The 115,343-nt window shown below is 53.3% G+C and carries 86 protein-coding genes and 1 pseudogene (2 of these 87 only partly in view); 11 read left to right on the top strand and 76 right to left on the bottom strand.

The window, feature by feature from the left end; translation table 11 throughout:
• The 5 genes from M3650_RS00990 to M3650_RS00970 form a co-directional block, all read right to left on the bottom strand.
• Window positions 1–784: the 5' portion of a beta-ketoacyl-ACP synthase III gene (locus M3650_RS00990; protein WP_019424935.1), read on the bottom strand. Its footprint begins 203 nt before the window's first position; the window shows 784 of its 987 coding nt (coding positions 1–784); it begins with the start codon at window positions 782–784; the stop codon falls past the left edge of the window.
• A 10-nt stretch (window positions 785–794) separates the two neighbouring features.
• On the bottom strand, window positions 795–1,793 hold the full coding sequence (plsX, locus tag M3650_RS00985; RefSeq protein WP_019424934.1) for a phosphate acyltransferase PlsX: 999 nt from the start codon (window positions 1,791–1,793) through the stop codon (window positions 795–797).
• Window positions 1,777–2,397 carry a transcription factor FapR gene (gene fapR / locus M3650_RS00980; protein WP_019424933.1) on the bottom strand — a complete coding sequence of 207 codons (621 nt, stop codon included), beginning with the start codon at window positions 2,395–2,397 and terminating at the stop codon, window positions 1,777–1,779. The genes plsX and fapR overlap by 17 nt, the downstream gene beginning before the upstream one ends.
• Before the next feature lie 239 nt (window positions 2,398–2,636).
• The gene (rpmF, locus tag M3650_RS00975) at window positions 2,637–2,810 is read right to left on the bottom strand and encodes a 50S ribosomal protein L32 (protein WP_019424932.1); all 174 of its coding nucleotides are present in this window, start codon (window positions 2,808–2,810) and stop codon (window positions 2,637–2,639) included.
• A 46-nt stretch (window positions 2,811–2,856) separates the two neighbouring features.
• Window positions 2,857–3,372 carry a YceD family protein gene (locus M3650_RS00970; RefSeq protein WP_251571653.1) on the bottom strand — a complete coding sequence of 172 codons (516 nt, stop codon included), beginning with the start codon at window positions 3,370–3,372 and terminating at the stop codon, window positions 2,857–2,859.
• 221 nt (window positions 3,373–3,593) lie between these two features.
• Between M3650_RS00970 and M3650_RS00965 the strand changes: the two genes are divergently transcribed.
• Window positions 3,594–4,889 (top strand): nucleotidyltransferase, encoded by a 1,296-nt coding sequence (locus tag M3650_RS00965; RefSeq protein WP_251571651.1) that lies wholly within the window; start codon window positions 3,594–3,596, stop codon window positions 4,887–4,889.
• Between the two features lie 118 nt (window positions 4,890–5,007).
• Here the strand turns inward: M3650_RS00965 and M3650_RS00960 are convergent, their stop codons facing one another.
• On the bottom strand, window positions 5,008–6,069 hold the full coding sequence (locus tag M3650_RS00960) for a YlbL family protein (RefSeq protein ID WP_251571649.1): 1,062 nt from the start codon (window positions 6,067–6,069) through the stop codon (window positions 5,008–5,010).
• A gap of 184 nt (window positions 6,070–6,253) precedes the next feature.
• Between M3650_RS00960 and M3650_RS00955 the strand changes: the two genes are divergently transcribed.
• Complete coding sequence (locus M3650_RS00955; RefSeq protein ID WP_251571647.1) at window positions 6,254–7,522, top strand: nucleoside recognition domain-containing protein; 1,269 nt, start codon at window positions 6,254–6,256, stop codon at window positions 7,520–7,522.
• Window positions 7,523–7,556: 34 nt separating this feature from the next.
• On the opposite strand, the gene coaD is transcribed toward M3650_RS00955, so the two are convergent.
• From coaD to M3650_RS00940, 3 genes are all read right to left on the bottom strand, one after another.
• Window positions 7,557–8,072, bottom strand: coding sequence for a pantetheine-phosphate adenylyltransferase (gene coaD, locus M3650_RS00950; protein ID WP_233695416.1), 516 nt, complete (start codon window positions 8,070–8,072; stop codon window positions 7,557–7,559).
• A 42-nt stretch (window positions 8,073–8,114) separates the two neighbouring features.
• Entirely contained in the window at window positions 8,115–8,735 is a 621-nt protein-coding gene (gene rsmD, locus M3650_RS00945; RefSeq protein ID WP_483311716.1) for a 16S rRNA (guanine(966)-N(2))-methyltransferase RsmD, read from the bottom strand.
• 157 nt (window positions 8,736–8,892) lie between these two features.
• Entirely contained in the window at window positions 8,893–9,480 is a 588-nt protein-coding gene (locus M3650_RS00940; RefSeq protein WP_233695414.1) for an NAD(P)H-dependent oxidoreductase, read from the bottom strand.
• A 427-nt stretch (window positions 9,481–9,907) separates the two neighbouring features.
• Here M3650_RS00940 and M3650_RS00935 point away from each other — a divergent pair, with 427 nt between their 5' ends.
• A complete protein-coding gene (locus tag M3650_RS00935; protein ID WP_251571642.1) occupies window positions 9,908–10,300 on the top strand; it encodes a MaoC/PaaZ C-terminal domain-containing protein in 393 nt (130 codons plus the stop codon).
• Between the two features lie 144 nt (window positions 10,301–10,444).
• On the opposite strand, the gene M3650_RS00930 is transcribed toward M3650_RS00935, so the two are convergent.
• The 3 genes from M3650_RS00930 to M3650_RS00920 all read right to left on the bottom strand — a co-directional run bounded on the left by M3650_RS00930 (window position 10,445) and on the right by M3650_RS00920 (window position 12,620).
• The gene (locus tag M3650_RS00930; protein WP_251571640.1) at window positions 10,445–10,609 is read right to left on the bottom strand and encodes a hypothetical protein; all 165 of its coding nucleotides are present in this window, start codon (window positions 10,607–10,609) and stop codon (window positions 10,445–10,447) included.
• A 125-nt stretch (window positions 10,610–10,734) separates the two neighbouring features.
• Entirely contained in the window at window positions 10,735–11,994 is a 1,260-nt protein-coding gene (locus M3650_RS00925; protein WP_251571638.1) for a cation:proton antiporter, read from the bottom strand.
• A 131-nt stretch (window positions 11,995–12,125) separates the two neighbouring features.
• The gene (locus tag M3650_RS00920) at window positions 12,126–12,620 is read right to left on the bottom strand and encodes a cation:proton antiporter regulatory subunit (protein ID WP_019424920.1); all 495 of its coding nucleotides are present in this window, start codon (window positions 12,618–12,620) and stop codon (window positions 12,126–12,128) included.
• A 362-nt stretch (window positions 12,621–12,982) separates the two neighbouring features.
• On the opposite strand from M3650_RS00920, the gene M3650_RS00915 reads away from it, so the two are divergent.
• Window positions 12,983–13,210 carry a hypothetical protein gene (locus tag M3650_RS00915; RefSeq protein WP_251571637.1) on the top strand — a complete coding sequence of 76 codons (228 nt, stop codon included), beginning with the start codon at window positions 12,983–12,985 and terminating at the stop codon, window positions 13,208–13,210.
• Window positions 13,211–13,402: 192 nt separating this feature from the next.
• Here the strand turns inward: M3650_RS00915 and M3650_RS00910 are convergent, their stop codons facing one another.
• Entirely contained in the window at window positions 13,403–13,645 is a 243-nt protein-coding gene (locus tag M3650_RS00910) for a hypothetical protein (RefSeq protein WP_019424918.1), read from the bottom strand.
• Window positions 13,646–13,730: 85 nt separating this feature from the next.
• On the bottom strand, window positions 13,731–14,576 hold the full coding sequence (locus tag M3650_RS00905; protein ID WP_251571635.1) for a GNAT family N-acetyltransferase: 846 nt from the start codon (window positions 14,574–14,576) through the stop codon (window positions 13,731–13,733).
• 123 nt (window positions 14,577–14,699) lie between these two features.
• On the opposite strand from M3650_RS00905, the gene M3650_RS00900 reads away from it, so the two are divergent.
• A complete protein-coding gene (locus tag M3650_RS00900; RefSeq protein ID WP_251571633.1) occupies window positions 14,700–14,912 on the top strand; it encodes a DUF2905 domain-containing protein in 213 nt (70 codons plus the stop codon).
• Between the two features lie 98 nt (window positions 14,913–15,010).
• Here M3650_RS00900 and M3650_RS00895 read toward each other — a convergent pair whose 3' ends face one another.
• Window positions 15,011–15,811, bottom strand: coding sequence for a GAF domain-containing protein (locus M3650_RS00895; protein WP_251571631.1), 801 nt, complete (start codon window positions 15,809–15,811; stop codon window positions 15,011–15,013).
• A gap of 640 nt (window positions 15,812–16,451) precedes the next feature.
• The gene (locus tag M3650_RS00890; protein WP_233695408.1) at window positions 16,452–17,102 is read right to left on the bottom strand and encodes a YitT family protein; all 651 of its coding nucleotides are present in this window, start codon (window positions 17,100–17,102) and stop codon (window positions 16,452–16,454) included.
• 714 nt (window positions 17,103–17,816) lie between these two features.
• On the opposite strand from M3650_RS00890, the gene hmpA reads away from it, so the two are divergent.
• Window positions 17,817–19,037 carry an NO-inducible flavohemoprotein gene (gene hmpA / locus M3650_RS00885; protein WP_251571630.1) on the top strand — a complete coding sequence of 407 codons (1,221 nt, stop codon included), beginning with the start codon at window positions 17,817–17,819 and terminating at the stop codon, window positions 19,035–19,037.
• 101 nt (window positions 19,038–19,138) lie between these two features.
• Here hmpA and M3650_RS00880 read toward each other — a convergent pair whose 3' ends face one another.
• From M3650_RS00880 to M3650_RS00765, 24 genes and pseudogenes are all read right to left on the bottom strand, one after another.
• Window positions 19,139–20,191 carry an alkaline phosphatase gene (locus tag M3650_RS00880; protein ID WP_251571628.1) on the bottom strand — a complete coding sequence of 351 codons (1,053 nt, stop codon included), beginning with the start codon at window positions 20,189–20,191 and terminating at the stop codon, window positions 19,139–19,141.
• Window positions 20,175–20,474, bottom strand: a complete 300-nt coding sequence (locus tag M3650_RS00875; protein WP_251571626.1) for a hypothetical protein — start codon at window positions 20,472–20,474, stop codon at window positions 20,175–20,177. The genes M3650_RS00880 and M3650_RS00875 overlap by 17 nt, the downstream gene beginning before the upstream one ends.
• A gap of 73 nt (window positions 20,475–20,547) precedes the next feature.
• Window positions 20,548–22,851 carry a LamG domain-containing protein gene (locus M3650_RS00870; protein ID WP_251571623.1) on the bottom strand — a complete coding sequence of 768 codons (2,304 nt, stop codon included), beginning with the start codon at window positions 22,849–22,851 and terminating at the stop codon, window positions 20,548–20,550.
• An 846-nt stretch (window positions 22,852–23,697) separates the two neighbouring features.
• Window positions 23,698–23,952 carry an acyl carrier protein gene (locus M3650_RS00865; RefSeq protein ID WP_251571621.1) on the bottom strand — a complete coding sequence of 85 codons (255 nt, stop codon included), beginning with the start codon at window positions 23,950–23,952 and terminating at the stop codon, window positions 23,698–23,700.
• Window positions 23,953–23,955: 3 nt separating this feature from the next.
• Window positions 23,956–24,981 (bottom strand): HAD-IIIC family phosphatase, encoded by a 1,026-nt coding sequence (locus M3650_RS00860; RefSeq protein ID WP_251571619.1) that lies wholly within the window; start codon window positions 24,979–24,981, stop codon window positions 23,956–23,958.
• A complete protein-coding gene (locus tag M3650_RS00855) occupies window positions 24,974–25,432 on the bottom strand; it encodes a GNAT family N-acetyltransferase (protein WP_019424905.1) in 459 nt (152 codons plus the stop codon). The genes M3650_RS00860 and M3650_RS00855 overlap by 8 nt, the downstream gene beginning before the upstream one ends.
• A gap of 25 nt (window positions 25,433–25,457) precedes the next feature.
• Window positions 25,458–26,627 (bottom strand): bis-aminopropyl spermidine synthase family protein, encoded by a 1,170-nt coding sequence (locus M3650_RS00850; RefSeq protein WP_251571617.1) that lies wholly within the window; start codon window positions 26,625–26,627, stop codon window positions 25,458–25,460.
• A gap of 171 nt (window positions 26,628–26,798) precedes the next feature.
• On the bottom strand, window positions 26,799–33,272 hold the full coding sequence (locus M3650_RS00845; RefSeq protein ID WP_251571615.1) for a type I polyketide synthase: 6,474 nt from the start codon (window positions 33,270–33,272) through the stop codon (window positions 26,799–26,801).
• A pseudogene (locus M3650_RS00840) lies at window positions 33,269–41,035 on the bottom strand (type I polyketide synthase); the annotation flags it as partial. The pseudogene M3650_RS00840 and the gene M3650_RS00845, both read right to left, overlap by 4 nt.
• Before the next feature lie 31 nt (window positions 41,036–41,066).
• Window positions 41,067–45,794 carry a type I polyketide synthase gene (locus tag M3650_RS00835; protein WP_251571610.1) on the bottom strand — a complete coding sequence of 1,576 codons (4,728 nt, stop codon included), beginning with the start codon at window positions 45,792–45,794 and terminating at the stop codon, window positions 41,067–41,069.
• Window positions 45,787–48,420 carry a non-ribosomal peptide synthetase gene (locus M3650_RS00830; protein WP_251571987.1) on the bottom strand — a complete coding sequence of 878 codons (2,634 nt, stop codon included), beginning with the start codon at window positions 48,418–48,420 and terminating at the stop codon, window positions 45,787–45,789. Before M3650_RS00830 ends, M3650_RS00835 begins: the two co-directional genes overlap by 8 nt.
• A 26-nt stretch (window positions 48,421–48,446) precedes the next feature.
• A complete protein-coding gene (locus tag M3650_RS00825; protein ID WP_251571608.1) occupies window positions 48,447–57,746 on the bottom strand; it encodes a non-ribosomal peptide synthetase/type I polyketide synthase in 9,300 nt (3,099 codons plus the stop codon).
• Window positions 57,739–58,920: an acyl-CoA dehydrogenase family protein gene (locus tag M3650_RS00820; RefSeq protein ID WP_251571606.1), complete on the bottom strand. Its 1,182-nt coding sequence runs from the start codon at window positions 58,918–58,920 to the stop codon at window positions 57,739–57,741. The genes M3650_RS00825 and M3650_RS00820 overlap by 8 nt, the downstream gene beginning before the upstream one ends.
• Before the next feature lie 3 nt (window positions 58,921–58,923).
• Window positions 58,924–59,175, bottom strand: coding sequence for an acyl carrier protein (locus M3650_RS00815; RefSeq protein ID WP_019424897.1), 252 nt, complete (start codon window positions 59,173–59,175; stop codon window positions 58,924–58,926).
• 5 nt (window positions 59,176–59,180) lie between these two features.
• Entirely contained in the window at window positions 59,181–60,245 is a 1,065-nt protein-coding gene (locus M3650_RS00810) for an HAD-IIIC family phosphatase (protein WP_251571604.1), read from the bottom strand.
• A 12-nt stretch (window positions 60,246–60,257) separates the two neighbouring features.
• A complete protein-coding gene (locus M3650_RS00805) occupies window positions 60,258–61,112 on the bottom strand; it encodes a 3-hydroxyacyl-CoA dehydrogenase family protein (RefSeq protein ID WP_251571602.1) in 855 nt (284 codons plus the stop codon).
• Between the two features lie 3 nt (window positions 61,113–61,115).
• A complete protein-coding gene (locus tag M3650_RS00800) occupies window positions 61,116–61,847 on the bottom strand; it encodes a thioesterase II family protein (RefSeq protein WP_251571600.1) in 732 nt (243 codons plus the stop codon).
• Window positions 61,848–63,389 (bottom strand): serine hydrolase domain-containing protein, encoded by a 1,542-nt coding sequence (locus M3650_RS00795; RefSeq protein WP_251571597.1) that lies wholly within the window; start codon window positions 63,387–63,389, stop codon window positions 61,848–61,850. It lies immediately after the preceding gene.
• 18 nt (window positions 63,390–63,407) lie between these two features.
• Window positions 63,408–67,940: a non-ribosomal peptide synthetase gene (locus tag M3650_RS00790; protein ID WP_251571595.1), complete on the bottom strand. Its 4,533-nt coding sequence runs from the start codon at window positions 67,938–67,940 to the stop codon at window positions 63,408–63,410.
• Entirely contained in the window at window positions 67,921–68,952 is a 1,032-nt protein-coding gene (locus M3650_RS00785) for a BtrH N-terminal domain-containing protein (RefSeq protein WP_251571593.1), read from the bottom strand. Before M3650_RS00785 ends, M3650_RS00790 begins: the two co-directional genes overlap by 20 nt.
• Before the next feature lie 298 nt (window positions 68,953–69,250).
• Window positions 69,251–69,820, bottom strand: coding sequence for a manganese catalase family protein (locus M3650_RS00780; protein WP_251571591.1), 570 nt, complete (start codon window positions 69,818–69,820; stop codon window positions 69,251–69,253).
• A gap of 121 nt (window positions 69,821–69,941) precedes the next feature.
• Window positions 69,942–70,211, bottom strand: a complete 270-nt coding sequence (locus M3650_RS00775; protein WP_251571589.1) for a spore coat protein CotJB — start codon at window positions 70,209–70,211, stop codon at window positions 69,942–69,944.
• On the bottom strand, window positions 70,208–70,510 hold the full coding sequence (locus M3650_RS00770; protein WP_483311715.1) for a spore coat associated protein CotJA: 303 nt from the start codon (window positions 70,508–70,510) through the stop codon (window positions 70,208–70,210). Before M3650_RS00770 ends, M3650_RS00775 begins: the two co-directional genes overlap by 4 nt.
• 229 nt (window positions 70,511–70,739) lie before the next feature.
• Window positions 70,740–71,249, bottom strand: coding sequence for a Crp/Fnr family transcriptional regulator (locus tag M3650_RS00765; protein WP_019424887.1), 510 nt, complete (start codon window positions 71,247–71,249; stop codon window positions 70,740–70,742).
• 220 nt (window positions 71,250–71,469) lie between these two features.
• Here M3650_RS00765 and M3650_RS00760 point away from each other — a divergent pair, with 220 nt between their 5' ends.
• Window positions 71,470–71,856, top strand: a complete 387-nt coding sequence (locus tag M3650_RS00760) for a YhjD family protein (protein ID WP_251571587.1) — start codon at window positions 71,470–71,472, stop codon at window positions 71,854–71,856.
• A 226-nt stretch (window positions 71,857–72,082) separates the two neighbouring features.
• Here the strand turns inward: M3650_RS00760 and M3650_RS00755 are convergent, their stop codons facing one another.
• Together M3650_RS00755 and M3650_RS00750 are read right to left on the bottom strand one after the other, a co-directional pair.
• Window positions 72,083–72,421, bottom strand: coding sequence for a YolD-like family protein (locus M3650_RS00755; RefSeq protein ID WP_019424885.1), 339 nt, complete (start codon window positions 72,419–72,421; stop codon window positions 72,083–72,085).
• Complete coding sequence (locus M3650_RS00750) at window positions 72,418–73,659, bottom strand: DNA polymerase IV (RefSeq protein ID WP_251571585.1); 1,242 nt, start codon at window positions 73,657–73,659, stop codon at window positions 72,418–72,420. Before M3650_RS00750 ends, M3650_RS00755 begins: the two co-directional genes overlap by 4 nt.
• Window positions 73,660–73,953: 294 nt before the next feature.
• On the opposite strand from M3650_RS00750, the gene M3650_RS00745 reads away from it, so the two are divergent.
• A complete protein-coding gene (locus M3650_RS00745) occupies window positions 73,954–74,628 on the top strand; it encodes an SOS response-associated peptidase (RefSeq protein ID WP_019424883.1) in 675 nt (224 codons plus the stop codon).
• 857 nt (window positions 74,629–75,485) lie between these two features.
• Here M3650_RS00745 and M3650_RS00740 read toward each other — a convergent pair.
• The 5 genes from M3650_RS00740 to M3650_RS00720 form a co-directional block, all read right to left on the bottom strand.
• Window positions 75,486–75,773, bottom strand: coding sequence for a stage VI sporulation protein F (locus tag M3650_RS00740; RefSeq protein WP_019424882.1), 288 nt, complete (start codon window positions 75,771–75,773; stop codon window positions 75,486–75,488).
• 122 nt (window positions 75,774–75,895) lie between these two features.
• Complete coding sequence (gene recG, locus M3650_RS00735; RefSeq protein ID WP_285848241.1) at window positions 75,896–77,944, bottom strand: ATP-dependent DNA helicase RecG; 2,049 nt, start codon at window positions 77,942–77,944, stop codon at window positions 75,896–75,898.
• Between the two features lie 22 nt (window positions 77,945–77,966).
• Window positions 77,967–78,836 carry a DegV family protein gene (locus M3650_RS00730; RefSeq protein ID WP_019424880.1) on the bottom strand — a complete coding sequence of 290 codons (870 nt, stop codon included), beginning with the start codon at window positions 78,834–78,836 and terminating at the stop codon, window positions 77,967–77,969.
• Between the two features lie 27 nt (window positions 78,837–78,863).
• Window positions 78,864–80,627, bottom strand: a complete 1,764-nt coding sequence (locus M3650_RS00725) for a DAK2 domain-containing protein (RefSeq protein WP_251571583.1) — start codon at window positions 80,625–80,627, stop codon at window positions 78,864–78,866.
• A gap of 15 nt (window positions 80,628–80,642) precedes the next feature.
• Window positions 80,643–81,002, bottom strand: coding sequence for an Asp23/Gls24 family envelope stress response protein (locus M3650_RS00720; protein WP_019424878.1), 360 nt, complete (start codon window positions 81,000–81,002; stop codon window positions 80,643–80,645).
• A 176-nt stretch (window positions 81,003–81,178) separates the two neighbouring features.
• On the opposite strand from M3650_RS00720, the gene rpmB reads away from it, so the two are divergent.
• The gene (rpmB, locus tag M3650_RS00715) at window positions 81,179–81,367 is read left to right on the top strand and encodes a 50S ribosomal protein L28 (RefSeq protein ID WP_019424877.1); all 189 of its coding nucleotides are present in this window, start codon (window positions 81,179–81,181) and stop codon (window positions 81,365–81,367) included.
• A gap of 89 nt (window positions 81,368–81,456) precedes the next feature.
• A complete protein-coding gene (locus M3650_RS00710) occupies window positions 81,457–81,600 on the top strand; it encodes a hypothetical protein (protein ID WP_019424876.1) in 144 nt (47 codons plus the stop codon).
• Window positions 81,601–81,694: 94 nt separating this feature from the next.
• Here M3650_RS00710 and spoVM read toward each other — a convergent pair whose 3' ends face one another.
• The 19 genes from spoVM to M3650_RS00615 form a co-directional block, all read right to left on the bottom strand.
• Window positions 81,695–81,775, bottom strand: a complete 81-nt coding sequence (gene spoVM, locus M3650_RS00705; RefSeq protein ID WP_019424875.1) for a stage V sporulation protein SpoVM — start codon at window positions 81,773–81,775, stop codon at window positions 81,695–81,697.
• 164 nt (window positions 81,776–81,939) lie between these two features.
• Window positions 81,940–82,200, bottom strand: a complete 261-nt coding sequence (locus M3650_RS00700) for a hypothetical protein (RefSeq protein ID WP_019424874.1) — start codon at window positions 82,198–82,200, stop codon at window positions 81,940–81,942.
• A 51-nt stretch (window positions 82,201–82,251) separates the two neighbouring features.
• Window positions 82,252–82,929, bottom strand: a complete 678-nt coding sequence (gene rpe, locus M3650_RS00695) for a ribulose-phosphate 3-epimerase (protein WP_019424873.1) — start codon at window positions 82,927–82,929, stop codon at window positions 82,252–82,254.
• A 1-nt stretch (window position 82,930) separates the two neighbouring features.
• Window positions 82,931–83,848 (bottom strand): ribosome small subunit-dependent GTPase A, encoded by a 918-nt coding sequence (gene rsgA, locus M3650_RS00690; RefSeq protein WP_019424872.1) that lies wholly within the window; start codon window positions 83,846–83,848, stop codon window positions 82,931–82,933.
• A gap of 55 nt (window positions 83,849–83,903) precedes the next feature.
• Window positions 83,904–86,030 (bottom strand): Stk1 family PASTA domain-containing Ser/Thr kinase, encoded by a 2,127-nt coding sequence (gene pknB / locus M3650_RS00685; RefSeq protein WP_251571581.1) that lies wholly within the window; start codon window positions 86,028–86,030, stop codon window positions 83,904–83,906.
• Entirely contained in the window at window positions 86,027–86,800 is a 774-nt protein-coding gene (locus tag M3650_RS00680) for a Stp1/IreP family PP2C-type Ser/Thr phosphatase (RefSeq protein WP_251571579.1), read from the bottom strand. The genes pknB and M3650_RS00680 overlap by 4 nt, the downstream gene beginning before the upstream one ends.
• Window positions 86,801–86,806: 6 nt before the next feature.
• Window positions 86,807–87,859, bottom strand: coding sequence for a dual-specificity RNA methyltransferase RlmN (rlmN, locus tag M3650_RS00675; protein WP_019424869.1), 1,053 nt, complete (start codon window positions 87,857–87,859; stop codon window positions 86,807–86,809).
• Window positions 87,860–88,164: 305 nt separating this feature from the next.
• The gene (gene rsmB, locus M3650_RS00670; protein ID WP_251571577.1) at window positions 88,165–89,559 is read right to left on the bottom strand and encodes a 16S rRNA (cytosine(967)-C(5))-methyltransferase RsmB; all 1,395 of its coding nucleotides are present in this window, start codon (window positions 89,557–89,559) and stop codon (window positions 88,165–88,167) included.
• On the bottom strand, window positions 89,556–90,500 hold the full coding sequence (fmt, locus tag M3650_RS00665; protein WP_251571575.1) for a methionyl-tRNA formyltransferase: 945 nt from the start codon (window positions 90,498–90,500) through the stop codon (window positions 89,556–89,558). Before fmt ends, rsmB begins: the two co-directional genes overlap by 4 nt.
• Window positions 90,501–90,503: 3 nt before the next feature.
• Window positions 90,504–90,980, bottom strand: a complete 477-nt coding sequence (gene def / locus M3650_RS00660) for a peptide deformylase (protein WP_019424865.1) — start codon at window positions 90,978–90,980, stop codon at window positions 90,504–90,506.
• Window positions 90,981–91,037: 57 nt separating this feature from the next.
• Window positions 91,038–93,644 carry a primosomal protein N' gene (priA, locus tag M3650_RS00655; protein WP_251571982.1) on the bottom strand — a complete coding sequence of 869 codons (2,607 nt, stop codon included), beginning with the start codon at window positions 93,642–93,644 and terminating at the stop codon, window positions 91,038–91,040.
• A 19-nt stretch (window positions 93,645–93,663) separates the two neighbouring features.
• Window positions 93,664–94,992, bottom strand: a complete 1,329-nt coding sequence (coaBC, locus tag M3650_RS00650; protein ID WP_251571573.1) for a bifunctional phosphopantothenoylcysteine decarboxylase/phosphopantothenate--cysteine ligase CoaBC — start codon at window positions 94,990–94,992, stop codon at window positions 93,664–93,666.
• A gap of 234 nt (window positions 94,993–95,226) precedes the next feature.
• Window positions 95,227–95,454, bottom strand: coding sequence for a DNA-directed RNA polymerase subunit omega (gene rpoZ / locus M3650_RS00645; protein WP_019424862.1), 228 nt, complete (start codon window positions 95,452–95,454; stop codon window positions 95,227–95,229).
• Window positions 95,455–95,565: 111 nt separating this feature from the next.
• Window positions 95,566–96,144 (bottom strand): guanylate kinase, encoded by a 579-nt coding sequence (gene gmk / locus M3650_RS00640; protein WP_026011406.1) that lies wholly within the window; start codon window positions 96,142–96,144, stop codon window positions 95,566–95,568.
• Between the two features lie 14 nt (window positions 96,145–96,158).
• The gene (remA, locus tag M3650_RS00635; protein ID WP_005548256.1) at window positions 96,159–96,419 is read right to left on the bottom strand and encodes an extracellular matrix/biofilm regulator RemA; all 261 of its coding nucleotides are present in this window, start codon (window positions 96,417–96,419) and stop codon (window positions 96,159–96,161) included.
• A 35-nt stretch (window positions 96,420–96,454) separates the two neighbouring features.
• Entirely contained in the window at window positions 96,455–97,339 is an 885-nt protein-coding gene (locus M3650_RS00630; protein ID WP_251571571.1) for a YicC/YloC family endoribonuclease, read from the bottom strand.
• Window positions 97,340–97,371: 32 nt separating this feature from the next.
• Window positions 97,372–99,273, bottom strand: coding sequence for a bifunctional homocysteine S-methyltransferase/methylenetetrahydrofolate reductase (locus tag M3650_RS00625; RefSeq protein ID WP_251571569.1), 1,902 nt, complete (start codon window positions 99,271–99,273; stop codon window positions 97,372–97,374).
• Window positions 99,274–99,494: 221 nt separating this feature from the next.
• The gene (dapF, locus tag M3650_RS00620; protein ID WP_251571567.1) at window positions 99,495–100,328 is read right to left on the bottom strand and encodes a diaminopimelate epimerase; all 834 of its coding nucleotides are present in this window, start codon (window positions 100,326–100,328) and stop codon (window positions 99,495–99,497) included.
• Window positions 100,329–100,568: 240 nt separating this feature from the next.
• Entirely contained in the window at window positions 100,569–103,400 is a 2,832-nt protein-coding gene (locus tag M3650_RS00615; RefSeq protein WP_251571565.1) for a calcium-translocating P-type ATPase, SERCA-type, read from the bottom strand.
• Between the two features lie 325 nt (window positions 103,401–103,725).
• Between M3650_RS00615 and M3650_RS00610 the strand changes: the two genes are divergently transcribed.
• Complete coding sequence (locus M3650_RS00610) at window positions 103,726–105,531, top strand: Rqc2 family fibronectin-binding protein (protein WP_251571563.1); 1,806 nt, start codon at window positions 103,726–103,728, stop codon at window positions 105,529–105,531.
• 223 nt (window positions 105,532–105,754) lie between these two features.
• Here the strand turns inward: M3650_RS00610 and M3650_RS00605 are convergent, their stop codons facing one another.
• From M3650_RS00605 to M3650_RS00560, 10 genes are all read right to left on the bottom strand, one after another.
• Window positions 105,755–106,513 carry a hypothetical protein gene (locus M3650_RS00605; RefSeq protein WP_251571561.1) on the bottom strand — a complete coding sequence of 253 codons (759 nt, stop codon included), beginning with the start codon at window positions 106,511–106,513 and terminating at the stop codon, window positions 105,755–105,757.
• Window positions 106,514–106,598: 85 nt separating this feature from the next.
• Complete coding sequence (locus tag M3650_RS00600; RefSeq protein ID WP_251571559.1) at window positions 106,599–107,552, bottom strand: PHP domain-containing protein; 954 nt, start codon at window positions 107,550–107,552, stop codon at window positions 106,599–106,601.
• Window positions 107,549–108,463 carry a selenium metabolism-associated LysR family transcriptional regulator gene (locus tag M3650_RS00595; protein ID WP_251571557.1) on the bottom strand — a complete coding sequence of 305 codons (915 nt, stop codon included), beginning with the start codon at window positions 108,461–108,463 and terminating at the stop codon, window positions 107,549–107,551. The genes M3650_RS00600 and M3650_RS00595 overlap by 4 nt, the downstream gene beginning before the upstream one ends.
• Before the next feature lie 170 nt (window positions 108,464–108,633).
• Window positions 108,634–109,071: a hypothetical protein gene (locus M3650_RS00590; RefSeq protein ID WP_251571555.1), complete on the bottom strand. Its 438-nt coding sequence runs from the start codon at window positions 109,069–109,071 to the stop codon at window positions 108,634–108,636.
• A gap of 192 nt (window positions 109,072–109,263) precedes the next feature.
• A complete protein-coding gene (locus M3650_RS00585; RefSeq protein ID WP_019424851.1) occupies window positions 109,264–109,527 on the bottom strand; it encodes a YlbG family protein in 264 nt (87 codons plus the stop codon).
• 78 nt (window positions 109,528–109,605) lie between these two features.
• Window positions 109,606–110,022 carry a YlbF/YmcA family competence regulator gene (locus M3650_RS00580; RefSeq protein ID WP_036705773.1) on the bottom strand — a complete coding sequence of 139 codons (417 nt, stop codon included), beginning with the start codon at window positions 110,020–110,022 and terminating at the stop codon, window positions 109,606–109,608.
• A 75-nt stretch (window positions 110,023–110,097) separates the two neighbouring features.
• On the bottom strand, window positions 110,098–112,005 hold the full coding sequence (locus M3650_RS00575; protein WP_251571553.1) for a helicase-associated domain-containing protein: 1,908 nt from the start codon (window positions 112,003–112,005) through the stop codon (window positions 110,098–110,100).
• A gap of 25 nt (window positions 112,006–112,030) precedes the next feature.
• Entirely contained in the window at window positions 112,031–113,737 is a 1,707-nt protein-coding gene (locus M3650_RS00570) for a DNA repair helicase XPB (protein ID WP_251571551.1), read from the bottom strand.
• Window positions 113,738–113,933: 196 nt separating this feature from the next.
• On the bottom strand, window positions 113,934–114,359 hold the full coding sequence (locus M3650_RS00565; RefSeq protein ID WP_251571549.1) for a CBS domain-containing protein: 426 nt from the start codon (window positions 114,357–114,359) through the stop codon (window positions 113,934–113,936).
• A 116-nt stretch (window positions 114,360–114,475) separates the two neighbouring features.
• On the bottom strand, window positions 114,476–115,343 hold the 3' portion of the coding sequence (locus M3650_RS00560) for an amidohydrolase (RefSeq protein WP_251571547.1). 320 nt of this gene lie beyond the right edge of the window; 868 of the gene's 1,188 nt are visible here — the last part of the coding sequence; its start codon lies off the right edge, out of view; the stop codon is at window positions 114,476–114,478.

The following is a 115,343-nucleotide window of genomic DNA, read 5'->3' as shown; positions in this document are numbered from 1 at the left end:
TAATGCGCGTATTCGCCTGATGCGGGACGAGAAGATCGATATCTTCTTTGGTCTTGCCAGCCTTGGCAAGCGCCTCTTCCGCCGCGCTTCCCATAATGCGCACGGCAAACTTGAATACTTCACGACCGTTCATGTAAATATAATGGCGCTTGTTCTGAACCGTTTCACTTGAAGCCGGCATGCGCGATCCGCCTGCTTCCAGCTTCAGCAGCTCGCCACCGCCACCATCCGCGCCAAGCACGAACGACTTGAACCCGCGTCCTTCCGGGACAGGCCCTAATACAGCGGCACCCGCACCGTCGCCGAACAGGATGCACGTATTGCGATCCGTGTAATCCGTAATCCGGGACAAGCATTCCGCACCGATGACTAGCGCATACTTGTATATGCCCATCGCGATAAAGTTGCTCGCATTAGCCAGTCCATATACGAAGCCCGAGCAAGCCGCGGACAAATCAAAGGCAGCGGCACGCTTGGCACCAAGGCGCTCCTGAACAAGGCAGGCCGTCGAGGGGAACGTCGTATCCGGTGTTACGGTAGTCACCACAATCAAATCTAACTGTTCAGCTGTAATACCGGCTGCTTTAAGCGCTTGTTCGGCAGCATGAAATGCCAAATCCGACGTCGCTTCATGCTCCGCGGCAATGCGCCGCTCTTTAATTCCCGTACGGGACACGATCCATTCATCACTCGTCTCGACCATCTTCTCCATATCACTGTTGGTCAACACGCGTTCGGGTACATATTTCCCAGTACCGATAATGCCAACCGAACGCAAACTCATTACGCATCACTCACTTTCCAGTATTGCTTCCTCCGACTCCCATGGAAATCGTTTGGATTAATTCATTCTGCAGCGCCATCCGCGCTTGGCGAATAGCATTTTCAATCGCGCGCGAATCCGAAGAACCGTGCGCCTTAATGACCAAGCCATTCAATCCGAGCAGCGGAGCTCCTCCGTGCTCTTTGTAATCCATAATCTTGCGCAGACGCTTCAAGCCCGGCATCAGGATAGCCGCTGCAAGCTTCGTGTACCAAGAACGGGTAAATTCCTGCTTCAGCACACTGAACAACGAACCTGCCGTGCCTTCCAGCGATTTCAGCATGACGTTGCCGACAAATCCGTCACAAACGAGCACGTCACAGTTGCTCTCCAGCACATCCCTGGCCTCGACGTTGCCGACAAAGTGAATCGGCAATTCAGCAAGCTGCGGGTAGACGAGCTTCGTTAGTTCATTTCCCTTCATCGCTTCCGTTCCGACGTTAAGCAGCCCGACACGCGGGTTCACAATGCCGTGCGCCTTCTCCCGGTAAATGCTGCCCATAAGCGCGTATTGCGCGAGATGCTCCGGCTTCGCATCCATGTTGGCCCCTAAATCCAGCGCAAGCACCCCGCGGCCGTCCATCGTCGGAATCATCGGCGCCAAGGCAGGCCGTTCCACACCGTTCATACGCCCGACGACTAAGAGGCCAGTCGTCATTAAGGCACCCGTATTGCCGGCAGAAATCATGCAGTCGGCCTCGCCTTCGCGCACCATTCGACCAGCAACGACCATGGAGGCTTCCTTCTTGCGCCTTACCGCCTTCACAGGCTCGTCATCTGCATTAATCGTATCCGCAGCGTGCACGATGCGGACATTGGACAGCTGGGTTGCCATCAACGGCGACAGCTTCCCTTCGTCCCCGACCAGCAGCAATTCAATGTCGGGCCACTCTTTCGCCGCCGCGAGGGCGCCTTCCACATTGCACTTCGGTGCATGGTCTCCGCCCATGGCATCAATGGCGATTCTCATGCTCGTCTCCTCCTTCGCTACCGTTTATCGCACTGGCTGAGCGGTAAATGATAAAATGACCTTGGAATATCATTTCTTCTCCGACATAGCTGAATACTTCGACCTTCGCTTTGCTTCGACTTCCTGAGATGGAACGCACGTAAGCTTTGGCAATGCACTTTTCCCCCAGCTTAACCGAACGGACAAATCGAATGTCTGCCGAAGCCGTAAGCGCAATCTCGTCATTAATGACAGCGACCGCAAGCGAATTGGCTTGCGCAAACAGATGATGTCCGCGGGCGATATGCGTTCTTGAGAACACGTGCTCTTCCCGAATTTCGAAGATGGAAATTCCGCTCCGATCCAACTGCAGGTCCACAATGTCGCCGATGACTTCGTGCAGCGGCAAGGATCGAACTTGATCGTAAGAACGTTCAGCCATCAACTTCAATCGTTCTCTCAGTTCAGGAATCCCCAATTCCATTCGATCCAGACGAATGGTTTGGATGCTCACCTTCAGCATGCGGGTTAATTCTTGATCTGTTACGAACGGGTTCTCTTCAATGATTTTGACCAACTGCTGTTGGCGTTTTCGTTTAGGTAAACGTTCGATGTCCCGCACCACCTTTGTTTCTTGCACCCTAATCTCGGTTCCGGTTAGCTTTCGCCACATGAAATCCGTTATGTATATCGTAAATCATTTTTCATGATTTGAACAATCTCTTTGAAACAAAGTTTAGAACCTGGTACTAAATGTAGTATATATAAAAACGCCGTTAAAAGAAAGGACCAGTTTTTGAAATAAAAAAAAAAGTAGCACCTCACTTGTGATGAAGCACTACCTTTTCCCGTATGGATATACGATTACTGTTTGATAATCTCTCTTGCTTTGTATGTTCCGCACACTTTGCATACATGGTGCGCCAATTTCAATTCACCGCACTGTTCGCACTTTACCATGCCAGGTACGGACAACTTGAAGTGCGTACGGCGCTTGTCACGACGTGTTTTGGACGTTCTTCTTTGAGGTACTGCCATGTTTACACCTCCTTACCCAAGTTACATGCACTTCTACTGTCAGCTGCTATTTCTTAAAGAAATCTTGTAACCCCGCGAGTCTCGGGTCGATACGCTCATTGCGACAATCGCACGATTGCTCGTTGCGGTTCGTGCCGCATGTCGGGCACAGCCCCTTGCACGTCTCGACACACAACGGTGCGTACGGCAAATTGATCACGAGCGCCTCTTCCACATAAGGCTGTAAGTCGATAAGGTCTGCTGTCACCGAAATGACATCGTCCTCCTCGCCTTCCGCAGGAAGATCAGTAGAGTCCGTCAGCTTAAATTGCTCATCAAACGGAATGACATAGGTTTCGGTAAATGTCGATAAGCAACGAGAACATACGAGTTCCAGTGTAGCGGTCAGTTGACCATGTACACCAACTCTTCCGTCGCCTTCCGCTTTCACCATCAAGTCGACATCAACCGGCTTAGAAATGGAAACGTCATTGCGATTCCGCGCAATGTCATCAGCGACAAACGTCGATTGAACATGCGTTTCCTGTCCTTTTACGGCAACATCTCGGAACTGAAATTCCATATATCATCACTCCAAACAAACAAAATTAATTATAGCGATTAACGTCATGCTTTGTCAACCAAATTCGTTTGACAGTTTCTTAGGGACAGGTAAGCTCCGTTTCTATTGAAATTCGCTAATCCGTGGTATGATTTGATTGATATTGCGAACGGATTGCCGTGAAACACATCCCATTGAGATACCATATTACCGCATTCTGCGCCTGAAAGGAAGTGACGTGAATGAGAACGGTCGGAATTGTTGTGGAATACAACCCAATGCACAATGGTCATCTATATCATCTCCAACAATCCAAAAAATGTGCGGGCGCTGATGCAGTGGTCGCCGTCATGAGCGGTCATTTTCTGCAGCGCGGCGAACCGGCGCTGGCTGACAAATGGGCGCGCACGGAGATGGCGCTTGCCAACGGCGTCGATCTCGTACTGGAGCTGCCTGTCTCCTATTCCGTTCAACCCGCGGAGTGGTTCGCCTATGGCTCGGTGGCGACGCTGCAGGCGACCGGGGTCATAGACGCGCTCTGCTTCGGCAGCGAGCAAGGCGACTTGCGCCCAATCGAACAAGCGGTCGCCGCGCTTGTGAAGGAGCCAATAGGCTTTGCCCGCCGCTTGCGGGAGGAACTGAAGTCGGGACGCAGCTACCCCGCTGCATACGCCTGCGCCGCAGGACGCGCGCTGATAGACGGCGCCACGGAAGACTCGAAGAAGGGCGCACCTCTGCATTCCGCGGAAACCGAAACCGGCACCGATATGGACTGGATCGCGCAGCCCAACAATTCGCTCGGTCTGCACTACATGCTCGCTTTACGCCGGCTTCAGAGCGACATCGAACCCTTCACGATCGGGAGACAGCAAGCCGGATACCACGATGCGAACGTATCCGATCACCCGATTGCGAGCGCTACAGCACTTCGACGCCTGTGGGCAGAGACGGGAAGTGTGCAAGCATGCGCCCCTTATATTCCGCAGCCAACGCTGCAAATATTGGAGCGGGACACGGCAGACGGCAGAGCTCCCATGGGGTGGGATCGTTTTGTGCGCGAGCTTCTATATCGGCTCCATATGCTGTCACCCGAAGCGCTGGCTCAGCATCTCGAGGTGACGGAAGGGTTGGAGCACCGTATCAAGCATGCGCTGCAGCACTTGAGGGAGCCGAGCGTCGAGTCGCTGCTGAATGAATTGAAGACGAAGCGGTATACACATACAAAATTACAACGTACGCTAACCCATATTTTGCTTCATCACGACAAGTTTCACTTTGGACCGGATGCCATTGCTCAAGGCCCTTCTTACATCCGGGTACTTGGCTTTAGCGCTCAAGGCCAGATGCTGCTGAAGCGTATGAAAAAGAGAGCCGAGCTCCCCGTCGTCTTGAGCGTCAACCGGGAGAATGCCGGCCTCGGTGGGGTCTCCGGCTTACCAGCCGACACGCGCGCAACCGCCGTATACGCGAACGCCTTCGCCCCCTGGAATACGCGTGCCGCCTTTCGGGACTACTATGAGGCACCGCGCAGGATCTAACTGTGCGTAAGACAGGCGGTAGGCTTCTATGCCAACCGCCTGTCTTCTTAACCTACCTATTACTCCGAACTGTTCGGTCATTTACTATTTGATTTCGACTTTGTTTTTGACTACTCCGTCACTTCACTGGTCCGAGTTGTTCGATGGCTTGAAGCGCATCTTGCAGCGTCCGGACAGGAACGAGCTTCATCTTCGTGTTCATCTTCTTCAGCTTCGCCTGCGCTTCCTCGTAGTTGCCTTCCGGCACCAAGAACAGCTCGGCTCGTTCCCGATCGGCCGCTACAACCTTATGGCGCACCCCACCGATAGGGCCGACATTGCCTTCCAGATCGATTGTTCCGGTTCCTGCAATGCGGTGGCCTTGGGTCAGATCGCCCGGCGACAGCCGGTTGATCAGTTCCAGCGTGAACATAAGTCCTGCAGAAGGACCTCCTATATCGCTTTCTTTAAATGTTACGGTTTTATTGCGGTCAGTTGGAACCGCATCCTTTTTTTTCCCGTAATAAAGACCAAGTCCGACTCGCTTCTTGCTTGGGTCATTGCCATCCTGGATTTCAACCAGCGTAGCATTTACGAGTTTGGTTTCTTTGCCGCGCTGTACCTTGACCTGCAATGTTTCCCCTGCCTTACGTCCCTGCAGCGCCTGCAGCAAATCAGCAAATTCATCGACCTTCAGCCCGCCCACTTCCAAAATGCGGTCGTTCGTCTGCAATTCATTGTGGGCAAGCTTCGGATCATTGGAGACGACATAGACGCCTTGCGACTCCAATTTGTACGGTATGCTTAAGTGATTATAGGCTGCCAGCACCGCGCCAAGCTGGGAATTGCTCATATTGAACATCTGCTCGGTCACATACTCCTGCTCGGTGCGCCCGCGAAGAGACTCCTCTTTTTTACCGAACTCGGCATTCGGATCGAACGCCTTCCACACTAACATAGCAATATTGGCATACGTCCGGCGCACGGTCGTCAACATGAACGTCCCTGCCTCGGCCTCGTCTCCTGCCTTTACGCTAACCATCGGCTTCACTTCTTCGGCGCTGCCCGGCGTAAATACGACATAAGGCGTTGGCATATATACCATGACATACACGAATAGGAGTCCGGCAAAGAACCACTTCCAGCCATGCAAACGGGGCCGTTGCGGCTTGTTGCCATGCTGCATCGTCTCTTCTCGCATCACTTCAACCTCCCTTGCTGCTTTCACCGTTACTCCATTCAAGCGACACGGCTTTGTACAAATCTGGTCTAATGCCCGTCCTTATGGCGTAAACATGATGAAGAAATCTAATTTCCTATCTTTTTGTGCATCCGTTCTTCTTAAGTCTTGACGTAACCCGATTTCCTGAAGAGAGGTGAACATCATGTTCTCATTCCGCTCGTCCGTTACCCAACACCCGCTGTTTACGCTTGTCATGGGAGGCACAGCTGTTCTGCTCGTGCTCTGTATCGTTTCTTATCCCGATCAAGCATTTCAAGCCTCTCTGCAAGGCCTAAAAGTATGGTGGAATATTATATTTCCTGCACTGCTTCCATTTCTGGTATTATCCGAAATTCTCATCGCCTATGGATTCGTCCACGGGCTGGGTGTTCTCCTAGACCCGTTAATGCGTGTATTGTTCCGGCTTCCAGGTGTCGGCGGCTGGGCGTGGTCTGTCGGCTGGACCGCAGGTTATCCTGCCGGTGCGGAAGCCGTCATCCGGCTGCGCAAGCAACAAGCCCTCACTCGTCGTGAAGCAGAAAGACTGCTAGGATTATCTCATGCGAGCAGCCCGATCTTTATGATTGCTGTCGTCGGTGTTGGCTTCGTGCAGCAGGCGGAAGTGGGTCTCATTATTGCGATCGTGCATTGGGCGTCCGCTATCCTTGCCATGTTTATATTGCGGTCAACCGACGCTTTTCATCCCGAACCGAAGTCGGTTAGCGTTAGCGAACTCCGTCGCTCCACACGGCTGCCCTTCTATCGTCGCATGCTCGATGCAATGGAGCTTGCGCACCGCCAGGATGGACGGCCCTTCGGCAAGCTGCTCGGTGACGCCGTCACCTCCGCCGTGCAGACGCTCATGATGATTGGCGGATATATGATGATTTTTTCCGTCATTATCCGTGTGCTGCGCATCGCAATTCCGCAGGAGCTCGGCAGCTTCATGCTGAATGGTCTGTTGGAGGTGAATTTGGGCGCCTATACGTTCGGCTCGGCTGCATTTCAATCGACGTTATTCCAGACAGCACTACTGGGTGCCGTCATCGCATGGAGCGGCGTAAGCGCTCATATGCAAGTCCACAGCCTAATGAAGGGTAGTGACTTGCGTTACATGCGCTTCCTCGCTTCTCGTATTGTTCATGCAGTTGCCGCCTATCTGCTGACTTATGTATTATGGTGGCCTTTGCAAGCCTTGTTCCATGATTCGGATTCAGCGTTATCGGCGTTTGAGACCTTGCCAGACTTGTCCAATGCCGCGTCGAGTTCAAGCGCTGTGCCCGCATCATCTCTTATACATGAGAAGTTAACGTCTTTAGCCGCTTATACAGGCTGGTCACAATCACTCGTGCTCATTCCTGGGCTTGGCTTGCTGCTGCTCTGCTTCATCGCGGTCTCACGCATGCTGCGGTGGATTAGTAACCGTCGATAAGATCCGCGCCATCCTCATAGTCGTATTCAACCTCTTATACAAAATCTTTATACTTTAATCGCATCGCTGCTTCTACTTCTGAAGTTACCATTTCACTTACATTTCCGCTAAAGCGCGCGATCTCCTTGACCATGCTGGAGCTTAAATACGAAAATTTCGGGTTCGTCATCATAAATATCGTTTCCACCCGAGGATTCAACTTCTGGTTCGTGGACGCCATCTGCAGTTCATATTCGAAATCGGTCACAGAACGGATGCCGCGCACGATAACATGCCCCTGCTTGTCTTCCATATAGTTAACGAGCAAATCGCGAAAGCTGTCGATCTCTACATTCGGCATGTCGCGTGTTACCTGACGCAGCAGCTCTTTCCGCTCCTCTACGCTAAATAGCGGATTTTTGCTTAAGTTGTTCAATACAGCGACGATAAGCTTGTCGAACTGCTTCGACGCACGCTGAATAATATCTATATGCCCGAGCGTTACCGGATCGAAGCTTCCCGGATATACCGCAATTCGCGGTTGATGTGCGTACTCTATCATGTCTGTCATATGCTCACCTGCTCCTCCCTATAGCTACTTGTTGGTTGTTCCCTAATTTGGCAGAACCGCTTGCGATGCATCGACCGGAGCATCGTCCGATACTTTGTACATCGTCAGTGCGATTTCTCCATAATCCGCCAGCTTCCACACATATAGAGGACCGACTGACGAAGGATACTGATGTCTGGCATCATGTTCCACCACAATCGTTGCATCGCGCGCGATAAGGCCGCCATTCCACATGCTCATAAGCAATTCGTCAGCATCCTTTAATCGATAGGGCGGATCTAGAAAAATCAATTGAAACTGGATGCCACGCTTCGTTAATGCTTTGATTGCGCGCCGCGCATCGTTGCGATACACTTCACACTGTTCCTTCATGCCCGCAACCTCCACATTATGCTGCACGACTTCAACCGCTCGCGGATCTTTATCGACAAAGATCGCCATTTCCGCTCCACGGCTAACGGCTTCAATACCCAATCCGCCTGTACCAGCAAATAAATCCAACGCATGTCCCCCGTCAAAATACGGGCCGATCATACTGAACAACGCCTCTTTTACTTTATCAGTAGTCGGACGCGTTCCCATGCCCGGCACCGGCTTCAACGAACGGCCTCTTGCCGTTCCTGATATTACTCTCAATGACTTCACCCGTTCTTTGCTGTGCATTTCACTTTATTTACATGATGTGTGGTCATGTTTTCGACGTTTATCGTATCACATTTCCCCTCTTTTTGAAAAAGGAAAAGCATTTGCATATGGCTGCTTCCCAAATAAAAAACTCTTTCTGCACCGTTCCAGAAAGAGTTCCAAGCAAGGTATTTCCCTATGCGTGCAATTGCTTCAGCAATTGCTGCACTTCACTCAGCATGCTTTTGCGCGCAGCATCGTCTACCGTCGTGACGGATGCGGGAAATGAATGCGCCAATACCTTCATGCCGACAAATTCAAAAATACCGTAATCTGACGTCTTTTTCATCGCCTCATACATGCCGTTCTGGCGGTAATTTTCCTCTGAATTTCCATGCGTCGAAATGAGCAGCGCCGCTTTCCCGTTCAGCAGCTGTTCGATATTTCCTTGTTCCCCGTATTTATACGCAAACCCATAGCTGAACACCCGATCGATATATCCCTTCAATATTGCCGGCAGTCCGGCCCACCATACTGGATAGATGACGACGATATGCTCCGCCCACGTAATATGCTGCTGTTCCTCTGCAATATCGGCCGGCAGCCGGTTTTGTTGAAATGCAACAAAGTCATCCCCAGACAGAACCGGGTTGAATTTCAATTGATATAAATCCCGGACTCGCACTTCATGGCCTTGATGGGCAAGCTCGGATTGCACAGTCTCGAGAATAGCATGGTTGAAGCTGTTCGGGTTCGGATGGGCGTATAAGATAAGATGGTTCATGATCAGTCTCCTTCTTCATTCAATTGGAATACGGCAAGCATGCCGCAAACAAAGTTAGGATGTCAATCCCGGGGAGGTTTTATTGAAGCAAACATAAAAATAAACCAACTTAACGAAAAAGCATGTATATTTTTCGCCAGACGGGCAATCATTAAAGTATCGACATCATTGTATGTCGTAGACAACCGCGGAGAAGACTTACGTTTCCCCATAAGCTCTTCGTCCGGTTTCTCCTCTCCCATGAGGGCGTCCCGAAAGGGGCGCCCAATTTATTTTTGTAAAACCCCTTGTAAATCAAAATGCATCACTTCTTGCTAAACACAAAAATCATAATGTTGGGACCAATAGAAGATATCAATCAGCATTCATTTCCCTAAATTTTTATGGTAAGGTAAAAAATGAATATTAGATTGATAAGGGAGATAAAATGAACATTAGAGCTGGTGATGTCTTTACTTGGGAAAGAACCTTTACGGAGGAAGAAACATTACAATTCGCGCATCTTTCAGGTGACCAAGGAAAGCATCATGTAGAGCGTGATGAAAAGGGGCGTTTAATGGTTCACGGTTTATTTACTGCAAGTATTGGAACTAAAATTGGTGGGGATTTAAATTACATCGCAAGAGAAATGGTTAGTGAATTTGTAAGACCTGTCTTTACCGGAGATACGATTACCTGTGAGATAACTCTCACAAGCGTTGAACAAATGGAAGGAATTAAAAAGGTAGCTCTGAGGTCAGTTTATCGTAATCAACATGGCAAAGAAGTGCTGATAGGAACGAGTCACGGAATAATACGAGACGAATTGAAAATTAAGTAGTTATCAACAGGTATCGACTCCCGATAACCCTCAACTTGGCTGCAAATCACTATCCACACTTGTTGTTAATGAGACCTTCAACGTTTCCTCACGTTAATATGCAGCAGTTGCGTAACTGATACATGGCCACTTGACCTGCGTACCTTAACGTTTCCGTCCAATCCGCCCAACTGTCTTCCCGTTCTCATCGACAATAAGGACGTATAAACGCTTGAATGTTCCTTTGAGCTCGAACAATTGCTGGATCGCTTCTTCTTTCGTCATCGGGCCCAGAATCCGTCTATTTTTGTAACAGACATAGTACTTCATTTCTCTTTCCTTGCCTGTTCATATCGTTATCATTTCACTCCATTATTTCACATGGCGGCCCGCATAGAAATGAAATACAAAAAAAGCCCCGGATTGCTCCGGAGCTTTTGAATTTCATATGTGCTTTAATTGTCTATTTCCGTTTCGTTCCCTTTCTCTTGCTGCTTGCCTTGCTTCTTCTTCCGCGAGACGACTGAATTTCCCCATTGTACACTTTTATGGCAAAAATTGTAGATCGTCTTTGACTCTTTAGTCATTAGCGGACCTAAAATTGCGAGAATGAGGACGTACATCACCGCAAAGGATTGCACGACCGGCAACAATCCTCCCGCCTTGCCGATGTTCGCCATAATAATCGAGAATTCACCGCGTGAAGCAAGTGTAAACCCAATATTGGCAGATGCCCGCGTGGACATTCCTGCCGCACGACCAGCCAACATACCGGAAATAATATTGCCGATAATCGTCAGAATAGCGGCAACGACAGCCATTCCGATCGCCCCGCCTAAGGACAAAGGATCGATGGTCAAACCGAAGCTGAAGAAAAACATGGCGCCGAAGAAATCACGGAAGTTCATCACATGATGCTCAATCCGTTTCACATGTGTGGACTCTGCCAGAACGAGCCCGACCAATAGCGCCCCGATCGCTTCCGCCACGTGCAGCGTTTCCGAAAAGCCTGCAATAAGAAATAAAGAGGCCAGCACAAGAAGCAAGAACAATTCGGAAGACTTGCCATTCAATACTTTGTCGATAGCAGGCACGATTTTCCGGCCCAAAATAATAAATAATAAAATAAAAGTGAGCGCGGACAAAGAAGTCAACAGCACACCCGTGAACGAGGCAGCACCACTCAATACGAGTCCGGACAAGATGGACATATGAATCGCGATGAACAAATCATCAAACATAATCATGCCCATAATGATTTCGGTTTCCGGATTGGCAGTCCGCTTTAAATCAACCAGTACTTTGGCGACAATGGCCGTGGAAGAGCTGGTCATGATACCGCAAATGACGAGCGTTTCGGGAAGGGGCAAGCCCATGAGCCAGCCAAGCAGAAGCCCTGACACGAAGTTGATGGCAACATAAGAGATGCCGCCCACGACGATGGACTTGCCTGACTTGATGAGACGCCCGACCGAGAATTCCAGACCTAAGTAAAAGAGCAGAAAGAGTACGCCCATCCGGCCCATAAAATCAATAAAGACGGAGCTCTCAATGAAGCGGAAGTCAAAAATCCAAAAGTGAGGGGCATGCGGCCCCACAGCCATTCCGACGAGAATATAAAATGGGATAACCGAAAAACGGAGCTTGGTTGCGATGACACCAACAAGTCCGATTAACGCGATCGCAAGACCTACTTCAAATATTATCGTATCCATGTTTCCCCCTATTTCGAAGATTTAGACGCGAGTACTCTCGAGACGTTCGCCCCGAACCTTGTTACACGATAGGGAAAACTAAACCATGCAGCATGGCAGCTGCCTTACTAGCTCCCGAATGCTGTCCGTATTTATTCGTTTCCGCTCAGCAGCAATTGCTTGAGCAGCTTAAGATTCTGCCTTTCCCCGGCTACGACAAGCGTGGAATAGGCAGAAAACGTATAATCCGGCCCAGGATTAATCTGTTTTGCCTGCTCTTTTTCAATGACGGCGATAATGGTAGCCCCGGTTGTTTCGCGGACTTTCATCTCCCCGATCGTTTTACCGACACATTTGGCATGGGATTCGATCTTGTACCATTCAATAATTAAATCGTCCAATGCCACTTCAACGGTTTCCAACGCCTTCGGCTTATAGGTCATTCCGCCGATGATTCCAGCAATCTGTCTGGCCTCGTCATCCTCGAGCGACACCATCGACACGCTTTCTTCCGAATCATGACGATCAAAATGATATATTTCCCTGCGTCCGTCATCATGGATAATAACGACAAACATATCACCGTTACGGGATTCAATCTGGTATTTACGGCCGATTCCAGGCAGATCAGACTCACGTATATTCAATGCAATTACCTCCAACATGTCGTGATTTGCACAATGAGCTATTGTGAAATAAATAACTTTAATAATATAAAGCTTAAATGCTAAAACGCACGAAAATACTCGCATAGTAGAAATGAACAGGATCAATGACCCCAACGAAGCCCTCGCTTGTGTCGAATCGGAACATAAGTCCCGCAAGTGCGGCTATGAAGAGACGATCGAATAAATTAACGGAAACAAATCACGTACGTCGAGGTGAATTTGATGGGCATAAGAAATAAGCGCTTCATTAAGACTGAAAAACGGGTGTGAAAATGCAATAGTGGGAAGGATACCTTTTTTATAAAAAACATGGAGAAGATAACGAACATCAACGCCATTTTATGGATCAAAAGATGTTTCAAGGCGGTAGTGCACCGGACAGTAGCCGTGTATCGGTGTTCGCTGAAATTTTTGACCAACTTCGAGGATCCGTTCATGAATGCGCGGTCTTCTTCCGCGACAAAAGGGGTGAAAGCGGAAAACAACAGCAGGAGTATAATAAACAAAAAGCTAATATGGCTTCGCCTACTCTGAATCAAATGGGTTGTTGCCATACGCGCACCTCCTGAAGTCATGTAGATTCCGATAAATCGTAAGTTTTCCTATATGATATAGGTTATCATGTCCGACCGCACAGATCAAGGCAGATAAGCACACAGGATAGGCTGGTCCCCTACCGCTTTGCATTGAACATGGCATGACTGCGACAAAAAAGCCGCTGAATCACCAGCGGCCGAATCGCTTTATTACATTCGTTACCATCAATAAGGTTCCGCAAGGCAGTATTCTTCTTCCATATGCCGAATCCACTCTTCCAGTTCTTCTGACTGCTCAAACTTCCTTACCATGATGGAAGGGCCATTCGGCACGTCTCTTTGTAAAAGAATGGAACCACCTTGGGAGATGCGTTGTCTGGCGCTTGAATAAATGGAGTCGACAAGCTTCCAATCGCCTTGTTGATAAGCGCCACCAATTTGTGTGAGATTGATAGTGAAATGACTCATTTTCTACCCCTCCCTTAGATTGGTATGCCTTTCTTCCCATAGTATAACCCAAAACCCTACATTTCGTAACCGCATTTGTAGCGGATCAGAAGCGGAACCATAACAATTTATACCGAAATGCAAGGGACAGGCCAGCCCGTTCCGCGGTCCGCTGCGAGGCTGTATTTTCCTCCATGCAATCCCACCAAGGTTGAATGCCGTGCCTGCGGTACCTTTGCAGCAGCAGCTGAACCAGGCCACTGGATAAACCTTGACGACGATGCGGCTCCAACGTCTCCACTCCGATATTGTGATAGTCGCCATACTGGACCGTGCTGACTGCAATGCTTGCAATTTCTTGACGTTCTGTCAATGCTGCGTACCCGTATCCCTTGACCAAATATTGTTCCATCGTGCCCCAAAACGGCAACATATATTGGATCAAAAAGTCTGAATTCCCTATCTTTCCCACTGTCACGGAAGTAATGAATTCATGATTCATTTCTACGACATGGTAATGTGGCGGAATCGCAACCTTCTTTGTTCCCAGCGTCTCGCCCGCTATCAGCGGCTGATCCTTGTACACGAATTGCCAGTCCTGTTGAAGCTCTATGTTCCTCAGCGCTTGTTGAATCGACACATAGAACTCTTCTCTATCTGCGGACAGCTCAATCCAATGTATATCCTGCTTTTTAAGAAAAGGCATAATTTCATTTTCGATAAATGAGTCGAATGATCGGGCAATAAAGCCGGCTTCATCCCTTCCCGTCATATAAAAGCTGCCTAGTCCATAAGACCATACGAAAGCCAACTTCGGCTCCTCCGTGTCATCCACCCATACTTCGCCTGGATGATCGCCTGCCAGAATGCCGGCAAACATAACGTCGCTATCCGGATGCACCATCCGCTCTGCCAAGGACCGATCCCGTACTTGCAGGTGCTGCAGCTGCATATATTCACTTCCTTTTCCACGCTAAAATTTCGACGCTCGTCTGCGCCGCAAAAGTCCCGAAAGGGTATAATAGAGTTACAACTACGCATAAACCAATACGTTTCGGAGAGAGGTGCGTTGCATATGCCATCCATTCCTAAAATATTGATCGGATTAGGCATCGTGCTCATCGTTATCGGTGTGCTCTGGGCAGTTGTAAGCCGCTGGATTCCTCTCGGGAAGCTGCCTGGCGATATTATTGTCAAAAAGGAAAACTCGACCTTCTATTTTCCAATCGTCACGTGCATCATTGTTAGCCTCGTCGCATCTTTGTTGCTGTCTTTGTTCCGGAAATAACAGCAAATAAGGTCATTCCTCCGGCATAACCCTGGAATGATCTTATTTTATGGGCCGGCTGGCTCCGCGCTCTGCAAACAGCCTCTTCACAGCGCCCGCTAGGCCAAGTCTGCCGATGCTGGCCCCCCTCTGTCTTCTCCGAACCTTCCCAGAGCAGCCTGCCGCTCCGTCATAATCCCTGTAAAAACAGCGGCATACAGCTCGCCGATGACGGCGCTCGACTCATTGAACGCCTCCAATCCGTCTATCGTCAGTGCCCCGAAAGCGCCAAGCGGAATGCAAATTAAGGCGCGGTATGGACTTTTGGACTCGGGATTGCGCTCCCAATCTTCATCCTTCAGCACATCCGCGCTTTGCACAGTCATCTGCTTGCGGAAGGAACGTCCGACAACCGAACGATCGATATGCAGCTGCCGCGTATCGACGTAGTGCTTCGGAAATCCGGCGGAAGCCAAATGAAGCGTCACAAAAGGCTCCTCATACACCCAAATGCCGCAGCGGTGATGACCGCCGGGCGAACATTTCATGTCCACTGCCAGCATATCGAGCATGCGCTGCAATAAGAAAGCCGATTCATGAAGCACGGTATACGGATCGTCCAACGCACGCAGCCCATTTAGCGTCTCTACGAACGGCTTGATGTTCCTAAGCGCCGATAAGGTCTGCTGCGAAGCGTGCTCGGTCTTAAGGCCGACCGTTTGCAATTCATCCACCCTCACCTGTAAGCTCTGCAGCCGATCCTCGCGGTGAAGCACTTCGTGAACGACCTCAGTGAACTTTTTATTGATATATAACGTTTTTATAAAATATAACACCAAGCCTGCCGCAATGACGACTGCGAACAGCTGATACGACCACGACGGCAGCTTATCAAGCATCGCTTTCATCAGAGATTCCATATTGCGCCCCCTCCTTCACTTGTCCTTGGAACAAGCTTATGACAGATATATGGCGAACATTCATTCTGCTTCTTTTTTATTTTAACTTCTGTCATTGTCCGATTCCGTTCGTGCAGGGAGTCATCGGTACTCACGCAGACGGACTCAATTTCCTAATCCGAGACAACGAATACAACATTATGTCGGCCCACGACTTTCCCGTTGCTTACAACCAGTTAGATCATTGGGCGTGCTATCCTTCATTTAAGGAAAAGGTAAACCGACGCATACTTCGTTTTTTCAAGAAAATGGAATGAAGTCAACGGATTTTATTGCTGCGCTTGGGCGGAACTTATGAGGAAGCGCTTGAACTCCAGGCCGAATTGCCGCTATTGTGAAAAATCAATTTCATCTTCTCCTCGTCAATCATACTTCTAACTACGGCGTCTTAGAATGCCACTGGCCGCTTGAACACATCTGTGCCATTGAAGCACCTCTTGATGGAGAAGCGAACACTGATCTGTGGAATTATATATTCGCGGGAGTCCAGCATATCAGCTTCCCGTAATGCGAGGTATAGACTGACAAATTACAAAGAACCGTCCGATTCCCTTCCTGCAGGAAGTAATCGGACGGTTCTTCTAATGAACTTGAATTCAAGTTATCCATGTTGGTGTCGGACCGCAGGCCGCACAGGCACAGAGCGACGACGAGTCGTTCCAGCATGTACTGTCCATGTAATGATCTGTCCCGCAATGCTGACCGCCAAAATCGTATACAACATATCAGCAAGCGGCAAGTAGAACAAGGACACCAGCAATACCGCTATATCAAATAGAATAAACACCGTGCCAACGCTTAAGCTCGTCACGCGGCTCAAGAACAGCGCCAAAATATCGTCGCCGCCAGTTGCGCCTCCGTGGCGCAAGACGATCCCTGCGCCCAGACCGGTTAACACACCGGACACAACCGCTGCCAGCACCATGTTATCGCCAAAATTCATAACCCAAGGCGAATAGCGTTCGCACAGCTCGTACGTCAACGAGAATACGCCAGTAGCAATCGCCGTATTCATAATGAAGGTCCGCCCTTTAAAAAACCAGGCGGCGATACAAACCGGAATATCAAGCAGCAGCACGGTCAGCGCCGGAGACCAATCAAATGCGTACTTTCCAAGCAGCGCCAAACCGACAAATCCGCCCTCAGCCAAATGATTTTGAAAATTAATGTGATAATAACTGAAAGCCAACAGTATCGAGCCAAACAGCATCCAACTAATTTGACGTAATTGTTCGTTTCTCCTCATCTTCATTCCCTCTCGTCGTCCGTAAAGTAGTCCTTCGACCGACGGCGAGAAAACGAGATGAGGAATTCATCCTTCGCAGCATCATTTTTCACGCTTCCTTCGCGGTCAGTCTTACCGTCAGGTGACTAGTTAACTATCGGCGAGAGGAAGCTAGATGTAAGAAAGATCATAACGTTTCCAGACTGTCCTTTGGGGAAGCATCCTTCGGGGACACATTGGTATCCTGATCCTTTCTTTTGTAATTTTTTGAATTCCTGTGTGCAGTTTGCACTTCTTGTTTGTATTATACCATAATGTATATTCCGGCTGAACCGGGCATATTCTTCATATTTCGCCCCCGTTCATGTTCTGCCGCCGTAAATGTGAATCCTATCGATTCTGCACCACGTTTCTGCATGACCCTCTTTGCTTTTCGTTGAAATACTCCCTCATTGATGTCATATGTGCCGATCGCAGATTCGGAATGCCTACATGGTGTATGTACCCAATCTGCCTATATTTGAATCATTGTGCAAGCAGAAATAGAAGCCTTTCCTCCGTCGTACACAGTCGTCCCTCCGTTCGTTCACATATGTCTCATATTCACTGTGACTGCGATCACATTGTGATGTATATCACACTCGTACAATGAAGGTGTACTTCACGTTTATGAATATGAATAAGCAAAAGTATAGAAGAAAAAGAGATGTCGGCTGTGACACAAAAGAGAGGATGAGTATTATGTTGCGTCCACGTACGATTGATTTGGTCAAAGCGACGGTGCCCGTCTTGGCAGAGCGAGGGCCCGAAATTACGAAGCGCTTCTATGAATTAATGTTCGAGCGGCATCCCGAGCTCTTGAACATATTCAACCATGCCAACCAGCGTCAAGGTCGCCAATCGCAAGCGCTGGCGAATGCCGTCTATGCTGCGGCGGCGAACATTGACCGGCTGGAGACCATTATTCCCGTCGTGAAGCAAATCGGGCACAAGCATCGCGCCCTCAACATTCGGCCGGAGCATTACCCCATCGTCGGCGAGCATCTGTTGATGGCTATTAAAGACGTGCTGGGCGATGCCGCTACCGACGACATCATTCAAGCATGGGCGGAAGCATACGGCGTCATTGCGGACGCGTTCATTGCGGTCGAGCAGGAGATGTATCAAGCGGCAGCGGAGCAAGAAGGCGGTTGGGAAGGCTTCCGCAGCTTCATCGTCGACCGCAAAGTGAAGGAATCAGATGTCATCACTTCCTTCTACTTGAAGCCTGCTGATGGCGGAGTTCTGTCTGCTTATTTGCCGGGCCAATACTTGACAGTTCGCGTGAAGCCGGCAGGGCAGGACAACCTTCACCTGCGTCATTACAGCTTGTCCCATGCATCGGGCCAAGACACATACCGCATTAGCGTCAAGCGCGAAGACGGATTGGACAGCGGCACGGCCGGCGTCGTATCCTGCTATCTGCACGATGCCATGCAGGAAGGCGATACGCTGGAAGCTACCGCGCCAGCCGGCGAATTCACGCTGCGGACAGGAACATCGTCGCCGGTCGTGCTGCTCAGCGGCGGCGTGGGGCTCACGCCAATGATGAGCATGCTGCACACGCTGGCGAAGCACGAGCCAGAGCGGGACGTCTATTTCGTGCATGCAGCGCACAATCGCCGCATGCACGCGCTGCGCGAAGAAGTCCGCGCCGTGACGGAGGCGAACAGCCACATCCGCAGCTTCGTCTGCTACGAGCGCTCTGAGGCGGGCGATACATGCGACCGCCAAGGGCTTATCGACGCGGAGTGGCTCGCTGCGACGGTGCCGGCCGATGTCTGGCAGCAGGCAGATGTATACTTCTGCGGGCCTGTCCCGTTCATGAAGGCCATCTACCGGGCCTTGAAAGGACTAGATGTATCAGCGGACCGCATTCACTACGAGTTTTTTGGGCCGGCGGGCGCCTTGGAAGAAGCTTAGCATCACCTTGGCAACTTCACTTTTCCATTAATATAGAGGCTCGACTCAAATAAAAAAGCGAGGGAGCAGCAAAGCTCTCTCGCTTTTTTTACATGTCATCTTCACTTCTTATGACCGTCATTGCCGAAATCGATGTTCAACACTTGAGCAACCAGATGCGGCAATTCCGTATTGTTATGCAATCCCCGGAACAAATCCGAGCCCGGACCAAATGCATACATCTGAACATCCACGCCGGTGTGCAAATAGGTAATCCAACCTACCAGGGCACGTTCGCTGATGACGCTATTAATGGCCTGCATCGCTTCTTTGTCGCTCTTGATTTTGGCTTCTTCCGCAGCAGTCACATCAATGTTTGCATACGTTTTGAGCACTTCTTTGACATTGCTTCTATCAGCATTCAGCTTGCCTGCCATAAAGAGCCCGGATGCTTTTACCTGATGCAACACCTCAAGCTTAGCGCCGATTGAACCATACCCGCCGACCGACATTCCGCCCGTGTCGTGGTCGCCGACGATGACGATTAGAGTATTGCCATCCTTTTTGGCGAAGTCGAGCGCCAGCGCGACCGATTCTTCAAACGCTTGCGTGTCCTTCATAGCCCACGCGGCATCATTATAGTGACCAGCCGAATCGATCTGGCTCCCCTCCACCAGCAGGAAAAAGCCGTCCTTGTCTTTGCGGAGCGTGTTGATGGCTTTGGCAGTCATTTCCTTCAAGCTTGGTTCATTCGTATGTCTCCGGTCGAGCTCAGGCGCCATGTCTCTGCCGGAGAACAAGCCGAGAATTTTGCCACCGTTTGCGGATTGCAGTTGATCGCGGTCCTCCACGATGGTATAACCGCTTCGCTTGGCTTCTTCCAGAAGATTGCGTTCCTTTTGCTTGCCTCCCATCGACTCGGGAAGAAAGAAGTCCTTGCCTCCCCCTAAAAGAACATCTGCTTTTCCCAATTGCTGCAGTGCAATATCGCTTTCTTCGTCGCGGGAGAAAATATGCGAAGAGAAAGCGGCTGGAGTTGCATCGGTAATGCTCGCTGTCGCTACCAGCCCGGTTGCCTTTCCTTGTTCATGCGCCGCTTCGAGAATCGTCTTGTGTCGTATCCCGTCCGGAGTAGTCCCAATCATTCCATTGTTAGTCTTATGCCCCGTAGACATAGCGGTTGCCGCAGCGGCGGAATCGGTTAACGCGGAATCGGCGGAGTATGTCTTTAACCATACCTACAAGCAAGGAGTCCATCACGGACGGTTGACCTTTGAACAAGCGATAGTTGGTGGCAAAAGCAGTGGAAAAGCCATCGGGAATCATAAAGATAACGTTTTTCGCCTTTCCAGAGGAGGCGGCAACTGCCGCCTCTACTGGTTGATTGGCCTGAAAGCTCAGTAAACTAAAGCATGCAAGCATTGTTCCCAATACGACAGCGGTAAGCTTCCTGCTCATGATTCATTTCCTCCGTAAGCGCGTTTATTCCGATATCGGTGCAGTGAAGGCTCCGGATAACTGCCGGTGCATCTCACACACCCTCGGCCGAAGGGACAACGGGACTGTCTTGCTCGGCAAGCAGCCGCTTCAGTACGTTGTCACTGACGTGGGCGACATTGTTGTCATAGTCGTTCCAAGCAAGGCTCCCAGCCCAGTTAATCGATCCGACGGAGAACACCGCGCCTCCGCCATGGATATCAAAATAGGTCATGTCCGCCCGCACCAGCGGGTTGTCACAGCCGCCCTGACCAGGCGCAGTATGCAACTGATCATCATGCAAAAATTGGTAATTGTTGTCAAATCCGGTCGACGTGGCAAGCCACAGCGTATGTCGAGGCGTACCGAATTTGAGATCATAGCGATCGATCTCATCACCAGCCGCACCGCCCGCAGCATATCCAAAGTCGCCAATAATCTCGTCATCGCCGATCCCGTCAAAAATAAATTGGGCAGACGGATGAAAGCTATCTTCCAGACGGCGATAGCCGCAAGCCGTTCCGCCGCCCAAGGCCGTGACGCCTACGCCGACCAGACGCTGAGGCACGTATCCATAATGTCTCCAAATGCCTCCTGGCTCGCCCGTCGTGCTGTGGAACAGCTCGCCTGGCGGGGAGTCCGAGGAGCGGGAACCGGAGTTGCCGCGCCGCACTTCCAACAGATGCGGCCGATCCGGATCCAAGCTGGTCACCCAGTAGAATCCGTTGCCTCCCAGATACATTAAGCGGCCGCCGTCTGCCAAATACTGCTCCAGCGCCTTCATCATCGGGCGCGTCCAATATTCGGGATGACTGCCGGTAATCAATACCTTATAAGGTCGGAGCAAGTCAATGCCCTCATTGTGCAAATCATCGTCAGTGGCTACGTCGTGGCTCTGTCCCCGCTGCTCCAGCCAGCCGGTAATATACAAATCGGCCGAGAAGTGGCGCACAGCCCGCCAATTGCGATAGTGAGGCCGGAGATTTAAGATCGGACGCAATCGGGAAGAGTACTGAACGCCGCTGCCGTCATTGTGAAGGTCGTAAATGGAATTGCCAAGTTCGGGATGTTCATCTAAATAAACGTCTTGCGCTGGGAGAACATAATCATCGTCCAAATAATCGTGGGCCAATTTGAATAGCCGCTCGTTGCCGTAAGCCAGATAGGTGTTGGTCGGTGCAAGAAACAGGACAGGGGCTGTTACAGTGCCTTGTACAGGCCGCACAAAGAATGGGATGTAGTCGATATTGCCTTCAGCCTCCAATTTGAGCGCATATACGCCGCTGGCTAAATCCTCTGGAAGCCGCCAAGTAATATCGGTATCCCAACCGGCATCCTCAATGTCGTCGTCATGGAAATGTACCGCCGCGTATTGTTCCGGAGCGAGCCGGTAATCCACCTGTTCTCCGTTCCAATTGTGACTGGTAACGGCGCGTGTGCCGCCTTGACGCAAGGTGCCGTGGTGGCCTCCTGCCGACAGATCCACAAGTCGGGATGATGATATGTCGACGCCGAAATCGTAATCGGCGACGAGGAGCAAGCCGTCAGTCCCTTTGTCCGCGCCGACTGACAAGTCATGCAGCTGCTCCTCGTTAAAATACTCTCGGAAAAACCGCGGGTTGCCAATTTTTCCGTTGTAATGGCGAGAGGTGCGTGCGAGAGCGTCTGGGTCCAAATCTGCGGCAAGCAGGACGCGGGATATGACGCTGTTCGTGTAGTCCAGCTTCGCAGCCGCAGTGCATACTTGCGTGTCGTCATTAGGCTTCCATCCATCACGGTAGCTAACGTAGAGAGTCGCTGCCCCGCTTCGCACGGAATACTGCACGGCAACGAAGTACCACGCATTGCCTTCCAGCGGCGCGTCACTGCGCACATTAACGGATTGCCCGCAGCTGCCGGTCAAGGAAAACGTTACATGTCCGTCCTCTTCCAGCGTCAGATCTGCTCCAGATGCGCCGTCGGCGGAGCGTGCCGACCATACGGTCTGCGCCCGGCAGTATTCAGGTATCGTCGGACAGATCCACATCTGCACCGAGAATTCGCCGCCTTGCAGCCACTCTTCCGGCAACGGCAGCTCGGCATAGGAGCCGACAGCAGTCGTCTGACGTCGCCCGGGGTATTCGCCAGCGCAATCTGCCGGTACGGTCTCCGTCGGCAAGTATGACGAGTTGTCCGGATCGGGCATTCCACCGCATAACCGCACAACGCTAGCTGTGTAAACAGAACTCGCCGTGTCGATCATAAAATTCAGTTCTTGACCAGGCTGTATGCTAAATTGATCCGTATATCCGACAATGGTTACGGCGTCTTGCGCCATCGTATCTGTCTCACTCGCTGTCCCATGTTCATTCGGCTTCATTGAAATTCCTCCATTGGTTTAAGAATTTTCTTATGCGTCATGAATCTGTTTCAGTCGTAGCTGCAGCGTTTTACGATTAGAACAACCCCTAAAGCAAACTCACCTCTCTTCTCTCAAAAACCAACATTTTTATGTATAAATATTCACATGATGTCATATATTTCAACCCGATTATAACATGCCAACTTTTACAATAGTAGCTATTTTTTTGTGTTCACTATTTCTTTAAGCGCCTCTTCAAAAAGGGGCTTTTTGAACCACCTCTTTAACAATTTTTTGGAAATACCCTGCATGCGAGAAAACCTCTCTCGAGGCCTTTCAAAGATGAGCGATCACCTCTTAGGCAGGTTTTTATGCTTTATCGCTAACGTACCATTGTCAAATAGTAAGGCAGGGACGCTGCATCATGAACGATAGGTGCCGTTCGTACAATGGCGCGCTCAGACTGAGGGTGATTTGCTTGAGCCGCCCCTTCGCTTCATTCTCCCCTTCCTTCAGAAGACGGCAGGCCCATTAGATAGCTCGATTTCACTGCGATAGTATGCGGCCGCTTTATGCCATCGTTCGAAATAGCATTTGCCGTATCCCCATCGCCCTCCTTCCTGACTGTTTGGGTGAATGGGGCTAGGGACCATTATACGGAAATCCGAACTACATCCTCTCGTTCGATAGGTAGGGTGGAGCTGCCATTCTGAATGTAGGGGAGAGTAAGGCAAGGGATGGAATAGACATAACTGCTCTGGGAAAGAAATCTGTCAAAAAAACACCGCGCCCCTTCAGGAAAAATTCCTGCGGGGGCGCGGTGTCTGGGAACGGCTGCATTCCCAAATGAGGCTGTACAACAACTCAATGACTCGCCTGTCTGCTCTTGATGACCCACTCCGTCAGACGCTTGACATTGCTTATGGAATCCAACGTCAAATCATCCTCGTCCAACGTAAATTCAAACCGATGCTCTATCTCTGCAAGAAGTCTCACTATCGTCATCGAGTCCAGAACCCCGGTATTACCGACTAAGACGGTATCTGCATCGACGAACGGCAAATTCAACATTTCCTTGATCAAGTCCGCAATCTCTTGTTCAATGGCATCACGGTTCATAGCTTATTCTCCTATCTCGAGCCAATCGAATGCCATGCGCGGGAGCGGCAGCGGCAGCATGTAAGTGGATTGCTCATCTTCTGTATTGGTTTTCTTGAAGCCCAGCATCTCCAACAACAGCCTTGCAGGCAAATTTCGTTGCTTGCGCACTAACAGACAACGTACGGCGTCCGCCTGCGGCACCTGTTGCCCCAATCGTTCCAGGACCGTATACAAAAAGGCGGAAGCTATACCGCGGCCTTCAATCCGGCAAGAAATGCAGAACAGCTTGATATCGATCCTGTCCTCTGTGACCGTTGCAAAACAAGTGCCGATCAGCCCATGCGCGCCAAAGCGGTCCTCCAGCTTGGCCACATATAAATAGTGGCTGTCCTGGTTGCAATACGATTCGACGAACGGCAAATCAATCCGTTCCAACAGGCTGTTCATCTGATTGGTGCGATGGGATAATTCAACAACCCGCAGGTAATCTTCTTGCCGCGCCGTTCTGATCTGCAGCTTCATATGGCATTCTTTCAAAAATTGCTCGCGACTGCCCTTGTGCGCTTTTCTGGCTTCCTCCCGCATTTGCCGCGCCTGCATATATTGCCGTCGGCTCGCCGTTTCCTCGGTTGCCTGGACAACCTGAAATTCGGGATACTCAGGCAGCTCCCGATATTGGTGTGCAGCATAGGTATGTACTTGAGGCACATAATAATTCACTTCAAATCGTTCGAACGGATCGTTGTCGACAAACGCAAGCGTATCCAATCCGATGTTCAGTTCCTTTGCAATCCGCTCCATGCTCGCTGCTTTTGAATCGAAATGACACTGCGGGTACAGGAAAAAATGGGCGATTCCCAGCTGCTCCAGTTTGTTTTTCACTTGTTCCCAACTGTTACGGCTGGCAATGCTATGGAGAATCCCACGCTGATCCAATGTGTCGATGACGGCAGTGATCTCTGGCAGCAGCTTGACGCCCGCTTCGTCTTCCCTTAGCGTCCCTTCCCACAACGTATCGTCCAAGTCCCACACTACGCATTTAATCATCTGAATCATTAGCGAATAATTCCATCGTTAGGTGTGTTGGTTTGAAACCGTACTTTTTATAGAGCAGCCGCATCGGCAAATTGCTCACATGCACCTTTCCGATGATATGCATGGCGCCCTCTCCCTTGCAGTACGTCATTCCCGCTTCAAATAGTTCATCCACATAGGCGGTGCCGCGGAAGGATGCTTCGATGTAGAAGCTTCTGAAATTGGCATAGGTTTCTTTCGTCACGAAGTTTTCCTTCGGCGTAATCCACATCCAGCCTGCAATGTTCCCGTCGACTTCCAGGACAAGCATCCCTTTTTTCTCATAACGAAGTGCCTTTTCAAGCTTCTTGGCATGAAATTGAGGATCGGTAACGGCATCCTCTCCGAATGATATGACAGAAATATCTGTTTCAAATTTTGCGATAATCGCAATGTCATTCGGCTCGATTTCTCTGATCGACATCTTGGTGTGACTCCATTCTGCGTTCTTATGCGTTCTTTTTTTGAATGAGCTCAAAGGTGTCATGCCGGCAGCTCGGACAGCCCTCTTTCTTCAACTGCTCTATCGTTTGCCATTGCATTTGAAAGCCGACCTCAGTCACGTGATTGCAACGTTTGCATTCGTAAGAGCGAATCGTGCGTCTTACTTCTCCCGTATAGAGGGCATCCCGATAGTCACGGGCAATGCTTTCCTTCGTCTCTTCCGTAGATTGTAACACAATCATCTGGCTCGTGTTACCTATTATTTCCGCTCCGATATATTCATTAAAACGAGGCAAGACACTCGTCACAAGCAAGCCCATTCTCGAAAATTCCCGCTGCATCGCCAAGGCAAAGTCCGGTGATTTGTGAGCGAACGAGAGGAAGATGGGCAGCCCGATCTCTTGCTTCAGCAATTGGACTCCTCGCGATACGAATAACGACATCCCCTGCTGCGTGTAAGGAGGATCGGTAAACACACAATCAAAACGACGCAAAAAGTCTGCTGGGAGCTGTTCGCGAAAATCCATTTCGTAGCACACGATCGGCAGATCTTCAACTTCCGCAAGGTAGTTCACGTAACTGATAATGCGTTTATCAATCTCGAACAGATGTATGCGGGTGTTGGACTTGTGGGCATCTTGCTGAAATAGTTGCTTCAACAGAAACCCTAAAGAGACGCTAACCAGATCATCGTCCCCTAGGCAAACGATATCTCTCCCGATAAGAGCCTCGTGCCGGAGCGCGAGAATGGCCCGCTTCATGCTTGTCTCCAGAGTGCACCGGGATTGATCGATGGTAACATCCACCTGAGGCCGCCCCTCAAAAACGCCTTCCAACTTCGTCAGCATGCTATGCAGCTCGTCCGGCTGCCATTGTTCATATTTCAAACGCTGATACAAGGAGCGATCCAATTGTCCATAGCCCATTGTATGCTCGACTAACCGTATCCCTCTCGGGGTGCAATTGACCCCCCGATTTTGTTCGATAACCCCTGCCTTAATAAATTCCTTCTTAATGGCAGCCACAATCGGCAACGGCAGCAGCGTCTTTCTTGCGATGTCCTTCGTAGAGATGCCCGGTTTAAAGTAAATATCAAGAAGAATGCTCTCGATTACTTTTTTTCCATCCTTAATTGACACTTGGGAATAAATCGAATTCATTACTTCGTTATTCATATTTTTCTTCTATCTCCTTTATCATTTATGGAACCCATCAATATCTTCATATGTATGATTCTGGAATACTAACAAATGCAATCATTATCCTATATTTCCCAAGCAAAAGCAAGGCACCTGCCATAAAGGATTCCTTTATCAGCAGATGCCTTGAATATGGTGCGCTCCGAATTAATCCATAACGGAGACACGAATGAACGGACACAATTGATGTATCGTTCGATATTTGAATAATAGCTGCCCATCCGTGAAGAGACCTTGCTTCTCCATTTCAATCTCGACACGGACGGAATGAAGGGAACTGCCGCCCAAACGGAAGAAGTCATCGTCAATTCCGATGTTGCCGATTCCTAGCACCCGCTCCCAAATTTGCACCATTGCCGCTTCCACCTCATTGGTCGGCGCACGGTATGCGGCTCTTTGCGCCTCCCCCTCCTCCGCTTCCTGCACCGGAAGTTGAAGCAGCCGGGCGGCGCTATAATATTGCAGCGGGATCAGTTGATGCCTGTGCAGCTGACTTTCCCGGCCGTTAACAGCTACCTCCCAGGTTGGCCGTTCTAAGCTTCGCTCTGCTGCAGAGACGAGGTCTTCCGTACGATTTCCTTCATTCCCAGCGCGCTGCGGCTCTTCGTTGCCGGGAAGGGGAGCGTTGTGGAAACATTGGATATGGCCGATGGTGTCGGGTAAATCTTCCACTGCATGCCGGAAACGCACGACCCGCTCCGTCTCCTCCGTCACGACCCACTTTCCTGTTTTCAAAAAGGCCAGCATCGGTTCGTTCTTCCCGGTAAGCGTGCAGGCAGCTTCGATATAATCGGCCTGCCGTTCACGGCAGTATGGCTTCAAGGAACTCAGCACGGCAGCTTCTATTCCTCTTCCGAGAATCCGGCAGCTCAGGAGGAAGGCGTCCAGATGCACGTTGCTGTCCTCGCATCTCGTAATGACCGCCCCGACCAGACCGTAGCGGCCGAATCTATCCGCGGCTTCAATCACCCAGCACGTCGTATCAGGATTATCAAGAACGACTGCTAAGTCGCTCTCCGTGCTGCGGTTGGCGTTCAGCACAAATTGGTTGGTTCGCTGCATAAGCTGGGCAATGCGCGGCAGTTGCTCGGCACTCGCCTCGCTCATGCTCATCATCAAGTTCAATTCATCGAGGAACGCCTGCAGCGATGCGGCCGATGCGCGAACTTCGCCGCGCTTGCGTTCCGTCGCGTACATCTCGGTTCTCTGCTTATCGTCTTCCGTCACCCGGATGCGGTCCAACGCCCAGACATGCTGCAGGAATGCCGGCATTTGCCGTTCGTCGGGGAGCTGCAGCGTGAGCACGTCCGGACATTTCGACTGAACCTCGGAACATTCTAACGAACTGTCGTCGATTAGAATAAAGCTGTCCAATCCTAACCGGAGTTCCTCCGCCAGTTCCTTCAAATTTTCGGATTTTGCATTCCAATTAATGCGCCAGCCGGCGAGATGTTCCTTTTTCAGCAGCATGTCAGGATGTTTATCGAATACGTCCCACACATCCGTTTCATTGTTCTTGCTGACGAGCACAAGCAGCATGCCTTCCTGCTTCTTAGTCAGCAGATACCGCTGCAGCTCACGAAAAGGCTCCCCGACCGTTAACCCTTCCGCTCCATCTTCAGCGCACACTCCATGCCACAGCGTATTGTCGCAATCCACCGCAATGACCTTGAACGGATGTCCTTGCCAAGCCAACAGGTTGCGTGCCGTGAATGTCCCGATTGCCGCGTAATATTCTGGCGTGAACGGCATATGCGCAGCTCGATCGGCGGCGGCATCATACGTTTGCTCGATATCAAACATCGCGCCAACCTCTCTGAAATCGATGACATGGACATGCTCCAGCCGTTCCAACTCGCGCTTCCATCGGTTCGTCAGCTCCTCCAAATAACTCGCCATTACCGGAGAGGCCGTAAGTGATACCGACACGGGAAATACTCCCGCGAACAGCGGCCTTGTGCTCCACCCTGCGGAGATCGCCTCCACTAGGTCGGCGAGCGCGCGTTCCAGCTTCTTAATCTGTTCGGGCTCCGGCGAACGGTCATCCCGCAGCCAATCCTCGAAGCGGACGAGCAACAGTCCGGCGTCGCCATTGGACGAGAGGGAGCTGCCCGGGTTCAAGAGCTCCTGAAACACTTGGTGATACGGCGCAAAACGGATGTCAATGCGCGTTCCGAATTGCTCCCCCCACCAGTTGACATAGGGGCGAATCGGCTCCGCCGTAAAGGTAGAGGCGGCCGTCACGGTAATGGTACGTTCCGGTGCGAGATTGCGTCTCTTCGCGGCCAGTTCGCGCTGTTCTGCTTCGGTGAACAAGTTCAATTCCCCCAGCTCCTGCTCTGGGTTGGCCAGCACCAAGTCAATCAGCTCGGTAAAATGCCGCATCAGCCCCGCTATCGTCTCTTCGACGAACAAGGCAGTGTTATATTGCATTACGCAGAGCAACCCGCCGTTATCCGCGTAGCCGATATCGAGCTTGAAGTCGAGCTTGGAGATCCCTTTCGTAATGTCATAGTTCTCAAACGTGAGCCCTTCAGCGTTCAGCACCGTATCTCCGTCAAACTCGTTGTGGAAAATCATCATTGTGTCGAACAGCGGATTGCGGCCGCGCGGCAATTTCGCGGACAGCTTCTCCACCATCCGGTCAAACGGGAAATCTTGATTTTCATAGGCGTTCATCATCGTGTCGTTCAGAGTGCGCAGCTGATCGAGAATGGTGCGACGCTCCTCGAAGCTGACCCGGATCGGCAGGAAGTTGGTGAACATGCCGATCAGATGTTCCACGTCGGCATGACGCCTGCCTGCGACCAGCGACCCGACCGTCACATCGTGTTGGCCGGTATATTTGTGCAGCACAATCGTGTACAGATGAAACAGCAGCACGTTAATCGTGACATTTTGCGATTTGGCCAAGGCGTTCATCCGATCTGCCGTTTCCTTGGACAGGTTGAGCTTGTGCGCTCTGCCGACGAACGATTGGAATTCGGGCCGTTCGAAGTCGGTTGGCATATTCAGCACCGGAATGTTTTGCCCGAACTGACTCATCCAATATTCCTCTTGCTTCCGAATAACATCCCCGCCCAGCAGACGGTGCTGCCATTCCGCATAATCTTTATACTGAATCCGCAATGACGGCAGATCTTTGCCTGCATACAGGTCGCTGAACTCCTTGATGAACACGTTCATCGACGCGCCGTCCGACACGATATTATGCATATCCATGAGCAGCACATGCTTTTCCGGCGCGAGCTTGACGAAGGCGGCGCGGATAAGCGGGGCTTGGCCCAAATCGAAAGGCTTAATGAACCGTCTCACTATCTTCTTCATGTCCTCCTCGTCTGCTTCGAGGCGCTCGACGGCAAACTTGAAGCTTTCGTGGATCTGCTGCACCGGCTCTCCATCCACCATGTGGAACGAGGTGCGCATATTTTCATGACGGTGAATCAATTTGATAAAAGTGTCCTCAAACCGGTCCGCGTCAGCTTTTCCGTGCACCAACAAGGCCATCGGCATGTTGTAAGTGGTCACCTGGCCGATTTGCTGATGGATAAGGAATGTTCGCTTCTGAGCCGATGAGAGCTGGTAGTTCGGTTTCCGTTCCGCCGCCGCGATTTCCAAATATTCGTTTTTCTCCATTTGTCCAATATGCTGAGCAAGCGCGTTAATCGTCGGCATGCTGAAAATATCCGACAATACCAGCTCCACGTCGAGCTCCTTATGTATCTTGGTGATGAGGCTGGTCGCCTTCAAAGAATGGCCGCCCAATTCAAAGAAATCATCGTGAATCCCGATTTCCTCGATGCCGAACAGATTCCGCCAAATGGCTGCCAACGTCTCTTCCAGCGGATTCCGCGGAGCGGTAAACCCGCTCGACATCTCCTGTCGCGCATGCCGCTCCGTGCTGTCGGATTGCCCGGCGCTCTCCGTCGGTGAAGCTGAGTGAACGATGCGGATTCCCTCTTCATCGATCCAGAAGCGTCTGCGATCAAACGAATACGTTGGCAAAGGAATGCGATTCCTTTTCTCTTCCCCGTAGAAGCGGGTCCAGTCGAAATTCACGCCGGCATTCCACAACCGTCCGACTTGCTGGAGCAGATGCGTCACGTCCGACATGCTTTGCTGCGGATGCCGCATTAGGTTCACGAAGACGCGCTCCCCTTTTGCCTCCGTATGCCATCTTCCAAATGCGGTCAGCGCATTGCCTCCGCCAATCTCGACAAATGCAGCATCCAACTCGGTGAACAGCGTCGTTAATCCGTCCGCGAACCGTACCGTGCTGCGCAGATGCCGCGCCCAGTAAGCTGGGCTTACCGCTTCCTCGTCTCGAATCCACGTCCCTGTCACATTTGAAATAATCGGTGTGTGCGGCGGATTCAGCATAAGCTTGCCCACCTCCCGCTCATATTCCTCCAGCATCGGCTCCATCATCGCAGAATGGAACGCGTGGGACGTATGAAGACGCCGGCAGTTGAGTCCTCTCTCCTCCAGCGAGGCAGCCAGTGCCTCAACCGCATCGTGCGGGCCCGACACGACGGCCATGGCAGGCGCGTTTACCGCGGCCAGCGACAGGTCGCCGGACAGCAGAGGCAGCAGATCCTCTTCTGTTAGCGGGACACTCAGCATGTCACCGCCAGGCAGGCTCTGCATCAATTGGCCGCGGAGCGTGACCAGCCGGATGGCATCTTCCAACGAGAAGACGCCGGCTATACACGCGGCGACATATTCGCCAATGCTGTGCCCGATCATTGCCTGCGGGTCCAGTCCCCATTTCATCATCAGCTTGGCAAGCGCGTACTCGACCGTAAATATGACCGGCTGCGCGATGTCTGTCCGGTTGATGAGAGTGCCGGCAGCTTCCGGCTCTTCGGCAGGCGGATATAGAATCCGCTTCACCTCCTGACCGATCTCGCCCGGCATCTGTTCGAAGCAGCGGTTCGCTTCATCGCGAAAGACCGGTTCCCGCTCATATAGCTCCCTTCCCATCCCGACGTATTGCGAGCCTTGGCCGGAGAACATGAATACGACCGGCTTGTCATCGGCAACGGCAATCCCGCTCTGAACATCGGCGGAATCGGGCTGCGCCAGCTGTCCGGCAGCTTCCTCTGCGCTGCCGCAGACAAACGTGCGGCGATGCAGGAACGACGCGCGCCCCACTTGCAGCGTATACGCCATATCGGCCAAGGACACATCCGGATGCTCCTGCAAATGCCGGGCCATCCGCTCGGTCAATCGGTGGAGCGAAGCTTCCGTCTTGGCGGACAAGGCGATCAACTGCGCCGTTCTGCCCGGGGAGGAAGCGGCGGCTGGCGGCGCCTCCTCCAAGACGACGTGTGCATTCGTGCCGCCGATGCCGAATGAGCTTACGCCAGCCCGCAGCGGATAATGGTCGTTTTTCCAGTCGCTCAATTGGTCGTTGACATAGAACGGGCTGTTCTCGAAATCGATCTTCGGATTCGGACGTTCGAAATGAAGCGTCGGCGGCAATTGTTTATGGGCAAGCGCCAGCACGGTCTTGATGAATCCGGCTACCCCGGCGGCGTTATTCAAATGCCCGATGTTGGATTTAGCCGTTCCGATGCCGCAATATCGCTTCTTCTCCGTTTGAAATGCGGTTTTCAGCGCTTCAATCTCGATTGGATCACCCAGCGTCGTCCCCGTGCCGTGCGCTTCGATGTAGCTGATGCTTTCCGGCTCCACTTCCGATACGTGATGGGCGGCACGGATGACGGAAACTTGTCCCGACGTGCTCGGTGCGGTATAGCCTACTTTCCGGTTGCCGTCATTATTAATCGCCGAGCCTTTGATGACGGCGTATATGTGGTCTCCATCCGCGAGCGCATCCTCGAGCGGTTTCAAGACGACGATGCCCGCCCCGTCTCCGAAGACGGTGCCGGCCGCCTGTTCGTCGAAGGCGCGGCAATGTCCGTCAGGCGAGTTAATCATGCCCTCTTGATAGAAATAGCCCGTTTTCTTCGGCAGTTGGATCGATACGCCTCCGGCAAGCGCCATGCTGCACTCCCCGCTCAGCAATCCTTGGCAAGCCAGGTGCACGGCGACGAGCGACGTTGAACAAGCCGTTTGAACCGTAAAGCTCGGTCCCTTCAAGTTCAGTTTGTACGACACGAGCGTTGCCATATAATCGCGCAGGTTCAGCATGGCCGTCTCCAGCGTGGCGGACTCCTCCGCCGTCCCCAATCCCTTGAACGCCCGCATGAACCAGTGGGAATTGAAGGCTGCGCCGGTGTATAGCCCGATGGCTCCTTTATACGTCTTTGGGTCGTACCCCGCTTGTTCGAGTGCTTCCCAGGAGCATTCGTGAAGAAGTCGAAATTGCGGATCCATGACCTCCGCTTCGCGCGGGGTGTAGTCAAAAAACTCGGGATCGAAGTATTCGATGTCATCCAGCATCCCTTTTGCTTTCACATAGTTCGGATGACGCACCACTTCTGCATCGATGCCTGCTTCCAACAGCTCCTCGTCGCTGAAAAAGGAAATGCTCTCCTTGCCGGTGCGGAGGTTATCCCAATATTCCCGCAAGTTTTTGGCGCCCGGGAACCTTCCCGACATGCCGATGACGGCGATTTCCGATCCGGTATATTCCCTTCCGTTCGATACGCTCATTGCAAGACCTCTCCTTTGCGTCTTTTTTCTTTTTGCTGCTGCTGCCGCTTCTTGCCTTTCGCCACGGAGTCGATCAACTGATGCTCCATTTCTGCTTCCTCTGCCTCGTCCTGCCCATTCCGGTTAAGATGCTGAGCGAGCGCATGAATGGTGGGATAGGTGAACATATCGACGACAGCGATGCTTTCGTCCAACGCTTCGTTCAATTTGCCAGTCACTTGAATCATATCAAGCGAACTCGCCCCCAAGTCAAAGAAATTGTCGTGAATGCCCACTTGATCGATGCGGAAAAATTGTTTCCAAACGTCGGAAATTGCCTTCTCCACTTGGTTGCGCGGCGCGACATAAGGGTTGGTCAGGTTCGGCCTGACGAATGAGCTGCCGTCCCCAGCCGGCTCTTCCTTCTTCTTGCCTGCGTGCCTAATCCATTGATCTATCCGCGCCTGGAGGCCTCCCGTGGACACGATGATCTGGTTGCTGTCGCACGGGTTGAAGACGTATTGAAACAGCTCCAGCGCTTCGGCAGGCAATATTGCCAGTTCGACGAGCGATTCCCCGATCGTTGACTGGTGCTTCTCCCAGAACTCCCATGCATCCCAATTGACGCACAGCCACTTCGTCCCGCCTTCCCGATTCTGTCTGCGTGCAAAAGCATCCATGAATAGGTTCGCAGCCGAATAGGCGCTGAAGCCAAGTCCCCCCAGCACACTGGCGATGGATGAGAACAGGATGCACACATCCGCCTCTCTGTCGGCAAGCAGCCTTGCCAATGTCTGCAAGCCTTGGACTTTGACCCGGAACTGCTCGTCGGATTGCTCCCCGCCGATATTTTCTATCGCGCGGAAGGAGTCGCCGCCAGGAAGCCCTGCCGCTTGTACGGCCCCGTGCAAACAACCGTATGCGGTGTCAATGAACTTGAAGACGCGGCCCATCTGTTCTTCGTCGGACAGATCGGCCTGCATGTATGTCACCTCGGCGCCTAGCCCTTCCAGTTGCTGCACGCGCCTGATTTTGCGTACGACCGGATGTTCCTCGCCGTGTTCGGCAATCCAATGCTCATACTCGTCCCGGGCCGGAAAGCCGGAACGGCCGGTGAGGATGAGCCGCGCCCGGAAATGCCGCGACAAATATTCGGCCGTCAGCATCCCGATTCCGCCGAGACCTCCGGTGATTAGGTATACACCCTTCTCCCGGAATGGTGCGGCCGGAGTTTCTGCCTGGCGCAGGGCGATAGGCTTGTAGTTCTGCACCCAGCGGTAATGGCCGCGGTAGGCGATGAGACGATCCGAGGCCGGAACCGACAATTCTGCCATGATTTGAGTGGCAATGCGCCGCTGATGGCTTGCTCCTTCCGGCACATCGATGTCGATGCTCACGCACGTAATTCCGCTGTACTCCTGTTGGATGACCATGCACGGACCGAGCAGCGTCATTTTGCCTGGAGACAGCCGCTCCAGCCCAGTTACCTCCTGCATATCCGTCGACACGACGGCGATGCGGACATCGGCGGCCTCCTTCTGCTTGCGCAGCGCTTGAGCCAGATATATCAAACTGTAATACCCCAGTGCTTGCTGGCGCTGTTCAGCCGTTTCCGATCCGGACGACATCCCGGCCGTTCCGACTTCCTCATTAGGAGTAGAGATATTCCACAGATGTGCGACGCGATCCGGTGTGAAGTCTCGCTTCCGCAGCTCTTCCAGCAACAGCGCGTAATGCTTCGCCGAGCCGGGGGAAAGCGTGAACGTTCCATCGTCGTGCGTGGCGAATGCGGTGCCCGCCTTCACGGTTGCGACCCGATCCCCGTCAAGGCGCACACGTTCGGCCAGCCCGTCCGCCACACCGCAGCCATCCGCGAATAGTAGCCAGCTATGCCCGATCGGCTGCCGCTCGTCCGGACGCCCCTGCAGCAGCGAGCGTTCCCACGAAGGATAATAGAACCAATCCGCCATGTTCGGGTTTTTGCCGGAACGCGGCGCAGATGGACGTCCCGCCGCCAGCGGCTGATGTTGTTCGTCCAGCCAATATCGCTGCCGCTCCATCGGATAAGTGGGCAGCTCGATGCGTCTGCGCCGCTCGTGCGCATAGAAGCCCTGCCAATCCATGTCGATGCCAGCCAGCCAGAGGCGCCCGATTGTGTGCAGCAGATGGGCCGAATCCGGGACGGCTTCCTGCGGATGCCGAAGCAAATTAACGACTGCCCGCTCTCGCGAGGCTGCGAGATGCTTGCGCACGAACGTGCTGAGCGCATTGCCCGGCCCGACTTCGATGAACACGGCACGCGGATTGCCCAACAGCTCGTCAAGCCCGTCCGCAAAGCGCACGGTCGACCGCAAATGTCTGACCCAGTATTCCGCATCCGTTGCCTCTTCCGGCGTAATCCACGTTCCTGTCACATTGGAAATGAAAGGCATCGCCGGCTCATTCAGCCGAATCGAGCGCACTTTGTCCGCGAATGCCGCCAATATCGGATCCATCATGTGCGAATGGAACGCATGGGACGTATGCAGCCGTCGGCTCGCATAGCCTTTGCCGTCCAATAGACGGGCAAAGACGTCAATCTCCTCGGACTCGCCTGCGACGACGCACAGTGCCGAGCTATTGACGGCAGCCAGCGCAAGCCGATCCGGCAGCAGAGAGCGAAGCTCCGACTCGGGCAGCGCGACGCTGAGCATAGAGCCGGCAGGCAGCGCTTGCATGAGCCGCCCGCGAAGCGTGACGAGCTGCAGCGCCTCTTCCAGCGGAAATACGCCAGACAGACAGGCTGCGACATACTCGCCGATGCTGTGCCCCATCATCGCTTCCGGGCGGACGCCCCAGCGCATGAGCAGCTTGGCGAGCGCATATTCGACCATAAACAGCACAGGCTGCGCTATATCCGTCCGCAGCAGGAGCTCCTCCTGAACGGCTTGGTCCGGCTCGTTCGGGAACAGCACCGCCTTCAAGTCAACCGTCATATGCGGTTGGACAAGTTCGAGGCAGCGGTCAAGCTCGTCCCGGAACACCGGCTCATCGCGATATAGCTCGCGTCCCATGTTGACGTACTGGGAGCCTTGCCCCGGGAACATGAACACGACGGAACGGGATTGCGTTCCCGTCTCGGCCACGGTTATCTTGTCCGGCTCGGACGATGTCAGAATGGCGGCGGCTTCCTGCGCATCCCTGCACACGAATGCAGTTCTCCATTCGAAGGCCTTCCTGCCCGCTTGCAGCGTATACGCGACATCTGCCAGATTGACATCCGGATGCTGCGACAAAAACGCGGCCAAGCGCTCTTTCGCCTGAGCCAAGGCTGTGTCCGTTCTAGCGGACAGCAGCAGCAATTTGTCACCTCGGCCCTCGCCAGAAGCTTCCGCGATAGGGGCCTCCTCCAGAATGACGTGTGCATTGGTGCCCCCGATGCCGAATGAGCTAACCCCAGAGCGCAGCGGATAGCGGCCGCTCTCCCAAGGTGTCAGTTCGGTGTTGACGACGAAAGGGCTGTTGACGAAATCAATATTTGGATTTTCCGTTTCAAAATGCAGGCTCGGGGGGATTTGCTTCGCTTTCAAAGCGAGCACCGTCTTGATAAAGCCGGCTGCACCGGACGCGCTGTTGAGATGCCCGACGTTGGACTTGACGGATCCGATGCGGCAAAATCCTCTTTCCTCGGTGCGGAATGCCTCTTTCAACGCTTCGATCTCGATCGGGTCCCCCATGTTGGTGCCCGTTCCGTGCGCTTCGACATAAGTAATGCTCTCCGGCTCCACTCCTGCCATCAGATGGGCCGCACGGATGACTTCGGCCTGTCCCTTCGTGCTCGGAGCGGTGAAGCCCACCTTGCGCGTTCCGTCATTGTTCAGCCCGAAGCCCTTGATGACGGCGTGTACCACGTCACCATCCGCGATGGCATCGCGCAGCCGCTTCAAGATGACGACGCCGACGCCGTCGCCGAACACAGTCCCTGCCGCCTGTTCGTCGAATGCGCGGCAGTGTCCGTCCGGCGACTGAATCATGCCGTCTTCGTACAGGTAGCCGCTCTTGTGGGGAACGCTGACGGTGGCGCCGCCTGCCAATGCAATATCGCATGCGCCCGCCAGCAGCCCCTGCGAAGCCAATACAATGTTGACCAAAGAGGTAGAGCAAGCCGTCTGCATGGAAATGCTCGGACCGCGTAGATTGAGCTTATACGACAGCTGCGTGCTGAAAAATTCACGGTCGTTAAGCAGCATGGCGCTGAATCGTTCCGTCCCGCCCAATTCGGTGGCGAAGCGGGAGACCCACTCCAGATTGGGAGTCGCGCCCGCATATACACCGATAAGCCCCGGATAGGCGTCCGGATTGTACCCGGCGGATTCGAGCGCTTCCCACGCGCATTCGTGGAACAGCCGCAACTGCGGGTCCATAAGCTGCGCTTCCCGTGGCGAATAGCCGAAAAATGCAGCATCGAACTGGTCGAACCTGTTCAGAACACCTTTTGCTTTGACATAAGAAGGATGGGAGACGAGTTGAGGATCAACGCCTTCCTGCAGCAGTTCCTCGTCCGAGAAGAACGAAATCGACTCGACGCCATCCCGCAAGTTGTGCCAGAACTGCTCGAGGCTGTCCGCACCAGGGAATCTGGCGGCCATGCCGACGACGGCAATCTCCAGTCCGTTCTCCCCGTCGGATACACGTTCCCGTTGCTCCCGTTCTTGACCTGCCCTCGTTCTCATCTGCTCGGCCCGTGCCAATCCCTCTTCAATGGCACGCAGACGCGCTTCGTCCTTTTCCTCTGTCGCCTCCGTCGCCGTTCCCGCCCCTTCTTCCCGCAGAAACGCCGCCAGCGCACGCACAGTCGGATAGGAATACAGGGTGACCACGGGAATGTCCTTGCGCAGCGCCCCTGCCATCTTATCCGCCAATTGGGATATATCGAGCGAACCGGCCCCGATTTCAAAAAAGTTGTCGTTCATGCCGAGCTGCGTAAACCCAAAATGGCTCTGCACAATGTCCGCAATCGTATGCTCGATAGCGGACGCCGGCACCATGCGGGCAGTTCCCGTATCCCGCTGGCCGCCATCGTTCTCCGCCGCCCCCGCTTCCGTGCGGGAGCCTTCCCGCAGAGCTGATTCCCGGCGCATGCCGCCCAATGTCAGCGGCGTGCCGTCCACGGAATATCGCCGGCGTTCGAATGGATATGTCGGCAACGCAATCCGGCGACGGCATTCTTCCGTATAGTAGCCCGCCCAATCGATCCGCACGCCAGCTATCCACATTTTGCCGAGCTTCTCCAGCAGATAAGCGTCATCCGCGGCTTGCTCCTGCGGATGGCGGACGAGATGATGTACCTCATGCTCTCGCGTAATGGCCTGCTGCTTGCGGATAAAGCTGCTCAACACATTGCCGGGCCCTACTTCAATAAAGACCGCCTGCTTCTCCTTGAGCAGCTCCGCCGCTCCGGCGGCAAATCGCACCGTATCCCGTAAATGCCGCGTCCAGTAAGCGGGATCGGCGGCATCCTCCGCCGTCATCCACGTTCCCGTCACATTGGATACGTACGGGATGGATGGGGCGGACAGCGCAATCCGCTTGACTTTGTCCGCATAGATTGCCAATATCGGCTCCATCATCGCCGAGTGGAACGCATGCGACGTATGCAGCTTCCGGTGCGCCACCTGCCGCTCTGTCAGCTTCGCTTCGAAGGAGGCGATCGCTGCATGCGGCCCCGATACGACGCACAGCTCCGGTCCGTTGACCGCCGCCAGCGATACTTCCGCCGGAAGCAGCGCGCTCAGGCTTGCTTCGGACAGCGAGACGCTCAGCATCTCTCCGGTCGGCAGTTCCTGCATGAGCTTGCCGCGCAGCGTGACCAGCTCCAGCGCATCGGCCAACGAGAGCACGCCTGATAAGCATGCGGCTGTATATTCCCCTATGCTGTGCCCAATCATCGCGCGCGGCTGAATGCCCCACGACATCAGCAGCTTGGCGAGCGCATATTCGAACGCGAACAAAGCAGGCTGAGCCGCTTCTGTCTGGTTGATCCGCTCCGCTACTGACGGGCTTGCCGCGCTGCCGTTCGCCTGATACAGCACCTCTCTAGGGTCGACACTGCCCAACGAGACGATGATATCGCAGCAACGGTCCAATTCTGCGCGGAACAGCGGCTCCTTCCGGTACAAATCCAGCCCCATATTCACATATTGCGAACCTTGTCCAGGGAACAGGAAGATAACCCGGGCCTGATCGCGTTCCGACTCGCCTGTATGCACCTTAGCGTCCGCAGGAGATGTCAATCGTGCAAGAGCTTCACGGGCATCGGAGCAGACAAGCGTTCTCCGGAACCGGAATCGCTTACGCCCCGTCTGCAGCGTATACGCCGCATCGGCCAGATCGACCTCAGGACGAGTCCGCAGAAAGTCGGCGAGATTGCGGGTCGCGCGCTCCAATCCGTCCTCCGTCTCGGCCGACAGTACAAGCAGCTTCAAGTCCCGCCCGGCCGATCCCGCCGTCATAGGCGGCGCTTCCTCCAATACGACGTGGGCGTTCGTGCCCCCGATGCCGAATGAGCTGACTCCAGCCCGAAGCGGACCGCCCCCTCTTTCCCAACGGGTCAGCTCCGTATTGACGGCAAAGGGCGAGCTTGCAAAATCGATTTTCGGATTCGGGCGATGAAAGTGAAGGCTTGGCGGGATCTGCTTATGCTGCAGCGCGAGCACGGCTTTTATAAAGCCCGCGACCCCGGCGGCAGCGTCCAGATGGCCGATGTTGGACTTGAGCGATCCAATTTTGCAAAAGCCCGTTTTCTCCGTGGCAAAAGCAAGCTGGAGCGCCTCCACTTCGATCGGATCGCCGAGTGCCGTCCCTGTACCGTGCGCTTCGATATAGCCGATGCTCTCCGGGTGCACCTCTGCCATTTGATGGGCGGCGCGGATGACCTCGATTTGGCCGTTCGTGCTCGGTGCCGTGTACCCGACTTTCCGGCTGCCGTCATTGTTGATCGCCGAGCCCTTAATGACCGCGTGTATGGTGTCGCCATCCGCAATGGCATCGGTCAGCCGCTTGAGAACGACAATCCCGATGCCGTCGCCGAACAAGGTCCCGTTTGCCCCTTCATCAAAAGGCCGGCAATGACCGTCGGGCGATTGAATCATCCCTTCCTGATACAGGTAGCCGGTTTTGCGCGGCAAATTGATCGAAACGCCACCGGCCAGAGCAAGATCGCATTCTCCGCCCAGCAGCCCCTGACAAGCGAGATGGATGGACACAAGCGAGGTGGAGCAGGCCGTTTGCACGCTCACGCTGGGACCTTTTAAATTCAATTTGTACGAAATTCTCGTCGTAAACGATGGATTGTTCAATTGTAAAATTTGAAAATGATCGCTTGCATGGGAAGCGCCCATAAACTGGCTTGCAACCCAATACGTGTTGGGGGAAGCTCCCGCGTAAACCCCGATTAATTTATCTTCGGATTCAGGAGTGTACCCCGCATTCTCCAACGCCTCCCACGAACATTCGTGAAACAGACGAAACTGCGGATCGACAAGCTCCGCCTCCCGCGGCGTGTAGTCAAAAAACGGCGCATCGAACGATTCCACGTCCTCCAGCATCGCCTTTGCCTTTACATACTGAGGATGCCGAAGCGCTTCGGGGTCGATCCCTGCCTCTTTCAGTTCTTCATCCGTAAAAAACGTGACCGATTCCACGCCATCGCGCAAGTTTTCCCAGAACTCCCCCACGTTTTTCGCCCCAGGAAATCGTCCTGCCATGCCGATAACGGCAATTTCTAAGCCGGTTCCTTCGTACATCCCGTTTGATTCACTCATTTTGCCACCCCCTTCACGTTCTATCACGCTTCTGCAGCCGCTGCTTCAGCCTATGTTTCCCCTCGTGTATCTGTCCGGAGCGGTCCGCCGTCTCTTCAGCGACCGGTTCCCCCGCTCTTGCGCGTCTAAGCGATTCAGCCAACGCATGGACCGTCGGATGGCTGAACATGTCAACGACGGACACTTCATGCTGCAATGCGCGCTGCAGCTTCGTGTTCATTTGAATCATATCGAGCGAAGTGGCCCCAAGCTCGAAGAAGTTATCGTGTGCGCCTACTTGATCGATGCCGAGATAGTCCCGCCACAGCTCGGCCATCGTCTGTTCCAGCTCGTCTTCCGGCGGCACATACGCCGTGCTGACATCGGGGCGGATCGCTTTCGGTCCAGCGCCGCTCTGCTCCCCCTCTATCAGCGTTTGCAGCGATGATGCACGGGCGGCTTGCATCCGCAGCGGCAAATCGACCGTCGATACCGTCACCTGCGGCAAACGGAAGCCAAGCGCTTGTCGGAATACCGCGACTCCCTCTTCCGGCAGCAGCCGTGTCAGATTGTCTGGACCTTGTGCGCGTACTCCCGCTTGCGCGGACGCCGTCGCGATCTCTTGCTCCGCCGCTGCGGCCATCCCTACGACCTGCCAGCCGTCCCAATCGATTGAGACGACATGTGTGCCGTCTTGCGCTCGTTTGTAGTAAGCGTAAGCGTCGAGATACGCATTGGCTGCGCAGTACCCTGCCTGCCCCACTGCACCGAGAACGCTGACCAGAGAGGAGCACAGCAGGACGAAATCAAGCCTCATTCCTTCCAACACCCGCCCCAGCACCCGCGTACCGGTCACCTTGGCCGCCAGAGCGCGTTCATCAATCTCCCGTGTGCGCCGTTGGATTAACGCTCCGTCTGCCGTTCCGGCCGCATGAATGACGCCATGAATCGCTCCAAAACGGGCGACAGCTTGGGCTACGATCTGCTCCATCCGCGGAACATCGCATACGTCTGCGTTGCAGACCAGCACCTCCGCTCCATGCCGTTCGAGCTCCTCCAGCTTCATCAGCTTGGCCGTCAACGCTTCGTCCGCCGGATGTTCAGCAGCACGGTGCCGCCAGTCCGTTCCGCCGGGCAACCCCGAGCGGCCGATCAGAATCAGCTTCGCCTGCACCGTCTTGGCCAAATGTTCAGCCAGCGCCAAGCCAATACCGCCTAGTCCCCCTGTTATAAGGTAAACGCCTTGCTCCCGCAGGCCGCTGTCGGCTGCGCTGACAGCGGCTGCCGGAACCGGGACGTATTTTTGCACCCAGCGGTACGTGCCGCGGTACGCGACCATCATGTCAGCGGAAGAGGCGGTTATTTCCGAATACAATCTTTCAGTGAGCGCATGTTGCCCCCGCTGCTTCGGTTCATCATCTTCATGTACAGATGCGATATCGATGCTGCGGCAGCGCACGTTGGCATACTCTTGCGGAATGACGAGGCACGCGCCGAGCACTGCCGCTTGTTCCGGCTGCAGCCGCTCGTCCCCAGTCACCTCTTGCATGTTAGACGTAATAACCGAAATGTGCAGTTCTTCTTCCATGCCGCTTGCTCCGATGGCCTGTGCCAGCGCAATGAGACTGTAGAAGCCTCTATCAAGCACCCTCTCGCTGTAGGAAGAACTCCATACACCTGTTTTGCCTGCCTCCGCCGCCAGCCAAGCGTGTACAATCCGGTCAGGCCGTGTGCCCGCATCCGTCAACTCCCGCAGCAGTCGAGCATAATGCTCAGGTTCCCCAGGGGCTATCTGGTACGACTCCCCGTCCAGCTGCGTGAACGCATCGGATGGATAGATGGTGATGACGGAGTGACCGGCTTGCTTCAGCCGGGAAGCCAACAGCGCCCCAATACCGTGCTTTGCGATGAAGACGAGCCAGCGGCTTGCGGTCCGGCCGACAACTAGCTCTTCGCGTAACAGCGATCGCTCCCAGACCGGGGTGTACATCCACTCCTGCACGGTTTCCTTTTTGGCTAGTCCGACGCTGTCGTTCAGCTTCGGGGCGTGCGTCTGCTTGCGCACAAGTCCCTGCTTCAGAACATCCGTCTCGAATGGCGGATCGACCCAGTAACGGCGGCGTTCAAACGGATACGTCGGCAAAGCCGTCCGCTTGCGCCGCTCGTAGGCATGGAACGCTTTCCAATCAAGCCGCGCTCCTTCCAGCCACAGGCGTCCCACCTGCTGCAGCAAATAATCGTCGTCGCGCGCTTGCTCCTTTGGATGCCGGACGAGATTGACGACCGCGTGGCGTCCAGTTTTGTCGGGATGACGGCGCACGAACGCGCTTAATGCGTTGCCCGGCCCCACCTCCACAAACACGGCTTTGTCGTCCCGCAGCAGTTCGCGGAGGCCGTCGGCAAAGCGGACGGTGCCGCGCAAATGCCGGACCCAGTAGTCAGCAGCGGCAGCTTCTCCCTCCGTAATCCAGCTTCCGCTTACATTCGAAATATAAGGGATGACCGGTTTGCGCAGTGTCATCCCGCTGACCTTCTCGCGAAATGGCTGCAAAATCGGTTCCATCATCGCCGAATGAAAGGCATGGGACGTGTGCAGCTTCGTGCTGGCCTGCCCCTTCTCCGCCAACTGCCGTTCCAGTCTGTCAATCGCGTCATATGGCCCCGACACGACGCACAGCGCCGCACCGTTAACCGCGGCCAGCGACAAGTCGTCATCCAAGAACGGTTCCAGCTCTTGCTCCGACAGCGGCACGCTCAGCATCGCTCCCGGCGGTACGCTGTGCATCAGTCTCCCCCGCAGCACGACCAGTTCCAGCGCTTCTTCCAGCGACATCACTCCCGCCAGGCACGCAGCCACGTATTCGCCCGCGCTGTGGCCGATCATGGCACTCGGTTTCAGCCCCCATTTCATCAGCAGCTGCGCCAGCGCATACGAGAAGATGAACATGACGGGCTGTGTCACGTCCGTCTGCTTGATCCGTTCGCCGCAGTCACTGACGGCGCCGCCCCCGGCGGGATACAGAATTTCCTTCAAATCGGCTCCGAGCAGCGGCCGGACGATGTCAAAGCACCGATCCGCCGCCTTGCGGAAGTCCGGCTCCCTGTTGTATAGGTCCAGCCCCATGTTGACATACTGCGCGCCTTGCCCCGGAAACATGAACACGAGTCGAGCCTGATCGTTGTCGCAGATGCGGCTGTGAACCCGCTCCGGCGGCATGGTTGCCAGCAGCTCCTGCGCTTCCTCCACAGAGGAACAGACAAGCATGCGGCGATGCCGGAACGCCCTGCGGCCGATGTGCAGCGTGTAGGCCGCATCGGATAACGGCATGTCGGGATGCGTCCGCAAATGCTCGCGCATGCGGACCGTAGCCTGCTCCAGCCCGGATTCCGTCTTGGCGGACAACAGAAGCAACTTCAATGCTCTTCCTTCGTCTCCGTCCGCTTGCGGCGGCGCTTCCTCCAGCACGACATGCACATTGGTTCCGCCGATACCGAACGAGCTGACACCGGCCCGCAGCGGATGATGCTCATTCGTCCACGCCGTCAACTCCGTGTTGACGACGAACGGGCTGTTGGCGAAATCGATTTTGGGATTGGGCGTATCGTAATGCAAGCTTGGCGGAAGCTGCTTGTGCTCCAGAGACAGCACGGTCTTGATGAACGCCGCGATACCAGCCGCGCTGTTCAAATGACCGATGTTCGTCTTGACGGATCCGATACGGCAAAACCCTGTCTTCTCGGTCTGAAAAGCCAGCTTCAACGCCTCGATCTCAACTGGATCGCCCAGCGTGGTGCCCGTACCGTGCGCCTCAACATAGCTGATGCTCTCAGGCGTGACCCGGCTCATCCGCTGCGCCGCCCGGATGACCTCAGCCTGACCCTCGATGCTCGGAGCGGAATATCCAATCTTGCGCGTGCCGTCATTGTTCGCCGCCGAGCCTTTAATGACCGCGTAAATATGATCGCCGTCGGCCACAGCCTGCTTCAACGGCTTCAGCACGACGACTCCCGCGCCTTCCCCGCCGACAGTCCCCTTCGCTCTGGCGTCAAAAGCCCGGCAATGCCCGTCTGGCGAACTGACCATCCCCTCTTCATACAGGTAGCCTTCCGTATGGGGAACCGTTACGGTAACTCCGCCAGCCAAAGCCATTCTGCATTCGCCCATCAAGAGCGCCCTGCAAGCCAGATGGATGGCCAGCAGCGAGGTGGAGCAAGCGGAGTCGACGTTGACACTCGGACCTTTCAAATTCAGCTTGTGGGCAATTCGCGTGCTCAAAAAATCTTTGTCCGACAAAGCCAGTGCGGCGAATTGCTCAGCCGTGCTCTCGCTGCGCGAAAGCATGGCCACCAATTGCCAGTAAATGCTGGCGGATGCGCCAGCAAACAGCCCGACGGCGCCATTCGTCTGCTCGGTATCGTAGCCGGCGTGCTCCAGCGCCTCCCAGGCGCACTCGTGGAACATTCGCAGCTGCGGGTCGATGACCTCCGCCTCGCGCGGCGAATAATCGAAAAAGTCGGAGTCAAACCATTCTGCATCCGGCACAACCGCCTTCGCTTTTACATATCGAGGGTGTCGAATCATTTCAGGATCGACCCCCGCCGCCTCGAGCTCTCCATCGGTAAAGAAGCGAACCGACTCCACCCCGTTTTTCAGATTACCCCAATATTCCTCCACATTTCGCGCTCCGGGAAATCGGCCCGCCATACCGATGACGGCGATTTCCAGACCGGTCGCTGCTTGCGTTTGTTGGCCCTTAGTCATCGTGCGCCCCCTCCAGAATGAGCAGCGTCTGCTCCATCGTGTCGAATCCCGCATCCATTTCCTCGGTGTCAGCCATATCTTGGGACATCTGGACTTCGCCGCTCTCCAGCCGTTGCAAATAATCTCCAAGCGCCGTAACCGTCGTATATTGAAACATGACGGGCACAGGGATATCGCGGTCGAACGTTTCCTTCAGCTTGTTGACAACCTGCACGAGCTGAAAGGAGTTCCCTCCCAGATCAAAGAACGTATCCAGCACCCCGACTCTGTCTTCGCCGATGCCCAATACTTCGGCCCAGATTCGGACCAGCGTGTTCTCGATATCGCCGCGCGGCGCAACGTATTCCTTTCCGGTATGAACGTGCTCTTTCGGATTGGGCAAGGCTTTCGTGTCCAATTTTCCATTAGCCGTTGCAGGCAACTGCTCTAAGCGAACAAAATAAGCCGGAATCATATAGGCCGGCAGCCGTGCGGCCAGATGATCCCGCAGCGCGGCCGCAGATAATCCGGCCGGGCCCGTATAGTAAGCGCACAGCATGTTCTGTCCGTTCTCATCCTCACGGACGTGGACGACCGCTTCGCGGACGGCCTCGTGCTGGCGCAGCAGCATTTCGATTTCCCCGGGCTCGATGCGGTATCCGCGCACCTTCACCTGGTCATCCTGACGGCTCCAATACTCCAGCGTGCCGTCCGGGAGCCAGCGGCCTAGATCGCCCGTCCGGTACAGACGCTCTCCGGGAACAAACGGATGGGGCACGAACCTATCCGCCGTCAGCTCCGGTCTGCCGAGATAACCGCGGGCCAGCCCGACACCCGCTACGCATATTTCGCCGGGCACGCCCAGCGGCAGCAACTGAAGCTGCTGGTCCAGCACATACACTTTGGTGTTGTCGATCGGCCTGCCAATCGGGATGCCGCCCGCTGCCGTCTCGATTTCGGCGAACGTGGTCACTACCGTATTCTCGGTTGGCCCGTAATTGTTGAACAACCGATAGCTTCCCGGCTTGTATCGTTTCAAGCGGTCTCCGCCCGTCAGCAGTATCCGCAATGGCATATGCTCCAGATTCGGCAAATCCATGAACTGCTCGCACATCATCGTGGGCAAGAAGGCGATCGTAATGCCTCGCTCTGCAAAAAAAGCTGTTAGCTTATTCACATCCAGCCGGATATCCGGAGGAACGATATGGATGGCTGCTCCCGCAAGCAGATAAGGGAACACTTCCCACACCGATGCATCGAAGCCGAATCCAGCATACTTGATGCTGCGATCGGATTCCGTTACGTTGAAGGCGCGATTGTGCCAAAAGGCCAGATTGATGAGTGAGCGGTGTTCGATCATGACGCCTTTCGGCCGCCCGGTAGAGCCTGACGTATAGATGACGTAGGCCAGATCATCCGGACGGTTGGCTAGCGTTACATTCCCTGTCTCTTCGGTGAATAGTTCGACGTCATCAAGGCACAGCACATCGCGGTCAGCCGCTCTGTCGGCAAAAGGCCGCTGTGTCAGCACCACGCGCGAGCAGCTGTCCTCCAGCATGAACGCAATGCGTTCGTCCGGGTAGTCCGGGTCTATCGGCAGAAACGCCCCGCCGGCCTTGAGAGTAGCGATCATGCCGAGCATCATGTCGGCAGAAGGGCCAAGCAGCAATCCTACGATTGCGCCCGTCCCTACCCCTTGTAACTGCAGCTTACGTGCCAACTGGTTCGCCTTCTCGTTCAGCTCACGATACGTTAGCTGAACGCCCGCACTGACGACGGCCGACGCATCCGGCGTGCGCGCTGCCTGTTCCTCGAACAATTGCTGCACGGCTTGCTGCTGCGGATAATCGGCCAAGCATCCAGCCATCGTGCCGAGAAGCCTTTCTTTCTCCCCCGGAAGCAGAACATGGACGCTGTGCAGCGGCTGATCCGGATTCGCCAGCGCCTCCCGCAGAAGAAGCGTGTAACGGGAGACGAGGCTTGCAATCGTGTCGCTGCGGTAGAGCTGCGCGTTATATTTGACGACACCGTCAATCCCGTCCTTCGTCCTGCGGAACGTGAACAATGTCGTCCACTTCACATTCCTGAAATACCGTTCATCGTGAATGTTTTCAAGCAGCAATGCCGTTTCGAACAACGGATGGGCGATCGGATCGTCCGTCGGAAGCGCCAGCTGCTCCGCCGCCATTTCCATCGGATAGCTCTGATGCTCCACAGCCGCCACAATCGTGTCCTGCATCTGAAGCAGGCATTGCCTGAACGAGATCGAGCCATCCACGCCGGCCCGCAGCGGAAGCACGGTATTGATGAACTCTGCTTCCTCCCGCTGCTTGTAGATTGGAGTTCCCACTACGATATCGCTGCGATTCGTCATTTTGCCCAGCAAGGCAACGAGCGCAGCTGATAACACAACATGAAGCTTCGAATCCGATTCTGCGCATACTTGCAGCAATCGGGCTGCCAGGTCTTGCGGAAGGACAAATGCGGCTTCTTCCGCCGACATCCCGGTTCCGCGCGCATAATCATAGGGAAAGCCGCTTTTTTCATATTCGCCGGACAAAGCGGCCAGCCAATATTCCCGCTCCTTGCCTTTTTGGGAAGCCGCCACCGCCAGCCGATCCAATCTGTTTTCCGACCCCACTGTCATTCCTCCCTTTCTTCCGTCGAATCCGCTCATAGTCCAAATTCCCCCCGGGCTCCAGCAAGAAATACGGGCTCAGGCTCTGCCAAATGGTGCGCGATCGCGATATCCTTCAGCTGCTTGTCCGGATTGGCCAGCACGTCAGACACGATATCCTGCATATAAGCGGCAAAACGCTCAATCGTTTCCCGTTGAAATAGGCAGGTGCTGTATTCGAACTTGAACGACAGCCGCTCTCCATCCTCTTCCGCGATTAGCGACAAATCAAAGTGGGAGGCATCATGGACGAAGGGGAACGGCTTCAACGTCAATCCGGGAATACTCATCTCCGGATTTTGCATGTTTTGCAGCGCGAACACGACGTCGAAAATCGGATTGCGTGCCAAATCTCGCTTCTTCCCAGCCTGCTGCACCATCTCTTCGAACTGATAATCCTGATGCGCAAATGCATCCAGCGTCGTCGTCCGCACCGCTTGCAGCAGCTCGATGAAGCTCATCTCTTCCTGCAGCCGGTTGCGCAGCGGAAGCATATTGACGAACTTGCCGATAATAAGCTGCAATGCCTGCTGTTTGCGGCCTACAATCGGCGTGCCGACCACAATGTCGTCCTGTGCGCATACTTTGGCCATCAGCAAGTTAAAGACGGCGAGCAGAGCCATGAACAGCGTCACGTCTTCCCGCAGGCAGAGCTCTTTTAATGCCTGCGTCCGTTCCGCATCCAGTTCGAATGGGACGAGGCTGCCAGCGAAGCTTCTCATGTCCGGACGGGGATAGTCCGTGCGCAAGGACAACGGCGAAGCTTCTTTCAGCTGATTCAGCCAGAACGTTCCTAGCTGCTTCATCGCGTCCGTGCCCATCATCCGGTTCTGCCATTCGGAAAAATCTTTGTACTGCAGCGTGAGTTCAGACAGCTCCCGTCCAGCGTACAGCGCCATGAAGTCGTTAACGAAAATGTCCTGTGACAAACCATCGGATACGATATGATGCAGATCCACCATCAATACGTGACGCTCTTCCTCGAGCTTGATGAGTCCGGCGCGCATCAACGGCGCTCGGCTCAAATCAAATGGCCGCACGAACTGCGCCACCGCCGCACGAATCCGCGCTTCCGTCTCCGCTTCGCCGCCAAGCGGCAATGCGCCGGCGCCAAAGTCCTCATATTCGATTTGAAACGTGACGGTGTCGTTGATTTTTTGCATCGGTTTGCCATTGACCAGCTCAAACGACGTGCGCAAGCTTTCATGCCGCTCCACCAACTGCTGCAGCACCGCTTCCAAGCGTTCCCGGTCCAGTGGTCCTTCCAATACGCCTGCGACGATTTCGTTATATCCCGTATGTCCCTGCTCCATCTGCTGAATCAAATAGAGACGCTTCTGCGCGGAGGACAGCTCGTAATATTCACGCGCTTCCGCCTGTTCAATTTCGTAATAAGCGCTCTGTTCCGCCGCATCGATATAAGCGGACAGCTGCTGAATATTGGGCATATTGAAAAAGGCGGGCAAACCGATTTCGACCTGAAAATCTTTATGGATCGCGGACACGACCGAAATCGCTTTGAGCGAGTCGCCGCCCAGCTCGAAAAAGTCATCCTGCACGCCAATCCGCTCGATGCGGAAAAATTGCTCCCACATCCCGCACAGCCTGCGTTCCGTTTCCGTGCACGGCTCCGCGTATTCCTCGGTAAGCGCAGGGCGCGCATAGTAGACCGCATCTCCTGCACGCTCGCACTCATCCCGTTCCTGCACCGCTTTCCGGTCCACCCATTTGTCAATCCGCTCTTGCAAATCGCCAGTGGAAACGACGATTTGGTTAACTTCTCCCATGGCCAAAATGCGCTGCAGCAGCTCGACCCCTTCAGCGGGAGCGATTAGCAAATCGGAAATCGAAGCCCCGGCTTGTCCGTGAATCTTCTGATCTTCTTCCAACTGCCACCCATCCCAGTTAACGCTTATCCACGGCACGCGATTGCGCCGATTGTGGTCATGCACAAACGCGTCCAAGAAATGATTCGCAGCCGAATACGCGAAAAATCCCAATCCTCCCAATATCGGCGACAACGATGACGTAAGCAGGCAAAAGTCCAGGTCCCTTCCGTCCAGCACTTGCTCGAGTACGAACAAGCCGTGCATCTTCGGCCGGAAATGCTGTTCGCACAGCGCTCCATCCGATTCCTCCAGCATGCGGAAAGCCAATTCTCCCGTCACACCCGCCGCGTATATGACCCCGTTCAGCGGGCCGAACGTGCGCTCGGCTTCCCCGATGACGGCCTCCATTTGCGTCAGGTCGGCCACGTCGGCGGACAGCACCAGCACTTCCGCTCCATGGGATTCGAGTGTGCGTATTTTCCTGATTTTCTTGCTGATGCCATCGTCTTCTTCACGGGTTGCCAACCATTCGTCCCATTGGGCGCGCGGCGGAAATGGAGAGCGGCTGGTCAACACCAGCCTGGCCTGCACGCTGCGGGCCAGAAACTCGCCCAACACAAGCCCTATATACCCCATTCCGCCCGTTATCAAATAGATGCCTCCCTGGCGCAGCCCCGCCGCGAAAGCGGTGGTCCGCTCCACCTTAGTCGGCTCATAGGCCTGCACCCAGCGTTGATTGTCGCGGTAAGCCACAGCCAGCGCAAATCCATCGTCCTCAAATTCCGCAAGCAGGTGCCGCATTAATCGGTTCCGTTGCCAACCGCCCGCTTCCGGCGGCACGATGTCGATGCTGCGGCAACGCACGTGCGGAAGCTCCTGGGAGATGACCCGGCACGGACCGAGCACGGTCGCTTTGACTGGACAGACAACGGATTCACCGGAAACGGATTGCATTTGGTTCGTCAGCACCCACATCTGGACTTCGCCGCCGGTCATTTGCTTCTTCAAGGCTTGCGCCAGATACAACAAGCTGTAAAAGCCAAGTTCCTGCACCCGCTGCCTCCACGATGCGCACTGCTGTTCTTGCAGGGAAGCGGACGATACGCCCCAGGCATGCACGATGCGGCCGGGAACCATGCCTTGCGCGCGAAGTTCCGCAAGCAGCCTGGCATAGTCCTGGGCATGCTGCGGGTTGACGGTATAGCGGGAGTCCCCTTCCTTGACGAATCGGCTGCCCGCGCCAACCGCAATGACTTGCCCCTCCTGCCGCGCAAGGAGCAAGGACAATTCCGCGGCAAACCCGCAGTCGTCCATAAAGACGAGCCAAATCCGCTTCTCCGCTGCGCTGCCGCCCGGCTCGGGCACATGAGCGGCCGGCGCGGGCAAAATCTCCTTCTTCCATGTCGGCAAATAGAACCAGTCGGCCATGTCGGCCTTTTTGCCTAACGTTTTAGCCGCCTGCTGTTCATGTCCCCTGCCCGTCGGCGGCATGTTGGCGCCGCTGTCTTCGCTCCAATAGCGCTGCCGTTCAAATGGATACAGCGGAAGGGAAACAATGGTGCGCGCTTCGGAATGGAACGATTTCCAATCGATGCGTTGTCCGTAGAGCCACAGCCTCCCGATCCGGTTGACCAGAAAAGAGCAGTCGGATACGCGAATCTGCGGGTTGCGCACCAGATTGAGCGCGTGCTGCCCGTTCCCGCTGTCGATGTAACGCCGGACCAGCAGCGTCAAATCTTGACCGGGACCGATTTCCACGAACAACGTGTCCGGATTTTGGACGAGCTGGTTGACGCCGTCGGCAAAGCGGACGGTTTCCATCATGTGCCGGACCCAATAGCCGGGATCGCATGCCTCTTCCTCCGTCAGCCATGTTCCCGTCGTTGTGGAAATGCACGGGATTGCCGGCGGATGAAGACGGACATGCCGCATGCCTTCGGCAAACTCGCCGGCGACGGCGCTCATCATTGCCGAGTGCGCAGCCGTTGCTACCGGAAGCCGCATGCACAAATATTTATTTGCCTTCATCTGCGCTTCGAAGGCATCGATTTCTTCGCTTGTTCCAGATACGATGCAGGACGGTCCGTTGACGACGGCCAATGACAAGCTTGCCGGCAAGAGCGGCTTCAGCTCTTGCTCGGACAACGGCACGCTGAGCATGGCGCCGGCCGGCAAGCGCTGCATAAGCTTGCCGCGTCGTACAATGAGCCGCAGCGCATCTTCCAGCGAGAATACGCCTGCCAGACAAGCGGCCACGAATTCGCCAAAGCTGTAACCGATCATGGCGTCCGGCTTCACGCCCCATTTCAACATCAGCCGTGCAAGCGCGTATTCAAAGCTGAAAATGACGGGCTGAATATACTCGGTCCGGTTCAACTGTTCGTCTGCTTCATTATCTTTGACCGCCGCGCTCGCCTCTTCCGCCGTGCTCCGATCTTCCGTGCCGGCCGGGTACAATACGGCTTTCATATCGCCGCCGGTTATTTCCCGGTACATGCCGAAGCAGCGGTCCATTTCCTCGCGGAATACCGGTTCGTTCCGGTACAAGTCCCTCCCCATGTTGACATATTGCGCTCCCTGCCCGGAAAACATGAACACGATGGATTGGCGTGAATCGTCCGCGGCATACGAGTGCACCTTGCGTTCGTCAAACTGGGGAGATCCGCCGACGCCTTGGGTAATCGGCGTCAATGCCTCCGCCGCTTCTTGCACCGTCTCGCAGACCAGCATGCGCCGGTATCGGAAATCCGCGCGTCCCGCCTGTAAAGTGTAAGCCGCATCGGCAAGGCCAACCTCCGGATGTGCCCGCAAATACTCGCCGAGGTTGAGCGTCATCGCATCCAGCGCGGACGGCGTCCGGGCGGAAAGAGTAATCAGCTTGGCCGGCCGGCCCTCTCCCGGAGCCGCCCGTTCCGGAGCCTGCTCCAGCACGACGTGCGCATTCGTGCCGCCAATCCCGAAGGCGCTGACCCCGGCACGCAGCGGATACCGGTCGTTGGTCCAATCGGTCAGGCCGGTATTGACCACAAACGGGCTGTTGGCGAAATCGATGTTCGGATTCGGAGTTTCAAAATGCAGGCTTGGCGGAATCTGCTTATGGGCAAGAGCAGACACGGTCTTGATCAATCCCGTGATACCGGCCGCGGCGTCCAGATGTCCGACATTCGTTTTGACGGATCCAATGCGGCAATAGCCCTTCTCGCTTGTGCCGAACGCCTTAGTCAACGCTTCTACCTCAATCGGGTCCCCGAGGGTCGTCCCAGATCCGTGCGCCTCCACGTAAGTGACACTCTCCGCCGGAATCTGCGCGGCATCCAGCGCTTTCCTGATCACTTCCGCCTGTCCCTGAACGCTCGGCGCCGTATAGCCGACCTTACGGTTGCCGTCATTGTTAATCGCCGAGCCTTTGATGACAGCATAAATGCGGTCCCCGTCCGCCAATGCTCTATTCAGCGATTTGAGCACGACGCAGCCTGCACCGTCGCCGCCTATCGTTCCCCGCGCCTTGGCGTCGAACGTCCGGCAATGGCCGTCCGGGGATTTGACCATCCCTTCTTGGTACAAATAGCCCGACTTTTTCGGAAGTAAAATCGAAGAGCCGCCCGCGAGAGCCATATCGCAATCGCCGTTCAGAATAGACTGACACGCAAAATGAGTGGCCACCAGCGAGGTGGAGCATGCCGTCTGCAGGCTCACCGCCGGGCCTTTCAGATTCAGTTTGTGTGAAATTCGCGTGCTGACCGTGTACATATCGTTAAGCGTATCGACCTCGAACATGTCGGATAAATCCCCGTTCAGTCGGCCGGACAACTGCGAGAGCCAATGGAAGTTATTGGTTATTCCAGCAAAAAGACCAATCGCTCCGCCATACTGTCCAGGATCGTAACCCGCGTCCTCCAAGGCGTTCCAGACGCATTCGTGCAGCAGACGAACCTGCGGGTCCATGACGGAGGCCTGATCGGGGCTGTAGCCGAAGAAGGCCGGATCAAATTGTTCGATATCCTCCAATACGCCCTTCGCTTTGACGAAATCGGGCCGCTTCATCAATTCGCGGTCGAAGCCGTACTCGGCCAATTCGTCATCCGTGAAGAACGAGATGCACTCTTTGCCCTGCTGCAAGTTGCTCCAGAATTCGGCAATGCTCCCCGCTCCCGGAAAGCGTCCGGCCATGCCGATAACCGCAATGTCACGGCTGTGCGCCTGTTCCGCGGCAGTCTCTCCGAGTACGGCAGATGTGCCGTCACGCAGCGGCTGAGGGACTGTTGACGACTGATCCCGTTCGGAGTTCCCTTTCCCCTCTTCCGCCAAATGTTCGGCCAGCATGTATATCGTCGGGTACTGAAACAAGGCCACTATCGGCACTTCCCGGCCTAACCGCTTCTGCAGTCTACTCTGAAGCTGGATCAGATTGATCGAATTGCCGCCCACTTCGAAATAGGTATCGTGGATGCCGACGCGTTCCCGTTCAAGCACCTCTTTCCATGCGTCTGCGATAATTTGCTCCAGCTTCGTTATCGGCAGCACTAATTCCGTGCCGGGATGCGCGCTCGCCCCGTCCGGCTCCGGCAGCGCATTTCTGTCCACTTTCCCGTTAGGCGTGAGCGGCATGCCGTCAAGAGGGATTAGATGTGCGGGAATCATATACGACGGCAGCTTGGCTCCAAGATACGACCGCAGCTCGGACACCGACAGCGCTTCGTCCGCCACGAAGTAAGCGCACAGCTCGCCTTCGCTGCCGAGATTTGTCCGCACCGTCACCGCCGCTTCTTTGATGCGCTCATGCTGAAGCAGCACCGTTTCAAGCTCGCCCGGCTCTATGCGGTGACCGCGTATTTTGACTTGGCGGTCGATCCTTCCCAAATATTCGATAGTGCCGTCCGGCAGCCAACGCGCCAAATCCCCGGTGCGGTACATGACGCCATCGGATGCGAAGGGATCGGGCACGAATCGCTCTGCCGTCAGCTCCGGCTTGTTCAAGTAACCGCGCGCCACGCCGTCCCCGCCCACGCACAGTTCACCGGGAATGCCCACCGGCAGCGGCTCGCCATGCCGGCCGACAACGTATGCCGTCGAATTGCTGACGGGACGGCCAATCGGAACCGAGTCCGCGTAATCTCGATCAATGCGGAAGCAGACGGAGAAGGTCGTGTTCTCCGTCGGACCGTATCCGTTCCATACCGTTACGCCGGGACAAGCGTCTCTAACCGCCTTGATATGCTTCGGCGACAGCACGTCTCCGCCGACGACCAAATGACGCACACCGGAAAACATCCCCGGTTTGCCCTGGGACAACTGATTGAACAGCGGTGAAGTCAGCCACATGACCGTAATGTCATGAGTTCGTAAAAACACCTCCAATTTTCCGCTGTCAAGCAGCGTATGTTTATCGGCAATATGCAAGCTCGCCCCGTTCAGCATCGCTCCGAACACCTCAAACGTCAGGGCGTCAAAACCGATGGCGCCGGTCTGAATCATCCGGTCGTCCGGCTTCACCTGCACGTAGTTGGTGTTCATGACGAGCCTGACGACATTGCGGTGCTTGACCATGACTCCTTTCGGCTTGCCGGTCGACCCCGAGGTGTACATCACATACGCAAGATCTTCCGGATTGTTTACGGATGACAAGTTCTCCGGCTCCTCACGTTCCTCTGTCGCGTCTTCCCAAGCTTCGCTGATCACCAGCACTTCCGCGTCTCCCGGTGCACGTCCGCTCAGCCCGGAAGAAGCCAAAATCAGGCTCACCCGTCCGTCCGCAAGCATATAGGCAAGCCGTTCCACCGGATAATCCGGGTCAAGCGGCATGTACGCGCCTCCTGCTTTCAGAATGCCGAGAATGGCCGCGACCGTTTCTGCGGAGCGGTGCGCGAGCAGTCCGACGGCTTGGTCGCGCCCGATTCCTCTGGCCCGCAGCAAGCGGGCGATCCTGTTGGCGCGCTCGTTGAGCTCACGGTACGTGTACGAACGACGTTCGTCTGCGACAGCCATGCGCTCGGGCATTTGCCGGACCTGTTCCTCGAACAGCTCGTGTATGGTCTTCTCGCTCGGATAATTCACGGTTGTCAGATTGAAATGCCGAATTTGCTGCCTCTCTTCTCCGGTAAGGAGGCCGATATCCTTCAGCCTCATTTCGCGGTAAGCCGTAACTTGGGTGGAGGCTTGGATGATTTGTTCAATGATATATAGGTAATGAAGAGCCAGCTTCTCCACCATATCGACGTGATGCGCCTGTTTGTTATAAGCGAAGGTCATTTCAAGTTCATCGGTCACTGTAATGCGGACTGTCAAATCAAATTCGGTTTCTTCCTCGGTATGATGGGAATCAATCGCAAGCGGTCCGTCGGTGCTTGTAACGGCCTCATCCAACGGATAGTTCTCCACCACCACGAGCGAATCGAACGGACTGCCTTCCGTCCGCAACCGCCCATGTGCTTTAATATCCGTCAAGGAAGTGCCTGCATGTTCTTCGCTTGCTTGAATGGAGCGGTTCACTTCTGCTAAGAGATCGGACAGGCCGTCCTCGGGCCCAGCCTTCATGCGGAGCGGCAGCGTATTGATAAACAAGCCGACCATAAGCTCCATTCCAGGGATGCTCGTGTCGCGCCCCGACACAGTGGTACCGAACAATACGTCGTCACTATTGGTATAATGCTGCAGCAAAAGGCCCCAAGCGGTATAAAAAAGCGCCGCTTGCGTCACTTGTTCTGAGCGGACAAACCGGCGCAGCTCCGCAGTAAATGTCTCGTTCCTTTTTTCCGTGTGCACGGCCATAACCGCTTTTTCTAAGCTTCCTCCGCTTCTCGATACCGGAATGGGCTTGTTCTGTACTTCCTGCAAATACCGGCTCCAATAGCTCTCCTGCTTTTTCTTGTCCTGCTGCTGCAACAACGAGACGAACTGCTTGAATCGCGGCTTTGGCGGCAAATTCGGCTTCTGCCCCTTGGCTAACATGCGATAGGCGCTCAGCCACTCCTTCAACAGGATACCGGTGCTCCAGCCATCAAATAAAATATGGTGAAAGCTCATCAGCAGCGTATGCTTCCGCTCTGTCTGCTTGCACAGCGTCAGCCGGAACGGCACCTGATCCAGCTTGAATTTCTCCTGTTTGTCGGCTGCGACTCGCGCTGCGATCAGGCGCGTCCGGGTCTCCTCATCCAAATTGGCGTAATTCTCATAACGAATGATGGGACGATGCTGCTTCAGCACAATTTGAACGGGCCGGTTCACCTCTTCCCACCGGAACAATACCCGCAGCACCTCGTTGGCCTGTACGACGTATGCCCACGCTTGTTCAAACCACGGTTTGTCGATTTCCCCGCTTATTTCTAGCTCGATCAACTCCACATATTGCGTAGTGTCCGGATCTTTCAAATATTGGAGCAGCATTCCTGCCTGCATCGGGGTCAACGCCAAAATATCTTCAACGTTGCTTTTGTCCAGTTTTTGCGGTTCCTTCACATCGTCACGCATCCTTTCTTGTTCGGATTGCCTCCTGCTTTTTCACCGCATACTTGCGCAGTCCGTATTGGGAAATGACCTGCTGCTGAATTTGACTAGTGCCTTCAATGATTTCAAGCACCTTCGCTTCACGGAACAGCCGCTCCGCTGGATATTCGTTGCGGCAGCCGTTGCCTCCGTGGATTTGCACGGTATCGTTGGTCACTTCCACCGCAACTTTCGATGTGAAATACTTGGCGATCGCCGTTTCGTGAATCGCATCGGCCGCTCCGCTTCTGCGCATTTCCCCCGCGGCGAGACAAAGCGAACGGGCGGCATGCACCTTGGTGACCGCATCCCCAATCATTCCTTTGACCAATTGGAAATGGTGCAGCTTCTCGCCGAATTGGGATCTAGACCGAGCATACGTGACCATCGCCTCCAGCGCTTCGGCCGCAATCGCCACTCCCGCCCATGCGATGCTGTAACGGCCGTGATCCAGCGCTGTGGACACAATATAAGTGAAGCCACCCCCCACGTTGCCGAGCACGTTCTCTGCTGGAACCTCCACTTCATCGAGGCGAATTTCGGCGATATGAACCGCACGGTTGCCGAGCATGCCTGTCATCGGGATCGTGTGCACGCCCTCGCGTTCCCGCTCGACGATGAATGACGTTATCTGTCCATTCGTATCGGAGGCGATAACGACGAAAAAATCAGCGATTGCGGCAAACGATATCCACTTCTTGCTGCCGTTCAATATGTACCGGTCGCCCTCTTTCCGGTACGTGGTTTGCACATTTTTCGCATCCGAGCCCACATTCGGCTCAGACAGGGCAAACGCCCCCAGCTTCTCCGCCCGTGCCATCTGTGGCAACCAGATCCGCTTCTGTGCATCAGTGCCGAACCGTAGCATGGTCTCCCCCAGCAGCGAGGTTTGCACCGTAAGCAGTGCCCTCGTGTTGCTGCATGCTTTTCCAATCTGCTCCGTAAATAATCCGTATGCCACCGGATCCAGCCCCAAGCCGCCGTATTCCTCCGGCCAGCTGGCCGCCAAATACCCCCGTTGCGCCATATTATCGATCAAGCTGCGCGGAAGCTCGCCCTTGACATCGATCTCTGCCGCGAGCGGCCGAATCTCCTCGGCTGCAAACTGCTTGGCTTCCTCCAAAATTCGGGCAGATGAAGCGCATGTGTGAACACTCATCGCTTACACCTCCTGCTTATGCTTTTCGATTAGCCTTACGATGTTATTGAGCGTGCTGAAATTGGCGATATCCAAATCTTCGTTCCCGACCGTAATCCCGAACTCTTGCTCGATATAGCCGAGCAGCTTCATCGCGAACAAGGAATTGACGAAGCCCATTTGAAAAATATGATCGTCGTCGGAGAATACCGCCTCATCCTCGAATACAACCAGATTGCTTTCAATAAAATCGCGAATTTTTTGCTTGTTTTCCATCGCGTTTACCCCTTTCTCCCTGCAACCGTCACCTTCACCTCGATATAAGGCGGGAACGGTTGAATTTGATTCAGATCGTTTTCAAACAAAATATTCCCCTGGCCGTCGTTGGCAACTTCCACAAAGTTAGCGAAACGGTAGGTAACGTACATCATCCTGTTGCGATCCGTCTGTTTGAAGTCGGCTCGCAGTGCTTTTCCTTCGCTTTTCGCCTGCTGCATAATATAGGTGAGCATGACGGTGCCCACACCGCGGGACATCACCCTGCAAGACATCAGCAGCAATTTCAAATGCCAATAGCTTTCCTTCAATTCGAGCAGCGCAAGTCCGATTTTGCCGTATGAGCCGTATTTATCCGTCAACTCGCACACCAGCAGCATATAGTCCGGAGACTGTCTAATCTTATCCAGCTCCTCGTAGCTGTACGTATAGCCTGTCGCATTCAACTGATTGGTGCGGACGGTCAGCTCCTCCGCCCGTTTCAAGTCCTCCTCCCTCGCCTCGCTTATGACAAAGCGCATGCCGAGTGAGCTCAGAAACGCTTCTTGAGGTCCTGCAAACGATTCTTCTTCCTGCTTGCGCTGCATGTCCTCCATATACATGGCACGACGCCGCGTCGAGTCTTCCGTAATGAACCGGGGATTGAGACGCGGATGAGCAAGCAGCGTTTCGTATGCCGCAGCATCCATGCAAGCCACCTCGGGATGTACGCTTTGCACCTCATCACGTTCGAAGGGCTGGTCGTCGATGAACAGAATCGTGTCCATGCCGATGTTCAAGTTGCCGCATATTTTCTCGATTGACATCGATTTGGCACCCCAGTTGATTTCGGGATATAGAAAATACGAGGCGATGCCGAGTTCATGCAATTTGTCCATCGCGTGCTCCGCATCATTTCTGCTCGCGATCGAATGCAGAATGCCGCGCGAGTCCAGCTCCGCGAGAATGTCTCGCATATGCGGCTTCAGCATAACCTCGCCTGACTCCAACAAAATACCATCCCACATCGTATGGTCCAGATCCCATACAATGCATTTAATTTCCTTTGCCTTTTCCGTAGCCTTGTCCATCGCTTTTCCCCCCTACAAGCTGTACTCAAAAAATCCTTTTCCCGATTTTTTGCCCAAATATCCGGCATCTACCATCTTCACAAGCAGCGGGCAAGGCCGAAACTTCGGATCCTTATAGCTGTCATACAATACGAGCAGCGAATTGAGGATTGTATCCAAGCCAATCAAATCGCAGGTAGCAAGCGGTCCCATCTTATGACCGAAGCCGAGACGGAAAATTTTATCGACATCCTGCGGCTCGGCTACCCGATCCTGAATGGCCCAGACGCATTCGTTGATCGTCAGCATGAGGACACGGTTCGTAACGAAGCCGGGAAAATCGTTGACAACCACCGGGACCTTGTCGAACGATTTCAAAAACTGCACCCCGCAAGCAACGGTCTCGTCCGATGTATGCTCTCCCCGGATAACTTCGACGAGCTCCTTCATCGGGACCGGGTTCATGAAATGCATGCCGATAACGTTGTCTGGTCTGGGCATCAATGCGCCCACCTTCGTAATGGAAATGCAGCTCGTATTTACAGCGTAGTACGTATGTAAGCCGCATGCCTCGGCCAGCTCCATGTACACCGCTTTCTTCCGCTCCCATTCCTCTGTAATGTTCTCGACGACGAACTGCACGCGCCCAAAGTCATCATAGGCAGTGGTAAATGTAATCCGCGCGAGAACGTCCTCTATGGTAAGCTGCTTCGCCCGCGGCTTGACCATTTTCAGCAGCCGGAAATCCGTTTGAATCTTATCCTTGGCTCGCCGTACGGCGTCTTCGCTAATATCCTTCAGCACCACCTCGTATCCGTAGCAAGCGAGATCCAAGGCGACGTCGCTTCCCATTACACCTGCTCCGACTACTCCAACGGTTTGTATCATTGTTCACAGCTCCTTTTTTGTGGACATCTGCAGTACGGGACTGCGCAACGCAGCATTGATGAGCGAAACCACCTGAACGGTATGTTCATTGATGAAAAAGTGACCGCCCGCAAATTCGTAGGTATGACAGGCTCGGCTGCCATACCTGGACCACTCCGAAAGGTCGAATCCTTCGGTGGCGGTATCTTCTTTGCCGTTCAGCACGGAAATATCGCAGTGAATCAGGTCCGGCTTGTCCTCGAAGCGGTGTGTCTCCACCAACTGCAAATCTCTGCGCAGCACCGGTAAAAACAACCGCAGCAGTTCTTCCCGCTCAAAGACCTCTTCCTCGGTTCCTCCTAACCGCATAATTTCCTGCTGCAGCCTGGCATCGGACAGAGTATGAAGCACATTGGTCTTCTGAGCATGAGGAGGATACGTTCCTGACACGAAGAGATGGACTGGCTCCCGCGCCATGCTCCGCTTGACGGCATGCGCCAGCTCATAGGCGACGAGCGCTCCCATGCTATGACCGAAAAAGGCGAAGTCGGACCCGTCTAAATGTTTGTCCAGGCAGCGGCATAAATCCTCAATCATCTCATCCATGCTGCCGTAATGGGGCTCCGACAGCCTTCTCCCCCGTCCGGCCAGTTCAATGGGCTGCAATTCAATATCGTCGTGCAGATGACGCTTCCACCGCGTGTAGATTGTAGCGGAGCCTCCGGCATAGGGCAGGCAGAACAGCTTGCATTTCATTTACTTCACCTCCTCAATAGCAATAGGCGGGAGCGGTTCAGACCTGCGCTTCCCCGCAGGAAACAGCCAGACTGCAATAAAGAAAAGAAAGGTGATTCCACCGACAATGTAGAGTGCATATACGAGCCAAATGACGGTGACAGGCGACCATACCGCGACTACATCCAGCGGCAGTCCTGCAAAGGCTTTACCAAGCAGCCCCCCAATGCCCCAGAAGTAAGCTCCGGTAAGCACGAACGCGGCCCCGAGTCCGATGCTCCGCCTTCCTTTCGGCGGGACGAATGCGCGCCGCTGATGACGCAGTTGACCCGGGATGCGAATCGCTGCACTTGCCAGCACGATCGTGATGACGGATATGACAATAAGCGCAACCATGGCAATCCGATCTAGCTGCGGATAGTAATCCGCTTCAACGGGCGGCGGCTCTTGTTCCCGCAATAAGCGCATCAAACCTTTCCCAATGTGAAACGTATAAGCGGAATTGATATTGGCGAGCACTCCTACGCCAAGCCGCTCCTGCGGCCTCACGATGAAATAGGACGAAAAATTCGGATTGGATCCTTGGTGCGACCATTCCTCCCCATCAACCGAAACAAACCATCCCGCGGCATAGTAGTTCTGGTTCGTGTCCGGCACCACTGCCGTATCAGGCCTATGAGAACGCTCGATCATGGCTCGATCGCCTTCGGACATGCGGTCCGTTCCAAGCTGAAGCAGCAGCCACCGCCCGATATCGTCCGCATTGGAGAGTATGTAGCCAGCAGGTGTGTTGCCCCTGTAAGCTGGAGCCTCGAACAAGCGCGGTGAACCGAACGCGAACTTGTATCCTTTGGCCAGCCGCTGCCGATCGGTCAACTGTGCCGCTGGTACGGTGTCATTCATCCCAAGACGTTGCAGCATCTGGGACATATAAGCTTCATAGGACATGCCAGACACTTGCTGAATGACCAGCCCCAAAACGTCGTAATTGATCGTGGCATATTGATATCTGCCTCCCGGACGGTCATCCAACTCCGCTCCTGACAGTGCTCTCACCGTCTGCTCCAGCGCCTGCTCTCCTGAATCGATCGGAATGGAAGCGAGCGAAGCGAACGGCACACCGCTCGTATGATGCAGCAAGTGGGCGAGTGTCACGTTTGCCGCTTGTCCTTTGTAGGTCAGTTGCAACCACGGAATGTAGCGGGTTACCGGGTCGTCCAGACGCAGCGCGCCCTGCTGCTCCAGCTGCAATAAAGCCAGGCCGGTAAATGCCTTGGAGGTCGAGCCCAATTCAAACAAGGTAGAGCTTGTTGCCGGAATTCCAGCTTCCCGGTCGGCCACCCCGAAGCCCTTGGCATACACCACCCGATTCCCGCTCACGATGACGACCGCGGCGCCGGGACTTTGCGCATTCTCGAGCTGTGCCTGCACAAACCGCTCGATGGCGGCTGCGTCAACATTCGAATGCTCTTTCCCAGAATGGGCGTCCTCTTGGGCTGCGGCCGATATCGGGCTGCAGAGCAGCGCCGCCATAAGCACATAGAAAGCAAGCTTCTTTACCACGTTTCTTCGCCCCTTTATTTAGTTGAAGAGAACGTCCAACTCTTCTTGCTCCAGCTTCACCGTCTCAAAATCGGATGGCGTAAAGTCCGACTGTTCCCTGTCCGCGCAGAACTGAATTATCTCGTTCAACCGCTGCATAAAGGCGCGCATCAGCGCTTCCATCGTGTCCCGGCTGAATTTGGCTGTGCTGTATGTTATACGGACTTGGAGCGTCTTATCGATGACCATCGCTACGACATCGGCCAAGCAAGATAGCCGGTTGCTCGAACACGTGTCGCTTCCCGTATCTTCCGAAGCAATTTGCAGCACCGGGCTGTGCAGATGATTGTCGATCTCTCCCATGTAGTTGAAGCGGAGCAAGCCCTGATCGGTCTTTGCAACCCGGCCGGAACCGTATGCTAATATGCCGTAGTCAACCCCTTTGTTCGGAATGGATCGGAGCTGCTCCTTTATGCTCTTTATGATGTCGGCAGGCTCTGTGCCAGACAGACGGAGGTTGACCGGATACATCGAAGTGAACCACCCGACCGTTCTGGATACGTCGATGTTCTCGAACAGTTCCTCGCGCCCGTGCCCCTCCAGCTCGAACGTGACCTTCTCCTTGCCTGTGAAGCTGATTACTGCCATTGCTAGCGCGGTGACCAGCAAATCGCTCGTCTGTGTGTGGAACGCAGCGTTAGCATCTCCCAACAACTTCCGCGTCTCTTCAACGGGCAGTTCCCTGACAAGCGTGCCGCATACGGCATGCCGGTCGTCAGCTGAAGGGAAATCGGCGTTCAAGCTGTCTTCCGCTTCTTCCACGACAGACTGCCAATATTCGAGGTGCTCGCGCGCTCGCTCGTGGCTGTATGCTTCGATGGCCTCCGCCCAGGCTTGGACGGAATTCGTTTTGGCCGGCAGAGGCAAGCTTGCCCCGGTCATTACCGCTTGCAGCAGCCGATCAAGGTCTTCCAGCATAATTCTCCAAGACACGCCGTCCACGACCAAATGATGCGCCGTCAGCAGGAGACTCTGTCCCTGTACTCCTTTATCAAGTAAAAGCGATTTAATTAGCAATCCGTGGCCAAGACGCATACTCGCTTTGAACGACTCGGCGCGGTTCTTCAACGCTGCGGTCCGTTCCTCCGCCGAATGATGGGCAAGGTCGCAGCTGGCAAGCTCCACGTCTTCCCGCTCGACTTGCCGGTATGCGAGACAGCCGGCCCTTTCGTCATACTGCAGCCTCAATGCATCATGATGCTGTATTAATGCATATAGCGCCGCCTGCAGCTGCTCGGTCGTCACCTTCTGCGTTAAGCGAAGCAGAACGGATTGGACATAATAATGCGGATTGTTCCATTCTCTTCCGAAAAACCAGGACGTAATCGGCAGCGGCTTGATCGTCCCTTCGCACAGACCCTGCTCAACCGAAGCAGACACGTTCATTTCAATCAGCGCCGCCAGTTCATAGATAACCGGATAACTCAAAATGTGTTGAACCTTCAGCCTGTAGCCTGCGGCATTTACTTTGGACGCAATCTGAATCGCCTTGATCGAGTCGCCGCCCATACGATAGAAATTGTCATGGGGATTCATTTCCTCTACCTGCAGCACTTCCTTGAAAATGTCCGTCAAAAATGCTGCGATGAGATGGGGCTCCCCTGTATCGATCTGTTCGAGCGCTCGTTCCGGAGCAGGCAGAAGCCGGCGGTCCACTTTTCCGTTCGGCGTCAGCGGCAGTTGATCCAGACGGACAAAATACGCTGGAATCATATACGAAGGCAGCGCCTCCGCCAGCCTCATCCTCAGTTCCAGAGAAGCAAGCTCTCCCGCGGCAACGAAGTAGGCGACAAGATGATGCTGCCCGTCATCCCCGGTCTGATCAATGACGACCGCTTCTTCAATCGGGTCCATCGCAAGCAGTTGATGTTCGATTTCTCCCATCTCAATGCGGTACCCTTTAATTTTGACTTGGTGATCGATTCTGCCCAGATATCCGATCTCGCCTTTATCGTGACGCATGGCCAAGTCGCCGGTCCGGTACATGCTCTTGCCCGGCAGGAACGGGTTGTCCAAAAAGCGTTCCTGTGTCAGCTCTGGTCTATGCAAGTAGCCCCGGGCCACGCCGTCCCCAGAAATGTATATTTCGCCAATCGTCCCATTCGGAACTGGCTCCAATCTCTGGTCCAGCAAATAAATTTGCACGTTGTCGATCGGCTGTCCTATCGGCACTGACGTCCCCTTGTCCCGCGCTGGGTCGTACCGGTAAATCATGCAGCCAACCACCGTTTCGGTCGGGCCGTATTCGTTGTAGATGTCAATGCCGCCACCACACCGCTCGTGAATGTGATGAGCAAGCGCACACTTCAAATCCTCTCCACCCACGATGAATGTCCGGACGCTAGAAGCATACAGATCGATGTCTTTGATGAGCGCAAGATGCGCCGGCGTCAGCTTGATGACCGTAGCCTTGTTGTCGCGTATAATGCGGTGAACAATGAATTCGTTCCCATCGTCCTCATAGATTTCAATGCGGTTGCCGCTAATTAACGGCGTAAAGATAGATGTCACTGTCAAGTCAAATGCAATCGAGGAATAGAGCGCAAACACATCGTCGTGCGCGTGAATATACGTTTTGTTCGCCCACCAAATATAGTTCACCAGTCCTCGATGTTCGATCATCGTCCCCTTCGGATTGCCTGTGGAACCCGAAGTGTAAATGATATAGACCAGATCGTCCGCCGTGCTCATTGCCGGCAGGTTGCTCTTGTCGTTTTCGTATAGACGTTCATCATCGAGCGCGATAACCGCACCTTCATAAGACAACTGCTCCCATTCCTTGCCGTGCGTCAGCAGAAGCGAAGCTCCGCTATCCCGTAAAATATATTCGATCCGCTCCTTGGGATAATCGGGGTCGATGGGAAGATACGCGCCTCCGGCCTTGATTACCGCCCATATACCAACCACAATTGCCAGAGAGTGCCGTCCCATGATGGCTGCCGGCGTATGCGGGCGGATCCCGCTCTTCAGCAGCGTGCGTGCTAGCTGATTTGCTCGATCGTTCAGCCCGCGATACGTAAGCGATTGCCCATTGCATGAAGCGGCCACGCGGTCCGGCGTCCGTTCAACTTGTTCTTCGAATAGCTGCAATATCGTTTTTTGCGCAGGATACGTACGTTCCGTCATGTTGCACGCGTACAGAAGATCTGCACGTTCACCCGGCAGCAGCAGCTGTAAATCACCAATTCGGGCATCGGGGCAACTTATAATTTGATCTATTAAATGGAGCAGGCGGCAGTATATTTCATCGATTTGTATGTCTGTATAGTCGCCTGTTTTGTAATCGAAGTACAACTCCAGCCCGCCATTCGATGACCATTCAGTGACAATGACCTGCAATGGATACAGCTGGTTGCCGTTATGAACTTCGATTTGCTGCATTTTCCATCCGGGGCCGAAGCTCCGGTCAAATGTAGTATTGTAATAGTTCACGCACACTTGAAATAATTGATCCAACCCCCTCTTCTGAAGTTGGAGGTCCTGCACGAGCAAGTTGTAAGGATATTTCTGATGGAAATAGCATTGGATGAGTTCATGGTTGACGTTATGTATGAACGTGGAGAAGGACATCTCGTATTGGATGTCAGCGAGAAATGGCATCGTGCTGGTAAACATCCCGAATGTGTTTTTTTCTTTGACTCCGGTACGGTTTAATACGGGTGTGCCTATCATGATGCGGTCTTGTTGGTTCGCTTTGTGGAGGTAAAGGAGCATCGTTGCTACAAAAAAGGTGTTCAACGAAATGTGATGCACATGTGCGAAATCGCGAATGGCTTCTGAGGTGTGCGAGCTTATCAGGAACTTCTTGCGTTTGCCTGACGTGCCGCTTGCCGTAGTATGCAGGGCAACGTCATGGACGTGCTCGAATTTTTTTTGCCAGTAGTGTTTATTTTTCACAAGACGGGAAGACGACAAATACTTATGCTCATGTCCGATGTAGTCTAAATAGCTGGGCCGTACTTCCTGCTGAACTTCCTCACCTTGCATCAGCTGCGTATAAATTTGGTTGATTTGCGTCGTCATCAGTTGAAAAGACCATCCGTCAGAGATAATATGGTGGGCTTTCGTTAAATACGCGCTCTCCGACTCGTTAATTTTGACCAGTGCAAAATCGTAAAGCAATTCCCCGTCCAGCGGCAGGGGATTGGCGAACTCCGCACTCACCCAAGCATCGACATCAGCATCCGAAGGTGTAGTCGTAAAATCGATGAACGGGAACGTCCTCCTTCGATACTCTGTCACTGTCTGCTGCACCGTGCCGTCTTGTTCAACGAGCCGTATGCGGATGGCATCGTTTTGCCGGATAAACTGGTTTATCGCTTCCTCCAACAGCTGAAAATCGACGGGACCGTAAATTTTGATTAGTCCTCCAATGTTATGGAGGCTCGTGCCTGGATAGATGTTCTCCACGTACCAAATGCGCTTTTGCGGATGTGTTAACGGATACAGCTTGCGCGCGTCGTCCAGAGAAATGACCTCCAATCGGGTTAAGTTACGAATGTTGAGGAACATGCTGGTGTTCCAGCGCTTCCGCTACCGTTCCCAATATCCGTTTTTCGCTTTCCATTATGCAAGTCACTTCGTTAATTCCTTGCTCCAGAATAGCATCGTCTCCGGTCATGGCGAACTTCATCAGCAAATGCCGCAAGGCAAAAGCTTGTTCCTCTATCGGTTGGAAGCATCCTGCAAAAGCTGGCGGAAGAAGCCCCTGCTCGCATAAATAATTGATTCGAAGCCCCATCGTTTTCTTATGCTCCCACAAAATATGGATAGGCCTTATATCACGTTTCCGCACAAGCACGGGTATGTTGCAGATGAGCGCAGAATAGACTTCTACGCCGAATGCCGCCTCCAACGGGTCAGTCGTCCCACGGTTGCGCAAGGAAACATTGCAGGCGGCAATGTACTCTTCCATCGATTGTTTGATGAACGCCGCATCCAGCCGGTAGCTCCCTGCTTTATTGAATTTGTACAAATAGATTTGCTCTTGATAGTTGTCCGTCCATTCAAGATGGCGAAATCCCTGCTCCAATTCATGAAACGGCACGATCGTCTTCCGGAACTGCATCTCCTCATCATAGCCGAGAACGAGGAACGTCCGCTTCGCAGCATCGTAACCGTACACCAAAATATCATGAGCATAATGAGTTTGACGATAGACTCGTCTGTGAGGGATATAGTACTCATCGACATTGAGAGAGATCGTATAGCCTGAATTGATACCATTTACCAGAAATTCGACAATTCCTGGTGGTGAGTCGAGCACGATTTCCCGCTCCAATTTTTGCGTAATCAGCCACGGACAGTGAATGAAATCTTCTCCATAAAAACTGAACGGCACAGAGCCTGAAGTGCGTTCTTCGTCAAGGTCGTGATGGCAATAAAGGTGAATGAAATTGCTGTAAAACCACGGCAGCGCCTCTTTGCGGGTGAGCGCCGTACAAAGAGGATAGGCAACATATTGATATCCCACAATCGGGGGAATGACCAATTCCAATTCCTTGACGCCCAAAACGATATCCACCTCTTCTTTATCGATAGAGATATTATGTAAAATAATGAAACATAATGCAATTTTCTTCGATTAGTCATTATTCGTATTTCCTGTAAGTTACTCTAACAATATTCCCATAGGTGTATATTGTTGTCAATATGTATTGAAAGTTTTTAACAGTTTTTTCACAACCCTTCTTATCGTTCCTGTTACTAATAACATTTTATTCAAAATCACGTTATATGTAACATTATTTATATGGATATATACTTCTCTGTATAGCCCAACAGCCGGCGCCCTTAACACGCCGGCTCTCACTCTAGCATTTCTAAAATACCTTTCTTGCTTCCCTCTCCTCCTTCAAAATTTCGACAGCTTCCCGGAACCGCAGTGAATGCACGATTTCCCGCTCCCGCAAAAATTTCAACCCGTCCTGCAAGTCAACGTCATCCGTCATATCGATGAGCCACTGGTACGTGGCGCGCGCCTTCTCCTCTGCGGCAATATCCTCATACAAATCAGCAATCGGGTCCCCCTTCGCTTGAATGTAGGCAGCGGTCCAAGGCACGCCCGCGGCGTTGCTATAGAACAGCGCACTATCGTGCGCCACATAATGAGGTCCCAGACCGGCCGCATCCAACTGCTGCGGGGTAGCATCTTTGGTCAGTTTGTAGACCATAGTGGCAATCATTTCCAGATGGGCGAATTCCTCTGTCCCGATATCGGTCAACAGGCCGATCACTTTATCCGGTATCGAGTAACGCTGATTCAAGTAACGAAGCGCTGCGGCTAGCTCGCCGTCCGCGCCGCCGTACTGTTCCAGCAAGAGCTTTGCCATACGCGGGTCGCATTTGCTAACCCTGACGGGATATTGTAATTTCTTCTCATACACCCACAATCAAGCGTCCCCTCCTTTGGATGTTCTCCATTTTATCCTGTTCTCCATTCTATCCATTTCTGTTTATCGTTCATCGATTACTCAATAATGTTTTCACAGTCTAACGTTCGCGTCACAATGTTCACACCTGCCACGGCCACGGCGTCTCTATCCACGACCAAGGACATCCTGAATACGCACGCCCATAGTTTTGCAGCGGGCCGTATTTTTCCTGAAACTGATTGGCCATCTTCATCCTCTCATGCGTATAATGATTAAATTGCTGAATGGCCTGCACATCCCAAGGATGCGTATCCAAGTACAAATTCAACTCCAGCAGCACAAAATCAACGACCTGCAGCTGCTCCAACGCTTGCCTATACTCCTCGGTATGAAAAGGATGCGCGTTCATGTTGCCTCTCCCTCCCGTCCCCTTCTAGGCCGATATGGGCTGTGTAGCGCCGGCCAGAGCGTCCCGCAGCGCAGAGCTTGTTCAGGCGGAAACTGCGGCCAATTCGGCGGCTGGAAGACGATGAATTGATTCGGCGGCACGACATACGTTTTAAATGGCAGCGGCGGACAAGGATCGCACGGACTTCGGTACGGCACATATATCCGTTCCTGTGATCTGCCTGCCGGATGGCAACCTGCCCTGAATTCGGGTGGCACCCCTTCTTCAGGCAGACTTTGCGCTTCAAACTCGTTCCCCATGACGCTTTATTACCTCCTTCGTATCACTGCACTATACATCCGTCTTTATTACACATATGAAGAGAGAAGAATGTCCCATGATAAGCAAGAGAATAAGAATAACTCCTCAGCAGATTTTCCAGACGAAGCGCTCGTTCTAGCGGTACGTTCTATCCGTTTCGCAAAAAAGCCAAGGTACGGCATGCTTGTGCACATCCGGTTACCTTGGCCTCGTCTTTGTCTTCTTCTGTTATGAACCGCCTTGCCGAATTAACCGGTTGACGGTCTCGCGGCGCACACCGATAAGCTGACCAATCTCTTCTTGCGTCAGCAGTTCCGTTAACGGCGCCTCTTTCGTATAACTGTCAAGCCACTTCTTCAAGAGCTGCAGGCGTTCCCCCGGCGCACCGATTGTCAAATGATCGATGCGCTGCTGCATGAATCTGAGCTTCTCTTGGAGCAGCTTAGCGATACTCAGCGCTTTGTCCGGATAGAGACGAAGCTCCTCATACCATTCCTCTGCCGGAATACGCTCCACCTCGCTTGTCACCATAGCAATGGACGTGCCGTGGCAATCCTTGGGCGAAATAAGCGAATGGTGAGGCACAATCTCCCCCGGATACAAAATGTTAAACAGCACGATATTGCCGTTTTCATGCAGACGCGTAACCTTGAACAGGCCGCTCGCGATGCGATATAAGTAAGTGCCTGGATCTCCTTGGCGAAACAATATCTCCCCGCGGTGCAGCGTAATGTGCATTCCTACCTCTCCTTTCCTGCTGCCAACATCTCTGCGAATGACGGAGTATTGACGAGACTTTTGTCTCTATTGTAATCATTTTTACGTCTTTTGACCACGAACGCCTATTGAAATACGAATATTTGTTCGGTATTATAAATATAATAAGAACACAAGTTCGTATTTTTTGGATTTGTTATTTACCCTTGGCCAAATAAAAATGAAGGAGGAAGAGATAGGAATGGGTTCTCTTTCCGCTGCGAATGGCTCTCCTCCACACGATGGGGAAGATGCCTTCATTGTTAAGCAATACGTCATCCAGACGCTCATTCTCGATGTGCTGGAGCGTGATATTAAACGTCTTGCCTCTTCAGGGCTGAAGTTGGCTGACATTTACGTTCAGCGGCTGCGTCAGGCACAAGACGACGCCTCAACCGACCTGTTCCGTCTCCGGCGGCAGTTCCGTCAGCGCGGCATCAAAGTATACGAGGAGGAGCGTCAGGAGCATGGCGTGCGCGTCCAGTACGTCTGCCGTGGGTACCATCACTCGTTCTATATGCTTCGTGGGCTGATTCGAGCAGAGGTGAGGAGCTTAATGCAAAAGTATTTACACGTGTCTGCCACGTAATTGGGCTTTGTGGCAATTGCGCTCACAATCTGTGACATGCCCGCAGAAGCCGCCTATATTCGCCATTGTCGCATGCTCTGCTGCTAATTCATGCTATTCCGCACTCGAAGCTGGCGAGCGATGGATTACAATACCCAATTCCGAATCATCGTGTCATCGTGCATGCTGGCACCAAAAAGCCGACTCCTTCGTTCGGGAGCCGGCTTTTTGAACAACCTCCTATAGACTATAGAGCGAAGCTGGCGCCTACAATGTCGCAGAACTTAATCCATTCCCACTCTACAGTCCCCTGCAATTTAATCTGTTCTTGTTGTTTATCGAACTGGACTACTTTACCGATAAGCTCCCGGTCTTCCCATTCACTGTATACCGTCAACCTAATCGATGTACCATTCCATATGGATTCGGCAATGGCACGAGCTATTTGCTCTACTTCCTGCGCATCTAACACAGGCCGCCGCTTTCGCTCCAAGCTCTGCTGATGACGGACGTATGCCTCCTTATGCTCGGGAAGCATCATCCGCGAAGATTCAAATAAACCATTAGCTTTTAGCTTTTTACTCATTTGTAGTGCCCTCCAATTTTTCGGGAACGGTCTTTCGCTTGGCCAGCCTCCTTCAAAGAAGTCGCTCGCATTATCGCCGTATCGCCATATTTTTGTTTAATCCAATCTGTCGTGCGTTCCAATGCCATCTTTCGTTCACGGTCGTCGAACAGAGTCAGTTGGTATTCTTCGCTGCTGGTCAAACCTGTCAGCGACACACCGATCTTGCGCACCGGGAGTCCGTTCCAGTGCCGACGGAACAGCATACATGCCGCACGATACACCTCGTCCGTTATGTTCGTGGGATCTTCGATTTTCATTTGCCGGGAAAATCCTGTCGGGCGGTCGAAGTCCGCTCCTTGACAGCCAACGTTCACGACCTGCCCCATATATCCCTTCGTCCGGCAGCGCTGGCAGACCAGCTCGCACAGCTCCAGGATGACGATCTCGATCTCTTCCTGCATGACATAGTCCCGCGGGAGTGTCATCTGATGGCCGATTCCCTTCTGCCGATCGTGCGTGCCCGGCGTGACGGGCGACGAATCGATACCGTTGGCAATCCGCCAGATGACCTCGCCGTTAATCCCCCACCGCTGCCTCAGCTTGGATAACGGCGTTTGCGCCAAATCTCCGATCGTGCGGATGCCCATCCGGTGCAAATGGCCGGTCATCCTTGAACCGATCATGAACATTTGATGCACAGGAAGCGGCCACAGCACGTCAGGAAGTTTTTGCCGCGAAAGGGTGAAGATTCCGTTGGCGTTCTTCTTCGCAAAGTTATCGCACGCCATCTTGCTGATGACCTTGTTGCAGCTGATGCCAATTCTTGTGTACACGCCGGTTTCCATTTGAACCTGTTGTTGAATGCGCTTTGCAATCGTTTCTGGATCACCAAATAACGACAGGCTGCCTGTCACGTCCAGATGCTGCTCGTCAATGCTGTACGGTTCGACCAAATCAGTATACGACTGCAATATTTCGGTAATGTGTAGCGATACCCGAATGTATTCCTCCATATGGGGCCGAACGACAACGAGCTCCGGACATTTGCCCACAGCTTCGCCAAGGCGTTCTGCCGTCGTAATCCCGTGCTGCTTCGCAAGCGGACATGCGGCAAGGACGATTCCTGACCGCCGCGCAGGATCTCCCGCTACGACGAGCGGTTTGTTCTTGTATTCAGGGTGAGCTGCTTTTTCAACACTTGCATAAAAAGATTGACAGTCTGCCAGCATAATAATCCGTTCCGATGGTTTGCTCATATAGTTGCTCTTACGTCCCACATTACATCCTGTATTACATCCCGCACCACAACATCACCCCTACAAAGAACGTCTGTTCTTATATATACACAGAATACCGAACATATATTCCCGTTTCAACCGGGATATATTACATATGAGGGTGCCCGCATATATCCCCCCCCTTGGGCAGACTATGCAGCCTTTGTATTCCACTACCAACATCGGATTGTGATAATATGGAGAGGAGCCTATCCGGCATCATAATCGTATTCAATACGATCCCAGCACAAGAAGAAAGGATGCGCAGCTGTCATGTGTGGAAGATTTACGTTAACAGTTACAGTGGAACAGCTTATGGCTTATTATTCAATCGATTCGAGAGCGGCCATCCCTTTTCATACACCGCGCTACAATATTGCCCCAAGCCAAGCAGTGCTGGCCCTTATTCATGACGGAACGAAGCTGCGGCTCGGCCCGCTGAAGTGGGGCTTGGTTCCCGCTTGGGCCAAGGACGATAAAATAGCATGGCGCACCATCAACGCACGGGCGGAGACGCTGCAAGAGAAGCCGGCATTCCGTCTGCCGTTCGAACGCAAGCGCTGCATCATTCCGGCAGACGGCTTCTATGAGTGGAAGCGCCACGCGGACGGCACGAAGCAGCCGATGCGCATCGTCCGCAAGGACGGAAAGCTGTTCAGCATGGCAGGATTATATGATACGTGGCTGAACGCCGAAGGGGAAAAGGTAAGCACGTGCACCATCATTACGACGGAGCCGAATGAACTGATGGCCTCCATCCATGATCGGATGCCCGTCATCGTTCCGGAGGAGCAGCTGTCGTTCTGGCTTGACCGCCGCATCACCGACACGGGACAGCTTCAATCCGTCCTCCGCCCTTATTCTGCGGCAGAAATGGAAGCTTACCCGGTGGATGCGAAGGTAGGCAATACGCGAGTAGATGACCCAACCTGCATCCAGACGCTGTAACAGCCTATTAAGATTAGACACGAAACAAATACAGGGAGAGGGTATCCGCTGGGAGAACTGGCATTCGTCTTTGAAGCGAGTCATCCCACACACAGTCTCATCCCAATGACTTGGATTCAACAGCTCTAAGTCGGATACCCCCACCTGCTTATTTCCTAAATCACTTCATTATTCCTCCACCACCAATGGGACCTTTTATGTCAACATGACCGGCAGCGGGAATCATTCGTTGGCCTGTGCGCGAATGAGGATACAGCTGCTCCGCCATATGAACGTCCCCTTTACCTCATTTTGGATAAGAGTTGCTTTTTCTCCTAAAGGCGTAACATCTATCGAATAGCAAAGCATCCACTCTTCATGAATAACGCAATGTTCCGTTCGTGCAATAGCTCATTCAGACTAAAGGGGATCACTTCATCCTGCCCTTGCTTCATTCTCCCCTTTCATCAGGGAGCGGTACGTCCGATCATGACTTTAGATGCTGTCCGCTTAACTGCCAGAGCATGAACCGACGCTCTGTAGCATAATATCCATACTTAAACGGCATGAGGCTTATCCTCGACATTACCCTTTCTGACTGTATGGGAGAATAGAGCTAAGCACCATAGACGGAAGCACCGCATCATGTTCTCTGGCTATGAACAAAAAATTATATTTTCGATTCGTTTTTTTAACGCGATGAGGGAACTCGTTTGCAGGGGAATGGGTTGCTGCTGTTCTGAACGGTGGGGAGAGTGTGGCAAAGGAGCGAACTGACATACTCTTCTTCAGGAAGGGGAAAGAAACTACAGGGCCATAGAAAAGGTCAAAAAGCCCGGTTCATTGTAAAACCGAGCTTTCCTTCACGATAATTGAATTTACCGGAACATCCCCCACAGCTTCAGGAGATGAAACGTGTTGTTCGGGTCAATCTTCTGCGCGATAACGAACTGAATGATCTGCTCTTCCTGCTGCGTATTCAACGATTCGTTCAATGCCTGTGTGATTTTACGCAGCAGGCTGCGCACTGCTGGGCGATTTTGCAAGTCCGCCTTCGTGACTCCATCCAAAATAAGCTTAACGCGCTCTTTTGCTGCCGGATTTTTTAGCTTTTGCTTTATTCGCTCAACTAACTGCGGACTAATGCCGTATTTCACATAACTCATGCGGTGTAACACCTCCGGAACATAAGCTGCCCTTGTCCTTGGGACACAAGCTGCATTAGTTCCAATATATGCCCGCCCGCTTGTCTACTATCCGCCCGTTTTTAGATTTGCCGGAAACGGGATTAATCCAGAAGTTCTCCCTGAAACAGCTGCTCTTGCTGCAGCACATCACGCAGCGGCCCATACTCAGGCGAAGTCCAGAACGATTCCGAGCGGATAAACGCCGCCGCATCATCTCGCGCTTGCTCCAGCACAGCGAAATCATTCGTCATGTCCGCCAGCTTAAATTCAGGCAGTCCGCTCTGCTTCGTACCGAAGAAATCACCCGGTCCACGCAGTTCCAAATCGCGCTGCGACAGCTCAAAGCCGTCGTCGGTCTCCGTCATGATTCGCATCCGCTCTTGCCCCACTTCCGATTTTGGATCGGCAATCAGAATACAATACGATTGATGGCCGCCGCGTCCGACGCGCCCGCGCAGCTGATGCAGCTGCGACAGACCGAAGCGCTCTGCGTCCATGACGATCATGAGCGTAGAGTTCGGCACATCGACGCCAACCTCGATGACGGTCGTCGATACGAGCACATGCGTCTCGGCGGAGCTGAACGAACGCATCGCTTCATCCTTCTCTGCCGTGGACATGCGTCCGTGAAGCAGGCCGACGCGAAGGTCGGGAAGAGCTTGCTGCATCTGCACATGCACATCGATCGCATTTTGCACGTCCAGCTTGTCCGACTCTTCGATGAGCGGACAGATGATATAAGCCTGGCGGCCTGCGGATACTTCACGACGTATGAAGCCAAGCACCCGATCGAGCATATCGTGCTTTACCCAATACGTCTTAATCGCTTTCCGCCCAGCCGGCCGCTCACGAATGGAGGACACATCCATATCGCCGAACGCCGTAATCGCGAGCGTCCTCGGAATCGGCGTAGCTGTCATCGTCAGCACATCGGGATTCAGTCCTTTGCGCCGCAAAACGCTGCGCTGATTCACGCCGAAGCGATGCTGCTCGTCGGTAACGACGAGTCCGAGCTTGCGATAATGCACGTCGTCCTGAATCAGCGCTTGGGTGCCGACAAGGATGTTAGTCATCCCCATCTGCAGCGCGCCAAGCACATCCCGCCGCTTGCGTTCGGTCAGGCTGCCCGTGAGCAGTCCTACTTCGATGTCATGCGGCTCGAACAGCTTCTTCAGCGAACGAAGATGCTGCTCTGCCAAGATTTCGGTCGGTACCATCAGCGCACCTTGGTATCCCGCCCGAACCGCGGCGTACAGAGCGACGGCCGCCACGACCGTCTTGCCGGAGCCTACATCGCCCTGCAGCAAGCGATTCATGCAAGATGGCGAGCGCATATCATGCAATATATCAGTAACCGCCTGCTTCTGGCCTTCGGTCAGTTCAAACGGCAAACTGCGCACAAACTGCCGGACGGTCGCATTGTCGACTTCGTGCGGCACACCGTCAGCGCGCTCGCGTGTTACCGCCCGAAAGGCGTGCAGCTTCAATTGGAATAAGAGCAGTTCCTCGTATACCATTCGTCTGCGGGCCTGCTTGCCCTCCTCGACATCGTGCGGCACATGCATCGCCCGTACGGCCTGCTTACGCGGCATTAACCGATAGCGCCGCATGAGTTCGGCCGGCAGCAGCTCCGGAACCGCCTCCCCGAACTGCTGCAATGCCTGTGCAATCGTCTTGCGCATCCATGTCTGTGTAATCTTGCCGCCCACAGAATACACCGGCTGCAGCGTATCCTTGCGCCCGCCGCCACGGTCCGGGAATTCCGATGCCGATACGGTAAGCTGCATGCGGCGCCCGTCCCACTTGCCGGTTAATACGATATCACGTCCTTGCGTAAGCTCCTCACGCAAATAATGACGGTTGAACCAAGTTGCAGTGACAAGCCATTCATCGATCATCACCTTGCACGTCAGGCGTGATTTGCGGCCAAATCGCTGCAGGACAGGGACGCTCATAATACGTCCTTCAACGGTAACCTTGTCTCCATCCTTCACTTCGCTCAAATGGCGAAGACGAAAATCTTCATACCGAAACGGGAAATAATCGAGCAAATCAGCAACAGTAAAGATGCCAAAGGCGTGAAGCTCTTGTTCTTTCGAAGCGCTCACGCCTTTAATCATCGTTACCGGACATTGTTGAAGATGAATCATGATGACATTCCGTTCACTTTCCTCAAGCGTGCCCTTCATCTGCAGGCCACATGAAGACAGCGCCGACGCCGGTTCCTACATGCGTCCCGATGACGGATCCAATGATCGCATACTCTAAGGAACGTAAGTCGAACGCAGTCCGAACCGCTTCCTTCAATTCGTCTGTTGCTGATTTATCGCTCGTATATCCGATGACTGCGTGCACCGGCTTCCCCGCGAAGTCGCGCCGCAGAAATTCCAGCACGCGCCCCAAGGCCTTTCTATGGCCGCGCACCTTGTCCAACGCGCATACTTCGCCTTCACTATCCACAGATAGTATCGGTTTAATGTTGAGCAGTGTACCGAACAGAGCGGCGGCTTTCCCGATGCGTCCGCCCTTTTGCAAGTATTCTAGCGTATCCACCAGAAAATAAAGTTTGCGCTCCTGCTGATAACGTTCAATCATCGCCAATATTTCTTCTTTGGAATGACCGGCTTCAGCCATGCGCGCCGCTTCGACGGCAATGAGCCCGAAGCCGTAGGAGGCAGATTTGGAATCAACAATCGTAATGTCTGCTGCTTCCTCCATCATATTTTTGGCGAGTACAGCGGACTGGTACGTTCCACTTAAGGCAGCTGACAAGTGAATCGAAATAATTTGAGTGTCCGGCTGTTCGTCATTCAACCGTTTGAACACATCCATGAACTCAACTGGCGAAGGTTGGGACGTTGTCGGCAATTGCTTCGCTTTCGCCAACTTCTCATAGAACTCTTCCGCATTGATAGTTACTGCATCCTTATACATTTCATGACCGAAATGCACTTTGAGAGGAACCATTTCAATTCCGTAACGTGCTCGCACCTCATGCGGAATATCCGCGGTGCTGTCCGTTACAATACGGATATGGGCCATACAGAAAATCCCCCCTTCACATTGTCCTTATTCGACGGAAATAATATAGGAATAAATCGGTTGTCCCCCTTGATGCACTTCCACTTCGGCATCCGGGTATTGCTCATTCAGCCACGCGATCAATGCTTCCGTATCTTCTTCACGCGCTTCTTCCCCGGTAAGCAATGTAACAACTTCTCCTCCGTCAGCCAGCATCTTCGTCATCAGTTGCTGCAGCGTATCGTTTACGGATTCGGTCGTCGTTATGATTTTGCCGTTCGCAATGCCCATATAATGACCAGCTTTAATGTCCAAGCCGTCAAGCGTCGTATCCCGAACGGCATATGTCACTTGTCCAGAGATAATATGGCTGATGGCAGCTTCCATTGCCGTCGTGTTTACTTCCAAGCCCTCATCTTCCTGGAACGCAAAAGCCGCGGCTATGCCTTGCGGAATCGTCTTGCTTGGAATGACCGTTACATCACGCTCCACAATCTCGGCCGCTTGCTTCGCTGCCATCACAATATTGGAATTGTTCGGAAAAATATAAATATGCTGTGCCGAAATCGTCTCTATCGCATCGATGAAATCTTGCGTACTCGGATTCATCGTCTGTCCACCTGACAAGACGACGTCCACGCCCAGACTTTTGAAAATATCACCAATGCCTTGACCCATCGCTACAGCAATAAAACCGTAAGGCGCAAGCTCATCGGCCGGTGGATCGACAAGCAGCGTCTCCACGGAAACTTCAGGCACAGGAATGTCAGCAAATACCTCTGGCATAGCAGACATTTCCCCGTGCTCGCCTTGAATGATTTCCCGATGCTGCTCGCGCATATTTAATATACAAATTTGTATCAGTTCCCCGTATCCGAGCGCCAGGTCCAGCACTTCACCCGGCTTGCGGGAATGGACGTGAACTTTAACAATGTCGTCATCCGGAATGACGATAATGGAGTCTCCATTTTTCGCAAGCGCTTTCCTGAAAAAATCTTCATTAAATGGCTTAGCGTTGGAACCGTTGCGAGAACGGTCAATAAAAAATTCCATATCATATAAAAACTCGATATCTTCCGTATGCAGCTTGGCCTGTGCAGAAATTGGAGCTTCATGCGCAGGCGCGACCGCAGCCGGCTTCTTCACCTGAACGGTTACCGGAGCAGGAGCCGCCGTCTCGTCAAATACGCCGTCTTCCGATTCAAGCACGCTTAAGAAGCCTTCGTAAATGTATACTAAGCCTTGTCCACCCGAATCAACCACCCCGACTTGCTTCAATACGGGCAGCATATCTTGTGTCTTGCTTAGCGTTTCATTCGCTTTAGCTACCACTTCACGCATGAAACCGACCAGGTCCGGCGTCCGGCGGGCTATATGAACCGCATGCTTGGCCGTTTCTTTCGCGACGGTCAGAATCGTGCCCTCGACAGGCTTGACGACCGCCTTATATGCCGTATCCACGCCGCTCTGCATAGCATGCGCGAATTGGACTGAATTCACTTCGTCATGGCCAGCTACTCCTCGGCTGAAGCCGCGGAATAATTGGGACAAAATAACACCCGAGTTCCCCCGAGCACCCATAAGCAGCCCTTTAGACAACACCTCCGCCGTTTTGGCGATAGACGTTGATATTTTTGCTTTCATTTCCGTAATGCCAGCGGTCATCGTCAAGTTCATGTTCGTTCCCGTGTCCCCATCCGGTACCGGAAAAACATTCAACGAATTGACGTATTCAGCATGGCGATGGAGCGAATCAGCACCGCCCAGCACGATATTGGAAAATTGTGTTCCATTTAAAGAACGCTTGTTCAACGAATATTCCCCTTCCTAGCTTGATACACGCACGTCCTGCACAAAGATGTTCACTTCGTTCACGGTGAGACCGACTACTTCATTCAGTACGTATTTCACCTTCACTTGAATGTTGTGCGCCACTTCGGAGATCTTCGTCCCGTAACTAAGGATAATATATAAATCTATATGTAGCGCATCCTGTTCCTGGCGTACTTCGACACCACGCGATAAATTTTCACGTCCAAGCAGTTCGGCAATGCCGTCCTTTAATTGCTTGCGCGAAGCCATGCCCACAAGTCCATAACATTCCATTGCCGCAGATCCGGCGATGACCGCTATGACTTCTTCGGAAATACTCACTTTTCCGAAATCGGTATCCAATTGGATGGTCATGGTTCGTTCCACTCCTTTTTTTTGAGTATTATGGACTAATCAATATTGTACTATAATAGAAAACATAAATAAACAAAGTTTTTGATTCAGTTGACGGGGGATTTTAGAATATGATATCATATTTAAGTATTTAATTGTATGCAGTAGTGTTGCTTTGGGATAAGGAGGTGTTAGGCATGGCTCGCAAATGTTTTGTAACGGGGAAGAAACGTGGCTCAGGTAACCACGTATCGCACGCGAACAACAAAAACCGCCGCTCTTGGGGTGTAAACGTGCAAAAAGTTCGCATTTTGGTTGATGGTAAACCAAAACGCGTCTACGTGAGCACGCGCGCATTGAAAGCAGGTAAAGTGACTCGCGTCTAATCCCATGGATTATATAGAAAGAGCACCTGAACGGTATCAGGTGCTTTTTTGATCGTGGGAGAAAGTACAGTTGCTGCTCTGATGAGGAGTTGTCTTATCACTTCAGCAAGCTTCTTGCAGAAGCAGGCGCTGAAAATGACAAGATGCTTGCGCTGATTCATCTTGCAGAAACGGTCCGTCCTTTCAACAAGGACGGCCGGGCCGTTTCTACTCGCGACCGGAACCCGTCATAAGCATTTCTTCTGCTAAGCTATGTCCCGCTCCCGCTCGGGTGCTATATCGTTAGGATGGATGATTACGGATTCAGCAGAATGGCCGCCGGGAGTGTCAGTTTTTTTGAAACGTATTTAATATCGCCTTGACGAAACCTCCTAAAAATTTCGGCAGCTTAAATGTATAAAACTTCATCTTCCACCCTCCTCGTCGTTCTCATCCTACCCCGCCCGGAATCAATAGCCGGCCCTTTTTTGTGAAATAAAAAAGGCTACATGAGAGATCTGTGCTCATGTAACCATCATATGCCGCAGCCGTATCATCTATGCAAAGCGAACAAGCCCGTTTCCATCTTTAGTTTATGCAGCAGGCGCAGGCATTTGCTGCATGTAAATGGCCATGGACATCACAAAGACAAAGACGAAGTAAAACAAAATCGCCAGCAAGATAAAACCGATACGCATTCCTTTCGTTTCATAGCGTTTGAAGAAACGAATACCTAAAAACAAAGCGCCTAACGAGCAAACCAAGTTAAGCGGCAGCTTCAAAAACGCATACATGCCTACCAATGATCCGCACACAAAACTGTACAGCACGAGCATCAGTCTCGTTCTCCACATCGTTCATCTCCCCTTTTCCGTCCGGCCCTGCCTATCGTTCAATGAGGATCTCTATTTTACCGCAGCTGCTCGTCGTATCGCTTGAATCGCAGCAGCGCGATCATGTGCGCCGTATACCGCACTGCCAGCCACGAGCACGTTAGCCCCCGCCTTCACGGCAAGCGGAGCGGTATCCGCCGTAATGCCTCCGTCCACTTCAATAAACACATCGCGGCGTCCCCGCGCGTTTAGTTGCTCACGCAAGCGGCTGATTTTATCCGTCATCGATTCGATGAAGCGCTGTCCCCCAAAGCCAGGATTGACCGTCATAATCAGGATGAGATCCACGTCATCGAGAATTTCTTCGATGCAAGACAAAGACGTTGCCGGATTTAGAGCAACTCCCGCCTTGGCACCGCTTTCTTTAATCTGGTGTACAACCCGATGCAAATGGGGGCATACCTCCGCATGCACCGTAATGAAATCCGCACCCGCCTTGGCGAAGGCAGGCACGTATTTTTCCGGTTCCACAATCATGAGATGAACGTCGAGCGGCAGCTTCGTATGCGGGCGGATCGCTTCCACAATGATGGGCCCGAGCGTCAAATTCGGCACGAAGCGGCCGTCCATAGCATCAACATGAATCCAATCAGCACCGCCTTGCTCCACATCGCGGACTTCTTCACCCAGCTTGGCAAAATCGGCTGATAAAATGGAGGGGGCGATCTGAACGTTCTCAATCTGTTTCATGCTAGTACCTCCGTTTTTTGTCTTTCATTTCTTCAAAAAATAGTACGTAATGCTCGTAGCGTGTCTTGTCAATCTGACCATTCGCTACCGCTTCCTTCACCTGGCAGCTAGGCTCATGAATATGGGTGCAGCCACGGAATTTGCAGTTTTCCGCATAGGAATGAAATTCACGGAAGCACGTTCCCAACTGCTCCACGCCAAGTTCGAGAAAATCAAGCTGGCTGAATCCCGGCGTATCAGCGATATAACCGCCGTGGGGCAACTGCAGCAGTTCGACATGACGCGTCGTGTGCTTTCCGCGCCCCAAACGCTGGCTGATTTGATTCGTTTCGAGCTGGATGCCCGGAATCATGGCATTCAATAAGGAAGACTTCCCTACGCCGGATTGACCCGCGAAGACGCTAATATCTTCAGTTAGCTTGTCCGCTAACCGCTCATAGCCGTAACCGCCTGCGGCGCTTGTCGGTATGACATCATAGCCGATACGGGCATACACTTCTATGATATGCTCCATATCTTTGCCGACCGCAGCAGCTTCCGCTGGCGGAAGCGTCTCGATAATATCCCATTTCGTCAGCACGATAACGGCATCTAAACCGGCATGTTCAATATGTACGAGAAACTTATCCAGCAGTTGGCGATTCAAGACCGGCTCTACCACAGAGAACACGAGTGCGGCAAGCCCCACATTGGAGATCGGTGGACGAATCAACTCCGTTACACGCGGTTCGATTTCGTCTACCGTCCCTTCCCCGTTCTCTGTCATAGTGAAGATAACGCGGTCCCCAACGAGTGGGGACACGCCTTTCTTCTTAAATATTCCTCGGGCACGGCATTGGATCGTCTGTTCGATAGATCCTTCTTCCGGTTGAATGTAATAGTAACCGCTCAGCGCCTTTACGATCAAGCCTTTTGGCATGCAATATCCTCCAAGGTCTTATCTACCCCAATCCGATTATTCATTTTCATCATCTTCATTGTCCGGGTTCTGACGATTGTGTCTGTCCTTCCACGGATTCTTGTCCTTGTTCTTGTTCTTGCCCTTCCCCCTCACCTTCAACTCGCCTGGCCAAGGGGTCGTCAATCTCAGGTATCGGTACATTACCCTGCTTCGCATCGATGTAGGATATCGGATACGTATCAAGGAATGTGCCGTCACGGTAAACAAGGACGACCCCATCTTTATTTGGTGCTAGCACAAGCTCTACGTTGAGTACTTGGGAGGATTTAATCTTCTCAGTGCCCCATTCCATGTTCTCTCCACGCGCATCAGTATACACAATTCGTATCGTACTGTTCTTTCCTTCTTCCTTCGGAGCTACCGGGAGAGGTAAAGTATAATTCAGCGCTTCCGGAGGGAAACCGGAGCTTACATAAATTCTCACTTCCGACCCTTTAGACACGGGATCGTTCGGTTCGAATGGCTTTTGCATAAATACTTGCCCTTGCGGCTCATAACTCGGCTCTTCGACAATGCCGTCTTTCGCCAGCTTCAATTCGTTCGCTTCAATCTTCGCTACCGCCTCATCTTTCGTCAAACCAACCAAACTTGGCATACCGAACGATTCTTTTCCTTTGCTGACGGTAAACTTAATCGAAGCTGTCTTCGGATCGACCTGAGAATTCGGCTGCGGTGACATTCCGACGACGACACCCGGTTCAGCATCATCGTGATATACTTCATCCTTCGTTATATGCGTACTCTCGAACCCGAGCTCGACCAACTGCTGCACCGCCGTCTCGAACGGCTTGCCCGCATAATCCTGCAGCGAGACAAGGGGTGTCCCCTCACTGACATACAGACGTATGGTCGATCCTTCTTTGACCCTAGTGCCTTCCGACTTGCTTTGGTCAAAGACGATCCCCTTTTCGAATCCTTCTTTATGCTCGTAAACGATAGGATCCTCCACTTCGAGTTTATATTCCTTCAACTTGTCTTTCGCCGCTTGCTCCGTCAAATTAATGAGATTCGGCATGCTCACATCTTTAACGACAAGCAGGCTCTTCACATAAAATACGACACCGACCATAATTGCGAGAAAGAGCAGTGTCACCCCACCCCAAATGGCTGGCTTTACCCAAGACTTGCGCGTCTTCGCTTCTGCCACAGCAGGCGAAGGGGCCGGCGAACCTGCCGCACCAGAGTTGGAAGAAGCGGCATAGGTGTCATACTCCTTGGGTGCGCTTTTCTCCATCGGGCGAATCGCAGGCATCACTCTCGTTTCCTGTTCATCGTCAAAGGGTACGCGCGAAACAAATGTCAGCTTCTGCTCGTGTGCCCGTTCAGCAGACAAACACGTTTCCAAGTCTCGCATCATTTCCGCAGCCGACTGATAACGCTCTGCTGGATTTTTGCGCATCGACTTTAAAATAATGTTCTCTACGCTTTGCGGAATATGAGGGTTGACGAGCCGCGGCTCATCAAACGGTTCCTGCAAATGCTTGAGCGCGACACTAATCGGGCTTTCCCCTAAAAACGGAAGTTTGCCCGTAAGCATTTGATACAGTACGATGCCAAGAGAATATAAGTCGGATTTTTCTCCGGTCAACACTCCTTTGGCGTGTTCGGGTGAAAAATAGTGCACCGAGCCTACGACGGAACCTGTTTGTGTAATCGTCGAGGAAGTGACCGCGCGCGCGATTCCGAAATCCGTTACCTTTACACGGCCATTTTTCCCGATAAGAATGTTATGGGGTTTAATGTCACGGTGAATGATTCGGTTCTGGTGGGCATGCTCCAGCGCATCGCAGATTTGAATGGAAATACGCACTGCCTCTTCCGTCTGCAGCGGCGCCCGTTCCTGAATAATTTCGTTTAAGTTATGACCTTCGATATATTCCATGACGATAAAATGCGTATCCTCTTCTTGTCCCACATCATAAATGCTGACCACATTCGGATGGGATAAGGAAGCAGCGGATTGGGCTTCCCGTCGAAAACGGCGGATGAATTCCTCATCATGCACGAATTGCTGACGCAACACTTTAACCGCAACATAACGGTTAAGCAAATTGTCGAGCGCTTTATAGACAAGCGCCATTCCGCCTCCGCCGACACGTGCAATAATTTCATAGCGCCCGGCTAATGTAGTTCCAATCACGAGTTCCACCCCTCTTCCATGGTGCCGGACTCGGCCTGCTCCAACAGAACGATCGTGATATTGTCGTCTCCGCCAGCATTGAGTGACTGCCCTAGCAAACGGTCTGCTTTCGCTTCGAGCGGAAGAGAAGGATCGATGACGGCGCTCCATATTTGATCGGAATTCATCATATTGGTCAAGCCGTCGCTGCACAGCAGGAGATACTGTCCGCTGCCGAGCGTAATCGGCTTCATATCCACCTCAACCTGCGCGTCTGTTCCGAGCGCACGGATGAGCACATTCCGGCGTGGATGCCGCATCGCTTCCTCCGGTTCAATCTGACCGTTCTTCACCAGCTCATTCACGAGCGTATGATCCTCTGTCAATTGAAGGATGCCTTGGCGATCGACAGAATAGGCCCGGCTATCGCCGATATGTCCGATATAACCATTGCACTTCGAATGGTCAAATAAGGCCGCAACGATGGTTGTTCCCATGTGATAATACTTTTCATCCTGTGAGGCAATATGAAATATTGTTTGATTTGCGCGCAAAATAGCAGCTTCCAGCGCACGTTCCAACTGGTTGGCCTGCAAATCTTGCGGCAGCGCAGAGAGCTCAGACACTACGGTCTCCACCGCCAAGCGGCTTGCTATATCACCAGCTTGATGACCGCCCATCCCGTCGGCCACAATGGCCAAGTAGTAGCCGTTATCAAGCACAGCAACGTATGCGCGGTCCTCGTTCACTGCGCGTACACGTCCGACATCGGAACGATGCACAGCTTTCATTCTAACTCACCTCGCCTTAGACTCCATGTGCTTCGCACGCAACTGACCGCATGCTGCTGCAATATCATGTCCTTGCTCACGGCGAATCGTAGCATTGATTCCCCGATCCTGCAGCGCACGGTGAAACTTAAAAATATCATTGCGCGGGGTGCGGACATAATCCCGCTCCGGCACATAGTTTACCGGAATGAGATTGACGTGTGCCAGCATGTCCATCCGCTTCAGCACATCTGCCAACTCCTCCGCTTGTTCCACTTTGTCATTGACGCCACCGATGAGCGCATACTCGAACGTAATGCGCCGGCCGGTCTTATCCTGATAATACTTGAGCGATTGCATCACTTCCTCAAACGGAAAGCGGCGATTCACCGGCATCAGCTTGGAGCGGAGCGCATCATTCGGCGCATGGATGGAGATCGCCAAGTTAATCTGGGTGTCTTCATCCGCGAACTTGTAAATGCTCGGCACGATGCCGCTCGTCGACACCGTAATGTGCCGCTGGCCGATATTGAGCCCTTTTTCATGAATCATAATGCGAAGGAATGCCATGGTCGCATCGTAATTCTCGAAAGGCTCCCCTGTCCCCATGATAACGATACTGCTGACGCGCTCATCCGTTTCATCCAATATCTTCTGCGCGGCGACCACTTGGGCCACAATCTCTCCGGCAGTCAGGTTCCGCTTCAGCCCGCCAAGCGTGGAGGCGCAGAACGTGCAGCCGACGCGGCAGCCGACTTGTGTCGTTACGCAGATGCTGTTCCCGTAGTTGTGCTGCATAATTACGGTTTCGATAGCATGGTCATCATGCAAGCCGAATAGAAATTTATACGTTCCATCCTGCGATTTCATGTGTGTAATTTCTTTCAGAGTCACAAATTGATAATGCTCCTCCAGCTTATCCCGCAGCGATTTGGACAGATTGGTCATTTCGTGAAAATCATTGATTCGCTTGACATAGAGCCAATCAAATATTTGTCCTGCGCGAAATGCAGGCTCGTTCTGCTCCTTTAGCCACTGCTGCAGCTGTTCAAAAGTTAAATCGTATATAAATGGTTTCATGTGTCTGTCCAACCTCTCAATTCTTAACTCGTCATGCAGTCGATCTATTTTACCACAAATGGCAGTCATGCTAAAAGCCATAGCTTGGAAGCCAGTCCCAGAGCGGATCACGCACAACAAAAGCCACAATATTCAGGAGTATTCTCTTGAACATTGCGGCTTTGGATTTGAATTGAAGTGCGTGTTCAAAAAGGTCACTTTTTGCAATACCTCTATAAGCCTGCTCAGGAAGAAGGCCTTCGTGGCAATGCCTCAAGACTGTTCCGCTCCGGACTCCGCGTTCCGACGCCTGCTAGACGGCCGCGTTAGCGCTTCGTCAAGCAGGCGATGAAGAAGCCGTCGGAGCCAGCGTCCTGTGGCAGCACCTGCAGCATCCCGGCAGGGCTGCGCTCGAGCGCCGCAGCGAGCGCTTCGGCAGGCAGTGCGGCCTTCCACGTCTCGTCAAGCTCCCAGCCGTCGTGCGCCTGCTCGGAGAGGAATGCGCGCACGACGGCTTCGTTCTCCACGTGCTCCACGGTGCACGTGGAGTAGACGAGACGGCCGCCCGGCCGCACGAGCCGCGCAGCTTCGGCGAGCAGCCGGGCCTGCAGCGCCGCAATGGACGATACATCCTCCGGATGCTTCGTCCATTTGATGTCCGGCTTGCGGCGGATAACGCCGAAGCCGGTACACGGCGCGTCGAGCAGAACGGCATCGAAGCTGCTTTGCGGCAGCACTTCGCTGAGCGTCGCCGCATCGGCGTTCATCGTGCGCAGCGACTTCAGCCCAAGGCGGGCGGCCTGCTCGGCGATAAGCGCCACCTTATGGGCGTGAACGTCGTTCGCGACGACTTCCCCTGTGTCGCCCATCACTTCGGCGATATGGGTGGACTTGCCGCCAGGGGCGGCGCAGCAGTCAAGCACACGCTTCCCCGCTTCCGGCCGCAGCGCTTGGACGACGAGCATCGAGCTCTCGTCCTGCACGGACAAGCGGCCCTCGCGGTACCAGACGCTGTGCGCAAGATTGCCCGCCCCTTCGGCGACGATGCCGTCCGGCGTCACCGTGGACGCCTTGACGTTCAACCCGCTCGCCTGCATGTCGGCGAGCAGCGCCTCCCGGTCGGCCTGCAGCCGATTCACACGTGCGCTGCCGTGCGGCGGCCGGTTATTGGCCGCGCACATCGCTTCCGTCTCCGCTTCGCCGTAAGCTTCGATCCAGCGGTCCACGAGCCACGCTGGGTGCGAATGCTCCCATGCAATGCGGCTGACCGCATCATCCGCAGCCGGAGCATTCCACAGCTCTGGCTCGCGCATAACGGCGCGCAGCACGCCGTTCACGAAGCCGCCCATCGCCTGCTGGCCGCGCCGCTTCGCAATTGCGACCGCTTCGTTCACCGCCGCATGAGGCGGCACGCGGTCCAAATACCGAAGCTGGTATACGCTCATACGCAGCAGATTGCGCATCCACGGCTTCAGCTTCGCCAGTCCGCGCTGCACCTTCTGCTCGAGAACGCCGTCAATCGTGTTCAGCCGCTGTATCGTGCCGTACACAAGCTCTGTCGCAAGCGCCGCGTCGACACGTTCCAGCTTCGCCACCTGCAGCGCTTCATTCAGCTTCAGATTGCTGTACGAATGCTCCTTCTCCACCTGAACGAGCACCTCGAGCGCTACGTCACGCGCCGTGCGCCGCTTGCCGGTTGGTTGGGACCCACGCTCGCTCACTTCAGCACCGTCCCTTGACTCAGCTTCCCGCTGCGCACGAATTCAGCAGCCGGCATCGCCTTCTTGCCCGCTGGCTGTACCTCGGTCAGACGCAGCGTGCCTGCGCCCGTCTGCACTTCAATCCCACGCGCATCCGCGGTCAATACGGTTCCCGGCTCACGTCCGCCGGCGTTCGAAGACGCGTCGGCAGGCGCTTCGCACGCCCACACTTTGAACACTTCTCCGTTCCACATCGTAAACGCGCCGGAGAACGGAACGAGTCCCCGTACTTGATTGAAGAGGTCCTGTGCCGGACGCGTCCAATCGATTTGCTCATCCTCGCGCTTTAAGTTCGGGGCATACGTTGCTTCGTCATTATTTTGCGGTACAGCTTCCGCGCGTCCCGCAATCAATTCCGGCAACGTGCGGCGCAGCAGGTCAGAGCCCGCTGCGCTCAGCTTCTCGAACATCGTCCCCGCGTTATCGGCGTCTGTGATCGGAACTTCAACACGGCTTATCATGTCCCCCGTATCCATCCCTTCCGCCATGTACATAATCGTCACACCCGTCACCAGCTCCCCGTTCATAATCGAACGCTGAATCGGCGCGCCGCCGCGATATTTCGGCAGCAGCGACCCATGGACATTAATGCAGCCGAGGCGTGGAATGTCGAGCACCGATTTCGGTAAAATTTGCCCGTAAGCCGCCGTCACGATAAGATCCGGCTGCAGCGAGCGAATATCTTCAATCGTAGAGGAGACACGCAGCTTCTCCGGCTGCCATACGGTAAGGTTGTGCTGCAGCGCCGCCGCTTTGACCGCAGTCGGCGTCAATACCCGCTTGCGGCCAACCGGACGGTCCGGCTGCGTAACGACAGCATCTACTTCATAGCCTTCTTGCAGTAACATTTCCAAGGATGGCACGGCAAATGCCGGCGTTCCCATAAATACAATTTTGGTCATTGCTTATTCCCTACTTTCGCGGGGCACCTCATATACGAGTTCCGCAATTTCAGTAAAGAGCACCCCGTTTAAATGGTCGATCTCATGTTGGAAGGCGCGGGCCAAGAAATCAGTCGCTTCCAGCGTAAATTCATTGCCGTGGCGATCCAGTCCCTTCACCTTTACCTTCTGATGCCGACGAACGTCACCGTTCAGCCCGGGAATGCTCAAGCAGCCTTCAGGCCCGAACTGCTCCCCTTCCGTCTCCACAATAACGGGGTTAATCATTTCGATTAATCCGTGCTCGTCCCCGACATCAACGACAATAACACGCTTTAAAATGCCGATTTGCGGAGCGGCGAGCCCTACGCCTTCGGCATGGTACATCGTATCCGCCATATCGTTCAGCAGCTTATGAATATTGGGCGTAATTTTAGGTACTTCCTTCGCGATTTGATGAAGAACCGGATCCGGTTCAAGTACAATGATGCGCAATGCCATCAGGCACACCTTCCTTTTTTATCTATAAATGATTTCTCATAACTATTTTCAATACAACTACATCATCATCTGCGGATCTATATCGACGCTAAACCAAATATCCTGCTCTTTCGAGATGGAATCAAATTCAGCCATCGCTTCTGCCATCAGTCCCGATAAATCCACGTTGCCTCTGCATTTGATGACGCATTGAAAACGGTAGCGGCTCTTTATCCGTGGAATCGGAGAAGCGACCGGACCGAGAATGTCCACCGCGTCCGCGTGCGAATCAAGCGGCTTGAGCCAGCCATGCTGTTCAGCCAGCTCCTTTAAGCGCATTGCAGCATTCTCCGCTACGCGGACGAGCAGCGGCAACTGCTCATGCGTCATCGACAGGAGCGCCAAGCGGCAGAACGGAGGCACGATTTGATTGCGCCGATGGCGCAGCTCGTCAGATGCAAACGCCGCATAATCGTGCTTCGACGCGTGAAGGACGGAATAATGCTCCGGCGCATACGTCTGTACGACAACTTCGCCCGGCAAATCGTGCCGTCCTGCGCGGCCGGCCACCTGGGTGAGCAATTGGAACGTCTTCTCTGCCGCCCGGAAATCAGGCATATGCAATGCCGAATCCGCCGCAATAACGCCAACCAGCGTAACGTAGGGAAAATCGAGTCCCTTTGCCACCATTTGTGTGCCTAACAGCACATCGGCCTTCCGTTCACGGAATTGCTGCAGCATCCGTTCATGTGAGCCTTTTTCCGATGTTGTGTCCACATCCATGCGGATGACGCGAATGCCTGGAAATCGTCTTGCCAGCTGCTCCTCCACCCGCTGCGTGCCCGTTCCGAAATAGCGAATATGCTCGCTCTCGCAGGAAGGGCAAACCGAAGGAGCCCGTTCCGCATGGCCGCAATAATGGCAGCGCATATGGCCGGTCTTCATATGGTACGTAAGCGAAATGTCGCATTCCGGGCACTGAGCCACATAGCCGCACGTCCGGCACATGACAAAGGTGGAGTAACCGCGGCGGTTCAGGAGGAGCACCGTCTGTTCGTTCCGTTCAAGCCGCTCTTCCAGTGCCTTCTCCAGCGGAGCGCTGAACATAGAGCGGTTGCCCAGCTTCAGCTGCTCTCGCATATCTACAATTGTGACCGGCGGCAGCTCTCTCCCGCCGACACGGGTCGGCATGGCGACAGACGCTAAATTCCAGGCCGGCGGCTCTAGGCCGCGCGGCAACGTATCGCTGCCATACAGCCTGGCTGCATAATATGTTTCCATCGACGGGGTAGCGGAACCGAGTACAACGACTGCCCCGTGCTGCCGCGCACGTTCTATCGCCACATCCCGCGCATGATATTTTGGCGTTTCTTCCTGCTTATAGGACGTCTCATGCTCTTCATCCATTATAATAAGCCCGATGCGGGCGAAGGGGGCGAACACGGCAGAACGCGCGCCAATAGCCACCTGTACGCGGCGTTCGCGAATCTTTCTCCATTCGTCATACCGTTCCCCTTGCGACAGACGGCTGTGAAGCACAGCCACCTTGGAACCAAATCTGCCTTTGAAACGCTCAACCATCTGCGGTGTGAGCGAAATTTCCGGCACGAGCACGATCGCTTCTCTGCCTGACTGCAGACAGCGATCAATCGCTTGCAAATACACTTCCGTCTTTCCGCTGCCGGTCACGCCGTGCAGCAGGAACGATTGATGCCGTTCAGCATCCAACGCCTCAATCAAGGAGTCAAATACACCTTGCTGCTCTTCTGTGAGCGGCAACGGTCGCGACGGCTGGAACTGGCGGTGCGCAAATGGATCGCGCATAACCTCCACTTCATCGACAACGACATAGCCTTTCGCTTGCAGCGCCTTCACGGCGGAAGTATTCAAATCCTTAAGCGGCAGCTCGCCTCCGAATTCCAGCAGCTGTGCCAGCACCTCGCGCTGGCGCTGAGCTCGACTGCCGAGCGCTTCGAGCAGTTCATTGAGCTCCGCCTGCTCGACAGCTAGCTGCACCCGCTTCAGCTTTTTAACTCCGATACGGTCCTTAATTCGCTCCGTCTCTACGAGCCATCCGTGCTGCACTGCCTCTTTGATAAGTCGTGCCGCATCCGGAAAAGCCTGCAGCAGCTTCGGTGCTGCTATCGGTTCATGCCGCTTCACATAAGCCAACAATTCACGCGTCAGCGGGTGATCCAGCACAGAGGCAGGCCATAGCTCGAACTGTTCCCCGAGCAGGGAGGCAGCGGAATGATGAGGATGCTGCAGAAAAATAATCGCATCCTCCCCAAGCTGCACCGCCTTCTCCCGCTTGCCTTTCATCGCCCCAGGAATCATCGCCTGCAGGGCGGCTGTCTGCGTACAGACATAGCGGGCGCTCATCCATTGTGCCAGTTCCACCAAGTCTGGCGGCAGCGGCGGGACGACATCAAGCAATTGCTGCAGCGGCTTCAAACGATGCAGCGGCACATCGGTATAATGCGACAATCTGATGACGAAGCCTTGAACCGTGCGTCCGCCGAACGGCACGCCAACCCGGCTGCCGACTTCCACCCACGACGCGAGGTCGTCGGGAACCGCGTAGTCAAACGGACGGTTCGTTGCTTTACTTGATACATCCACAATGACTTGAGCCACAAGACCATGCCGTTCCTCTTCGAAGCCCGACTCTGTCCCGAAGCTCATCGTCATCACTACTCCATCTCTATTCAAGCGAACGCACCTCTTCGGCAGTAAGCATCCGCTGACCGGAACCTGCCGGAAGCCGTTCAGCTACGATGTGCAGCAGACGCTTCGCGATTCCCGTCTTCGCCATGAGCGGAATGCGTTCCACCAAGCCTTGTTCCTCATAGATCAACACTTCGTTATTGTCCGAACGGAACCCTGCATCAGAACGCGACACATCGTTCGCTACAATCAGATCAAGCCGTTTGCGCCGCAGCTTATCGATGGCATACTGCTCTACGTGCTCCGTCTCTGCCGCGAATCCGACGAGGAACTGATGCATTTTCCGCTTGCCCAGCTCCTCCAATATATCCGGATTGCGCTCCAGCTCGATAATTAGCTTTTCACCGGTCTTTTTTAATTTCTGTGCCGCCCGGTTAACTGGCCGATAATCCGCCACGGCCGCTGTCATAATGACAATATCGGCGTTGTCGTATTGGGACGTCACCGCATCGAACATATCTTGGGTCGATTCGACCGCGATAACCTCCATGCCTTCCGGTGGAGCAACCTGAGTCTGTCCCGCTATGAGAATAACCTTCGCTCCCATACTGCGTGCCGCATCTGCAACGGCGAACCCCATTTTCCCGGAAGAATCGTTCGTAATATAGCGGACCGGATCAATTCGTTCCAGCGTACCGCCTGCGGTGACCAGCACCGTTCGGCCGGACAGCAACTCTTCCCCGCCGCCCAGTCCAGGTTGAAGTTCGGCATCATGGCCCAGCTTGCTTGGCAGCGCCACCTCACTGACGGCTTGTTCCTTTGCTGTGGCACACCACTGCTTCACATGCTCCACGATATGCTCCGGTTCAGCCATCCGGCCTTTGCCCGTATATCCGCAAGCAAGCAGACCCTCTTCCGGTTCAATGAACATGACGCCTCGTTGCCGCAGCACGTCCATGTTCTGCTGCACCGCAGGGTGAGCGTACATATGCACATTCATGGCCGGAGCCACCAAGATCGGGGCCATCGTCGCCAGCACGGTCGTCGTTAGCATATCATCGGCAAGTCCATGAGCCATCTTCGCGATCACATTGGCCGTCGCCGGTGCGATAAGGACCAAATCGGCATGATCCGCCAAATGAATATGGGACACGACCGATGCATCCCGTTCATCGAACGTATCTGTATACACGTTCTGACGCGACAGCGTCTGAAACGTCAATTCCGAGATGAATTGAGTGGCGGACGACGTCATAATGACGTGCACCTCCGCACCCTCCTGCTTTAATTTGCTGCATAGAGCCGCGGCTTTATAAGCCGCGATCCCACCAGTAACTCCGAGCACTATCGTTTTCCCTTGCAGCATACGCTCCCGCCTTTCCGTTACGTTTCATGCAAGCGTTTTTTCATTACATTAAAAATATACAACCTTGAAAAAAATAACAACCTTTCGGTTGTTATTTGGATTATAGACTCATTTAAGAGCATACTTGGTTCGATATCCCTGCTTGAATAAGCAGACCCCGATCCAAGCAGCCCGCATACGATACGCGTTTTCCGTTACAGAGGTTGTTCAAAAAGCCCCTTTTTGAACACGCAATTACAGAACCGTTTTTGAGCGTTCTTGCGTTTGTGTACCTTGTTGAATAAAAATATTATCACCGTAAATTTCCTCCAACGCCACACCAACCTGCTTGTGCGATTTTGGCTGAGTCATCTCCGTACGGTTTCCGTCACGCAGCTGGCGCGCCCGGCGAGAAGCGGCAACGACCAAAGAATATTTACTGTCTACCTTCTTCATCAGTTCATCAATAGATGGATAAAGCATAGTTCAACACTCCTTTTCTTAGTGCTTCTTGACTGATTTACTTAGTCCGAAGCGTGTATCGACAATGAACCGTGACAAGGCACACTTCGTGAAAAGTGCGCCCTGCTCAGCCTATTCATTAGGCTCAATTTTACAATGTTCGGCAATAACGATGCTCTCTATACGTTCGCAAGCCAAGTCAATCTCGTCATTCACGACCGCATAATCATAGTTCGCCATGAGCGCGATCTCTTCAACCGCTACATTCATACGATGATCGATGACGTGGTCGTTCTCCGTTCCGCGACCGCGAATACGGTCCTTCAACTCGTCCAGCGAAGGCGGAAGCAAGAATATAAAAATGCCGTCAGGGAACTTTTCTTTTACTTTCAGCGCACCTTGGACTTCAATCTCCAAGATGATGTCGCGTCCTTCCTCGAGTGTGCGCTCGACGAAATCGCGCGGCGTGCCGTAATAATTCCCTACATACTCGGCATATTCAAGCAATTGATCCTCTTCGATCATCTGCATAAATTGTTCGCGTGATTTGAAAAAATAATTCACGCCGTCCGTCTCGCCGATCCGCGGCTGGCGGGTCGTGGCGGACACGGAATAGATCAAATCAGGCATTTTTTTCAGAAGCGCCTTACACACCGTGCCTTTACCGACTCCAGACGGGCCGGAAAGCACAAATAATAACCCCTTATTCATGTTCGTCTCCATCTTTATTCGTCGTTGTCGTCATCCTTAGTTGATAAACGGTGCGCTACCGTCTCCGGTTGTACGGCGGATAAGATGACATGGTCACTGTCCGTAATGATAACCGCACGTGTTCGACGACCGTATGTAGCGTCAATAAGCATATGGCGGTCACGTGCTTCTTGAATGATTCGTTTGATCGGAGCCGATTCCGGGCTCACGATGGAAATAATTCGGTTGGCAGATACAATATTACCAAAACCGATGTTAATCAGCTTGATCGCCATTACAGGTCCTCCCTCTAAATTCGAACGCTCCTAGTTTATTCAATATTCGCGGCTTGTTCGCGAATCTTTTCCAGCTCAGCTTTCATGTCGACGACCCGGTTGACAAGTTCCAAATGGTTCGCCTTGGAGCCGATGGTGTTCGTTTCCCGATTCATTTCCTGGATAAGAAAATCAAGCTTGCGTCCTATCGGTTCGCTGCTATGGAGCAGCTGTCCGAACTGTCCAAAATGGCTCTTTAACCGCGTTAATTCTTCGTCAATGTTGGAGCGTTCCGCAAACAATGCTACTTCCATGCCGAACTTGTGATCGTCAAAGGAAGAATTCGCATCCAACAGTAGCTCTATACGCTGTTTAAGCTTGGTTCGGTACTCGGTCACAACAACCGGAGCCCACTCCATCATTTCCATATGAAGCGACTGTAAACGGCCCAGCCGTTCTGCCAGATCCCGATTGAGGTGGCTGCCTTCCATGGCGCGCATCCGGCATAATCCATCCATTGCTTCGGTCAATCCCGATTCCAAGCAAGAAGCAAGTTCTTCCTCGGACCATGATGTCTCTTCTCGGATCGTAATAATATCAGGCAGGCGAAGCCAATCATCAACGGACAATTCTCCCGATACGCCATATTTATCACGGAGCAATTGAGAGGCTTGCATGTAAGCTTCGAGCGTCTGGTCGTTAATTTCGACCAGCGTCTTCGCTTCACCTTCACGCTCCTTGTTAATAAACACATCAATTCGGCCGCGCTTCACGTGCTGCTGCACGATACGGCGCAGACGATCTTCGTAACTTGTCCATTCACGCGGCATGCGGAGCATGATTTCACAATATCGATGGTTTACGGATTTCACTTCAATGCTTAGTTTGTATCCGCCAATCTCGCGTGCGGACTGACCATATCCGGTCATGCTGTAAACCATGAGAACCACATCCATTATCCTATTTTAATTGATTATGTTGGTCGAAACAAGGGGTCTGTCTGCCGTTCCGCTTTTTCCCATACGTATTGCGTCAATTCGGCCGTCATTTCATAGAACATAAATGGAGTCATAAAATAAATGCCTTTAAAATGATTTACTGCTACGTCCAGCAACTCTTTGGCGATTGCTACGCCTTCCTGGCGCCCCGCCTCACCTTCGAGTCCTTTCATACGGCCTCGGACTTCATCGGAAAGCTCGATGCCTGGAACCTCATTATGCAAATATTCCGCGTTTCTTCCGCTCGCCAGCGGCATGATGCCGATAAAGATCGGCACGTTCAGATGCTTCGTTCCTTCAGCAATGCGTTCGATTAACGCGACGTCATATACCGGTTGCGTCATAATGTAGTCCGCTCCCGCTTCAATCTTCCGCTCGAGACGCGTGATGGCTTTGTCCAAATGCTTCACGTTCGGATTGAAAGCTGCCCCGACGACAAAGGTGGCTCGCTGTTTGAGCGGCTTACCAGAGAACGCTAAGCCTGTGTTCAACTGCTTAATCATGCGTATAATTTCAAAGGAAGTCAAATCGTAAACCGAGCTGGAATCAGGCAAATCACCGAATCGCGCCGGATCCCCCGTGACGGCCAGCACGTGGTCGATGCCAAGTACGTTCAAACCCATCATATGGGACTGAGTGCCGATGAGATTGCGGTCGCGGCATGCGATATGAACCAACGGCCGCATGCCAAGCTTATCCAATACCAGATAACCGAGCGCCATATTGCTCATTCTCGTAACGGCAAGCGAGTTATCCGCCAACGTAATCGCATCTGCCCCAGCTTTTTGCAGCGCCTCCGCTCCCTTCATGAACTTCGCAATGTCCAAGTCGCGCGGCGGATCCAGCTCAACAATGACAGTATGTCGCGTACGAACCATATCGACGATAGAGCTTGCCGCCTGATCGCCGTCCCCTATCTCTTCTATATTATGGGGATATTGTTGAACCTCCAATCTGTTCATATCCCCGTTGGCTGCATCCAATTCAGTATTGAGCGGCAATGCAGGAACGTCGATATCTTGCAATGCTGCGGCAATCGTCTGAATATGTTCAGGTGTCGTTCCGCAGCACCCTCCGATAAGCCGGGCGCCCATCTGGGCAAAATGAACGGCGCTCTCCGCCATATATTCGGCAGTCGCGACGAAATTATAGCGTCCGTCAACATAGTCCGGAAGCCCCGCATTCGGAAATGCGGACATCGGCAGCGCAATTTGACCTTGGACACTTTCCATCGCTCGCAACAGTCCATTTGGACCCATGCGGCAATTCAAGCCGACCACATCAGCCCCATCTTCACGCAAAATACGGAAAGCATCGAGCAGCCTTACCCCATCCTTTGTCCGCTGCGATTCTTCTACGGCGAACTGGCAAATGATAGGGACCTGTTCATCCAAGCTGCGAACAATCTGGAGTGCAAGCCGCATTTCCTCCAAATCATAGAACGTTTCGAACATGATGCCGTCCACGCCTTCTTCTAATAAAGAAGACAACTGTTCCGTATAATCGAGCTTCACCTGATCGGTATGAATATTTTCCCGTTTCCCCGCACGGATGGAGCCTAACGCCCCCACCACATATGCGCGGTCCTGCGCCGCTTCACGAGCTAAGCGGACTGCTGCGCGGTTAATTTCCTTTACCTTGTCTTCCAAACCGTGCTTGGACAACTTCTCACGATTGGCCGTAAATGTATTTGTTTCAAGCAAGCGAGCTCCCGCTGCTACATAACGCTGATGGATATCGCGAATCATGTCTGGTTCGCTTACATTTAATGCTTCATATGAAATGCCAACAGGATATCCAAGCTGATATAAATAGGTTCCCATCGCACCATCGCCGACAATGATCTGCTCTTGTAACGCCTCGCGAAAGTCTTTCATCCTGTCTTGCACCCCATTCTCCCATGATTGTTGAACATGACTTATCCTACATTCTAACAAGAAACGTTCATTCTTGAAACAAAAGACGCCCCGCTGGAGCGCCTTTTTTTCATGAAAATTCATATATGTGTATTTCGTTTCTACGCTTGTGCGTGTACACCTTACAAAAACGGTCGTCCGTCCTGATGGGACGGACAGGACATCCGCGGACCAAACTTAACTTACGCCCAGCGGCCTTCAAATACAACCTCAGCGGCCCCGGTCATATACACATGATTATCCGCCGCATCCCATTCGATCCACAGTTCGCCGCCAGCAAGCGATACGGTCGTCTGACGGTCCGTCAATCCGTTCAGCACGCTCGCCACAAGCGTGGCGCATGCCCCCGTTCCGCAGGCAAGCGTTGGCCCTGCTCCTCGCTCCCATACGCGCATGTCCACTTCGCTGTGCGACTTGACCGTTGCAAATTCTACATTTATTTTGCGAGGGAACAGCGAATGGGTTTCCAGCTTCGGCCCCCATGCAGCGAAGTCGAAGGAAGCAGCATCTTCCACATAAATGACACAATGCGGATTGCCCATCGATACCGCCGTGAACTGGAATGACCTGCCGTCCACTTCTATAGGATGAGCGACAATCTGCTTCTCATCGATCGTGGTCGGCACCTTCAGCCCCTCCAAGACAGGTTCACCCATGTCGACCCGTACCGATTCAACTTTCCCGTTAACCCGGTTCAGCTGCACCCGCTGCACACCAGCGCCTCTCGTCTCGATCGTCAGCTCGTCTGAGACAGCGTGGCGGTTATCGACGACATATTTGGCAACACAGCGGATCGCATTGCCGCACTGTTCAGCTTCCGTTCCGTCAGAATTAATGATTCGCATCATAAAATCAGCCCGCACGGAAGGCAAAATATATACTAACCCGTCTGCACCTACGCCAAAGTGACGGTCACAGACGGTAATCGCCAGCTCTGCCACCCGGTCGGGCAGTGTCTCTTCTCCGTATACGATGACAAAATCGTTGCCTAACCCATGCATTTTCGTGAATAACATTTCATCCCCAACTCCTCATGCGGGCGGCCGTCCCTGACTGATGTCACTAGGATACCGCAATCCGAGCGGGAATGTGTATTCACGGAGTGCACCAATGTTTGTACTATTCCTCTAGTTCAAAAATTCCCTCTTGCTCACGCAGTGTAACAGGAAATAGATTCGAAGTCGAATCTTGTGTTCACCCTCGAAGAGCCGATGCTTCCGAAGTATGTTTCCTGCGGAAAGCTTCTGCAATCAGAACTACGCGGCACGCCGATTGGAAGTATATGCCGGCTTCCCTCCAGATTTCCCGGATTTTTGTCCACTCAATACGGAGCCAATGCCCATTAAAAATGTCGGAATGCCAGCCATGACAAACGTAATCGCCCAATCTCGGAAATGAAGCGGAACTGTCTTAAATATAGGCTGCAGCGGCTCGACATATAAGACAGCCAACAGAAGCAGGATTGACGATGCGACGGCCAGTACCAAATACCGGTTCTGGAAAATATTCCGGTGAAAGATGGAACGTGAGCTGCGGCAATCAAAGACGTGAATCAATTGAGCCATTACAAGCGTCGCGAACGCAACTGATTGCGCCTTCGTCAGCTGCTCCGCGCTGTTCGGGTCAACACTCCACGTAAGCCAGAACGCGATCAGTGTACATACGCCAATGAGCAGCCCCCGGCTTATTATTTTCCATCCCAAACGCCGAGCGAAAATGTTCTCTTTCGCCGTGCGCGGCCGATGCTCCATTAAATCCTTCTCCGGCTGATCGACACCGAGCGCCATGGCAGGCAGTCCATCGGTCACCAGATTCACCCATAAAATCTGAATAGGGACGAGCGGCAGCGGAAGTCCGAGCATCATAGCAAAGAACATTACCAATATTTCGCCGACATTGGAAGCAAGCAAATAGCGGATAAATTTGCGAATGTTCTCGTAAATGCCCCTGCCTTCCTCGATCGCGGCAACGATGGTGGCAAAGTTATCGTCGCTTAAAATGAGTGCCGACGCCTCCTTCGACACATCCGTTCCCGTAATGCCCATTGCGATGCCGATATCGGCCGCTTTAATCGCTGGCGCATCATTCACCCCGTCGCCGGTCATGGCGACGACATGCCCTTTACGCTGAAGCGATTTTACGATGCGCAGCTTATGCTCTGGCGATACGCGCGCATACACGTATATAGTATCGATGACCTTGTCGAGCGCATCGTCATCCATCTGTGCCAACTGGACACCGTTCACCGTCTGTCCGCCATGTGGTATGATGCCGAGCTGATGCGCAATCGCTTCCGCTGTCAGCTGATGGTCACCCGTGATCATGACCGTCTTAATGCCAGCGCGGCGGCAGACCGCAATCGCATCCCTCGCTTCACGGCGCGGCGGATCTATCATGCCTGCCAAGCCCACGAAGATAAGCTGCGATTCAACCGCGGATTCATGAGCCGCGGATTCGCTTGCTTTTAATTCGCGGTAAGCTAGTCCCAATACTCGCAAGGCCTGCTTGGCCATTTCCTCGTTCGCGGCGAGAGCCTTCTGCTTCAAGCCCGCTGTGAGTGGAACCACCTTGCCATCCCACAATATATAGTTGCAGCGGTCAAGCAGCACGTCAGGCGCTCCTTTGGTAAGCACGTTTCTTCCGCCTTGATGTGTTATGATGACGGACATTCTTTTCCGTTCCGAGTCAAAAGGATACTCCTCCATACGCGCGTACATACCGCCCAATGTCTGCGATGTCATTCCCAGCTTGGCAGCCAGTACAAGCAGCGCTCCTTCTGTCGGGTCTCCTTTAATGTCCCATATCGGTTTTAACTCCTCACTTCCCTGTTTCTTCGCTTCTTTTGCCTTCTTCGTCTGTTGGCCGATCCCCTTCGTCGAACGCAACTCGGACGGATAGGACTCAGACAGCACAGCATTGTTGCATAGCGCGCTAATTTGCAGAAACCGCCGCAGCGCTTGATCATTTTTCATGTCGAGCAGCTTACCCTGCTCGGTGACTTGACCTGCAGGCTCAAAGCCTTCCCCGCTTACTTCCAGTGCTCTTCCGCCCATCCAAATGCGGGTAACTGTCATTTTGTTCTGCGTAAGCGTCCCGGTCTTATCCGAACAAATGACCGAAGCGCAGCCCAACGTCTCCACGGAAGGCAGCTTGCGCACGATCGCTTTGCGCTTAATCATGCGCTGAACGCCAAGCGCGAGCGCAATCGTCACAATGGCAGGCAGCCCTTCAGGAATAGCAGCCACGGCCAGACTGACGCCGGCCAAGAACATGCCCATCGCTGGTTGTCCGTGAAGTATGCCGGCAACTACGACCATTACGGTGAGCGCAAGCGCGACAATAATGAGAATTTTACCGAGCTGATCCAGACGATGTTGCAGTGGCGTATCCATGGATTCGGTGTTTTCAATCATGTGCGCAATTTTGCCCATCTCCGTGTCCATCCCTGTCCGTATAACGACGCCCCTCCCCGTACCTCGGGTCATCATCGTTCCCATGAAGCCGATATTTTTCAAATCTCCTAACGGCAATTCGTCCTGTCTAATCGATTTATGGTGCTTGTTTACAGGAACCGATTCTCCTGTCAACGCCGATTCCTCCACATAGCAGCTGCTCGTCGAGAGCCATCTGACGTCAGCTGGCAAGCGGTCCCCGCTTTCCAGGAGCACGATATCACCTGGCACTAGATCGTTCGCATTGATGTGGCATAGCTTGCCGGATCGCATCACCTTTGCCATAGGGGCAGAGAGCTGCTTCAGTGCACGCAGCGAACGCTCCGCCCGGAATTCCTGCACGAAGCCGAGCACTCCATTAAGGAGAATGATCGTGATGATCGTGATGGCATCGAGATATTCCCCGAGCATTCCCGATACAAGCGTGGCCCCGGCCAGCACGAGCACCATGAAATCTTTAAATTGGTTGAAAAACAACGCCAATGGCGACACGCGTTTCCCCTCTGACAGCTCATTGCGCCCGTAGCGTTCCTGACGCGCTGCCGCATCTTCGTCCGACAATCCTTGCTCGGCGTGGACCCCCAGCGCATGAAGCAAGTCATTCGCCGTTAACTGGTGCCACTTGATTTGATCCATGGTCCGTTCCCCTTTCCTACCCAATAATAGAGGTTGTCACGCAATAATGGCTATGCATTGGCGGCCGTACAGCGCGTCCAAGCAGACAGCCTTTAGGCTAAATCTATTCGGACGAGTCTAAAAATATCCCATTGTTCCTTCCAGTGCTTAAGTTTTGCGCAAAAATATGGCATCATAGGAGATAGCTCCAACATTAAGGGATGCAGTCCCATCCGTATGAGTCCTGCTCTGGTTGCCCAGCAGCAAGCAGCACTTATAGGGGTTATCCCTTTTTGAACACGTACTTATCCATTGGATCGCAGAGGCGATAGATAGGAGAACTATTATGTCTTTAGATGGAATCGTAACCCGCGCAATCGTTCATGAACTGCAGCAGACGATCGGTGCACGCATTCATAAAATTTATCAACCGACTGATCACGACTTATTGCTGCACATGCGGGTAGCTGGAAAAAATCGCAAGCTGCTGCTCTCCGCCAATCCGACCTATCCACGCATTCATTTCACGGAGCAAACCTTCTCCAATCCACCAGAACCGCCAATGTTCTGCATGCTGATGCGGAAAAATTGTGAAGGCGGCATTATTGAGCGTGTCGAACAAGTCGGCATGGAGCGCGTCGTCCATATGCAAATTCGCCAGCGGGACGAGCTCGGAGATGAGTCCGTGAAGACGCTCGTCGTGGAGCTGACCGGACGACACAGCAACGTCATCCTGCTCGATCCATCGGCCACAACGATCATCGACGGCATACACCATGTCACGCCGGCCATCAGCAGTTATCGCATCGTCATGCCTGGATTTGCTTATACGGCGCCTCCCGAGCAGCATAAGTCCAATCCGCTGACGGTTAGCGAGTCACAGTTCCGTTCCCTGTGGAACAATGAAAGCGACACACAGGAGAACGAGCAAGCGCAAGAGAGCGAACAGACGCGGGTGAACATGACCGGCTCCAAATGGCTTGTCCAGCACATGTCTGGCATTAGCCCCCGTTTGGCTGAAGAGATTGTGTTTCGCTCTGGCCTCGCGCGCGAGGAAAGCCTCACGACCGAGTCGAATATCCAGTCTCTGTGGAATGCTTTTGCTGGACTCATGAATGAGATTCGCGAGCATCATTATATGCCTACGCTTGTCGAAGACGATCATGGCAAAACCTACTTCTCAGCAGTATCGTTGACGCATATTTCCGGCATTGCGTCGACGTTCGAGTCGATGAGCGACTGTATAGAAGCCTTCTACGGGAACAAAGCGGAACGGGATATGATCAAGCAACGGGTCGGGGACTTAACCCGCTTCCTGCAACAGGAGCGCATGAAGAATACCAAGAAGCTGGAGAAGCTTTCCGAGACGCTGCATGAGGCCAGAGATGCAGACCGCCACCGTATTATGGGCGAGCTGCTGTTCACCTCGCTCCACACCATTTCCAAGGGTGACAAAGAGGTGGAGCTCCTCAATTTCTACGATGAGAACGGCGCAACGATAACGATACCGCTCGACCCGCTGCTGTCGCCTTCTGATAACGCTCAACGGTATTTTAAAAAATACAACAAAGCGAAAAACAGCATTGCGGTCGTGCAAGAGCAGATGGAAGCGGCGCAAGAGGAGAATCGTTATTTCGAGACGCTGCTGCTGCAGCTGAGTGAGGCGAACGTGCAGGACGCGCAGGAAATAAGGGAAGAGCTTGTCGAGCAAGGATATTTGCGCGATCGCAATCGCAAGGGGAAACGTAAAAAGAAGGATAGCCGCCCTACGCTGCATTGCTTTACTTCGTCAGAGGGTATTCCGATTTATGTCGGCAAGAACAATCTGCAAAATGAATATGTAAGTAATCGGCTAGGAAAGCCGAACGATACGTGGCTGCATACGAAGGATATCCCAGGATCGCACGTCGTTATTCGAAGCGAGCAATACGGAGACACTACACTAGAGGAAGCGGCGCAGCTTGCCGCCTATTTCAGCCAAGCCAAAAATTCAAGCCAAGTCCCTGTCGACTACACGCTGATTCGCCACGTCCGTAAGCCGAATGGAGCGAAGCCCGGATTCGTCATTTATGAACGGCAGAAGACGCTGTTCATCACGCCGGACAGCAAGCGAATCGACCAGATGCCGGTCACGATGAAGTCCGGGGGATAAAAGCGCGAAACATTGCTCACTGTCGGACGGTGCCCATCCGGTACTCAACTGCATATCGCAGCTCAAGTGCAACAAAAGAATTGCAGAGCAGCCATTGATAATCAAAAAATAATAAGCCTGACTCCGTGTCAGGCTAAAGCAAGGCTGTCGAGAGAGTTTCGACAGCCTTAAATTATGATAGCAGCTCTGCTTCGCCCACCCTACGTCTTGCGAAGCATACTGATCATGTATCGGCTCTGCGCCACCGCGTGTCTGACAAATTGCGGACACGCTTGCCATCCGTCACGATTGCTTGCTGGAATAATATCGTGCTGGAAACAGCAACATTTGTGGAATTTTTAGAGTTAGCTTCAGAATCCGGCAGATGGACTTTGACTACCGCTACACTATGTCCAGGAGAGAAATCGACCTCGCCGAGCGGAAGTTCCTTCAAGGAAGCGTGCGTTCCGTCCAGATCATCTGCGTGGAGAGTCACATAAGCTCGCACCGTCCGCGACTCGTAATTAACGGCCTTTAGGCTGCATTCCCCTTTCCAGTACGCAACTCCGTGTTGTAATTGGCATCTGCCTATAGTCTGTTCGAACTGAAGCGCGTAGATCCCTCCTCCGAACCAAGTCTGATACAAGTTGACCGCATAATTCGGCGCCCACACCAGCAGCAGGAATGCCATAATGCCGATCCGCACCCGCTTGCGGCTCAAGGAGCGGGCAAGCATCCGCAACATCACGATCACCCCAATCAATAGGGGAAGTCCGGTTAGAATTATTCTCGTATTATTCCCGATCTGAAATACGGTAGGGATGCCGAGCCAATTCATTATTCCTTCGAACCAAGTATATCCGTGGGGAAATCGGATGCTGAGCATGAACAACACGGCATACAAAATAGCCGCTTTTACAAAAAGTCGTCGGTCACGTATCAGCTTCTCATTTGAGAGCTGCCGTTCAGATTGAACATTGGGATCGAAATGTTGTTGATTCAATAATTTCGCCCCTCCTCTCCCAGTAAAACGCAATCACAGTTAGAATTTCGTGGCGTTCCTTAACGATATTTAGCCTTCCTGTATACTATAATCCCTTTACTTTATACTTGTCGCCTTTGCTGCGAAGCCGCTCCACTGCCTCCATTCCGACCCGGCGGCCGCCCAGCGCTCCATGGAACACTTCGCCGCGGCGGGCGCCGTGGAAGTCCGATCCTGCTGTCATAATGAGCCCGCAACGCGCTGCCAGAACGCCGTAACGCTTGCTGTCCTCTAACGAATGATCAGAATGCCACACCTCTATGCCGTCCCAAGGCGAAGCTCCCACAATGCGCTCTACCAATTCATCCGACCCATACAAGCCCGGATGGGCGAGCACAGCGGCACCTCCGGCCGCATGTATCCAAGCCACCGCCTCGTGCGGGCGTATACGCGGCGGGTTGACGTAAGCCTTTCCGCCGGTGCCAAGATAAAGCTCAAACGCTTCCTGCATATTGCGCACCACTCCGCGCCGTACAAGCGCATCGGCAATATGGGGGCGTCCTACCGTCTCGCCTGGGGATAACGGGCGCCCCAATTCAGCGATGACTTCGTCCATCGTTAGCGGTATGCCCAGCTCGGTCAGCTTGGCCACGAGCATGTCATTGCGCCGATCACGGATGGCGCGCAGGCTGGCCAAGCGCTCTAGGAACAGCTCATCCTCAATATTCATGAAATAACCGAGCACATGAATATCAATTCCGTCCTCCACCGTGCTAATCTCAACCCCTGGCACAATGCGCACGCCGTATTCCTGTCCAGCCTTCAGCGCTTCCTTCACCCCGGCAACCGTATCGTGATCTGTTATCGCAAGCGCCTCAAGCCCCGCCTTGCAGGCAAGGCGGACGTTATCTGCCGGCGTCATCATCCCATCAGAAGATGTCGTATGACTGTGCAGATCGGCGCCGCCTGCTGAGGCGGGAGACCCCTCAAGCCCTTCTGTCGATAGTAATGAAGCATCGTTCGTTGCCATAGACTCAGGTCCATCGAAAAATGGTGTCATTGCAGCAACCCCTTTCCTTGCCTATTTCGCAGAAATGTAAGAAATGTAGTCGCCGGCAGCGATAGCAGTCCAGACTGCGCATGCACGGCATAAAATTGGCGTTTCATACGAATATGCTGAATCCGGACAGCTTTCACCAAGCCAAGCGCTTGCTCATGCCTTACGACTGAAGGCGAGAGCATCGTCAGGCCGATTCCGGCCTCCACTGCCGACTTGACCGCTCCCGTACTGCCGAGCTCCATCACAACCTGCAATTGCTCTGGGTGCACTCCTTGCTCGCGCAAAGCCTCTTCCATAACGAGACGCGTACCCGAGCCTTGCTCCCGCAGAACGAACGGATACGTCAACACGTCCTGCAGTTCCACTTCGTTCGTCTGCGCCAACGGGTGCTCTCTTGGCACGATGAGCAACAGTTCATCTTCCATGACCGGCTCCAAGCTAATATCGGTATCAGCTACCGGCGCCTCGACAAGGCCGAGATGGAGCTGCTGCGAACGAATTCCTTCAGCGATTTGCGATGAATTCATAACTCGGAGGTGAATATCAAGCTGCGGATGCAGCTTCGCGAATGTGCCGAGCACATGGGGGAGCACATATTCTCCAATCGTCAAGCTAGCGGCCAGCACAAGCTTCCCCTGCAGATCGAGCGTGTAGTTCGACATCATTTCCTCTGTCTCACGAACAAGCTCGAGACAGCGCTGCGCATAAGGAAAAAGCTTCTGTCCAGCTTCAGAAAGCTGCAGCTTCTTCGTAGAACGATGCAGCAGCTTCGTTCCGAAATACTCTTCCAGCGCTTGGATTTGCATCGTCACCGCCGGCTGCGTCATGTGCAGCGCTTGCGCAGCAGCAGAGAAGCTCGCTCGCGTCGCTACGCTATAAAATATATGAAGCTGGTGAAAATTCAACCCCATCCGCCCTTCATCCTCTCTCAAGCCTTAAGTATATGTATTATAACGCATAAGAGCGGGCAAATCGAAACGGCTTCACGCTGTTTCATCCAATGATGTTCCATCATAATGACTCGTTATCAAAGAAATAAAATGCCGTCTCCCCTATTGGAAACGGCTCTAGCGTTATATCGTTATTTATGCTTGCGGCTGTTCTTGACCAGCGTCATGCGTCTCGTATGTCGCAACCAAGAGTAGTACGTCTTCAAATCACGCAACTCCATCGTCTCCGACATTTTGCCGAGGAATGTAACGACGATCATTTTGACCATTGGTTCACCAGTTAGGTCAAAATCCCGATCGGATTGGGCAAACTCAGCTACGACCACAATGTCTTCATCGATCAAATAAACATCTTGTTCATTGCGATAATATGACGCTATCCGTTCTTGCTTAAGACAATCCCACATAAACGCGGCGATCGATTCGGCATCCGCCTCCTCTTTCGCGATCCGGTCGCTCCAGCGGGACTTGGCGTGATTTGTAATGACGATATCCGCCACTTTCTTATCGCCTAACAAGACATAGAAAGGTTCATATGTGCTCCATCGCTCCATTACCTTGTCTCTCACTGGATACCTCCACTCTCCACCACGTTAGGTCTTTTTGTCTATGTATATTTACCCATTATATTACATGAAGCTCACTTCGTTCTCAAGTTTAGCATATCATATTATACCAGAATTTAGGCAAACTTTAACATTCAAGCAAAAAAAACCGTCTTCTTTCAGTAATGTTTGAAAGAAAACGGTTTGATTTGTCCTTTACATTCCGTAAAAGCGGGTCTTATCCGGAACTTCGCTGCTGTATTCCGTTTTGAGCTCATTGCGGTAGGATCGCTCTATCTTTTTTACATAATTGAGACGTCGTACATTTTTAAGTGTGTCTTCCGCCCGGTCTGCATTGACATAGAGCACAGCGTACAGCATTTTACGCGAAATATAATGGAGCGCTCCGTATTTTTCCAGATTTCGTGCCGCTTTCACGTCACTTACCCATATGATAAAACCTGTGCGTTCAGGAAACATGATTTTCCTCGCTTTCCTAATAAGAGGTTGTTCAAAAAGTCCCCTTTTGATCACACACTATAAGTGCGTGTGATTCCTTTACGAACAACTGCTGCAACTGCCACTGCAACCATTGCCGCAGCCCCCGGATGGTTGAGGATCATTGCCAGGAACTTTAATTGTATCTGATACCGCAAATGCGATCGTCTCAGACAAACGGTGCAGCAGTTCATCCACCGCTTGCTCGGCTTGCTTGAAATAAGATACTTCTTCTATGGCATCCAACTGGCTTTGAACGGCGAGCACTTCTTCCTGGGCCTTATGATAATCAGGGTGAAAGTGCCCGAATCGTTCCGCTTCTTCAAACCTCTCCTTCTTGCGGGAGAATTCGCGCACAAGGTCTTTGACTGCCTCGCTGCTATCGACACGTTCTTTCCAGTATAAATATTCGGCAACTTCCGCCGACTGGTTAATCATATCTCCCAATTCGTAAGCGTTTGTGAGCAGAACGGCCATATCGACAGCGGGTTCAACATTTTCTACAGGCACGTTATCACGCTCAATTCTGTATATAGTTGTAAGGTCGGACGCTCAAATCGTCACATCGGGCAATATCAGTCTCATTTGTTCCCATTCGCTCGCTGACAGAAGCTGAAGTTGGGATGAAGACGGACCGGCAACAATATGCGCCTCCACCTTCCACGCTCCATCATCCGTCACCACCAGCGATACAGGAAGCAGGAGGACGGATTCGCCCGCACGCTCTACCTCCAACTGCAGCTGCCGTTGGATGGCGGTCGTCACCATGTCCTTCTTCGTAGATTCATGGAAAGGCCGAAGCGCCTTCGTCCACAAACTAGGTACATCGTGAAACGACGACGAGATTTCGTCCCCACCCAGCGATTCGGTTTCAATTTCATAATACTGCAATGAGGAAGGGCTGTAAACCATCCCTTTCGCTGTGCCCTCCTGTTCAAGCGGGATTGACGTATATTCGTCCTCCCATATTTGCGCCATACGACCCGCATCTTCCTCCGTTCCTTCCCAGCGTTGCAGCGGAGAAAGACCGATTCGCTCTAGTGATCGCGACAACTCGGCAATATGATGACGATCGACTGCGAAGTCCTGCTCGCCAATAGGTTGAACCCACTGTGCATACGGCTCAGCACTGGCCAATTCCTCTTTGATCATGTCCGCAGCATCCTTGTCGGCGCATCGCAGCAGAACGACCTCGGCGAATTGGACGCGCCCGTATTGCTGGCTCCACAGTTCAAGAGCATCTTGAACATTTTCGGGCACGCCAGACCAGGCATGCTTCTCCAAAAATAACAGCACTGATTGTTTCGTCCGACCTTGCTCGATGCCGCGCTCGAACGAGCCCCTCGTCAACCGGTAAATATCCATCTGATCAGAGCTCTGTGCTTCGGCAAACGCCTCAAGCTCCCAGCGCAGCACGAACGGTGTATCGGACGGGAGCACAATTTCAAAATCAGGCTGTACGAAGAAGCCCCCTTCTACCGCTTCCGCATCACGTTCCACGATGCGAAACACCCAATCCTCGCCACTCGCCCCAACATCGCACAGACCGACTGCATGTGCAGCCCGGAGCCACGTCCGGATGAGTTCACGATTGCGGACTCGCTGTGACTCGTCATTCGCAAGCCAGCCCATCGCAAGAAGCCGCTCTATCACTTCACTGTCCGGATGCCACGCTGTTCCACGTCCGAGTTCAAGGACGGCGTGAATCATATGCCGCACACGCGGTTCCGCCGTCACGTAATGCTCCACCAAATTTTGCGCGATTACATCCAGCCATTGCTGAATGGTGCGATGCAACCATACTCTCATTTCCGCTTCGTTCACGACATAACGGTTCGCTTCCTTGTTCAGCAGTCCGAATCGAAGCGCCATATCAATGACGATCGCGACGGTAAGCGGAAGCGTGTCTGCGAACGGATAGTTCACCCCGAAGCTAGAGAGAGCCGACTCATCCGTCCGGAATAGCGCAGCGAGCCGTGAGATGGCCCGCTTATGAAGCGTCCCTTTGGAAGTGAGGGGCAGTCCCTCCTTCATGGCGAACACAAGCAAGTGAAACATATCGAGCGGCAGCCCCTTGGCCGCTTCGATGGAAGAGCCGACTTCAATAGCCCCGCCGATCGGTTGCAGGAGGGCCTCATCGATCACTACGGTCGTTGGCTGAAGATGCTGCTGTTCGAGTAAATAACCCAATAACCGCTCGTACACATCTGACGGAATAAATAGCATGCGTTCTCCCCATGTCTTGCGAACACTGGCGAGAAGACCAAGGTCCATCAGCGGGCTGCACGCCATTTGCAGCATTGCACCTGGCATTTCAGGACCATGCCAGCTCCTAAGCGTGTCAAATGTAAACGGGAGCGGTCCCGCTTCTCTCAGCATGATCGTAAAAGACGAACGCAGCGCCATGCTTAGTGATGCAAACACCCTTACGATCTCGCCCGGGTATTCTGCATACCGCATCCAGTACTGCCGGGGCTGGTAATCATCAACCGGTTCCGTCCGCTGGAATAGCTGCCACGTATTTATGTTGTTCCTCCCCTTTCTCAATATGGTAACGATAGCCCTGTTCCACTAGAAACAATTGGCGTTTCATGGCATAGTCTCTTTCCTTCGTCTCTTCGCTCACGAGCGTATAGAAATAGGCCTTCCGTCCATCCGACTTCGGCCGCAGCAGTCTGCCAAGCCGCTGCGCTTCTTCTTGCCTGGAGCCGAAGCTGCCAGACACTTGGATGGCCACGGTCGCATCTGGCAAATCAACGGCAAAATTAGCCACCTTGGAGACGACAAGCACTTGAATCTCACCCTGTTTGAACTGCGAATATAAGCGTTCGCGTTCCTCCTGCGGAGTCTGTCCGGTCAGCACCGGCGCTTGCAGCGCCTCTGACAATTCCTTTAATTGGGTCAAATACTGCCCTATTACTAATGCAGGCACACCGGGATGACGCTCAAGAATATGCTTGGCCGTCTCAGCCTTCGTTTCATTTTCACCGGCAATCCGCGCTTTCTCCCGTTCACCCGCTTGATTATAGCGTTTGCGCCCCTGCTCGGTAAGCGGCACGCGCACCTCTGTACAGACGACCTGCGCAATCCACCCCGCCTCTTCCAGCTGCCGCCACGGCAGTTCATATCGTTTGGGCCCGATTAATGAGAATACGTCGCGCTCGCATCCATCTTCCCGAACAAGCGTTGCCGTCAATCCTAAGCGGCGTGTCGCTTGAAGATCAGCCGTCGTACGGAAGACGGGAGCGGGCAACAAATGGACCTCGTCATATATAATGAGACCCCAATCCCGTTCATGAAACAAGCGCATATGATGCCATTCGCTATTTTGCTGTTGGCGGTAGGTCATCATTTGGTAAGTGGATATCGTTACGGGACGTACCTTCTTCGCCGCCCCCGTATATTCACCTATTTGTTCTTCTTTTAATGTCGTGCATTTCAAAATTTCTTGTTTCCACTGCTTTACTGACGTTGTGTTGGACGTCAAGATAAGTGTTTCGCTTTGCAAGCTCGTCATTGCACCGATGCCGACAATCGTCTTGCCCGCTCCACAAGGCAGCACGACGACCCCATCTCCTGCCGCGCGCTCGCCGCTTCCTATAAATGATTGCACCGCCGCCTCTTGGTATGGACGCAGTCGAAATCCGCCATTGCCAGCCAGTCGAAAAGATAAAGGCTCTCCGTCATGGAAACCTACCTTATCGATAACCGGATAGCCTGCTCTGGCGAGTGCCCGCTTCAGTCTGCCCCGATGCTTCGCCTGAATTGCAATCCGACCGCACTGCGGTTTGCCAGAATAGAGAACCCCGACTTCGGGATCAGTCATAAACCGCTCCAGCACCCGCTCATCTGTAGAATGAAGCGTCAAATATGCTTCCTTGTCTTCGCCTTCTAGAACGAACAAGCCGTAGCGTCCCATCCACATAAATATTTCTTGCTTCGCCTTCATCGGGATCGGATAGGAGCAATAACGTTCCAGCAACTGTACAATGTCTTCTGTCGTCTTGCCGCTCGCTGCCGCATTCCATAAAGAGATAGGCGTCATTTTAAACGTATGTATGCCCCCCGGATTTTTCACCAGTTCCGCAAATCCTTGCAAAGCTGCCCGAATATGGGCATAATCCGGACTTTGCTCATTTACTAATATCGTCAAGTCCTGCTGCACTGCCAATATGAACGAAACGTTTCCCATGGCCATCCCCCTTTGCCTTATCAGCGTTAGAACGAAAAAAAGTTCATCCCTCCCTAAAGGGACAGGATGAACTTGCACGCATTGTCGTCCAAGTCTTAATGAAGTTGTTCAAAAAGTCCCCTTTTGATCACGAAGCTGCTCAAGATGTGATTCGGAATTGAATCTTGTGTTGAAAAGCGACCTTTTGAACACACACTTAATGGGTATATGGAGACTCCGAAATTTCGCTTAACGCCTGACCCGCTTCATCTGAGAACGGAGTCCGCACGGCAAGGTCGCCAAGCGACACAATACCGAGTAGCTTGCCATTCTTGACGACCGGCAAGCGTCGCACTTGCTGCTCTGCCATCAGCTCCGCTGCCTCGTCAATGGAAATGTCCGGATCGATAGAGACAATTTCTTCGGTCATGACATGGCTGATCCGGGTAGAACCGGGATGTTTCTCTGCCACGCCACGAATGACTAGATCTCGGTCGGTGACGACACCAAGCAGCCGTTCCCCGTCAACGACAGGAATAAATCCGGTATCATACTGTTTCATCAACACGGCGGCTTCATAAATATTGTCTGCTGCTGTGCAAGTCGCACATTCCGATGTCATTACATCTTTAACCGTTGGCATAATCATTCTCCTATTCACGCTAGCTAGAGGTTGTTCAAAAAAAACCATTTAAAAGTGACCTTTTTGAACATGCATGCATAGGATGCCCGAATCAACCAAAGTTATGCCCTTACCATTTATATTGTATCCTGCAATGCATCCAATGCCAATGTAAGAAGAAGTTCTCCCGCCGTGAGCATGGAAGACTCGACGAGGTCGAACTTCGGATGATGGTGCGGAAAGCGGGCTTCCTCCCCGTTGCCAGCCCCGACGAGCACGAAGCAGCCTGGAACCTTCTTCAGATAATAGGCAAAATCTTCGGCAGGCATAATCATTTCCGCCTCCTGCACCTTGTCTGCACCGAAGCAAGCTTCCGCGACGCGCATGACGCGGGCGGCCTCCGCGCCGTCATTAATGAGGGCAGGATATCCGACGCGATATTCAAGCTCATAGTGAGCTTCGTACATGGCGCACGTGTGCTCTACTATTTTCTCGAATCTCTCCCGCAGAAGCTTCCTGGTCGTCGAATCGAACGAGCGAATTGTCCCCTTCAATATCGCGTGATCCGCAATGACGTTCTGGGTCATCCCTGCCTGCAGCGACCCTACGGATACGACGGCTGGCTGCAGCGGGGACACGTTGCGGCTTACGATAGTCTGCAGCTGCTGCACCAGTGCTGCGCCTACCACAACCGCATCGATGCATGCATGCGGCATGCCGCCGTGTCCGCCTTTGCCGTATATCGTCAAAAAGAAATCGTCCACTGCCGCCATCATCGGACCCGTGCGCGTTGCGATTACACCGGCTTGCAGCGGCGTCCATAAGTGCACGCCGTACATGCTGTCCACGCCTTCGATCGCTCCATCGCCAATCATCGCCTGCGCTCCGCCAGGACTGACTTCTTCAGCCGGTTGGAACAGGAATCTGATTTCTCCCGACCAGTTGTCCCGATGCTCCGCCAGCACCTTGGCGACGGACAACAGGACGGCTGTATGCCCGTCATGA

This window comes from Paenibacillus sp. MER TA 81-3, from assembly GCF_023713585.1.
Lineage (GTDB): Bacteria > Bacillota > Bacilli > Paenibacillales > Paenibacillaceae > Paenibacillus_B > Paenibacillus_B profundus.
The sequence above is the reverse complement of the archived record's forward strand: the minus strand, read 5'-3'. Positions and strand labels throughout refer to the sequence as shown.

Bases quoted from the DNA above. Each gene is read 5' to 3' on its own strand.
- M3650_RS00825 (WP_251571608.1), bottom strand. From the start codon at position 57,746: ATGCGTGACGATGTGAAGGAACCGCAAAAACTGGACAAAAGCAACGTT.
- M3650_RS00680 (WP_251571579.1), bottom strand. From the start codon at position 86,800: ATGAAAGCTGTGCATCGTTCCGATGTCGGACGTGTACGCGCAGTGAAC.
- M3650_RS00930 (WP_251571640.1), bottom strand. From the start codon at position 10,609: ATGAAGTACTATGTCTGTTACAAAAATAGACGGATTCTGGGCCCGATG.
- M3650_RS00790 (WP_251571595.1), bottom strand. From the start codon at position 67,940: ATGTTCCTCAACATTCGTAACTTAACCCGATTGGAGGTCATTTCTCTG.
- M3650_RS00905 (WP_251571635.1), bottom strand. From the start codon at position 14,576: ATGCAGCTGCAGCACCTGCAAGTACGGGATCGGTCCTTGGCAGAGCGG.
- spoVM (WP_019424875.1), bottom strand. From the start codon at position 81,775: ATGAAGTTTTATACATTTAAGCTGCCGAAATTTTTAGGAGGTTTCGTC.
- M3650_RS00900 (WP_251571633.1), top strand. From the start codon at position 14,700: ATGCCATCCATTCCTAAAATATTGATCGGATTAGGCATCGTGCTCATC.
- M3650_RS00940 (WP_233695414.1), bottom strand. From the start codon at position 9,480: ATGAACCATCTTATCTTATACGCCCATCCGAACCCGAACAGCTTCAAC.
- M3650_RS00740 (WP_019424882.1), bottom strand. From the start codon at position 75,773: ATGAGTTATGTGAAATACGGCATTAGTCCGCAGTTAGTTGAGCGAATA.
- rpoZ (WP_019424862.1), bottom strand. From the start codon at position 95,454: ATGCTTTATCCATCTATTGATGAACTGATGAAGAAGGTAGACAGTAAA.
- M3650_RS00865 (WP_251571621.1), bottom strand. From the start codon at position 23,952: ATGAACCGTGATGCCATTGAACAAGAGATTGCGGACTTGATCAAGGAA.
- M3650_RS00600 (WP_251571559.1), bottom strand. From the start codon at position 107,552: ATGACACCATTTTTCGATGGACCTGAGTCTATGGCAACGAACGATGCT.
- M3650_RS00630 (WP_251571571.1), bottom strand. From the start codon at position 97,339: ATGGTTTACAGCATGACCGGATATGGTCAGTCCGCACGCGAGATTGGC.
- M3650_RS00895 (WP_251571631.1), bottom strand. From the start codon at position 15,811: ATGGAATCTCTGATGAAAGCGATGCTTGATAAGCTGCCGTCGTGGTCG.
- M3650_RS00585 (WP_019424851.1), bottom strand. From the start codon at position 109,527: ATGTTTCCTGAACGCACAGGTTTTATCATATGGGTAAGTGACGTGAAA.
- M3650_RS00925 (WP_251571638.1), bottom strand. From the start codon at position 11,994: ATGGATACGATAATATTTGAAGTAGGTCTTGCGATCGCGTTAATCGGA.
- gmk (WP_026011406.1), bottom strand. From the start codon at position 96,144: ATGAATAAGGGGTTATTATTTGTGCTTTCCGGCCCGTCTGGAGTCGGT.
- plsX (WP_019424934.1), bottom strand. From the start codon at position 1,793: ATGAGAATCGCCATTGATGCCATGGGCGGAGACCATGCACCGAAGTGC.
- M3650_RS00915 (WP_251571637.1), top strand. From the start codon at position 12,983: ATGGATCAAAAGATGTTTCAAGGCGGTAGTGCACCGGACAGTAGCCGT.
- rpmB (WP_019424877.1), top strand. From the start codon at position 81,179: ATGGCTCGCAAATGTTTTGTAACGGGGAAGAAACGTGGCTCAGGTAAC.
- M3650_RS00935 (WP_251571642.1), top strand. From the start codon at position 9,908: ATGAACATTAGAGCTGGTGATGTCTTTACTTGGGAAAGAACCTTTACG.
- M3650_RS00775 (WP_251571589.1), bottom strand. From the start codon at position 70,211: ATGAACGCGCATCCTTTTCATACCGAGGAGTATAGGCAAGCGTTGGAG.
- M3650_RS00970 (WP_251571653.1), bottom strand. From the start codon at position 3,372: ATGGAATTTCAGTTCCGAGATGTTGCCGTAAAAGGACAGGAAACGCAT.
- priA (WP_251571982.1), bottom strand. From the start codon at position 93,644: ATGAGCTTCGGGACAGAGTCGGGCTTCGAAGAGGAACGGCATGGTCTT.
- M3650_RS00565 (WP_251571549.1), bottom strand. From the start codon at position 114,359: ATGCCAACGGTTAAAGATGTAATGACATCGGAATGTGCGACTTGCACA.
- M3650_RS00755 (WP_019424885.1), bottom strand. From the start codon at position 72,421: ATGAGTAAAAAGCTAAAAGCTAATGGTTTATTTGAATCTTCGCGGATG.
- M3650_RS00720 (WP_019424878.1), bottom strand. From the start codon at position 81,002: ATGACCATCCAATTGGATACCGATTTCGGAAAAGTGAGTATTTCCGAA.
- M3650_RS00965 (WP_251571651.1), top strand. From the start codon at position 3,594: ATGAGAACGGTCGGAATTGTTGTGGAATACAACCCAATGCACAATGGT.
- M3650_RS00870 (WP_251571623.1), bottom strand. From the start codon at position 22,851: ATGAAGCCGAATGAACATGGGACAGCGAGTGAGACAGATACGATGGCG.
- M3650_RS00760 (WP_251571587.1), top strand. From the start codon at position 71,470: ATGGGTTCTCTTTCCGCTGCGAATGGCTCTCCTCCACACGATGGGGAA.
- M3650_RS00955 (WP_251571647.1), top strand. From the start codon at position 6,254: ATGTTCTCATTCCGCTCGTCCGTTACCCAACACCCGCTGTTTACGCTT.
- M3650_RS00830 (WP_251571987.1), bottom strand. From the start codon at position 48,420: ATGACAGTGGGGTCGGAAAACAGATTGGATCGGCTGGCGGTGGCGGCT.
- coaBC (WP_251571573.1), bottom strand. From the start codon at position 94,992: ATGCTGCAAGGGAAAACGATAGTGCTCGGAGTTACTGGTGGGATCGCG.
- M3650_RS00730 (WP_019424880.1), bottom strand. From the start codon at position 78,836: ATGGCCCATATCCGTATTGTAACGGACAGCACCGCGGATATTCCGCAT.
- M3650_RS00860 (WP_251571619.1), bottom strand. From the start codon at position 24,981: ATGATTAAATGCGTAGTGTGGGACTTGGACGATACGTTGTGGGAAGGG.
- M3650_RS00815 (WP_019424897.1), bottom strand. From the start codon at position 59,175: ATGGAAAACAAGCAAAAAATTCGCGATTTTATTGAAAGCAATCTGGTT.
- M3650_RS00845 (WP_251571615.1), bottom strand. From the start codon at position 33,272: ATGAGCGTATCGAACGGAAGGGAATATACCGGATCGGAAATCGCCGTC.
- M3650_RS00960 (WP_251571649.1), bottom strand. From the start codon at position 6,069: ATGCGAGAAGAGACGATGCAGCATGGCAACAAGCCGCAACGGCCCCGT.
- M3650_RS00625 (WP_251571569.1), bottom strand. From the start codon at position 99,273: ATGAAAGACTTTCGCGAGGCGTTACAAGAGCAGATCATTGTCGGCGAT.
- coaD (WP_233695416.1), bottom strand. From the start codon at position 8,072: ATGACAGACATGATAGAGTACGCACATCAACCGCGAATTGCGGTATAT.
- M3650_RS00890 (WP_233695408.1), bottom strand. From the start codon at position 17,102: ATGAAGATGAGGAGAAACGAACAATTACGTCAAATTAGTTGGATGCTG.
- remA (WP_005548256.1), bottom strand. From the start codon at position 96,419: ATGGCGATCAAGCTGATTAACATCGGTTTTGGTAATATTGTATCTGCC.
- M3650_RS00850 (WP_251571617.1), bottom strand. From the start codon at position 26,627: ATGAATAACGAAGTAATGAATTCGATTTATTCCCAAGTGTCAATTAAG.
- M3650_RS00595 (WP_251571557.1), bottom strand. From the start codon at position 108,463: ATGGGGTTGAATTTTCACCAGCTTCATATATTTTATAGCGTAGCGACG.
- M3650_RS00750 (WP_251571585.1), bottom strand. From the start codon at position 73,659: ATGAGCAAACCATCGGAACGGATTATTATGCTGGCAGACTGTCAATCT.
- M3650_RS00575 (WP_251571553.1), bottom strand. From the start codon at position 112,005: ATGCGGTATGCAGAATACCCGGGCGAGATCGTAAGGGTGTTTGCATCA.
- M3650_RS00580 (WP_036705773.1), bottom strand. From the start codon at position 110,022: ATGGCCGTTCTGCTCACAAACGCTTACGAATTGGGAGATATGATTAAC.
- fmt (WP_251571575.1), bottom strand. From the start codon at position 90,500: ATGACCAAAATTGTATTTATGGGAACGCCGGCATTTGCCGTGCCATCC.
- rlmN (WP_019424869.1), bottom strand. From the start codon at position 87,859: ATGAAACCATTTATATACGATTTAACTTTTGAACAGCTGCAGCAGTGG.
- M3650_RS00805 (WP_251571602.1), bottom strand. From the start codon at position 61,112: ATGATACAAACCGTTGGAGTAGTCGGAGCAGGTGTAATGGGAAGCGAC.
- rsmD (WP_483311716.1), bottom strand. From the start codon at position 8,735: ATGCACAGCAAAGAACGGGTGAAGTCATTGAGAGTAATATCAGGAACG.
- M3650_RS00835 (WP_251571610.1), bottom strand. From the start codon at position 45,794: ATGACTAAGGGCCAACAAACGCAAGCAGCGACCGGTCTGGAAATCGCC.
- M3650_RS00880 (WP_251571628.1), bottom strand. From the start codon at position 20,191: ATGTCTACGGGGCATAAGACTAACAATGGAATGATTGGGACTACTCCG.
- dapF (WP_251571567.1), bottom strand. From the start codon at position 100,328: ATGTTATTCACGAAAATGCATGGGTTAGGCAACGATTTTGTCATCGTA.
- M3650_RS00820 (WP_251571606.1), bottom strand. From the start codon at position 58,920: ATGAGTGTTCACACATGCGCTTCATCTGCCCGAATTTTGGAGGAAGCC.
- M3650_RS00615 (WP_251571565.1), bottom strand. From the start codon at position 103,400: ATGGATCAAATCAAGTGGCACCAGTTAACGGCGAATGACTTGCTTCAT.
- M3650_RS00910 (WP_019424918.1), bottom strand. From the start codon at position 13,645: ATGAGTCATTTCACTATCAATCTCACACAAATTGGTGGCGCTTATCAA.
- rsgA (WP_019424872.1), bottom strand. From the start codon at position 83,848: ATGCCAAAAGGCTTGATCGTAAAGGCGCTGAGCGGTTACTATTACATT.
- M3650_RS00765 (WP_019424887.1), bottom strand. From the start codon at position 71,249: ATGCACATTACGCTGCACCGCGGGGAGATATTGTTTCGCCAAGGAGAT.
- M3650_RS00570 (WP_251571551.1), bottom strand. From the start codon at position 113,737: ATGGGAAACGTTTCGTTCATATTGGCAGTGCAGCAGGACTTGACGATA.
- M3650_RS00745 (WP_019424883.1), top strand. From the start codon at position 73,954: ATGTGTGGAAGATTTACGTTAACAGTTACAGTGGAACAGCTTATGGCT.
- M3650_RS00610 (WP_251571563.1), top strand. From the start codon at position 103,726: ATGTCTTTAGATGGAATCGTAACCCGCGCAATCGTTCATGAACTGCAG.
- def (WP_019424865.1), bottom strand. From the start codon at position 90,980: ATGGCATTGCGCATCATTGTACTTGAACCGGATCCGGTTCTTCATCAA.
- hmpA (WP_251571630.1), top strand. From the start codon at position 17,817: ATGTTGCGTCCACGTACGATTGATTTGGTCAAAGCGACGGTGCCCGTC.
- M3650_RS00770 (WP_483311715.1), bottom strand. From the start codon at position 70,510: ATGGGGAACGAGTTTGAAGCGCAAAGTCTGCCTGAAGAAGGGGTGCCA.
- M3650_RS00810 (WP_251571604.1), bottom strand. From the start codon at position 60,245: ATGGACAAGGCTACGGAAAAGGCAAAGGAAATTAAATGCATTGTATGG.
- rpe (WP_019424873.1), bottom strand. From the start codon at position 82,929: ATGAAACAGATTGAGAACGTTCAGATCGCCCCCTCCATTTTATCAGCC.
- recG (WP_285848241.1), bottom strand. From the start codon at position 77,944: ATGATTCATCTTCAACAATGTCCGGTAACGATGATTAAAGGCGTGAGC.
- M3650_RS00800 (WP_251571600.1), bottom strand. From the start codon at position 61,847: ATGAAATGCAAGCTGTTCTGCCTGCCCTATGCCGGAGGCTCCGCTACA.
- M3650_RS00700 (WP_019424874.1), bottom strand. From the start codon at position 82,200: ATGTGGAGAACGAGACTGATGCTCGTGCTGTACAGTTTTGTGTGCGGA.
- M3650_RS00875 (WP_251571626.1), bottom strand. From the start codon at position 20,474: ATGAGCAGGAAGCTTACCGCTGTCGTATTGGGAACAATGCTTGCATGC.
- M3650_RS00855 (WP_019424905.1), bottom strand. From the start codon at position 25,432: ATGTCGATCAGAGAAATCGAGCCGAATGACATTGCGATTATCGCAAAA.
- rpmF (WP_019424932.1), bottom strand. From the start codon at position 2,810: ATGGCAGTACCTCAAAGAAGAACGTCCAAAACACGTCGTGACAAGCGC.